Origin of the sequence: Sagittula marina (assembly GCF_014196795.1) — a bacterium.
Classification (GTDB): domain Bacteria; phylum Pseudomonadota; class Alphaproteobacteria; order Rhodobacterales; family Rhodobacteraceae; genus Sagittula; species Sagittula marina.
In genome coordinates this window covers 111309-222371 of record NZ_JACIEJ010000010.1, presented here as the reverse complement: position 1 = coordinate 222371, position 111063 = coordinate 111309, and the positions used below count along the sequence as shown (strand labels likewise).

The following is a 111063-nucleotide window of genomic DNA, read 5'->3' as shown; positions in this document are numbered from 1 at the left end:
GTGGCACATACTTCGCCAACCTCGAACTCCGGCAACCAGGCGCCGCGCGCACTTTTCCCGGCCCTTGGCGTCGAGCCGGACAAGGACTACGAAGTCGTCTATTCGGGCTCGCATGACCAGTCGATGCTGGGCGTCGTCGCCGGTGACTACGATGCGGCCCCGGTCGCCTCCGAGGTGGTTGACCGCATGGCCGAACGCGGTCTCTATGACCCCGCAGACGTGCGCAAGATCTGGGAAAGCGATCCATTCCCCACGACGTCCTTCACCATGGCGCACGACCTTGACCCCGCATTGGCCGAAAAAGTGAAGGAAGCCTTCTTCTCCTTTGACTTCGCGGACACCGCGCTGGGTGAGGAGTTTGACGGCGTGTCGAAGTTCGTGCCCATCACCTACAAGGACCAGTGGGCCGTGATCCGTCAGATCCAGGCCTCCAACGGCGTCGAGTACACGCCGCAGGGTCTCGCCGGGAACTGATCCCCCTCTTACATCGCCAACCCGGTGCGCGTCCGCGCGCGCCGGCTCCTGCGCACCGCCCGACCGCCCCACGGTCAGGGCACTGGCCGCGCCATCCCAAAGAGGCATTCCATGCTGAAGATCACAAACCTGACAAAGCGCTACGGCGGCGGCGATCCCGTACTGAAGGAACTGAACCTGGCGGTCGAAGGCGAACAGTTGACCTCCGTGATCGGCTCATCGGGCGCGGGCAAGTCCACACTGCTGCGCTGCATCAACCGCCTCGTGGAGCCGACCTCCGGTTCCGTCGAGCTCAATGGCACCGAGTTCACCACGCTGTCGCGCCGTCAGCTTCGTAGCGCACGGCGCCGCATCGGCATGGTCTTTCAAGGTTTCAACCTGATCGATCGGCTGACCGTGATGGAGAACGTGCAGGCCGGGCGGCTGGGCTATATCTCCACTTGGGCGGCGCTAACCCGGCGCTACCCGAAGGAAGACATCCGCCGCGCCTTCGAGTTGATGGAACGTGTGGGCATCGCCCATTACGCGGACCAACGTGCCGACGAACTTTCGGGCGGCGAGCGTCAGCGTGTCGGCGTGGTACGGGCCCTGATGCAGCGCCCCGAGATCCTGCTTGCGGACGAACCCACCGCCTCGCTCGACCCCAAGACCTCCGAGCAGATCATGTCGCTTCTGCGCGACCTCGCGCAGGAGTTGAACCTGCCCGTCATCATCAACATCCACAACGTGACCGAAGCCAAGGAATTCTCTGACCGGATCGTTGGCATGCGCTATGGCCGGATCATTTTCGACGACAAACCCGATGCCCTGACGCGCGACGAGATGGACAAGATTTACGCCGGCGTCCCCGCACAGGACCGCGCCGAGGTGGGGGCCGCCGCATGACCGCAACACCGGACATTCCGCGCGACGTCTGGCGCAAACCACCCTTCATCGCCAACCCTGCCCTGCGCTACGCTCTCTATATCGGCGTCGCGGTATACGTGATCTTCACCCTCGCCACGCTGCCCATCGACTGGGACCGCGTGGCGGACGGCATGAGCCGGGCGCAGCGCATCTTCAACGGGGCCTTCCCGCCCAGCTTCGAACGCGCGGGCCTGCTTTTCGACGGCTTCATGGAGAGCCTGAAGATCGCCATCCTCGCCACTGTGGGCGGCATCATCCTGTCAATCCCGCTCGCATTCATGGCGGCGAGCAATATCGCCCCCAAGCCGATCTACCTGCTGGGCCGTGCGCTCATCATCATCGCGCGCAGCTTTCACCCGGTGATTGTTGCCATCATCTTCGTCAAGGCCGTGGGCTTCGGCCCGTTCGCAGGCGCGCTGACACTGGTGGTCTACTCCGTGGGTTTCGTCGCCAAGCTGCTGGCCGAGCGGATCGAGGAGATCGACTTCGGCCAGGTCGAGGCCATGCGTTCCGCCGGAGCCGGGTTCCTCACCACGCAGGTCTATGCCGTGCTGCCACAGGTCATGCCGCGACTGGTGGGTCTTGGCATCTACCAGCTCGATAGCAACCTGCGCGCCTCCGCCGTGGTTGGCATCGTCGGCGCGGGCGGCATAGGAGCGACGCTCGCCAATGCCTTCGGTCGCTACGACTACGACTTTGCCCTCGCCATCACCATGGTCATCGTCGGGGTGATCCTCGTTTCCGAAGCGGTCAGCGGCGTCATACGAAAGCGTATCACATGAACACCTTGAACCTCTCCGAACCGCGCCCCCTCTCCGAGGCCCTAAGCGGGCGCGACAGCTGGTCACGCTTCACCATGAAACAACGCCTGATGCGCTACGGCGGATTTGCCGCCGCCGCCGCCGTGGTGGCTTGGGCCTTGGGCAGCATCGACGTGATCTGGGCCTGGGTCTGGGACAGTCCTGCGCAGATGGCCGACCTCTTCGGGCGGATGATGCCGCCGGATGCGTCCAATCTGCCCTCCATACTCGAGGCGATCTGGCAGACGGTGAACATCGCCACGCTGGCAACGCTGATCGCGGTCTTCGTCTCCCTGCCGGTGGCCTACATCGCGGCGCAGAACACCACGCCCAACCGCGCCTGTCTCTGGCTCGGGCGCTTCATCCTCGTGTCCTCGCGGTCGGTGAACACTATCATCTGGGCGCTGCTGTTTGTCGCCATCTTCGGCCCAGGCATCGTGGCGGGGATCGTGGCGATCATGTTCCGCTCCATCGGGTTTCTCGGCAAACTGCTTGGCGAAGCCATCGAGGAAATCGACCGCAAGCCGGTCGAGGCACTCGAGGCCTGCGGCGCCTCCCAGTTCAAGATCGTGCTCTACGCCATCGTGCCGCAGGTCATGCCCGCCTTTTTTGCCGTGTCGATCCTGCGCTGGGACATCAACCTGCGCGAAAGCACCGTGCTGGGCCTCGTTGGCGCGGGCGGCATCGGGATGATCCTGCAAGGTGCGATCGACACCTTCAACTGGCCGGAGGTTTCCATGGTGCTTCTGACCATTCTCTCGCTGGTTATCTTCGGCGAGATGGTCTCCTCCTTCCTGCGCCGCAAAATCCTGTAAGGGCGAGAAATGATTACGACCGAAGCGGCCTTTGCACGCTATGAACGCCTGCGGCCCATGCTGCCGCAGGCGCAGTTCCCTGAGGCGTCGCGCACCGGCCAGACGCTTGAAGATACGAAGGACGACTACGATGCCTACATCCTCGACGCCTTCGGCGTTCTGAACCGGGGCGAGACGCCAATCCCCGGCGCGGTCGAGCGCATCGCCCGATTGCGTGCTGACGGGAAGCGTCTCGTGGTGCTGACCAATGCGGCCAGCTATACGCGGTCGGGCGTACTGGCAAAGTACCATCGGCTGGGCTTTGATTTCAGCCTGAACGAGGTCGTCTCCAGCCGGGATGTGGCATTTGCCCATCTGCCCAACGTCCACGGAGTCTGGGCAGCGATCACGGACGGGGAGGACGACCTTTCGGACCTGCCTCCCGGTCATTACGTGGCCGATCTGCTTGCTCAACCGGGTCTGCTGAACACAGCTGCGGGTTTCCTGTTCCTGTCCGCCGCGCGCTGGAGCGAGGAAGACAATGCGCGCCTTGGGCGAGCCCTGCATACCCACGCCAGACCCGTCATCGTTGCCAATCCCGACATCGTGGCCCCGCGCGATGACGGCCTGTCTCTTGAACCCGGTTGGTATGCTCAGGACATCGCTTCGGTCTGTGGGCTGTCGTTATTCGGCAAACCCTATTGGAACGCTTTCGAAGCTGCACTTCAACGGCTGCCGGGGATTCCCCGTCACCGCATCGCCATGGTCGGCGACACTCTCCACACGGACGTCCTAGGCGGAGCAGCCGCCGGCCTCGGTACCATTCTAATCCAGAAACACGGCTTGTTCCGCGGGCTTTCGCCAGTGCCATTCATTGAGTCGAGCGGAATTCAACCCGACTGGCTTATTGAAAGCACCTGACATCATCACTCTTGCATTTCTTTCTACACCCGTAGCTTGTGCAGTGAACCAACCCGTTTGGAAGACCACAATTCTTGGCGAAGCGAGCAACACCAGGAGGGGCAAGAAGGGCTGGCTCTGGTCATCCTCAGCGCCAGTCAAGAACGTCGACTTTGGGCCGGAGGAATGGGCGACCTGAGCGGCTCGTCCTCCGCTCGCTTCGCTGCCGCAAGTCAGCTTCGAATTCCCAGTGGTTAGTCCAAACCCGTAACTTTGTAATCTCTGGCAATTTGTGCCGTCGCAGCTCCCCATGCGGACTCCCGAATTCGCTCTTGGTGCGAGGTGAATGAGTCCCGGTCTTGGAAATGCTCTTCCACTGTCCAGATCAGAGGGTCTCCCGTTGGGTAAACATCAAAGGATATACATCCCGGTTCCGCCCGAGTGAGGTCAATATGTTCGGATAGGTGCCGACGAACAGCTTCCGCCTCCTGCTCCGATGAGCATATGAGGCGGCCTGACAAACGTACGCCCAAGTTTGTCTGATCCAAGCCATCTGCCATTTGTTAAAACCTTTGTTTACCTACCCCATGTGGCATGAACACCGACTGAAACGAAAGTCTCGCGCCGCCCACCTCGGGTCATAGGAAATGCTGCGGCAGCGACGAATAACTGCTTCGATGACGCCGCCGGTCTGAACCCGCGGTTGCTTCTTCGAACGGCAGGAGTGGGTCGAGGCTGTGTAGAAACGGAAGCTCTTCACCTTGAAGCGCTTCTGTACCCGTCTGAGGGGGCGAGTTCAGTTGAGATTGCGTATTTCGGCTCTGATCGCGTCCTGGTGCCGTGCTCTCTGGAAGTGAGGGGCGCGTTGCTCATGCCCAGGGTGGAATTAGACCGTTTTTTATGGTCTGATCTCTTCCGGAAGCGCCATTTACCCGATGATGTTCATCACGCGCTTGATGTTGTAGGCGAGGACGTGCAGTGCCATTTCAGTGCGCACGTTCCGGAGTTTCCGCATCTGGAAGTGAGTAGCGCCCATCGCAGCTTTGATCGTGCCGAACGGATGCTCGACCGTGCAGCGCCGGGTGCGCATCAGGCCCGGGTTTTCGTCCATGCGCCCGTACATCTTCTCGATCAGATGTTCGTGCTCCCAGCGGGTGATCCGGCGCTCTTTCCCCGTCGTGCAGCGCGCCCGTAGCGGGCAAGACTGGCAGTCGTTTTGCCAGTAGCGTCGGTGCATCAGACCGTTCTCCTCCCGCGTATAGCGGCAGGTCAGGACCTTGCCGGCTGGACAGGTATAGGTGTCGCTGGCCGCGTCGTAAAAGAAGTCGGCCTTCACGAACATGCCCTTCTTGCGGTTGCCCGATGTTCTCCGGTCGCGGGACCGTCGCGGTGATCCCGGCTTCTTCGCAGGCAAGCAGTTCAGGGCTGTTGAAGTAGCCTCAGTCAGCGATGGCGTTCAGACTTTCCGCCTGCAAAGCCGCCTTGGCCATCTTCGCCATGGGCGCCAGCTGCGCCCGGTCATGCACGATGTTGGTCACGTCGTGTGCGACGATCAGATGCGTGACCGTATCGACGGCCGTCTGAACGTTGTATCCTACGAGTCCGGTGCCCTTGCCGTATGTTGCCATCGATCTCGCGTCGGGATCGGTCAATGATATCTGGCCCTCTGGTGTTTCTTTCAGCTGAGTGGCAATCCCTTGCATGCGTTGCACTTCCTGGCGGATCCTGGACAGTTTCTCCTGCAGGCGCTCGATCTTGCGGAGCTTTCGCTCGGACTGCTCCCGCCGGTCGGCTCTCGCCATTTCGTCGAGATACCTGGACGCGCTTTGCTCGAGGTGAGTGATCCGAAGCTGAACCTTGCCTGACGTGAAATTCCGATCGTTCGGCCCGCTCTCTCGGACCGGTGGCGTTCGGGGCCTCACTGTTCACCGCCTTCATCTTGTTGCCATCGATGGCCACTGTCCCGGCGGCCACCACGCCGATCTGGCGGCAGAGCTCGACAAACCGGGCACAGGTCTTGCGGATCGCTGGTCCGTTGTCTTTGCGGAAGTCAGCGATTGTCTTGTGGTCCGGCACCAGCCTGCCGGTCAGCCACATGACCTCGACATTGCGCCCGGCCTCTTTCTCGAGACGCCTGCTGGACGCGACCCGGTTCATGTAACCATAGATGAAGAGCTTCAGAAGCACGGCCGGATGATAGCCGGGTCGCCCTGTCTGTGCGGGCGCAAAACGGTTGAAATCAGCAGCGGCGAAGTCGAGCGCGTCGACGAAAGCATCGATCACCCGAACTGGATGGTCGTCGCAGATCCAGTCCTCCAAACGATCCGGGAACAGGGGCGTCTGCTCCCGGTCCACTCCCTCGATATAGCCCGACATCACCAGCCTCCACTTGGTGAAGGCAGTATGGCTGAACCTGGAGTTTTCACACAGCCTCGGCCGACAGCGACTCCGCCCGATGGGCAATCAGGCGCTTGGACCGGCGGCGCAGCGAAGGTCTGAAAAGGAGCCCTAGTTACTGCGCGAACCACATGCAGGCAAAGTATGCGATCAGCTCCACCAACCCGATGCCCCTCCCGATCACTGGACGGGTCAAAAGCAGCGCAGTCAGTACCAGTGAGGCCGCAATCATGATTGGCAGATCGAAGGTCAGGAACCGGTCGGCGACAGGTATCAGCTTGATCAGCGCCGTCACGCTCAGAATACCCAGCACGTTGAAAATGTTGGACCCGACAATATTGCCGATCGCGAATTCTGACTGACGCCAGACGCCTGCGATGATGGACGTGGCAAGTTCTGGCAAGGATGTGGCCACCGCCACAATTGTCAGTCCGATGAACGCCTCGGAGATGCCAAAGCCCCGGGCGATGGACACGGATCCATCTACCAGAAACCGTGCACCAGAAATCAAGACGACAAAACCACCCAAAACCCAGAGCGCAGAAATAAGCATCGATGGGAGCACCGACGTATCAGCGTCGTCATCGACGGCGTCACCGGGTTGCAGGTAGGCCCATATCAGGTAGCCAACCAGACCAAGCACCAGCACGGCACCCGGCAACCGGCCGATTTCGCCCATCGCAAAGTTCGGCACTAGGGCAATCGCTGCCGTGACCATGACAGCTGTATCGCGCCGCAGTGTCCCGCCAGAAACACGGATCGGCCAGACGAGCCTGGTCAGGCCGACGATCAGTAGTGGCGGGATCGTCATACGCCTGGGAACCCCGAAGCTGCCGCCCACCAGTGCCTCGCCACCGAAAAAAGGCCGATAAGACCGGCGACGACGTAAATGTAGTCCAATTCAATTTTCCATATGGGAAGCCCGTCTCCCCTTCGTGAAAGTAGGCGCCCCATTCACTTACCCGAAGAGCGATTGCGAAAGAATGTTTGCTGCGGTGATCAAGAAAGCGCGCAGCAAGCATCAAGCAGCCGATGCGTCATCCATTCGTGTATGTCACAGCGTCCTGCCCTGAGGGCAGCGTACGGCATGAAAGTTTGATCAGCGCTCATCCAGGCATTGAAAATGCTGCGCGATGGAAGAATGGCAGGTTTGGTGAACCTGCGTCGCGGCGTAGCCGAACCCAGCCAAGGTCGGCTATGGGTCGACACCAGTGGGGCGATATGGCGATGGCGCTACTGCCGCGCGTTTCATTGCAGTGACCGATGGTCAGCTTCCGTCTGAATCAGCGTGTTGCCGCCGCCCGCATGGTGGAAGATTGTCAGCTTTCACGAGCCTCGACATACTCCCCCGCGTAAACACCTTGGAGATACCTGATGACACGTTCGACCGAGCCACTATGCAAGTTCTCGATTTTGAAACCGGCATGTGACCGGTGTAACCATGAGGCATAGTTCACAATGGTTCCGCTCTCAGCATCGGCGTGGGAGACCGATGAAGGTCGATCTAAAGAGGGCCTTGCTGAACCCGAGAATGTTCAATCTCTACGTGAAGGAATGGTACGGCAGACGTGTCTGTGAGGGATATAAGGCCGGCGCCGCAGCGCTTTTATCTGGCGGGATCGTCGTTCTGATGCTCAATGATCCAGAGTTTGTCGCCTCTATGGCGCCGCTGGTGAAATGGGGGATGATCACCGTACCAGCCGCGTTTTCGATCTATAGCATTGCGGCATTATTTTTCCCATCCACCCTATTCTGGCTCAGCCATCAGCGAGAGGACATAGAACGTGCGCTGGCTGAGAAAAAATACCGTTAGCACAAGCCAAGCCGGAAAGACCGATTTCGGGAATTGCAAAAGTTGATCTCCATATGTGTTCAGTGAAGTCCCCAAAGCCGACCTTCATCAAGTCTACGATACTGCGTGCCCCCGGAAGTTCCGCTTTTCGGAAGCTGCGGCGCAGCGACGGCTTGGCTGGCCAGTTTAGGGTTAGGGCCGTTCTTGTCGGTCGACGCGAGGGGCTAACCTTCGCTGCGGAGGTCAGCAAGGTCTCGGAACGGCGGGTTCTGTTGAAAAACTCTTCCTTGATCGAGGGCTGTGTCGCTGATTCAATTCCGATATGGGGCGGAAGGATTGGCAATGATGGGACCGCGGCAGGAGGCGCAACCGGCGCTGTTCTACGAGTTCTCTCTAGAGAAACAGGTCGCTCAAGACCACATACTGCGATCCATTGACCGGTTCGTCGACCTGAGCGGCAACCGCAACTACCTCGCGGATTTCTATAGTTTTACGGGGCGGCCTACAATGCTGCGCTCCGCGGGCGTGGGTTGTTACCGATCTGGCTGGACAAGGAGATTGCCTGGCACGCGCCACATGAGGGCTCTCCTGGGCGCGCATCGGTGTTCTCGAATGCGGCGATCCAGTTCTGTCTGTCGATCAAGATTCTGTTTAGCCCGCCGCTCAGACAAATCGCCGGGATGGTCGCCAGTCTGCTGCGGCTCGCAGGGCTGGACTGGCCCGTTCCGGAGCACTCGACCCTTTGCCGCAGGCAGAAGACCCTGAAGGTTCAAATACCCTATCTGCGTGCTGGCGGGCCACTGAACCTGCTGGTGCCCTCTCGGGACGTTGCTTCGCAACACCCTGCCGGGTGACAGACAGCACCGGCATCAGATCCTCGGCGATGGCGAGTGGCAGCTCCGGAAACATGGTGTTCAAGAGCGACGCCAATGGCGCAAGATCCGTCTGGCCATGGACACCGCCACATCCGACATCCGCGCGGTCGAGTTCACCCCGAGCCGAGAAGGCCCCTCTCATGGTTTGCAAGCAAACCACTGTCGGGCAGTGGACAGCCCCGTCCTGCCAGACCTGTTGGGCCAGATCCCCGGGGATGAGGACGCCGGCACCGTGACCGCGGATGGCGCTTACGATCCGGGTCTCCGTCCGTTCAGGGCTGAATTGATCCACTGGATCAACTCCGAGACGCCCTTCACCCCACCGCTGCCACGGTGCCATCATCGCACGCGGCGGAAAGGCTATCATCCCAATTCGCTAGAATGGCCGACTCTAAAAAGAGGACTGCCCAGCCGCCCGGGCCTACAACGAAACCCTGTGCGCCACGCGCCACTATGATCGGGCATTCTGGAAGCGGTGGAAGGGATACCACGCCCGCAGCCGCGTAGAGGCGAAGATGCGCTGCTTCAAGTCCTTCGGCGAGCGCATCGCGGCTGGGGACCCCAATCGCCAAAGCGCAGAAATCCACATCCGCGTCGCCCTTATCAATCGCTTCAACGCGCTCGGCACCGTCGACGCCGTCCGCGTTTCCTGAGCCTGAAACGGCAAGGGCAATCACGCTTCAAGCCGCCTTTCTGCAACAAGGCCAGCCAGCCCTCTCAATGGAGCGTCCCAGCCTCCTCCATCACCTCTCCCCGCTCCAGCATCCTGATTACGTTACGCAAGTTCATCTGGTCGGTGCGGCTGGCGGTTTCCAGCGCCTTGATCAGGGCGTCAACAGAGGGCCGGCTTAGTCCGCGTTTGTGACCCTCACGACGTCCAAACACGATCAAATGCCCACATAAGACCTGCGAGAGGCGAAGAACCTCAAGTCGGCTGAGAAACGGCGCTGAAAAAGCGGCCAAGGAGTTGGAGGTCAGGACCCAACTGATCCAGAACCTGTCGAAGTTGATCTGAAAATAGGGGCACTTCCAGCTGGTCGCCGAAGATCGCTCCAGAAGTGGAAGCAACCCTTCCTGCAGCTCGTAGGTCTGTCTGGTTGTGGAAGTCAGTTTGCCCGCCTTCTCTATTTCGTCAGTGACGAAAATTGAGTTCGCGCAAAGCCGTTGCAGGATGGTTTGGATGGGGTGCCCTGGAAAGGTGTTACGCCAACCTTTTTGCAATCCGTTGACCACGATGGACGCCTGCTCAGCCGTACCCTCGATCGCGGAGCGCGGCACTCCCGGATCTCGGCTGAGCTGACGTGACCACATGCTCTTACCGATCCCCGGCGGCCCGTCGAGGAGAACGGGCGGCAAACGGAACCCAAGGCCGCCGACATGAACAAATTGGCGCATCGCCTTCCAGAGGAGGTCGGTCGCGAAGCCTCCCGCTGCTTGGGGGCGTCACCCCGTCACGCAGGGCTCTGAGCTTACGAAGGTGTCTCTCGAAGCGGCGCTTGATACCCATCTCGTCCAAGTATCCGTCGGGGAAGCGGGCCTCGATAAGCTTGATTTTGGTCATTTTTGATTTTCCGAATGTAGTACGCTGAGTTCTGCGAAGATAGAATCTCGCGCGTCTGGACGTGACGGAGCCGACGACTGGTCGCACTCCGGGCACCGCCGCCTTGGAATGTCTGCTGAACTACAGAAACATGGGCTTACATCTGGGTAGCGAAGCCACCTTGGTCCAATCGATACCGTCGAAAAGGGCGTCGAACTGAACTTTGGTCAATGTAACGGGGCCGGTTCGCGGCTTTGGCCAGGTGAACCGCTTGCCCTGCAGCCGTTTCATGACCAGGACGAGACCGGAGCCATCCCAGACAAGGATCTTTACACGATCAGCGCGCCGGGACCGAAACACGTAAATCGCGCCGGAATAGGGATCGAGCTGGAAATTGTTCGCGACACAAGCGGCGAGCCCATCCAATCCTTTTCTGAAATCTCCAAGCCGCGAGACCAAATAAATTCTGAAATTGCTGGCTGGGGTTATCATTGCGTTGCCCTCACGGCCCGCAAAATCTCCACAAGGTGATCTGTGGGATACCCTTGGGGTATCTCGATCGTTGCAATGCCTACGCTGATCTTGCAGGAGGTGTCACCCTCCCAAGAGGCATCTGCGGGCATCGTTGGCTGGGCTGTCGGTAAGGCGCTAGGCGTGATGACGTCTACAAAGGCGGGACCGTCAGACAGACGTTCCGCGTTCTTGACCCAGAGCGCCACAAGGGATTTGTTGGCGGCAATCTCCCTGATCCCGGCGCCCGCCTGGATTTTCTGCACGGCCATCAAGCGCAGCCCTTTGGATCATTTCCGCCGCCCTGACGAGGACACGAGGATCCTGCCCCCCAAAACGTTCGTCTCTTGCAGAGCCATTTCATCCAGCATTGCCACCTCCTTGCATCAGGTGGTGCCAGTATCGCAAACCCCATATTTTATTGAAATAAGGGGTTTTTGCACCGCTTACATACAACGTAAATCCGGGGCCCTTCGCAATGGAGCGGCGATTACAAAGATGCCGCATGTTTTCCGCCAGCGGCAGGATCACACAGCTCGCGCACAGAGGGGGGAGACCGAGAGATGGTCGATGTCCTGTCACGGGCTCTTCAGCACAATGAGGAAGACGTCCTGTGCGCAGTGGAACTGGCGGTGGAAGCGGGTGTGCCAACCAAAACGCATATCCTGAACTTGGCTCGCATCGATGAGTTGATCGCTAACCGACAGGCCGCCCCGATATTGAGGGGCTGCAAAAGTAGGCTTTCTCGGCAGGATGAACGAGAAGATTCCGATGAAGGTAACACGTTTCACCGAGGCCCAGATCACGGTTGTGCTGCGCTAGAGAGAGAGCGGTATTCCTGCTGCCGAGCTGTGCCGCGGACATGGCATGAGCAGCGCCACGCTGTACAAGTAGCGGGAGAGGTATGGCGGCATGGACGCCAGCCTCATGGGTGAGATGAAGCAATGGCCGATGAGAACCGCTGTTTGAAGCGTATAGGCGCGGACCTCAGCATGCAGGATGACATTTTGAAGGAGGCCTCGGAAAGAAACTAGCGGCCAGCTCAACGATGGGAGTTGCCCGTGAAAGCGGTGGCTATGAAAGGCGTCAGCACCGCGTCCGACCATTTTCCACGGACCAAAGGCGGAAATGGTCTCACCGTGTCGGGGGTTTGACGTCAGCGAGACATGCTACCGATCCAGCTCGGAGCTGGATGACGATAACGAGCAGAGCGCCGACCTGCTGATAGACCTGACGAAATCGAAGAAGACCTGGTGCTTTGGTCTGTGCCTCCCGCACCTGCGTAATGATCGGAGACATCGCGGGAACCACAAGAGGGTCTACCGTATTTATTGCGATCTGGAGCTGAACCTTCGCCCCTAAGGGGACCTCCCTTCGGGATGCCCTGCCGGGTGATAATCAAGGCGCGCAAGCGACTGAGACGAGAGAAATCTGACGCAGAACGCCTATGTCGAGCGCTGCAACCGCGTGGTCCGACACGAATGCCTGGAGCTCGATATCTTCGAAACCATCGACGCGGTGCAGCAGATTGCCACCAGAATGGCTCTGGTCTACAACAACGAGCGACCCGACAGGGGCAATAACGCCATGACGCCCGCCCAGAAACTGAGAACGGCTGCGCAAAATCTACGACCAAGTCCCCGCAAAATGCGCGCGTTACCCGCTGCTGGATAGGCTGACGCACCGCTGTCATATTCTACGACAGCATCTGCGTCTCGGTCAGCGCTGATGATGCAACGAAAATAGGGACAAAGATCAAAACATCGACCGCGTCATAGACCACAACGAAAAACTGGGGGTGGGTCAGTTCTCAGTGAGAATTGACAGGTCCACTTCAAAATTGGTCATGGCGTAATTGGCCGCGCAATCCATCCCCTTGCGAAAGTCGACGGCCCGATCAGCGACGCACCAGTCTCTTACCAGACAACCGTAGGCGTCCAGATCGGCAGCGACACTTTCTCGTGACATGTCTTCTTTCTGAAGGCGCTTGAGGTCGTTCGGCCAAATTCTTTTGCCCAACGGGGAGGTCCGTACCTTGTCCACCAGACTTCTGGTTCCACCATAGTGACCTCCGATCATAGCTCGGATGCAGACCAGATGACCCGTTGGGGTGAGGTTTGGAGGGCAATCAAGGGGTGAGATGCAACGCTTACTTTGGACTGGCAGCCTTTCGGTTCGGGGATCCCTGACGACCCAACGCGGCTGGTCCAGTCAAGTCCGTTGGCGGGCGGGATATTCAGAATACGTCGCTTTGACCGACGCGTCTGAAATCAAGCGCACATAAGGTGTCTGCATTTGCCACGCGCTGTGCAATTTGGCCGGACGGCCTGACCCGTCAGTATTTCTTTACGCAACGGTTGGAAATTGCCTGAAACTGCCTACCATTGATCGCAAGTCGGAGCGCAAACCTGCGTTCCCTAGATCCCTTTTGGCAGGAGCTTCCTCCATGTTTACCAAATCCCTGATCGCGGTGGCGCTGACCACTTCTATGCTGTCTGGACTATCGACGGCAGCATCAGCCGATATCACCGTGTCTTCAAAGATCGACACCGAAGGTGGCCTCTTGGGCAATGTCATCGCACTGGCACTCGAAGATGCCGGTCTGCCGGTGGAACGCCGCCTGCAACTGGGTGGCACGCAAATCGTGCGAGAAGCCATTCTTGCCGGTCAGATCGATATCTACCCGGAGTACACCGGCAACGCCGCTTTCTTCTACAATGAGGCCGACAGCGACGTTTGGAAAAACGCAGACGCCGCCCATGACCGCGCCGCGGAACTGGACGCGGAAGCCGGCATCACGTGGCTCGACAGCGCACCGGCCAACAACACTTGGGCTATCGCGCTGACCGGCCCCGTGGCGGAGGAAAACGACCTGTCCACCATGTCCGATTTCGGCGCATGGGTCGCGGCGGGCGGGGACGTCAAACTGGCGGCCTCAACGGAATTCGTTTCTTCCCCGGCTGTTTTGCCCGCAATGCAAACCACCTACGGCTTTGAATTGGGTCAGGATCAGACCGTCATCCTGTCCGGCGGCGACACGGCGGCCACCATCCAGGCTGCGGCGCGCGGCACATCTGGGGTGAATGCGGCAATGGTCTATGGCACTGACGGCGGCGTTGGCGCGACAGGCCTTGTGGTTATGGAAGATGACCAAGGCGTTCAGCCGGTTTATGAACCCACACCCATCGTGCGCGACGAAGTGGTGCAGGAATACCCCTCGATCCCCGATGTCCTGAACCCGATCTTTGCCAAGCTGGACATGAAGACATTGCAACAGCTCAACGGTCGCATTCAGGTAGGTGGTGAACCGGCGGAGGCCGTAGCCCGAGATTATCTGACGCAGATCGGCGTTCTGGACTGATCCATGCGTGCGGTTTCCCCGCCGGGGCTGGTGTTTGCCATCGTGGGAGGCGCGCTGCTCTGTGTGCCTTTCATGACGCTGGCCGCCAATCGCATTGTCGCCGGTCATGGTGTGATGGTCTGGGCGTTGGGCTATTGGCCTGCTCTGATGGGGATGATCGCGGCACTGGGGGCTGGCCTGTCACCCCGCCCGACCCTGCGGCTTTTTGCAGGCGCACTAGGACTGGCGTGTATCACCGCGCAAGTATCACAGGGCGCCGACCTGCTTCTGGCAGATGCAGGTGACTACGCCCGCACCTCTCCCGCAGCTGGGTTCTGGGGGTTGCTTGCGGTGTTTTCGCTGCTGATTGCGGACGCGTTGACCCAATTGCACCCTCGCCCGCTTCTTCGTGCTGGATTGCTGATCGTCGCATTGGCTGCGCTTGCGGTGGTGTTCTGGTCCGGCTTGCTGGGGGACCTGTCCATCGCGCAGGAATATGTCTCACGCGCGCGACAATTCTGGACAGCTTTGGCGCAACATTTGCAACTTGCGCTCGGCTCACTGGCCGTGGCGGTGGTTATCGGCTTCCCATTAGGCGTCCTGTGCCACCGACGTGGTGGGCTGCGGCGCGCCATGCTCCCCATGTTGAGCTTCCTGCAAACCATTCCGTCGTTGGCAATGTTTGGCATCATGATCCCGCTGTTGGCATGGGTCGCCACGACAGTGCCCGGCGCCCGCGAGATTGGCATTGCAGGCATCGGCTTTGCCCCGGCTTTTGTCGCTCTGGTGCTCTATTCCTTGCTGCCGGTGGTGGGCAACACCGTGGCGGGGCTGGACGCCGTGCCGCCCGCCACCTCTGATGCGGCGCGTGGCATGGGTCTCTCCGCCACGCAACAACTGTGGCAGGTGGAGTTGCCGTTGGGACTGCCGGTGTTGCTCACCGGGGTCCGCATCGTCATGGTACAGAACATCGGTCTGGCCGTTATTGCCGGGCTGATCGGCGGTGGCGGCTTTGGCAGCTTTGTTTTCCAAGGGTTAAACCAGACGGCCACCGATCTGATCCTGCTCGGCGCGCTGCCCACGGTGTTGCTGGCTCTGGTGGCTGCCGTCCTGATGGACATTCTCGTCGACCTCGCCCGCCCCGTATCGGAGACTGCAAGATGATCGAAATCGACCAATTGACCAAACGGTTTGGCGAAACGACGGCTGTGGATTCCGTCAGCATGACGGTCGAAACCGGAACGATTACGGTCATCGTCGGCACTTCGGGATCTGGCAAAAGCACCCTGATGCGCATGATCAACCGCCTTGAGGAACCGACCTCCGGCCAAGTCCGCATCAACGGCGAGGCCACGGGCACGATGACCCCACATCTACTGCGGCGACGGATCGGCTACGCAATCCAGGGCCACGGACTGTTCCCGCATCACACGGTTGCGCGCAACATCGGCGCGGTGCCACGACTTCTCGGCTGGCCAAAGGCACAGATCGCAGAGCGGGTCGACGAGCTTCTCACCCTGTTCTCCATGGCGCCGGACGCGTTCCGAGATCGGTATCCGGGTGATCTATCCGGCGGGCAGCAACAGCGCGTGGGCGTGGCGCGGGCGCTGGCCTCGCGGCCCGATGTCATGCTGATGGACGAACCCTTTGGTGCGCTCGACCCGATCATACGGCACCGCGCCCAAGAAGATCTCGCCCGCATTCAACGGCAACTTGGCTCGACCATCATCCTCGTCACGCACGACATGGAGGAGGCGATCCGGCTTGGTGACCGCGTCGCTGTCATGGACAAAGGCAAGCTTGTTCAATACGCGCGCCCATCCGAAATCATAGCCAACCCCGCCAGCACTTTCGTCCGCGAAATGCTGGGGGACGAGGATCGGCCCCTGAGGCAGCTGTCCCTGATGCATGTGTCCGACCTGATCGAAGCTGGGGACGCCGACGGGGTCGCAATCGACGCGGATGCCTCACTGCGAGAGGCGCTTTCCGCCTGTCTTTGGTCTGGGCGAGATGCGCTTCCGGTGGCTCAAGGCGGCCGTATCACGCTAGACGCCATCCGCGCGCAAGCGGAGCAACCCGCATGAAGTCAGGCCTGATCCTACGGCCCTTTCTGGTCGTGCTTCTGCTGGCCATGGTGCTGAGGCCGGTCTGGTTCACGCCTTTGCTGGCGCCGCTGGCGCCAGAGAACGGGCCGGTGATCTACGAACGCGCATCGCTCTGGTCCTTGACGATCAGTCACCTCGGGCTGGTGCTGGCCGCGTCACTTTCTGCCACAGTAGTGGCAGTTGGACTGGCGGTTTTTGTAACGCGGCCCATCGGTGCGGCGTTTTTGCCGCTGTCCCGCACGGTGACCAATATAGGTCAGACCTTTCCGCCCGTGGCCGTTCTGGCATTGGCGGTGCCTGCCCTCGGGTTTGGGGCCGGCCCAACCTTAGTGGCGTTATTTCTGTACGGTCTGCTGCCGATCTTTGACAATGCCGTGACAGGCCTGCGCACTCTGCCCCCGGTCACGATGGACGCCGCACGGGGCATCGGACTATCGCCGTCACAGCGTCTGCGCACGGTGGAACTGCCGCTTGCCCTGCCCGTTATTCTGACCGGCGTCCGGCTGTCGGTCGTGATCGCTCTTGGTACAGCAACCATCGGCTCGACCGTCGCGGCGCGCACATTGGGCGAAGTTATCATCGCGGGCTTGCTCACCAACAACACAGCTTTCGTTGTCCAAGGCGGCGTGATCACCGGACTGCTGGCCCTGCTGATCCACGACGGGTTGGTCCTGTTGGAAAAGCGTCTGTCGGCCTGAGGCAGTAGGTCGCTGTGAAGGTAAAGCCTCGATCTCCTTCGAAAATACGCTCTCGCAGTTGACCTCCAGAGCCAAACTTAAGCCACGTTTGTCCAATCTCCGGTTTATACGACCTTCCCCAATGGGTTATCGTTATCTAAAGTCGCTAAGGCGTCGAAAACATCAGCTGTTAATTTCGCAATGGTTCTTTCGGCGCGACAAGGCGGACAGTCCATTATCGCCAGCTGAGACGCCTCAGCGCTGCGTTGTTGAGGCCAAGGATGAGGCGTCCCGCCCTTTTCATAGCGTTGACCGGCGGATTAAGGCGCAAGCCGTCGTCCTGTAGGTCGTCTGTATGCGCCCGAACCGCATCTGCGTTAACAGAAACCGCGAACAAAAGGGGACGGCCCTTGCCCGGAAGGCGATTGCAAAGCAACCTGCCGTGAGGGGGGGGCATCGACCACTAGTTCGACATTGCGCCGAGGCTTCTCGACCGAAATTTCACAGCGGATGCCCCAAACCAGAAATGGGCGGTCGCTCTCGTGACATTGGCTTCGCGCGTTGCATCGCCGGGCATTGAACATCAGCCAAGCCCACTGGCGATCGCGATCCGCACCGCATCTTCGAAATTCGTCTGTTCATATTTACAATAAGCGGCCCATGCGGGGTAGAACGGCAGGCCACCTGCAACTACCTAATGACACGCTGAACCCGTCCCGGCAAACGATCATGCCGGCGCATGAGAGCCGCTCTCCCGCCTTCCAAGTGCCGCAAGTATCGCAAGTATCGCAAGACAAAATGATACGGGAGTGCGGATCAGGTCGAGAGCATGGAAAGACCCTGGCAAATCCGACAAGCGTCGCAATCGCCCCTCTCCAGACATTGTTCCGCAACACGCGCCCTGCGCCCGTGTTGGGCTGCGATTGAGACACTGTTCGTGAGGCTCACGGGTTCGCGGCGCGAGGCAACCCGATTTGACAGGAGTTCATTGGCTAGTCTCTCGACCATCGCTCTGGCCACTTGCGTCAAATTCCGAGTGTGAATCCAGACCCTAGGCGTACGTCATTAATCTGTTACAGTACCTTGGATGAGAGCATTGTTCTTTTGCACAATATTGACCTGCCATGCACTTTTCGCCCCGGCGGCGGACGCGGCGGATCCGCTTGGGCAGGTGATTTGCGCACCTTCATCGGACATGACGTTGCGTTTGTCCGGGCGGCTTAAGGCTCAGAAAACAGCATCGGGGATGCGTAGCCCGGAAGAGATTCTAGAGGTTTGGACCGACGATCACGGGGCTTGGACAATGGTTGTCAGATATGCGTCCGGGACTGCCTGTATTGTGGCCATGGGCGACGATTGGCATAGAACACAGGGCTAAACGTCCTCCTGACTTGCGATGCGCCGACTTGCGTCTGCAACGTTACCAAAACGTTAATTTTCCGTCATGAAATCGTAGGCAAACCGTCAAGAAACTGACGCGCAGGCTGCTTAGGACCCCCTCAACACATAGGGGACCGCATGCTTGAACTGATTTCACTGACCAAACAATTCGGCACGAAAACCGCTGTTGAACGTGCCAGTTTCAAGGTCGATCACCCCATGATGATCGGCATCATCGGCCGGTCCGGTGCGGGAAAGTCGACACTGCTGCGGATGCTCAACCGGCTGTCGGACTCCACGGATGGCCGCATCGTGTTCCAAGGCAATGACATCACCCGCCTCAAAGGCTCATCACGCCGCCATTGGCAGTCGCGCTGCGCCATGATCTTTCAGCAGTTCAACCTGGTGCCACGCATGGACGTCGTGTCCAACGTCCTGCATGGCACGCTGAACCAGCGGTCCACTCTGTCGACAATGTTCAACCTGTATCCGCAGGCGGACATCCATCGCGCCATCGAAATTCTCGACCGTCTTGGCATCGCCGAACAAGCTCCCAAGCGCGCCGAAGCGCTGTCCGGCGGCCAGCAGCAGCGCGTGGCCATTGCACGCGCCCTCATGCAGGACCCGGCAATCATCCTGGCGGATGAGCCGATTGCCTCGCTCGATCCGATGAACGCACAGATCGTCATGCAAAGCCTGCGCGACATCCACGAGCAGGACAACCGCATGGTGATTGCCAACCTGCACACGCTGGACACTGCGCGCCGCTATTGTGACCGGGTGATCGGCATGCGCGACGGACGCATCGTCTTTGACGGCACGCCAGAGCAACTGTCCACCAATGTAGCCCGCGACATTTACGGTGCGGACGCCTCGTTTTCCGAGGCCGCGACCTCGACCCAGATCGACACCCTCGACCGCGAAACGGCGCGCCTTCTCGAAGAGGCCAAAGCCGAAGCGCTCGTCTGACTTCACCACCTCAGCCCGTCCATACCGGGCGGGAGATTTCATTCATGGAGACCCTGATGAAAAAAACCATCGCAATTGCCCTGATGACCACCGCCTTGACCGGCACCGCGCAGGCTCAGGACATCGAAGAATTCCGCATCGGTATCCTTGGCGGCGAGAACGCTCAGGACCGTATGAACAACTACGCCTGCCTGTCCGAATACACCGAAGAAGCACTGGGTGTTCCGGTCAAGCTCTTTGCGCCTGCTGACTACAACGGCGTGATCCAGGCTCTGCTGGGCGGTACGCTGGACATGGCATGGCTGGGCGCATCCGGCTATGCCGCGACCTACCTGCAAGACCCCGAGGCCGTCGAGCCCGTGCTGGTCAAGGTGAACATGGATGGCTCCATCGGATACCACTCGATCGGTTTCGCTCGTGCGGACAGCGGCATCACCTCGCTCGAAGACATGCAGGGCAAGGTATTCGGCTTTGGCGACCCGAACTCCACCTCCGGCTACCTGATCCCCTCCATCGAGATCCCGGCCGAGACCGGCGCGTCAATGGAAAGCGGCGATTACTTTGGTGAGGTCAAGTTCACCGGCGGTCACGAGCAGACCATCGTTGCAGTCTACAACGGCGACATTGATGGCGGCGTGACCTGGGCCGACGCGCAGGGCAACTGGGAAGACGGCTACAACTCCGGCGCGCTGCGCAAGGCGGTTGATGCGGGTCTCGTGGACATGAACGAAATGGTGCAGATCTGGCAGTCCAAAGTCATCCCCGAGGGTCCGGTTGTCGTGCGGAAGGCCCTGCCCGACGACGTGAAAGCCACCATGACCGAGCTTGTAGATACCCTTTATGAGCGCGATCAAGAGTGCGCCTACGGTGTCGCGTCGGGCGAAACGCTGGGCTTCCAGCCGGTGACCCACGACACGTACCAGTCGGTGATCGAAGCACGCAAAGCGAAGATCGGCGGCTGAGCCAATCCGCTGCGAAGCCCGGCGCGTGCTGCGTGCCGGGCGCTTGATCTGACAGCCGCCTCCCTCCTCCCGGGCGGCTGATCGGAGCGGGCGTATCAAAGTCCCTGTTCTGTCGCGTCACGCCAGAACGGGGCATTCCTATTATGCCATTTCCAGCCATCGAGGCCCCTATGAGCGACGCGACCCTTTCGGGACACAACAGCGGACCTGCATCCGTGGACGCGATCCAGTCCAGCTATCTGCAGCAGGTCCAGCGCAAGCGCCTGTACGGGGGCCTGACGCTGATGATCTTTGCGCTGTTGATGGTGGCCGGGTTCATGACCGCCGATGCGCGCAATGCCGGCGGTTTCTGGGAAGGGCTGCACAATGTTGGCGATTATCCCGCAGATGTGCTGTCCGAGGCGTGGGAAAAACGCGCTGCCCTGCCCGCGCTGATCGTGAAGTACTTCCCGGCTCTGGTGGAGACGATAAACATCGCCGCTGTGGCGACGATCCTTGGGGCCGGTCTGGGGCTGATCCTGTCGCTTTTGTCGACCCGAGGGCTGGCGCGGTGGCCAAGGTTGATCCCGGTGTTTCGCCGCACCATGGATATCATGCGCGCCATCCCCGAGATCGTCATCGCGCTGGTTTTGATCTTCGTGCTGGGCGGCGGGCCGGTGCCGGCCATGATCGCCATCGCCATTCACACCGCCGGTGCGCTTGGCAAGATGTTCTCCGAAGTTGCCGAAAATGCCGACCTGAAGCCCCTCGAGGGGTTGGCGTCGACCGGGGCCACTTGGGCGCAAGGCATGTGGCTGGGCATCCTGCCACAAGTTGCTCCGAACTATGTCAGTTACGCGCTGCTGCGCTTTGAAATCAACATTCGCGCGTCTGCGATCCTTGGGTTTGTGGGTGCTGGTGGCCTTGGCTACGAGCTGCGCAATGCCATGGCCTGGGGACCGGGCCGCTTTGACGATGCGGCGGCGATCTTTTTGCTGCTGTTCGGCACCATCATCTTTTTCGACCAACTTTCAGGTCGTTTCCGCAACCAGCTGACAACCGGGGGGCAGGCATGACCATGACCGCAACCGACGCGCTGATCGACACCAAGGGGCAGGCCGACCGCCTGTTCCGCCGCAAGCGCCTGATGAGCTTTGCCCTGCCCGCCCTCGTGCTGGCATATCTGACCTACATTTTCTTTGCCTTTGATGTTCCAGGGCTGGCAGAACGCGCGCGCTGGGACAACGCCAGGACACTGGCCTCTGACAGCTGGTCCTACAAGACACATGTGACCCGGACGAACCGCGACGGAGAGATCACCTTTGCGGTCGAGGGGGAGCGTAAGGGCGAATACCCCGAAGGAATGCGGCCCGATTGGGTGACGGGCACAGATATTGTGACCATCGACCTTGGCGGCGATCATCTGGTCCGACTGCTGCCTGACAACCGGACCGAGATCGAGATCCCCGGCTTTGGCAGCATCTCGGCGCAGGCCGAGGGGCGCAGCGTCACCACCAATCTGCCGGAGACTCTGCCCGAGTGGATCAATGCCTCTGACCGGCGCGTGGCGATCACGACGCCTGAGGGCCGCATCACGCTGACCGGCTCCAAAACCGAGGTGTTCAACTATTTTCCCGGGTGGGAGCTGTTCTGGTTCACCTTTGCTTCGCCTTACTACGACCACGGCGTGACCGAGATCCTGTTTGGTGACCGCATCGACCCGGCCCGGTCCAATCTGAAAGGCGCGTGGCATGACTTCTGGAGCAATCCCATGTGGCGCCACGGGGATGTGGCATGGGCCATTGGGGAAACCATCCTGATGGCTTTTCTGGGCACGATGGGCGCGGCCATGATCGCGCTGCCGCTGTCGTTCCTTGCAGCGCGAAAATTCGCTCCGTTGATGCTGGTGCGGACGTTCACCCGACGGCTGTTCGACTTTGTGCGCGGCGTCGATGCGCTGATCTGGACGGTTGTGCTGGCGCGGGCCTTTGGACCTGGGCCGATGACGGGCGCTTTGGCGATCCTCGTCACCGACACCGGCACGTTCGGCAAGATTTTCTCCGAAGCGCTGGAAAACACCGACGACAAGCAGATCGAGGGCATCGCCTCCACCGGGGCGAAGCCACTGCAACGCTATCGGTTTGGCGTGATCCCACAGGTGGTCCCCGTGTTGCTGGCGCAGGTGCTGTATTTCTTTGAATCCAACACGCGGTCGGCAACTGTCATCGGCGCGATCACGGGGGGCGGGATCGGACTGCTGCTGACACAGGCCATCCAGACGCAGCAAAGCTGGGAGAACGTCGCGTATTATATCATCCTCGTGGTGCTGATGGTCATGGCGATGGACTGGCTTTCGGGCAAGCTGCGCGCCAAGCTGATCGGGCGGAGCACCTGATGCCGCGCCTTGGTCCTGATCCCTTCATTCACGCTGACTGCGAGATCACCGACAGCCGGTTCGGGGCGTTTTGCGAGGTGGGGCGAGGCAGTCGGATCGCCCATTCGACCCTGGGCGATTATAGCTACTGCGACCGCTACGCCGATATTGCCAATGCGCAGATAGGCAAGTTCGCCAACATGGCAGCCTTTTCGCGCATCGGGGCAACGGATCACCCACTGGACACCGCAGCCTGCCATCACTTTTTGTACCGATCAGACGACTACTGGGAGGACGCCGCGCGGGATGAGGAGTTCTTTACCCACCGCAGATCGCGTATTGCGAACATCGGCCATGATACTTGGATCGGCGCGGGCGCCATGATCAAGCCAGAGGTGACACTGGGCCACGGAGCCGTGGTGGCCTCCGGCGCAATGGTGACAAAGGATGTGGCGCCTTACACTATCGTCGCAGGCACCCCGGCGCGCGTCCTGCGCCTGCGCCAACCCCACCACATCGCAGAGCGCCTGATGGCACTGGCGTGGTGGGACTGGCCGCATGATGCCCTGCGCATGGCGTTGCCCGACTTTCGCGAACTGAGCGCAGAAGCCTTTTTGGAGCGCTACGCATAACCCTGACGCTGGAGGCCTAGTCCTCCAGCGTCAGGGTTATGCGGTCACCCGCAAACCATGTGCGCCCGAATTCTACCGGTACTCCGCCAAGGTCAACATTCAGACTGGTGGTCTTGAGCAGCGGCGCGCCCTCGCGCACCTGTAGAACCACCGCCTTTGTCGCCGTGGCCAGAACCGCCGACACACGGGTTGACGCACGGGTGTAATCGCGAACGCCCGCGGCCTTTAGCGCATGGGTGACACCCCGCCCTTCGGCCAGCGCCTCTGGGAGGCCGGGCAGCCGGTCGAGCGGGTAATAGGATTCAGACATGGCCAGCGGCTGCCCATCCGCAAGGCTGCGTCCATGGCTGACAAAGATCCGCGCGCCCGGTGCGATGTCCAGCACTGCCGCCTCTTCGGGCGTGGCGACACGGATTTCCGTGCTCAGGACGTCTCGGCCCGGCATCCGTCCGGCGCGGCGCAAATTCTCGGTGAAGCGGACACGTTTGCCGATCGGATAATCGGTGGGGCGCGCGGCGACAAAAGCGCCCGCCCCCCGACGGGTGCGCACCAGGCCCTCCTCGACCAAGGCAGACAGAGCGTGACGCACTGTGTGGCGGTTGACACCATGGCGTTCGGCAAGCTGCGCCTCGGTAGGAAGCTTGTCGCCGGGGGCGTAGCGTCCCTCTGCGATATCCGCCCGCAGGGCGCGGGCGATGGCAGTCCAAAGCGGTGTGTTACTCAAAATTCACATTTCTCTCATGGCGCCCGAATGGGGACTGTGGCAATATTTGTATAGTTGTCTAGTATAGGCGAAAGTTGTCGAGATGAAAGACGGAATTGATCCGAATATCCAACGGAAGACCTGGATGGGTCTGCTTGCAAAGGCTCCCGCTGCGCGCGTCACGGCCTTGCTGACAGAGCATCCGGCTTTTGACTGGCTGCGCCCTCCAGAGGTGGGCAGCACAATGGTTCGAGGCCGCGCAGGCGGCACAGGCGCACCGTTCAATCTGGGCGAAATCACCGTGACACGCTGCGCGCTGCGGCTGTCATGTGGGGCGGTTGGTCATGCCTATGTGCAGGGGCGGGACAAGGCTCATGCACAGGCCGCTGCGCTGGTCGATGCGCTGATGCAGACCGAGGCCGCACCCCGCATACGCGACACCGTTCTGGACCCGCTGGACAGAGAGGCACAGGCAAAACGCAGAACACGCGCCGCCAAGGCTGCCGCAACGAAGGTGGAGTTCTTTACCATGGTTCGGGGAGAAGACTGATGACCGCACTCGACGGGGGGTTTCACAGCCCCGCAACCCAATCCGCCACGGCCTTTCGCGGTGTGATGACGGTCATGGCTCAACCCGGCCATATCGTCTCACTGACGGGGGCCGAACCCCCTGCCCCACTGTCCGCAGCAGCCGGTGCCGTGGTGCTGACATTGTGCGATGCAGACACTGCGCTGCACCTTGCCGGAGAAATGGACAGCCCGGAGGTCCGTGAATGGATCGCCTTTCACACAGGCGCGCCTTTGACCGCTCCGGCAGACTGCGCCTTTGCCCTTGGTCGGTGGGACGCATTGATGCCGTTGGCGCAGTTCCCTGTCGGGACCGCGCAATACCCCGACCGCTCTGCCACGTTGATCGTCGAGGTCGACCGACTGGACGCCTGCGGCGCAACGCTAACGGGCCCCGGTATCCAAGACCGCGCGCAGTTGTCCGTGCCTGACACAGACGCTTTGATCGCGAACCACGCTCTGTTCCCGCTCGGTCTGGACTTTATCCTGACCTGCGAGGACCGCGTTGCGGCTGTCCCCCGCTCCACCACTCTCACTGCGCCGGAGGTCAACTGATGTATGTCGCTGTCAAAGGTGGCGAACGTGCCATCGAGAACGCTCATGCCTGGCTGGCCGAGGAACGGCGCGGCGATCCGTCCGTGGATGCACTTTCAATAGAGCAGATCCGCGAACAGCTTTCGCTCGCCGTCAACCGCGTGATGGCCGAAGGGTCACTTTACGATGCCGACCTTGCGGCGCTGGCGATCAAACAGGCGCGGGGCGATCTGATCGAGGCGATCTTCCTCATCCGCGCCTATCGCACCACGCTGCCCCGTTTCGGCGGCTCTGCGCCGGTGGACACGGGCCGGATGACCTGTGCGCGGCGCGTCTCGGCGACCTTCAAGGACGTGCCGGGCGGGCAGATCCTTGGCCCGACGTTTGATTACACCCACCGTTTGCTGGATTTCAAACTCGCCGCCGATGGTGACGTGCCGGACGCCGATACACGCAGCGCAGAGCCAACACATGTGCCCCATGTAACGGCGTTCCTGAACCGCGAAGGGCTGATCGAAGATGCCCCAGCCGACGACACACCGCCGCCGGACCTGACACGCGAGCCTTTGGAACTGCCCGCCTCGCGTGCGCTCAGGCTTCAGGCGCTGGCCCGTGCCGACGAAGGGTTCACGCTGGGCATGGCCTATTCGACGCAGCGCGGCTACGCCCGCAACCACGCCTTTGTCGGCGAGCTGCGCATTGGATCGGTGCCGGTGGAAATGGACATCCCTGAATTGGGCTTTGCCGTTGAAATCGGGGAAATCGAAGTCACGGAATGTGAGACAGTGAACCAGTTCAAAGGCTCCAAAACCGAGCCGCCCCAGTTCACCCGTGGCTATGGGCTGGTGTTCGGCCAAACCGAGCGCAAGGCGATTTCCATGGCGCTGGTCGACCGGGCCTTGCGGTGGGAGGAACTGGGCGAAGACAACCAGGGCGCCCCGGCCCAGGATGCTGAATTCGTTTTGTATCACGGCGACAACATCCAGGCGACGGGCTTCTTGGAGCATATCAAACTGCCCCATTACGTCGACTTTCAGTCTGAACTGGAATTGGTGCGCAAACTGCGTCGCGAGGCGGGCGCACCCCCTGTTCAGGAGGCCGCAGAATGACCCCGACAAACGTCGTTTTCGACATTGGCAACGTGCTGGTGGATTGGCAGCCCCATATGGCCTGGCCAGAACTGACCGAAGCACAGGCGCGCGATTTCATGGACCGCATCGACTTTGCTGCGCGCAACCTGCGTGGGGACAACGGCGAGCGCTTTTCAGATATGGCCGCGGAGTTGGACGACCCTGCCGACCGGGACCGACTAACGCACTATGTGTCGCGCTACGCCCTGACCGTGCAAAACGAGGTGCCGGGAAGCTGGGCGCTGGTGGATCGGTTGATCGCACGCGGTGTGCCGCTTCATGCGATCACCAACTGGTCGGCCGAGACATGGCCCAAGGGGCTGACATCCCATCCCCGGCTGGGCGAGATTTTCGAAACGCTGATCGTGTCCGGCGATGTGAAGCTCATCAAGCCCGACCCGGCAATCTACCGTCTCTTTTGCGAGCGCGCCGGGCTGGCGCCTGAAGCCTGTGTCTGCGTCGATGACAAGGCCGAGAATTGTGATGGTGCGCGCAGCATCGGCATGGACGCAATCCAGTTTACCGACGCGACGGCGCTGGAGACGGCTCTGACAGAACGAGGTTTGCTATGACCGAAAACGCCTACAACTTTGCCTATCTCGATGAGCAGACGAAGCGGATGATCCGGCGCGCCATACTCAAAGGACTGGCGATTCCTGGCTATCAGGTGCCCTTTGCCTCCCGTGAGATGCCCATGCCTTACGGCTGGGGCACCGGCGGCGTGCAGGTGTCCGCGGCAGTGCTGACGCCTGAGGACAGGTTCAAGGTGATCGACCAAGGGGCCGACGATACGACCAACGCCGTGTCGATCCGCAGCTTTTTCCAGCGCACAGCCGGGGTGGCGACCACGACACATACCCAAGAAGCTACGGTCATCCAGACCCGTCACCGGATCCCGGAGGAGCCGCTGAACGAAGGGCAGATCCTCGTCTATCAGGTGCCGATCCCGGAGCCGCTCCGGTTTCTGGAGCCGCGCGAAACCGAGACACGCAAGATGCATGCTCTGGAGGAATACGGCCTCATGCATGTGAAACTCTATGAGGACATCGCGCGGCATGGCCATATTGCCACCGCTTATGCCTACCCGGTCAAGGTCGAGGGGCGCTACGTGATGGACCCTTCCCCGATCCCGAAGTTCGACAACCCCAAGATGTCAGGCAATGCTGCAATCCAATTGTTCGGCGCGGGTCGCGAGCAACGCATCTACGCTCTGCCACCCTATACGCAGGTCGTCAGCCTAGATTTCGAAGACCATCCCTTTGAGGCGTCGAAAGCCGACCATCCCTGTGGCCTGTGTGGCGCCGATGACAGCTACCTCGACGAGGTGATCGTCGATGACGCCGGTGGGCGGATGTTCGTTTGTTCGGACACCGATTTTTGCGATGCCCGCCAGAGCGCCGGGTTCAAGGGAAAGGATGCCGCATGACGCCGCTATTGTCTGTGCAAGACCTGTCGAAGATGTACGGCGGCCATATCGGCTGCAAGGATGTGTCCTTCGATCTCTATCCTGGTGAAGTCATGGGGATCGTTGGCGAAAGCGGCTCTGGCAAGTCGACGCTGCTGAACTGCATGGCCGGGCATCTTGTCCCAGACGCCGGTCAGGTGGTTTTCGACACGCGCGCCGAAGGGCCGCAGGACACGGTGACGATGAGTGAGCCGGAACGCAGAATGTTGGGCCGCACTGACTGGGCCTTCGTTCACCAGCACGCCCGCGATGGGCTGCGCATGGGCGTATCCGCAGGCGGGAACGTGGGTGAACGGCTGATGGCCGTGGGCGCACGCCACTACGGCGATATCCGCGCCACAGCCACTGACTGGCTGGAACGGGTAGAGATTGATGCCGGACGCATCGACGACCGGCCCACGACTTTTTCGGGCGGGATGCAGCAGCGGTTGCAGATCGCACGCAATCTGGTGACGGGCCCACGGTTGGTATTCATGGATGAACCCACCGGGGGGCTGGATGTGTCGGTGCAGGCCCGGCTGCTGGATCTTTTGCGCGGCTTGGTGCGCGACATGGGACTGTCCGCTGTCATCGTGACGCACGATCTGGCGGTCGTGCGGCTGCTGGCGGATCGGTTGATGGTGATGAAATCCGGCCATGTGGTCGAACAGGGGCTGACCGATCAGGTGCTGGATGATCCGCAGCATGGTTACACGCAGCTGCTGGTGTCCAGTGTGTTGCAGGTCTGAGGCAGGGCGTGGCGAGGCCTACGTCGTTTGCCATATGCGATGTGGGGGGCAGCCCCCACTCCCCCGGAGCATTTTGAAAGCAAGGAAGTCATGATCGAAATCGAGAATGTGTCCAAGACCTTTACCCTGCACAATCAGGGAGGCACGGTCATCCACGTCATGAAAGGTGCGTCAGTGTCCGTGGCCTCCGGCGAATGCGTGGCATTGACCGGTGCGTCCGGTGCCGGGAAGTCGACACTGATGCGGATGATTTACGGCAATTACCGCGCGGCGTCTGGCCGGATTTTGGTAGGCGGGGTCGATGTGAGTTGCGCAGCACCCCGTGAAATCATCGCGCTGCGCCGAACCGTGCTTGGCTACGTTAGCCAGTTCCTGCGCGTCGTCCCCCGGGTGCCGACGCTGGACGTAGTTGCCGAACCGCTGCGTGCGGTGGGTGTGTCTGCACAGGAGGCGGAAGTGCGTGCCACCGAATTGCTGCGCCAGCTCAACATTCCGGAAACCTTGTGGGGCTTGTCACCGACAACATTTTCAGGGGGCGAGCAGCAGCGGGTAAACATCGCGCGGGGCTTTGCTTACCCGTACCCGGCGTTGCTGCTGGACGAGCCCACCGCTTCGCTGGATGCGCACAACCGCGAGGTGGTCCTGTCGCTGATTGAAGATGCCAAAGCACGCGGAGCAGCCATCGTCGGCATCTTTCACGACGAGGCCGCCCGTGATCGTATCTGTGATCGTGTCATTGACGTGACCGGTTTTACCCCGGCGCGGGCGGCATGAGCGGCAGGCTCATCGCGATCGTCGGACCAAGCGGCGTCGGCAAGGACAGCGTGATGGCAGGCATCGTTGCCGCGTCGCCAAAGGTGGGCATTGTGCGGCGGGTCATCACACGGGCTGCTGAGGCCGGCGGAGAGGACTTTGTCGCCGTGACACCGCAGCGGTTTGAAAGGATGCGCACCGAGGGTGCCTTTTGCCTGACATGGGCCGCGCATGGCCTGCTGTATGGTATACCCGAGACCGCGCGGGATCAGGTTGCCGAAGGTGCCACATTGCTGGTGAACCTGTCGCGGGGCGTGCTGCCTGCGGCGCAAAAGATGTTTCCCGGGCTATTGGTTCTGCAGCTGACGGCCGCGCCGGAAGTGTTGGCCCGGAGGCTAGCCCTGCGCGGCCGCGAAAACGCCGAGGAAATCAAGGGGCGACTGGCTCGCGCGGAATTTGCCATGCCCGAGGGGGTCGCCGCGCGAAGGCTCCACAACGACGGATCTCTGGATGAGACCGTGGCGCAGGCATTAACCTTGATTCATCCCGAAAGCGCATAGCGATGCAGCAGCTCAAATCGACCATCGGCGCGCTCACCGCTCAGGCAGATGTCGCAGACGAGAAAAGGCTGCGGCAGCGTCGGCAGCCGTATTTGGATCTGCGCTTCGATTGTGTCGAGATCCTTGGCGGGCGCCTTGCCGGTCAGGGTCAGGTGAAAGCGGAACTGATCCAGAACGAAGGGGTAGCCCCAGCGGGTCAGATTCGCGTCCTGTACTTCGGACAGTCCACCTTTGCGACGTTTCGCAAGCTCGGCCTCCGTGGCGGCGGCGCGGAAGTCGTCAAGCTCGGTGACGCAGGCCGCCGCAACGCGACCAATTCCAGATGTGTCGCCGGTGGGGGTGAGCGCGAACCAACGCCCGAACCGCGTCAGGACCAACCCATCTGCCTGCGCAGGCGCGGTGCGGGCCGCGAGATCCGCAACAGCAGCACGCAAATCGGCCTCCGTGCGGCCTTGCCTCAAGCGGAACGGAGGTTTCAGCGTGCCGTGAAATCCGTACTTTCGCGGCGCGTCTGTCAACGCGGTGATGCCCGGAACATCCGGTTGCGCGCGCGACTTGGCGGCTTGTGCGTCCCAGCCGAGCCACTGTGCTCCGAAATCAGCCAATGCCCCGACCGAGGGCATGTAATAGATAGCAAAACGGGAATGTTGTGACATGAACTCTCCTATCCTTTCCGGCGCTTTGACACAGGCTCATGACGCTTCTGTGTCAGGCTCCGCCTGCCTTGCCAATGCCCGGTTGATCCTGCCCGAGGTCGAAATCACCGGCGCACTTACCGTCGAGAATGGCACCATCACCGATATTCGCGAAGGCGATCACCTGCCGGAGGGCGCTATCGACTGCGGTGGCGATGTGGTGACGCCGGGCTTGGTGGAGCTGCACACGGACAACCTTGAGCGCCATATGGAGCCGCGCCCCGGCGTCAACTGGCCGCATGTCTCTGCCATGCTGGCCCATGACGGTGAACTTGCATCATGCGGCATCACCACGGTGTTCGACGCCATGCGCGTTGGCTCCATTCACTCCGGCACCGGCCGCTACGACAAATACGCGCGTGGACTGGCCTCCGAGATGATGGCGTTGCGGGCCTCTGGTGCATTGAGGATCAGCCACTTTCTGCACCTTCGGGCCGAAATCTGCTCCGAAACGCTGCTGGAGGAATTGGCGGAGTTCACGCCGGACGACCGTGTGGGCATCGTCAGCCTGATGGATCACACGCCGGGACAGCGTCAGTTTCGCGACCTCTCCAAGCTCAAGCAATACGTCGCCAAGAAGAAGAACATGAGCGATGCGGAGTTTGCCGACCATGTGGCGCATCTCAAGGGCTTGCAGGAGGAGCATGGCGCCCGGCATCTGGACGGCGCGGTGTCAGAGGCGCGGCGTCTGGGCGCAACCCTTGCCAGCCACGACGACACGACGCAGGCTCAGGTGGTAGACTCCGCCGCGCATGGCGTGCGCTTCGCAGAGTTTCCGACCACGCTCGAAGCTGCACAAGCCTGCCGCAACAGTGGTATCGATATCATGATGGGCGCGCCGAACATCATTCGGGGCGGATCGCACTCGGGCAATGTCTCGGCTTCGGAATTGGCCAAGCTTGACCTGTTGGACATTGTGTCATCGGATTATGTGCCTTCCGCCCTGTTGCTGTCTGCATGGCGGCTGGCGGCGCTTTGGGACGACATGCCGCGCGCGATGCGCACTGTGACGCAAGCGCCGGCCAGCGCCGCCGGGCTGACGGATCGCGGCGCATTGAAGGTTGGACTGCTGGGCGACTTGTTGCGCATCACATCGCTGGACGACACGCCCATCCTGCGCGGTGTTTGGTGCCGGGGCCGTCAGGTCGGGTAGTGCGGTCTGGACTGCCTTCGGACGCGGCCTGCCGGGCAGCTCATGGCGCGGGACTTTGACTGACGATTTGCCTGATTTCATATCTCCATCCGCGATGTCGGAGCGCAGCCCCGACATCGCCGCTTAAAGCGCATAGGAGTTTCGTGGACCCTGTTATACCTGCTATAACAATTCCCTGAGAGAGTTGTCTGACCAAGTTCGCCATCCTCAAGATCCTTGATGCAGCGATGGTCGAGCGTCTGGCTCGGGAAACACGGCGGAAGACCCGAACGGCAATCGTCTCGTACGGCCATGTCGACAAATCGGATGAAGTCTGGACGACGTCTACTCGAATAGGGCTTCCTTCACGGCAACTGTGCAAGGGTATGCGCAGAGACGTGTAGCGATTGAGGACGGCGATGCGGATTTGATCTCTGCCGTACGGCGGTTCAAAGCCGTCGCCGCACCCCTCTTGGCAGTGCATTCGCAGCCCATGCGAAAGGAGAGCCTTGGCCCATCAATTTCATGCAATGTATCCAATGACGGAAACGGGTACTTGCTTCGGAAATATACTGCACATTTTTTAGATGCCGCCTCGGTATTGATATCGGCCAAGGGCATTTTTGGACGGTCTTTCAGCGCTGCGCTGAAAACGCGCCGCCAAGCGTCTCATTGGAATGACAACATCCGCGTCGGATCAGAGAAACCAGCGCGCCGGATCGGCGCGCTGGCTGGCTGGATGTACCCAATGTCGTTTTAGAACGGGTAGTGCTGGTTCGGATCCTCGATCGTAATCCAGCGCAGGTTGGTGAATTCGGCAATCGCCGCCTTGCCACCGAACCGCCCATAGCCGGAATCGTTCACGCCGCCGAATGGCATTTGTGGTTCATCCGCGACGGTCGGGCCGTTGATGTGGCAAATGCCGCTCTTGATTTTCTTTGCGGCCGACAGCGCACGCTGGATGTCTTGGCTGAAGACCGCCGCCGACAAACCGTATTCGGTGTCATTGGCCACGCGGATCGCCTCGTCGTCGCCCTTGACGCGGATGATCGACTTCACCGGACCAAAGCTTTCTTCGCCGTAGATGCGCATCTGAGAGGTTACGCCGTCCAGCAAAGTCGCGGAATGGATCGCACCGTCGCGTTGTCCGCCCGCGACAACCTTCGCACCCTTCGCGGTGGCATCCGCAATCAGAGCTTCCATTTTGTCACCCACCTCAGGGTTTACAAGCGCGCCAAGCACGACTTGACCGCGCGGATCGCCGTAGGGCAATTTCGACGCTCTTTCGGCCATCTTTTGCGTGAAGACATCGGCGATTTCTTCATCGACGATGATACGCTCGGTCGACATGCAGATCTGGCCCTGGTTCATAAAGGCGCCGAAGATCGCGGCATTCACCGCACCGTCGATGTCCGCATCAGACAGGACCACAAGCGGCGCCTTACCGCCCAGCTCCAGCAGCGACGGCTTCAGATTTTCACCAGCCAACCGGCCGATGATCCGCCCCACGGCAGAGGAGCCGGTGAAGTTCACGTGCTTGACCTCCGGCGCCTCGATCAAAGCCTTGACCACTTCGGCGGCGTCGGCGGGAGCGTTGGAGATGTAGTTAACGACACCTTCGGGGAAACCTGCCTCGACAAAGCAATCGACAATCATGCGATGCGTCTTCGGGCACGCTTCGGAGCCTTTCAGGATCACGGTATTCCCACAGGCGAGCGGCATTGCCAGCGCGCGGGTGCCAAGGATCACTGGTGCGTTCCACGGCGCAATCCCGAGGCAAACACCTTTGGGCGTGGCGATACCCATGGCAAGCGTGCCGGGCTTGTTCGCCGGAATGACCTCGCCGCCAATCTGGCTGGTCATTGCAGCGGCTTCGCGAATTACACCTGCGGCAAGCATGACGTTGAACCCCGCCCATGGGCCGGTCGCGCCTGTCTCCGTTATCATGGTCGCGATGAAATCATCGGACTTCGCGTCCATGATGTCCGCCGCCTTGTTCAACAGGGCGCGGCGCTCGCCGGGACCTGTTTCGGCCCATGCGGGAAATGCAGCGCCTGCCGCTTTGGCCACGGAGGCGGCGTCGGCGGCCTTGGCTGCCGCAGCGGTGGTCGCCACTTTGCCGGTCACCGGGTCGATGCGTTCAAAGGTGCCCTTGTCAGCCGGATCAGCGTCGGTGTTGTTTACAACGAATGCCACTGTCATTGTGTTCTCCTCCTGAGATGTTACTTGTTTCGGGGCGTAGAACGCCTGTCAGCTTTGGGTCTCGCGCATGCGCACAAGCGCGGCCAGCAGCCGATTCATCGGCACGTCTATGCCGCGCTTCTCACCTTCGCGTTCGACGTATCCGTTCAGCGCCTCGATCTCTGTCCTGCGCCCTGCCTCGACATCCTGCACCATCGACGGCTTGTGGCCGATGTGTTCACGCAAGGCAAAGTCGATCTGCTTTCTGACGGCGTGGATATCGCCCGTCACGCCCGTCGCCGCACCCACCAAAAGCACCTCGGCGGCAATATCCTGCGCAAGGTCCGCGCCAATGTGTTCAGCAAGCGCGCCAACGGTTCCCTTGCCCAAGAGAGCGGTGGCGTTCAATGCGCAATTGAATGCCGCCTTCTGCCATACCTGCGACGCGGCGGTCTCGGTCCAGCTCAGCTGGTCGCCGTCAACGTCGGCCGCCAGGCGCGCGGCGGGCCCGTCCGGATCAAACGCGTCAAAGGGGGTGTAGGCCAACCCGTGGCTTGCCACGTGGCCCGGTCCGCGCAGGTCGCCAGGCGTCATGGTGCACCCATAAAGAACCTGTCCGTCCGGCACGCGGGCGCGCACGCGTTCCACGTTGCCAAGCCCGTTCTGCAGCGTCAGCACGCAGGCCCCGCCCGAGATCAGCGGCGCGACACCCTCCAGCGCCGCGTCTGTATGCATTGTCTTGGTCAGAAGGATTATCAGGTCCACCTGCGGTGCCTCATCCGGCCGCATCGCAGGAATTTTAAGATGCTCGGTGCGGTCGTCCCAATCGACACGCAGGCCATTTGCCTTGATCGCATTCAAATGCTCTTCGTTCAAGTCGAGCAGGACAACCTCGTGACCTGCCGTATGCAGTTCAGCCCCGATCACCGATCCAAGGGCGCCTGCGCCAAGTATTGCGATTTTCATCGTTTTTTCCTTTTCACCAGATCTAGCTGCCGAAGACCTGCGGCAACCAAAGCACAAGACCCGGGAAGGCCAGAAGTACCGCCACGCGGACGATCTCCGCCCCAAAGAAAGGCAAGACGCCTTTGAAGGTCTCGGACATCGGCGTGTTTTTCGCCAGTGAAGAGATCACAAAGACATTCATGCCCACTGGTGGCGTTATCAATCCAAGCTCCACGACGATCAGCGCAAGGATCCCAAACCAGACCTTCAGGTCCTCGGTGCTCATGCCAAAGCCAGATCCCTCGGCCCCCATGTACAGCCCGCCGTTCAGCTCGACGAGGACCGGCCAGAAAAATGGAATGACCAGCAGGATCATCGACAGGCTGTCCATCAGGCACCCCAAGAGGATCAGCGCAATCAGCAGCATGATCATCACGGACATCGGTTCCAGACCGGATTGGATGATCCAGTCAGCGGTTGCCTGCGGCAGACCGATGCGGGACATGAAGATCTTCATCAGTTCCGCACCCAGCAGGATAAGATAAATCATCCCGGTGGTTGATGCCGTTTCGCGCAGGGCGCCGAAGATATCGCGACTGCGGATTTCGCGCGTGATCGCCCCGTACAGCCAGACAAGTGCAACCCCGATGGCCGCTGCCGGTGTCGGGTTGTAAAAGCCGCCATAGATGCCACCCAGCACGATGCCAAAGATCGAAAGCACCGGGATCATGCCAATGGTTGCGGCGCGGAACTCTGCCGCGCCGACCCCGCCGTGTGCGGGACCTGCGTCAGGCTTTATACGGACGTAAATCGCAATGGTCAGGATGAACAGAACCACCGCCAAAAGGCCCGGCAGCAGAGCTGCGGCAAACATGGTGACGATGTTCGCCTCGACGATGATGGCGTAGATAATCAGCACCACGGAGGGCGGGATCAGGATGCCCAGAACCCCGCCTGCGGCCAGTGTCCCTGTGGCGAGCGCACCGGAGTAGCGGTATTTCTCAAGCTCTGGTAGCGCGACGCGGCCCATGGTCGATGCCGTGGCCAAAGACGATCCGCAGACCGCCCCAAAGCCCGCGCAACCCGCGATGGCGGCCATGGCGGTTCCGCCACGCATCCAGCCGAGCCATGCGTTGGCACCGCGGAACAGCGCGTGGCTCAGCCCCGCCTTGGACGCAAGTGCGCCCATCAGGATGAACATCGGCACGACCGAAAGGTCGTAAACAGAGAACTGACCGTAAGCCAATGTCTTGAGCTGGTTGAAAACAGGCGCGATGCCGTTCACCAGCGCGATGCCGACACCACCAACAAGAATCATCGCGTAGCCGATGGGAATACGAATGGCGATCAGCGCAACGAGAACGACAAGCGCCGCGATGCCCAGCGTCAGGGGATCAGTCATGGATAGCTCCGTTCGACAGGTGCCGGACGTCCTGTAAAAGTGTGCTCAGCGCGGAAACGGCGAGCAGGGCAAAGGAAACAAGGATTGGTATGAACGCCAACCAAACAGGGATCTGCAGGATCGAGGTTTCGTAGGCATAGGTTTTTTGATCGATCATGCCGTCATACATCCGCCATAGCATCAGCAGCGCAAAGAGCAGCGCGATTACCGATCCCAGAAGGCTCAGAAAGGCCTGAGTGCGTGGCCCCGCGTTCTGGGTAAAGATATCGGCGGTCACGTTTGAGCGTATCAGCTGGCAGTACGGCAGAAAGCTGAAGGCTGCGACCGCAACGCCCATCTCGGTCATTTCGAAATCGCCGGGAACAGGCCAGCCGACCAGCGTGCCAAGCACCGAAGCCACATTCATCACGACCACCGCCAGCAGCAGTGCCCCGCCAAGAAGTGCCCAGATCACGACAATCCTCGCGACCGCCCCGGTACCTTCGGGGCGGCCTTCCTGTTCCAACATGCCAGCCATTTTCAGTCTGCCGTGTTTTCAGTGACCAGAGCGCGCGCTTTCTCGACCAGCGCTGCGCCGTCGATGTCACCGCCAGTGACCTCTTCGATCCAACGGTCCACGACCGGCTCCATGGCGTCGAGGAAGGGCTGGGTTTCCGCCTCGCTCAGGATGCGGTGCGTGTTGCCAGCGTCCGTCGCGAACTTGATGCCGAAATCGTCCGAGGCGCGCCAGATGTCGCCAACCTGCCCCCACCAATCGCGGCCGGAGGCGTCCCGGAACGCTTGCTGGATGTCTTCGGGAAGCCCGTCCCAGCGTGCCTGGTTCATAGAGACCTGAAAGGTCGTGTTGCCAAAGCGCTCGCGCTCGTACATTTCGATCTGATACTTGGTCTGATCCTGAATCTTCAGCGGCGGAATGATCTCCCATGGGATCAGCGCTCCTGCGACAACACCTTTTTGCAGCGCGGGCGGCAGTTCCGGCACCGGCATCGCCACCGGGGTGGCGCCGAGCGCCTCGATCACCCATGCGCCGGTGCGCGTCGGGATGCGCAGCTTGGCGCCCGCGAGATCGTCGAGGCTGGTCACGTCGAGATCGGCGGTTTGCAGCCCCTGCCCCGCGTGCACGTGCAGGAACATGACCTCAAGGCCGGCATAGTCCTGCGCAAGATCGTCCTCGAACATATCATAAAGCGCGAGGTTCGCGGCCTTGGGATCGTTCCGGTAGACGGTCGGCAGTTCCATCACCTCGGTGCGCGGGAACAGGCCCGGCGTGTAGCCGTTTACGGTCCAGATCAGATCGACAATCCCGTCGCGGGCCTGCTGCACCAGTTCTGGCGGGCGCCCCCCAAGTGTCATCGACGGAAAGATCTCGATCTTCACGCGCCCACCGGAGTTTTCTTCTACGGCTTTTGCCCAAGGTTCCAGCATCTTGGTTTGCGCCGGGGCCTGCTGGCCCAGCATATGGTGCAGGCGGAACGTATAGTCCTCCGCCAGTGCGGCTGACGCCAAAGCGAGTGTCGAGGCGGCAACGGTCAACGCGCCAAAAAAGTTACGGCGATTCATGAGTATCCTCCCTTATTTGCTTCTCGTGGCCCACAGGGCCTCTCCTCCGAAAAGCTTGATGGACGATGAAAGGGATTGTGCTTAAAGTCAAAATGATAGTTTGGATAGTCGTCATTCATAAATATGATACCCTCGCGCCGAATAGACCTGAACCTGATGGAGCTGCTGCTGCAGATCTACGATGCGCAATCCGTTTCAGTGGCGGGGTCCAATCTCGGTCTCAGCCAGCCCGCGACGTCAAACGCCCTGAAGCGCCTGCGCCAGATGCTCGACGACCCGCTGTTTGTGCGCGGCGGTCAAGGCATGGAACCGACGCCCTTTACCGAACGGATCGTTCCAAACATCCGCGAACACCTTTCCGGTATCGCATCGGTCCTGAACGACGCGGCGACATTCGATGCGGCCAACAGCAGGCGCACCTTTCGCCTGTCCCTGTCCGGGCTGGGCGAGCAGGTTTTCCTTGCCCCGCTTGCCCGGCGTGTGTTCGAGCATGCGCCCGGCATCCGGTTGGAAAATGCGTCGTCGCCGTTCCTCGACCTGTATCGCACCCTCGCGACACGGGAATCGGAGATGGCCATCGGCTTGTTGGAAATGCATGACCCACAGCTTCGTCAGGTGCATCTTTTCAATGAGGACTATCGCGTGATCGGGCCGCCGGGACTGTCGCGCCAGCGCGCGGCAACAGTGGACCTTGGTCAGGAACGGATCGTGATGGCGGTGCCAAGCCTGACCTACGCCGACGACGTCGAAAAAGTGCTTGCAGAGCGCGGGTTGGCCGACAACGTCTGCATGCGGATTCGTAATTTCGGTGCCTTGCCAGAGTTGCTCTCTACCCTGAACGCCTTTGCAATCGTGCCCGGGTATCTCGGGCGGCGTATGGTCGAGGCGGCTCAGGCCACATTTCTTGACATGAAATTGCCGAAAGGGCGTCAAAAGGTACAACTCGTCTGGCACATCAACACATTGCATGATCCCGGCTGTGTCTGGCTGCGTGAACAGATCAGGGATCTCTTTCAAAGTAACGACATCTGCGACGAGGCTGCACAGAGGTCGGATCGCCGGTGAAATCGTCCCACCCCCAACGTCGGAGCAGAAAACATGGCCACACCGCTGAATGGGTCGCTGATCAAGGCCTTTGAGATCCTTGACCTCTTCTCCGAACAACAGCCCCAAAAGACAGCCGCAGATGTGGCGCAGGCCCTGGACATGAGCGCCAGCACGGCACATCGGTTCCTCGTTACGCTGGAGGAAGTTGGCGCGGTGGTGCAGGTGCGCAGAGGCGCCTACAGTCTTGGCCACCACATCGAGCGCCTTGGCCGTATCGCGGAGCGCACCAACCCACTGGCAACAGCCGTTCAGCCGGTCATCACCCAGATTAGCAGCCGCCTGAACGAATCCGTCATGGCGGGGCAGCTCACCCGTGAGGGGGTCGTCTGTATCGCCACGGCTATCGCCCCGCGCCCGATCTCGGTGAACATTCAGGTCGGCCGGCTGCTTGACCTCCACCTATCGGCGCAAGGCAAGCTCTGGCTGGCCCACATGGAACCGGAGGCGCGGGACGCGCGGATTAAAGATCTGATCCGAGCCGGCAAAATGACCGATGCCTACGGCCAGACACTGTATCGCGAAATCGATGTTGCTTGGCGCGACGGGTTCGCCTGCAACCGTGGGGAAAGTGAACCGGATATCGGCGCCGTGGCTGTGCCCGTGTTTGACGGGGCCGGTGTCATGCGCATGACGCTGTCGGCTTTTGGCATGGCAAGCCGATTTACTGCAGACCACGAGGCGCAAATCGCGGCGCGTCTTCGCGAAGCTGCGCAAGAGGTTTCAAACGCTATTCCCGGCTAACTGATGCCGAAGCTTGACAATCTTCTTTAGCCGCACAATCCTGTATGAGATATTCATCTCACTATGTGAGATACGCTAGATGAGGGCGAGATGACCGAAGACAAGAAAATGACCGCCGGGGCAGCGCTGCTATCGCGTTTCAGCGCACTGGGCGTGGACTATGTTTTCACCAACTCCGGCACCGATTTCCCCCCTGTCATCGAAGGCTTGTCCGAAGGAGAGGCGAAAGGCATGTCGCTGCCGCGCACCGTCACCGTGCCGTTCGAAAGCGCCGCAACCGGCATGGCGCACGGCTACACGCTGGCCACGGGCCGCCCACAGGCCGTCATGGTTCACACAAACGTCGGGCTCGCGAATGTTTCCATGGGCGCGATCAACGCAGCCTGTGACAACATCCCGATGCTGCTTTTTTCCGGACGCACACCGACCCTTGAAAAGGGGCGGCTCGGCGCGCGTACCGTGCCCATCGGCTGGGGCCAGGAAATGCTCGACCAAGCCAGCCTGATCCGCGAGGCCAGCAAGTGGGACTACGAACTGCGCTTTCCCGAACAGGTCTTTGATGTCACCGATCGCGCCCACGGAATCGCGTCCTCAACGCCAAAGGGGCCGGTTTACATCAGCCTCCCGCGTGAGGTTCTGTGCGAAACTATTCCCGCCCAGGGCGCCCTGCGCCGTCCTCAGATGCGCCCCGCCGCAATCGGCCCGGACCAAAGCCTGATCGAAGAGATCGCGAAGCTGCTCGCCGAAGCGAAGAACCCCGTGCTTTTTGCCCAGCATGGCGCAGGCTCGCCGGAGGCATTCGACGCCTTGGCGCGTCTGGCTGAGGACTGGGGCATTGCCGTCTGCCAATATTGGGCTGTTGAACTCGCGCTCTCGACCACGCACCCGATGGCAACCGGCCCTGACCCGCGGCCTTGGCTTGAGAAGGCCGATGTGGTCCTCTGCCTTGACGCGCTCGCGCCGTGGGCTCCGGCACAGGCCGAACCGCTCGAAGACGCAACCGTCATCCAGATCGGTCCCCGCCCCTTGCAAGAGCGTACAGGCGTGCGCAATTTCCGCTCCGATCTGGCCATGACCACCGAGGTCGCTCCGGCCATTCTTGCGCTTGAAACCGCGCTCTTGAAATTCAAGGACAGTCACGGGTCCGCGGCACAAGCTCGTGCCAAAGCCGTCGCACACAGCAACGAAAAAGACAGAACCGCACGTTTCACCGCAGCATGTGCCGACGAAGGCGCCTCGGCTCTGACGAAACGCTGGGTCAGCCACGAACTGTCCATGCACCTGCGTGACCGCGACGCCGCCGTCTTTTCCGAACTCGGCTGCCAGTTGCCATCCATGCTGCTTGAAAAGCACCAAAGCTGGTTTGACGGGCCGCATTCAGGTGGCCTGGGCTGGGGGTTTCCGGCGGCAATGGGCTTTGCCCTCGCGCAGCCGGAAAAGTCGGTTATCGCCACCATGGGCGACGGTTCCTACATGTTCGCCAATCCCGTTGCGTGCCATCAGATCGCCGAAGCGCTGGACATCTCAATGTTGGTGATCGTGTTAAACAACAGCGAATGGGGTGCGGTCCGCCAGTCCGTTCTTGACATCTACCCCGACGGCCACGCCGCGCGCGCCAATGCGGTTCCTTTGACCGACCTCTCGCCCAGCCCGAACTTTGTAAAGGTCGCCCAAGCCTCCCGCGCCTTCGCGCGTCACGCGAAAGATGTGGCAGGGTTCCGCACCGCCTTGGCCGAAGCACTCGATCATGTGGAGGCAAAGAAGGGGCTCGCGCTCATAGAGGTCACCATCGCGAAATCTTGAGCTCTGTCTCGCGCCAAGCGTGAAGAAGACCTGAAGCCTAAGTTGAGTGTGTGTTTGAGGAAAACCTCAGCGTCAATGGCGGTCGCAAGATCTGGCTTCAAATGCGTCGAGAAGGCTTTGAACTCGCACGTTTCACGGTCGCACGCCTGATGACGGATATTGCGATTGAAAGCATTGTACTTAGCAAGACATGCAAAACAACGCATCCCAGACTAAGCGATGCCCTGTCAATTGTAGAAGGTGAACCGGCTCTTCGACGCGTCAGGGATTTGTGAATGTGGATTTCTTCACAGATGGCTTTGCCAGTAGTCGCGTGGCCTGGCGCGTCGGCCGCACGGCGACGGCCGGGTTTGCTCTCGATGCATTGGAGCACTCCGTCCATCAATGCAGACCTGACAGGATCACTTGGTCCATCAATCGGATCGCGGACCGCAACATCTATCGAACAAGAATAACGAACAGCTTGCAGAGGTGAAGATCACCCCGTCTGTCGGCAGTGTCGGGTATACATATGACAATTCTCTGGCAGAAACGAATAATGGCTTGTTCAAGGCTGAAATCATTCACCGTCGTGGACCGTGGCGCAGCTTCGAGGCAGTGGAGCATGCAACATTTGAACGGATCGATTGGTTCAACATTCGTCGACTGCAGGAACCCATCAGACACAGCCCGGCAGCCGAAGCCAACTTCCATGCGGCTCTGGAGCATGACCGTCGGTCATTGTCTCACTGGTGAGAGACGATGGGAAACTGTCATTTTCGTGGGTCAGCGGCGGCTGACGATCAAATGAAACCGATGCGACAGCCATGAAAAGCTGCCCGTACCGCACCGAATTAATGACTGCCTACGATTTTGCATGCCGCCTCAAAGCGAACAACCGCCTCAGGCCTTGCGAATTCATCTGCGAGAACTGGACACCAAAGCCAGATCGTTTCATTTACGAGGCTGCCCGAAACAGGCTGGGGCTGCACACCTTTGGAGGTGTCTTGAACGCGAGATAACCGACTTAGGCGTAGAAAGGCGGCTTGCATCGGCGAAAGGTCTTCGACACCTTTATCGCTACCATTTCATCGGGAGGGGCCAATATGACGAAAACTGTGGACTTGGATGGGTTGCTGGCAAAAGCTCTGGAGTTGCTGGAGCGCCCTGGACGTCAGTTTATGGCCATCGCTGGCGCACCCGGTTCTGGCAAGAGCACAACTGTCGAGACCTTGTTTTCGATGATCGAAGAACGACGCAAAGGCGCTGTGGCCATTCTGCCGATGGATGGTTTTCACTACGATGATGCGATCCTCCATGCACGCAACCGCCGACCGTGGAAAGGCGCGCCAGACACCTTTGATGTGGGTGGATTGGCCTCGGTCCTCAAGCGGTTGAAGGCCGCCGAAGAGGAAAACGTCGCCGTTCCGGTTTTTGACCGCGATCTTGAAATCTCGCGTGGGTCGGCGCGGCTGATCCGGTACGATGTGCCGCTGATCTTGGTCGAAGGGAATTACCTGCTGTTGGATCGCGACCCCTGGACACGCCTGCATCCTTTGTTTGACGCAACTGTCATGATTGATGTCCCGGAGGAGGAGCTGGCGCGGCGGTTGCGGATGCGATGGAAAGGGTATCAGCTGACCGAGGATCAGATCCATGCCAAACTGGAAGACAACGACATGCCAAACGGCCGCACGGTGATTTCAGAGAGCATCGACGCAGACATGAAGTTCTTGCAGTAAATCACTGAGAAGGCTGGGGTGCCATCGGGCGCACCTGCTCAGTAGGATAGTCCATGAAGGTCCAGCCATCCGTTCCTTCAGGAAACCAATACACGGCGGAATAGCCCCAGTCGGCCGCCCGTTTGGCAGCGTTCCAACTCATCCAGCAGTCGTTCAGGCAGAAAAAGACCACTGGCCGGGAGGGATCCGCATCAGTGGCGTTCGTCAAGCCACGACGAAAGTAGTCCGCCGTGACCTCCGCGAGAGCCCCGTAGCCGACATTCGGCAACCATAGTGCTCCGGGGATGCTGTGACGCGGTTTGTCGCGCCAGATCGTGCCTTTGGGAAGGTTTGCGGGTTTCGGCGCATGCGGCAGAACGTCGATGAAGGCGGCACCGTCCTGCCAAAGCTGATAAGCTCCTTCGGGACTGATAGTGGCGCCGCCGGCCACTGTCTCCGGCACTGGATCGCGATAGTGGTCCATCCGAAAACCATCAGGCTCAGTCACTTGGGCGGCAAGCGGCGCTGCCAGCATCAGCCAGACCAGCGCCGCGCGGATCATTGGCCGACGTCCAGAAGACCTGTTCCCATGTCATTGATCAGAGGCACGCCCGCCTCCGCCAGAATGGCGTTGATCTCATCCTGATTGCGGCGAATGAGCGAGTTCAGCTCTCGTTGCCAGACCTTTTCACCCTGACGCACGCCCATGGTGATCCGGTAATACAGTCGGGGCGGCAGCGTTTCCTCGAAAAGCGGTATGGCCGCGAAATCTGCGTGCTGTTGCTTGACCAGCGGACCTCCGATGGGCCCCCACAGAATGGCAGCGTCGATCTCTCCATTCTGGAGGTCGTCGAGCATGTTCTCCGCGGGGCTTTCGTAACGCCGATCCACGGTCAGATTGTAGGGCTTTGCCTTTCCGATCAGACCGTTGCGCGCCATATGGGTTGCGGGTGGGGTACCCGCGATGACGCCGATGCGCGCGCCTTTGAGCGTCTGGTCGGACAACGACGTGACCTGCGCCAGCGGACTGTCCTGCGGTGTGATGAGAACGAATGTCGAAGTCAGATAGTGGTTGGTGTTCAACACCAGCTCGTGACCCTGCGCATAGCCGATGATCACATCGCATTTTTTGGGCTTGAGCGTGTTGCGCACAAACCCGGTGGCCATGGGATACCATTCGTAACGCACTGGAAGATCGAGCTTTTCGCCAATCAGATCCGCAATCTTGTTCTCGTATCCGGTGCCGTCCTTGGAGGACATGGGCAGGTTGGCAGGATCAGCGCAGACGCGCAGCGCGTGCTTTGAAACCAGATCCGATGTCTGGGCCTGCGCGGTAAAGGCGAGAAGGCCCAGCATCACAGATGCCAAGCCCATTTTGAGGTTAGCCCATGCAGGCATCTTCCATCTCCCGGATCAGGTCGGATTTGGCCTCTTTCTTGGCCGGGCGACCGCGCGGGACGGCGTCCATGCCACGCGCCTTCAGGTAGACATAAATGTCGTTCAGATAGCACATGACGTTCGGGTTATCGCCGAAATGGGGCATGACAGAGTTGCCGTTCTGGCGACCGTTTACCACCACGTCGTAAAAATCATAGTAGTCCATATGCACGGCGGAGTTCTTGATCTTCGGTGCGTAGGTCGATCCCTCGCCGTCGGGGCCATGGCAAACGTGGCATTCGGAGTGATACCGGCGGAAGCCCGAGAAGGTCATCCAGTCAACGGTGCCATCTTCGGACGCATTATAGGTGGGAATGTCGTCTTCATTGTAGTAGATGCCACCGTCCTCGTAGGAAACGGCCACTTCGTCGGTGTGTTCAGCGGGCTTCACCGGCTGGTCACTCCAGCTTTGGGCGGAGGCAACGACGGGCAACGTCACGCAGACGGCAGCGGCAAAGAGAGTCTGGGATGCGGTGCGCATCATGGGTTCACCTTCTGGGAATTCGTGGGGGGAGGGTCCGACGCGCACGTCCTGGCGTCGGACCCGAGGGGTTTGGTGGGGCCAAAAGCTGGCCCTTAACTCATGCCTTAATCTGGCAGAGCAAAGACGGTCAGTTGACCACCCAGCGCGGTGTAGTCGCTGAGTGCCGCGTAACCACCCACGGCGCCAAGGCCGTCATTCGGGTTGGTCAGACCAGCCGCAAGGCCGATGCCGGCCCAGCCGCCAATACCCGACAGGATACCGATGAACTGCTTGCCGTCATGCTCGTAGGTCATCACGTTGCCGATGATGCCGGAGGGAGTCTTGAACTTGTACAGCTCTTCGCCCGTCTCGGCGTGCACGGCTTTCAGATAGCCTTCGAGTGTGCCGTAGAACACCACGTCACCCGCAGTGGCCAGAGCACCGGACCAGACGGAGAACTGCTCTGGCAAGGACCACTTGATTTCGCCTGCGAGGTTGTCCCAGGCGATGAAGTTACCCATGCCACCATGGCTGTCCGGCGCCGGGTACATCGCGAGGGTCGCGCCGACATAGGGCTGACCTGCGGTGTAGGACACGCGGAACGGCTCATAGTCCATGCAGACGTGGTTGGTCGGGACATACATCAGCTCGGTCTTGGGCGAATACGCCGCCGGCTGCTGGTCCTTGGAGCCAAGCGCCGCCGGGCAGATGCCGGTGGAGTTGACGTCTTCGCCGTTTTGCTCGGTAGAGTATTCCGCCACCACTTCAGGACGACCGTAGGTGTCGGAGTCCGGGTCCATGTCGACGCCGGTGGTCCAGTTCACGACGGGGTCGTACTTTTCAGCCACCAGCAATTCGCCAGACACGCGGTCCAGAGTATAGCCAAGGCCGTTCCGGTCGAAGTGGGTCAGTAGCTTGCGCTCTTGTCCGTCGATCTCCTGCTCCGTGAGGATCATTTCGTTGACACCATCGAAGTCCCACTCGTCGTGGGGCGTCATCTGGTAAACCCACTTGGCTTCGCCGGTATCGATGTCACGGGCGAAAATCGTCATGGACCAACGGTTGTCACCAGGGCGCTGCGCCGGGTTCCAGGTCGAAGGGTTGCCCGAACCGTAGTAGAACAGGTTCTCTTCCATGTCTGCCGCGTACCATCCCCACGTGGTGCCGCCACCGATCATCCACTGGTCGCCTTCCCAGGTCTTGATCGAGCTGTCCGCGCCGACCGGCTCGCCCAAGTTGGTGGTTTTCTCAGGGTCGAACATGATCTGGTCGTCGGGGCCGACAGAGTACGCGCGCCACAGCTGTTCACCAGTGGCCATGTCGTATGCAGTGACGTGGCCTTGGACACCAAATTCACCGCCAGAGATGCCGACGATGATCTTGTCTTTTACAGGAAGCACGGTCGCGGTGTTTGTTTCACCTTTGGAAGGGTCGCCGTTTTGAGCTTCCCAAACCGTTTCACCGGTCTTGGCGTCCAGAGCCACAACCTTGGTATCCGCCTGATGCAAGAAGATCTTGCCATCGCCGTAAGCAACGCCGCGGTTCACGGTGTCACAGCACATGACCGGAATCACGTCCGGATCCTGCTTGGGCTCGTAACGCCAGATGATCCGGCCTTCGTCGTTCAGGTCCAGAGCGTAAACGATATTCGGGAACGGGGTGTGGACATACATGATGTCATCCACAACCAGCGGCGACCCTTCGTGACCGCGGAGAACGCCGGTCGAGAATGTCCAAGCCACCTGCAGATCCGCCACGTTATCGGCGTTGATCGCATCAAGTTCCGAGTAGCGCTGGTTTTTATAGTCGCCAGTCTGAATTGCCCACTGTGTGGGGTCGTCCATCTTGGCCACGAGATCGTCGTTCGCCATGGCCTGTGTGGCCACGCAGAGCGCCAGTCCCGAAGTGAGTAGTTTGATCGATCGCATGATCTTCCTCCCGTTGGTTCGCGGCCTGCGCCGCTGCTTGGCCCAGCCCTCATCTGATGGGGCGCGGCCGGTTGTTACCGAACTGCCGGGTCTCCCTCCCGGCTGAACGGTAAGCTTGTAACTGCACCACCACGCCTCCTGCTTGGCGGTGCAGTAAATTGGTCGTCGGGCGGTTTACTTGCCCGAAAAAGTCGCCAGATAAGCGATTACGTTGGTCCGATCTTCTTCCTTACGAAGTCCGGCAAAGGCCATCTTGGTGCCTTTGGCGTAATCACGAGGCTTTTCGAGGAACGCAGCCAGGTTTTCCGGCGTCCATTCTTTGCCTTCATCGTGCATGCCGGCCAGCGTGTCCGAGTAGTCAAAGTCTTCCTTGGACCCGACGACGGAGCCGACAACACCGTTCAGCACTGGGCCGACCCGGTTTTTGGCATCTTCGCCAACCTGGTGGCAGGCTTTGCATTTGCGGAAAACCTTTTCACCAGCTTCTGCGTCGCCCGCGACTTCTACGCTTGCGGCGTCACTGGCCATTTCGTGGCTTTCAGCGGCAGCCATCAGAGGCGTCAGAGCGACGAAGCTGGCGGCGATTGCTTGCTTGATCATATTAAACCTTTTGTCTTTCGAGTTTCGATCTACTGAAGCCGTTCAGCGTGCCAAGCGACATGGTCACCGGCAAAGGAGTTCACGAAGAAGTACGAATGGTCATAACCCTTCTGCATTCTAAACGTCCCCGGCTGACGACGACGCGCCATCATCTCTGCCAACGCGTCCGGCTTCAACAGGTCCAGGAATTGGTCAGCCTGGCCCTGATCTACCAAGATATCGCCTTTCCAGCCCTTGTCCTCTAGTAACAAGGTCGCATCATGATCTGCCCATGCACTTTCATCATCTCCGAGGTAGGCGGAAAGCTGCTTGCGACCCCAGTCGCTTTGGGTCGGATTTGCGATCGGAGCAAAGGCAGAGACGCTCTCGAACAGGTCCGGATTGCGCATGGCGATGGTCAGAGCCCCATGTCCGCCCATCGAATGGCCGGTGATCCCGTGACGATCCTGAACGTCGAACTGCTTGACCACGATGTCGCGCAATTCGTTCACCACGTAATCATACATGCGAAAATGCGTTTTCCACGGGGCGCGTGTGGCGTTCACGTAGAAACCAGCACCCTGCCCCAGATCGTAGGCCTCATCGTTGGCGACGTTGTCGCCGCGTGGGCTTGTGTCCGGGAACACCAGCGCAATGCCATGTTCGGCGGCATGTTCCTGCATACCCGCCTTTGCCATGGCATTCTCATGCGTGCAGGTCAGCCCTGACAGATACCAGAGCACCGGAACCGGACCATCCTCCGCCTGCGGCGGCATGTAGACCGCAAAAGTCATGTCGCAGCCACAGGTGTTGGAGGCGTGGCGATAGACCCCCTGAACGCCACCAAAACTGCGATTTTCGGAAATGGTCTCCATGCTGCCCTCAGAACTCGACGACGGCGCGGATGGATTCGCCTTTGTGCATCAGTTCGAAGCCGTGGTTGATCTCGTCCAATGTCAGCTTGTGGGTGATCATCGAGTCGATCTCGATCTTGCCGTCCATGTACCAATCGACGAATTTCGGCACATCGGTCCGGCCCTTGGCGCCGCCAAAGGCTGTACCCTTCCAGACGCGGCCAGTGACCAGCTGGAACGGACGGGTCGAAATCTCCGCACCCGCCGGGGCCACGCCGATGATGACCGACACGCCCCATCCGCGGTGCGAACATTCCAGCGCGTCCCGCATGACCTTCACGTTGCCGGTCGCGTCAAAGGAATAATCGACGCCGCCGAGGTGGTCTTTCTCCGTCTTGGTGAGGTCGACGATGGCCTGCACCGTGTTGTCTACCTTGGAGGGGTTAACAAAATGCGTCATGCCGAATTTCTTCGCCATTTCAGCCTTGTCGTCGTTCAGATCGACGCCGATGATCTTGTCACAGCCCGCCATGCGCAGGCCCTGAATGACGTTCAGACCAATCCCGCCGAGGCCAAAGACAGCCGCCGTTGACCCAATCTCAACACCTGCCGTGTTAATCACTGCACCGATGCCGGTGGTGACGCCGCAGCCGATGTAGCAAATCTTGTCGAAGGGAGCGTCCTCGCGTACCTTTGCCAAGGCGATTTCCGGCATCACCGTGTGATTGGCGAAGGTGGAACAGCCCATGTAGTGATGAATTGGCGTCCCATCCAACATCTTGAAGCGCGTGGTGCCGTCGGGCATCAGGCCCTTGCCTTGCGTGTTGCGGATGGCGGTGCACAGGTTGGTCTTGCCCGACAGGCAGGAGGCGCACTCGCGGCATTCCGGAGTGTACAGCGGGATAACGTGATCTCCCGGCTTCAGCGTGGTGACGCCCTCGCCGACCTCAAGCACGACGCCTGCGCCTTCATGGCCCAGAATCGCCGGAAAGATGCCCTCCGGATCGTCGCCCGAGCGGGTGAATTCGTCGGTGTGGCACAGGCCGGTGGCCTTGATCTCAACCAGAACCTCGCCCGCCTTCGGGCCATCCAGTTCAACTTCCATAACCTCAAGCGGTTTGCCGGCCTCCAAGGCCACGGCGGCGCGTGTACGCATAGTGTCTCTTCCTCTCTCGTGCCCATGGCAATCAGGCGAAGGGCGTCCTTGGTCTGAGTATGAGAGGCTGCGACGTGTTGGCACAATGCATACCATCGGATGCATCCCAGGGTCGGTCGCGCGCATGGACAGAGCGGCGGCGCTCCGTCATCCTTGCTGCCGATATGGGAGGAAACCAAATGTCCTTGAGCAAAGCTTTCGTGATCGCGCTGATCTGCGGCAGCAGTTCCGCCATCGCCGCCGATTTCACGGACCCGACGTGGCCCTGTGTCCAGCGCAAGGTCGAACGCTTATCCACCGGTCTTATGTGGCCGCACCCGATTCCCGAAAGTCTACCTGAGGACGAATCGGTGCAGACCGATATCGCGGCCTTGGCAGAGAAGCTCTCCCTGCGCAGCCTGACGTTGGAAGAACTGGAGCCAGAGGTCGCAGCCTTCGCCAAAGCGCACGGCCATGATCCCGCACTTCTGGGGCTGGTGTTTCAGGACGTGTTCGACGGCCTGTCACGGCGGCGCACGCGGATCATTTCCGGAATCGGTGATTTTTCACTGGGCCAGATTGGCTTGTCGGAAAAGATTGAGGGAGCACGGATGGAAATGGACACCCAAATGAGCAAGGACGAGCCGGATTTCGACCGGGTCGATGCCTTGGAGGAACAACTCGACTGGGATCAAACGATCTACTCAGACAGGCAAAAATCCATCACATACCTGTGCGAGACGCCGGTCCTTCTCGAACGACGGCTTTACGGGATAGCGCAACTTCTGGCCGGCCAGATCGAATAATCATTCCCACTCCAGTTCGGTAAAGGCCACCGTGGCGTTGCGGGGGTTATAGGCCTCGAAGAGCTGCCAGTTCGGCGCCTCGCTTTCCGCGATATGGCCGACGGCCGCGCCAAGCCGTTCACCGCCTGCTACGGCATTCCGCGTGTCCGTGGCAAGGCGATTGAGATATCGCTCTAGCGGGGCCGCGCCGTCTGGCCAAGAGAGACTGGCTGCCCCGTGGCCCGGCACAGCCCGCACGAAGGGCTGGCGGATCAAGGTTTCCAGCGCCCCCTGCCACCCGGGCAGGGAGCCGTCCAACGCGGGTGTGTGCCCGTGAAACAGCAGGTCCCCGGCAATCAAGGTTCCCGTGGCGCGGTCGACAACGGTTAGGTCCGTGCCGGTATGCGCGCGAGGCCATGCCTGCAACTCCAGCGTACGTTCGCCAAGGTCAATATCGACGCTGTCGCTGAGGCTATTGTCCACCTCCGGCACACGGGTGCCAATCATGTTCTGTGCACCGATCAGACGGGAAAGGCTTTCCAGGTAGTTATCCTGCCGGTCCATAAGCGCACGCGACAAGCCCTCGTGCGCCACCACCTCTGCCCCTGCGCGCGCGAACACATCCGCGCCAAACACATGGTCGGGGTGCAGATGAGTCAGGATCATATGGCTTACCGGCAGATCCGTGCGTTGGCGAATCGCGCGCCATGCAGCTTCCCCCATCCAGGCCGCGGACCCACTGTCGATCACCGCAACGGAGGTCTCTCCGATCACGATTGCGAGATTGGAAACATCGCCACGATTCTCCTCATCTGGTTCCGCGATTTGACCCTCATGCACCCAGAGACCGGGCGCGACCTCTGTCAGTGTCAACTCTTGCGCCACTGCGCGGCAGGTCGGCGATCCCAGAGATGCACCGACTGAAAACTCCGGCACGTCAGGCAGTTGCGCCATACAGTCGGCCTGCGTTTCAGCCTCGGCACCGGGCAAGAGCACGTCACGACAAGGACCTTCGCCTGCATTGAGACAAACCAGTACAACGGCTTCGAACATGACAGATCCTCCCACGCTTATCCTGCCACAGCGCGGGGGGCGCTCCACTTAGACTTAATGCGCTGTAGGGCGATGCGGCGCAGTGTGCCAAGCTTGAAGATCATCCATGCGAGGAGGAGTAAGGCATGGCATATGCTTTTAGAACGGCAGCGATCCTGGCACTGCTGGCGATGCCTGTTTGGGCCGAGGGCATCCAGAACCCACTGACAGACGGCCCCACCTGGGACGATCTGAGATTTGATTTGGTTGGGGAGACCGTCCCCATAGACGGAGGTCCGCTGTTGGTCGAGGCGCCGTATCGCGCCCATGATGCGGCAACGGTGCCCGTGATTTTGCGCCAGACGGACCCCACAGCGGTTATCACGCACGCCACCGTCGTGATTGATGAGAACCCAGCCCCGGTCGCGGCGGAACTGAGCTTTGGCCCCGCCATGAGCCCTATCGATTTCGAACTCAGAGTTCGCGTAAACCAGTATTCCAACGTGCGTGTCCTGACCCAAACGCCAGAGGCCACCTATATGACCGGGCGCTTTGTGAAGGCGTCCGGAGGATGTTCCGCCCCGGCTTCGCGAGATCCGGATCAAGCTTTGGCAGGTCTCGGCCAGATGAAGTTGCGAATGTTCGGCGATGCGACGCAGCAGTCCACCGCACGGCGTGAAGCTCAGATCATGTTGCGGCACCCGAACTACTCCGGCTTGCAACGCAATCAGATCACACAGCTTTTTATTCCCGCGCATTTCATCGACCATCTGGAGGTCTGGCAAGGAGATGACCTGCTGTTCACAATGGACGGCGGCATCTCGATTTCCGAAAACCCTGTGTTTCGCTTCAGCTACATGGACAATGGCGTGCCCGCCCTGACCGTGAAAGCAACGGATACCGAAGGAAATGCGTTCGAACAGGTCCTGGCCAAGACAGCAGAAGGCTGAGATCACGGGCGGCCCCCGCGGGGGCCAACCTACCTCAGAAACAGACCAATTCGGCTTCGGCCTGCGCACGCCGCAGCGCCTTCACCAGATCCTCGGCGGCCACAGCGGAGTTGAAGACGGCCATGCGCTCGCCTCCGGTGCGGCGCATGGACAGGACTGTTTCGGCCTGAAGGTATCCCTCATAGGGCAATATGGCGGCGATTTCGTCGATGGAACAAGCGCATTTCTGCAACATCTCACGCGATCGACCGTTGGTTTGCATGCAGGCAAAGACATAATCCGCGCGGGCGGCCGTTGGATAGTCGTTGAATCGTTGCGCCGTGTCCTGTGCGTTTGCAGCGAAGGGCAAGAAAACCGCGAGGAGAAGCGCCCTCATTCCGACGCCTCCAAAGCGGTGAAATCGATTTCCGAGTGATAGACCGGCGTGTCGCCTTCCCCCTGTGCGAGCGCTTCGAGGCTTAGGTACCAGCCGGGCACGTCCTCGGACATCGTGACGGTCAGTTCGAGATCGCCAAAACCTTTCATCTGCGCGCGATTGGGATCATTGGCAAAGGGATACAAGCGGACGGTCTGTGTCGACACGGTTTCCCCGTTTACCTCCGCCTCTCCGACGACAGGCTCAGTCGGTCGAATAAGCGATTCCTTGACCCTATTGCGGATATAGAAGGGACTGCCACCGGCGGCCTCCGCCATGTCACGCACGACGGTTTCGTAGAAATACATGATCATCGGGTTGCCAACGCTGGCCGGAAAGCTGCCAAGCCCGCGTTTTTTGCCATCCTGTTGGAACTGCAGCAGCGCCATCGTTGCCGCCTTCTCCTCGAACGACAGCACGATGCTGCCTGTGTCGCGTTCTGCCGCGTCGGGTTTGAGGCTGTTCGAGACCTCGCGTTGATAGCGCAGAGCCATATCCTTGGACACCGGTGTCAGGGTGCCCTCTTTGAACAGCAGGTCATAGGTCTGCTGTCCGTCCAGCGTCTCTGCCGAAAGCGGCGCCGTCATCGCCAGTAGAATGGCGATGGTCGTCAGTGTCTTGCGCATGGTCGGTTCCTCCCTGTTACCCAAGATGAGCGACAGCGCATATGCTGTCATTGCCGACTTTCGGCGCAGTCCCGACGCGCAGCTTCCATTCGATAAGGGGCCGCAGACGCGAGACCTGTACTGGTTTGGTCATGACCGCGAAATCCTGCTCTGCCCCGGCGCGCAGCAGGCGTTCCCGGCGGTCGGCGGTGATCATGATCGCGGGAACGTGCGTGGCGCTTTCGTCGCGCACGGCGGCGATGGTTGCCAGCCCTGTATCAGAGCCGTCCAGCTGGTAATCCACCAGCATGATGTCCGGTGGAATACCCATGTCACGCATATGTCCAAGCGCCTCTTCGGTGGATTTTGCGGCGAGCACGCTGGCCCCCCATGTTTCCAATGTCTGCGTCGTGGCAAAGAGCACGTCATCGTCGTTTTCCACCACCAGCGCGATGCACCCTTCGAGCGAGGCGCTGGAGACTGGCAAAGTCGGCGGAATTTCAAGCATGGTGTCCGGGTGCACCTCGTCCAATTCGATGCAAAAGACAGAGCCGACGCCGACCTCGGATGACATCCATAAGCGGTGGCCCAAATGGCGACAGGTCCGCTCAACGATACTGAGCCCCAGGCCGACACCGGACCCGGCGGGGACATTTCCGGCGCGGGCGAATTCCTCGAAAATACGAGACTGATCCTCGGCCCCGATGCCGATGCCCGTGTCCCAGACCTGAAGCACGATCCGCCCCTCCTTGCGGCGGCAACCCAGCAAAACCTGCCCGCCGCGAGGGGTGTATTGGATCGCGTTCACCACAAGGTTCTGAATGGAGCGCAAAAGATACAGCGAATCCGAGCGCACATAGACGTTGCAAGGCACCATACGCAGCGAAACGCCACGCTCCTCGGCGACGGCGGTCTGATCCTCGAACACGTTTTGCATGATTGCGCCAAGGTTCAGCGTCGAGGGGCTAACCGTATCGCTGTCCGCGCTGTCCAGCCTCGAAATATCCAACAGCGCGTGCAGCAACTGCTCGATCGAGGTGAAGGCTCCCTTGATCCGCCCGACCATCGGCGCAAGATCACTCTGTGCGGAATGGCTTTGCAGCGTAGCGATCAGAAGTTTGGCGGCATTGATCGGCTGCAACAAATCGTGACTCGCGGCGGCGAGGAAGCGTGTCTTGGACGATACCGCTGCCTCCGCACGTTCCTTCGCGAGGCGCAACTCCTCTTCGACGCGGGCTTTTTCTTCGTATTGCTCTGTCAGCTGGGTATTCGCCTGAGTGAGTTCCGAGGTCCGCTCTGACACGCGCTTTTCCAACGTCTCCGTGGCGCGGTGTTCCAAGGTCACATCCTTGAGTTCCACCAGGAACCCACCATCGGGAAGATGGTTGGCCTGCAGATCAAACACCTGATCCGCGCGTGACCGCACCTGCCGGCGCAGCCTGCCTTTTTCGATCAGCTCATGGCGCCAGTCGTCCACTTCGCGCAGTGTATAATCCGCAATGAAACCGCGCACCGTCATCAAATTCAGCAATCGCGTCAGGGTCATACCCTTTTGCAGCGCGGTCATGGGCAGGCCCGTCAGCTGCCGAAACTGGTGATTGTGCATCACCAACTGGCCGGTATCCGAAAAACTGCACACGCCAGACGTCATATTGTCAAAGACCGCCTGCAGGTAATCCGCTTGCCGGTCGATCAGATGCTCTTTCTCGGAGCGGTTCTGCCGCACAATGGCGGTGATGTCGGTCAGCAACAGCACCGTATTGTCGAGCGATGTGCGCTGCATCGACAACTGATACCAGCGGTCTTCGGTCAACTCGATCACAGAAGAGGCAGCAGGAACGCCCTCTGTTCCGCCGGCGCGGATTTGCCGGTCGGTGGACACGACGACCCGCGATTGCGCCATCAGATCGTAATATTCTGGCAGTGTCAGTCCCGGCACCACCTGTTGCGCCACATCGGGCAGGAGATGCTGGAACAGGTCGTTACAGATGTCCAACTGGCCGTCGGTGAACAGCGCAAAGCCCTCGCCCATGACAGCCAGCGCCTCATCGAGGCTTTTGCGCGTGCGCTCTCCCTCGAACCGGATGCTCTTGAGCTCATCGGCGGCTCGTTCCAGATCGCGGGTTTTTGCTGCGACCTGGGACTGTAATTCGATTGCGGATTGAAAGGCGCTGTAGGCGGTTTGGCCGATCTCGTTCTGGCGTGTGGCGCGACGCACCAGAGCCTCGATGATGCGGGTCTGTCGAAGCAGTTGCAGCTCTGGCGGTTCCAGCGGGTCAATCAGGTTCAAAACATGCGACTCCGTTTGCGATCATAAAAGGCCACGCCAACGAATGTCTGGTTCATGTGCAGCCCACAGTGCTGTTCACCATAGGTGTTAAAGCCGAGCACACGCCGCCGCCTGAACACATCCGACACCTGATCACCCAATTGCTTTTGGTCGACCTCAAGCTTGCGCAGAACGCAATCGAAGCCGAGGATGAAATCCGGGCGCTGACCAGCGGCGTCCAGCAGATCCAGCTCGGTCTCCAGCGTTTCGATCACGCCCTTCCCCCGGCCCAACACCATGACCAGCCCGTCGTCGATCGCCGCCAGAAAAGACAGCGTATTCTGATCAATGAGGCCGTGAATTGCACGAATATAGTGGTTTTGCTTGTGGCAGACCAACATGGGGTTCTCGGCAAAGACCTGCGGTGTCAGATCCTCGACCGCACAGCCCACGAGCCTTGCATATTCCTTTGCCGCGGGCGCGCCGTTGATCTCAGTGACCAGTCGTTCCTCGGTATTGGCCTCGGTTACAACAAGTTCGTTTCCGTCGGGCAGGAAGTGGTCAAAGGACAGACCTTCGAAATGGAGGTCCGTCTCGATCAGCAAAACCAGCGCGGCGTTATCCTGAAACCTGCCGTTGTGAAGTATCAGCGTGCGCTCAAACACCATTCCATCCGCCGCAGAGCCGCCAAAGACGGGGATATCCTCCAGAACGCTTTCGAGCACGGAGGCCAAAAGATCCTCTTGTTTCGACAGCCCATCTGCAAACACCAGCGCCAGACGGTTCCATCCTGCGGTGCGCGGAAACTTGGCGTTGGCCCGCGTCATGGTGTCGGAAATTCCGGTAATCGAGAGCGGTTTCAACGGCGCAACAAGAGTCGACGCACAGCGGAAGTGATCCCGCCCGAAACCGATCAGCATGAGCGCGTCGGCCTCATATCCATTTGGCGTAATCTGTCCGGCGGTGGTGCAGCCAAACACCGGAACGCTGTCCAGAACCTCGGCGAACACCCGTGCCAAGACATCCGTGTCGTGCCCCGGCGGTATCAGGGCAAGGACAAAACAGGTGTCGTGCGTTTTGATGCCCTGCGCGGCCTCGCGCGCGGCGTGTTCCGGGTCCGGCATATTGGACCAGGACACTGCCACATGACGCGGCAGGCCGCTTTCAATCTCGTCTCTCATGGCAATGGCGTCGGATCAGTGACAGAGAAAATTATGAGCTTCGGGCTCGTCTTGCACGCCGGGTGTGCGCACATTTGCTTGCTCTACCATCAATGCGGCCTGGGTTCGGTTGTTCACACCCAAACGGCGCAGAAGCGCCGTGATATGCGCCTTTACCGTGGCTTCGGCGAGTTGCAGCTCATAAGCAATTTGCTTGTTCGGCTTGCCCGCACAGATCAGCTTGATGACCTTCTTCTGCTGCGGCGTCAGCGCTGCCAGCTTGTGATTGATGTCATCGGTCGAGGCTTCAGTGGCACAATACTGCTCGCTCTGCTGGAATTCCACTGGCACGTGTTTGCGGCCACGCACAACTTGGGTCAGCACCTTCTGAAGATCCTCTACAGGCGTGTCCTTGGTCACGAAGCCAGAGGCGCCTTCGTCCATCAGGGCATGCACCAAGGCTCGTGAGGTCAAAGAAGAAATCACCAGAACCGGTATTTCCGGCACGCGGGCGCGCAGCGCGACGAACCCAGAAATCCCCTGAACGTCCGGCAATTTCAGGTCGAACATGACGAGATCGGGCAAGAAGCCAGAATCCAGCACCTTCAACGCTTCCTTCAGCGACTTCGCCTTTTCGAACCGGCAATCGGTGAAAACCCCCTCAAGCGCAGATTCCAGTGCATCGCTAAAAAGTGGATGGTCGTCGACAATCAGCACGGATGACACGCGGTCCTCTCGTGCTGCAACCTTGAAGTGTTGCATAGCTGTTCCTCCCTCGGCAGGAGGCTAAAGCAGCTGCGGCATAATGCAACAGCTTCAAGGGAGCACCGGCGCAAATTCACGCATGCCGATTTAACGAAGCAGAGGTTTCAGTTGCTTTTGGCGACGTGCGTGGCAATCGCGTCCATAAGAGGCGGCGACAGACAATCATAGGGTGTCAGGCCAAGCTCTGTCAGACGGCCACGGATCTCGTCCATACGCTCCGGCGGGACACCCGATTCGATAATCGACGAGACAAAGGCAGCAAAGGTCGGCGCGGCCCATCCTGATTTGTCCGACAGCTCCGTGTGAACAAAATCAAGTCCGTGAAACGGATGGCCCGTGTTCTCGATCCGGCCATACATATGCACGCCGCACTCTCGGCAGGCATGGCGCTGAATCGCCGCACTGGGATCGACGACGTCAAGTTTATCGCCGTTTTCGGTGACGGCCACCTGGTCGCGGGCGACAACGGCAATCTGGCTGAAGGTCGCGCCGGAGGGCTTCCAGCATTTCGTGCAGCCACAGACGTGATTATGGGCGGTTTGCGCTCCGACGGAGACCTTGACCGGCTTGCTGGAGCATTTGCAGCTTAACGTGCCACCGGCAAAGCTCGGATTTACCGGCGGGATACCGTTATCAACCTGAGGGTGAATTTTGACATGCGTGTAGCGAGGTGCGCTGGCCGCGGCTTGGTCCGCACCACCGCCAAAGAATTTATCGAGCAGTCCCATATCATTCCTCCCAAATGAGTGCCCCGTTGGATCGGGTGCCTCAACGTCAAGGTGCACCGCCACCGGGCCTCGGACAACACAGCAGTAGGTCTTAAGCCCTTTGGCGACGCGCGCTCAGAAAGGCTCGGCAAAAAGCGCGTAAATCCTGCTGGCTGGGGCGCGCGGCAAAGACGCCGCGATCCAACCCGTCGAGAACGCGGCCCTCACAGCCCAGTATGCCGTCGCGCCGGATCAGCGCGCGTGCAGCGCGGCGTGTGTCGGGCAAGTTATCCGCCCACGCCGCACGTCTCAGCCGCCAGGCCTGCGGGTCAACCAAAGGCACTCGATGATACAGCCGTTGACGGTCCAGCTGCTGACCGCGCATCCCCCAAATCGCCAGCACGGCCAACACCACTGTCCCAAGCAATGCCAAGGGCCAGCCGGGCAATGTGGCAGGCATTTCAGGCTGTTGCACGGGCGGCAGCTCTGCCGCGTCGTAAGCGACCCTCTGAGCAGAGATCACCACCTCCCGCGTCACCCGTTCCCGGGTATCAAAATATGTGAAACGGATCGGCTCCACGACGGCAGAGCGGCCGTTGGTCGGCTGGATCGTCCAGCGCCAAAACGCATGGGTCACTGGCCCCTCCGGCGACAATTCCAGCAGCCGCTTTTCGGGATGCGGGAACACCATACCCGAGGGGGAGGTCAGATCTGGCATGGGAGGTATCATTTCTGGCGTGACGCCGAGGGCCTCGATGCGAACGATACGCAGCACCCCCTCTCCCGGGCTCAGCTGATCCGGCGTGTTGGACCATTGATCCGACACTTTCAGCGATTTTACCGGGAACCACCAATCGCCCGTCCCAAACTCTGGCATCGGGGCAACCTCGATGCTGATCGGCTTGGAGGTGATCGTGTGTTCGAACCAGTCGTCACCCTCGTCGGTCAGCGTCAGGTGATGGGTAAAGGCCCCGATTTCCAGAGTCCCCGCCCGTTCCGGATAGAGCGCCATGCGCCGTTCCAACACCTTCACCGCCTGCCCGCGCAGCCGTTCTTCGCGCCAGATGTCGGGGCCAAGCTGCGTCCAGTTGAACCCTTCCAACTTTGGCTGTTCCAGAGTTTCGCGCGTGATGTGACGGCGATAGACCCCGCGAATGGTCAGCATGACCAGCTCGCGGGCAAAGGGTGTCTGGCCTGTGTCTTCGACCGTCACTGACAGTTGCAGATCGGCCGGGTCGACAGTGCGGCTTTGCGCGAGCACGGCCATGGGCGCGAAACATGCCAAAAGGAACAAGATCAAAAATCTCATGGTGACACCTCCGGCGGTGACAGACCAAGGGTGATGCGCCCTTTGCGTTCCAGCGCGATCCGTGCGGCGAGGTATTCGCCCGGGACGTCGGACAATTGTTCCAGCCAGCGATCATCGGCCAGCATGAACCGCTCGTCAAAGATGCGACGCACGCCTTGTTGGCCAAGAGTGTCCAGTTCCGCCAACCCCAGCATGGTGTTGGTATTAGTGACCTCGTCGCCACTGCCCGCCCCGCGCGCATTCCCTTGGGCGATTGGGGCCTCGCCAGTGGCTCCGTCATTGTGCTCAGTCAGCAGGGCCAGCGCCTCCGGATCGATGCCCAGACCAGCGTAATATCCCGCGATCAAATCGAAATTTGCGCGGGCATCCACGTCGCCGCCGTGAATCACAAGGTCGTAGGCCTCCAACGCTCTCGCATACCGCCCGCCGCGCGCAGCCGCCGTGCCAAGATTATAGAAGGCACCCGCCTCGGCAAAGCTTGCCTCGGCCTCTTCGAACCGTTCCGCACGATGCAACGCGACGCCGCGCCACTGTGGATCAGAAAACATCGGCACCGCGAACGAAGGCTGCCCCAAAGCCAGTAGAACGCGCCCGAAGGGAGCGGTGCCGCCAAGGACAAGCGTCAAGACAAGCGCGCAGATGGTTACGATCAAAAGCACCCTCATCCCGCGCGCCTCCTGAACAGGGTCAAAAGCGGCAGCAGGGCAATGGCCAAAATCCACGGCCCCATGTCGCGCCAATACAGCAACGGGTAGTCCTGAGCCAACAGTTCCGCACGACCATCCGTTGACAGCCACCGAGCCAGCGGCGCGCCTTCGGTCGGAAGAAAGCTGCGCCCTCCACCCGCCTGCGCCACCGTCGACAGATCTTGTGCGCCCAAGGCCACCACGGACAGCCGAGCTCCGCGTGCCGTGAACCGGTCCGCCATGCGCGCCGCCTCTGGCCCTACGGTGCGGGCAAGCAGGATCACGTCGCCGTAGCGAGTCTCGGTCTGCTCCAGCATCCGCAGCGCCATAGCCAAACCAAGGTCGGCACGCTGACCCTCGTCCGGCACCGTCTCGGGCCCAATCAGCGACAGAGTTTGCCCCAATTGTTGCAAATCCCCTGTGACGTCGCTGGCCACATAGGCGTCGCCTGCATAGATCACCAACCCGCCGGGCCGTGTGCCGAGCGCCGCAATCCCCTGACGCCCCAGTGCCTGCACTTGCGGCCATATCGGCCCATCGACCACATCCGGGGTGGCCTCCAGCACAAAGATCGCCGTATCCAGATTGCGAAACGAAACCGTGTCGCGCCTCTCCACCGCCGGACCACCAAGCGCCAGCAGGATCAGCGCCGCCGCCAGCCAGATCGCTCCGCCCCGCCGCCGTCCGCTGTGGGACACCCGGCCCATCGCCGCCATCGCACGCAGCAGCGCAGGGTCGGTGGCGCGCTCCCATCCGCCAAGACCTCCGGCCTGCCGCGACAGCCACCAGGCAAGGCCCGCGAGAAGCGGTAGCGCCAACAGCCATTCGGGGCGCAAGAGGGTCATGCCTGCGCCTCTCGCCAGCCCAGCCATGCCAGCAAAAGCGCGGCCAACCCGGCAGGCCAAAGCCAGAGCGCCCGCCAGACCTCAGCCGCCAGCCCGTCACTGTCCGTCGCTTCCAGTTGATCGAGCGCCTCGGTCACGGCCAACAGATCATCGGTGGTTTTCACGCGAAAGCTCTCGCCGCCAGAGATCTCGCTCATGGCCCTCAAGGTGGCAGCATCCACCGCGCCGCGCGCATCTTCGCCAGCGGTTTCAAGGTCTTCTGGCCCAAGCGCGATGGTATGAACCCTGACCCCCATCTGCGCGGCCAGTTGCGCCACACCGCGCGGATTGGTGGCGCCTGCATTGTTTTTGCCGTCCGAGAGCAGAATGACCACGCGGCTGGCCGCCTCAGATTTGGCCATTCGTTTCAGCGCCAGCCCAAGCCCATCCGATATATTCGTGGCCCGCCCGGACACGCCGATCTGCGCTTTTTCGATTTGCTGGGCGATCCCCTCGACGTCGTATGTAAAAGGTGCGGCATAGTAGGCTTCAGATCCAAAAACGATCAACGCCACACGGTCCCCGGCGCGCCGACGTGCGAACTCCGCCCCGACCTGCGTGACGGCCTCTAGTCGGGTTACGGTGCGTCCATCAAGATAAAAATCTTCCCGCACCATGGATCCCGAAAGGTCGAGTACAACGGCCATATCCCGGCCTGACACCTTCAGCGCCGGAACCGGCTCCAGCATACGAGGTCCCGACAACGCTAGGACTGCCAGGACCCAGATCCCCCAGCGCAACCAACGCAAATCATGCACGGCGCTGCCCCGCGCGTGGTCGCCCGCCAGGAGCGCATCGGCGATGCTGTCGGGCACCTCCAGCGCAGCCCCCCCATTCTGCGCAGCCGGCAGTAAGCGCGCGGCCAACCAAGGCAGCGGCAAGAGCAGCAGCGCGAGGGGGAAGGCCAGCTCAGGCATGACGCCGCAACTCTGCTTCGAGCGTTTGCAGGTCTGGCGCGCCGTTCGCTTGATATAGTGTTGGGCGCAAATTGGCGAAACGCTCCGGCGCATGTGCTTTTAACAGATGCAACAAAGCCGTGCGGCGTGCCGTGTCTTCCGTAGGCAATTCCGCCATAGCCGCTGACAAACCTGTCCGACGTTCGGAGCGCGTCCGGGATGCCAGTCGCCAGAGGCTCACCACGATCAACGCCAATACCCCCGCAATCGTCACAACAGCGGCAATATCCGCCAATCCGCCGCCAACAGCCTCCGCCGGAAGGCGAATGTCGCGCAATCCTGCTTGCAACGTGGCCTCTGCGATGGGTTGTTCGTTCATGGCACGCGATCCGTCGGAAAGGCTGCGGCCAACCGCTGGGCCAGTTGATCTATTGGCCAGGCCGCGTCCAGGCGCAGGGCGGCGTGGCCGGAGATGGTCGAGATGTCTGGCGGTGGGGCGGCCTTGCCGGAGACTGCCACCCGCAACCTTCGGCCATTCGCCAGACGGATGGGATAGCGCCCGCGCGGCAGTCCCCCGGCCTCTGCGTCCGACAAGCGCAACAGATGCAGATATCGACGGCGAGACAGGTCGGCAAAACGATCATGCAGCGCACCGGGCGCATCAAACCCCGAGGCAATCACCACCTCCGCGCCTCGCGGTGCGATGCGGCCAACAGGGTCCAGCGCGACATCCAACGGCAGTGAGTGCGGATCATTGAGCGCCTGCGCATGTGCCGTCACCAGCCCTCCGATAACCTCCAACATACCGCGGGCGCGCCCGCGAGGCCGCACCGCCACTGGCATGCCTCCCGTAAGCGCCAGCAGGCCAACACGCCCGCCTTCTTCAACCGCTTGCCAGCCAAGCAGCACCAATGCCTCCGCCGCCGCGACCGAGCGAAAGGCACGTTTTAGCCCCCACAGCATCGGGGCCCTGAAATCAGCCACAAGCAAGGTCACGCGGTCACGTTCATCCATGAACTGCCGCACATGCAAAACGCCTGTGCGGGCTGTGCTGCCGCGGTCAAGGTGACGCAAATCATCGCCGGGCAGGTAGCTGCGCACATCTGCAATGTCTTGCCCATGCCCTTTGCGTCGCGTGACAAAACCGCCCGGCAGCGCTGCCATCACTGGCTGGCCCCGAACACGCAAGGCCACCTGCCGCAAGGCTATCAAAGGATCGGCAGTCAGCGTGACGCCGGGGGTGGTTTGCGCGGGGGCGCTCACAACGGGTCAACCTCCGCGAGGATATCTGCCACGAGGTCGCGCGCACTACGCCCTTCCGCCACCGCTCGCCATGACAGGACCATGCGATGCGCCAGTGCATCGGCGGCCAGCGCCTCCACGTCCTCGGGCAGCGCGTGATCGCGGCCCCGCAAGAACGCCCGCGCCTTCGCCGCAGACGCCAGCGCCAGAGAGCCGCGCGGTGATACCGCGTGGTCCACCTCTGATGCCCGCGTCGGGTCGCGGGTCGCCATGACCAGCCGCACGATGTAGTCGCGCAGTTCCGGCGCCAGATGCGTGGCCATGGCCCGCTTGCGCGCGGCATTCAGATCGGCCAGCGACAGGCGCGGCGCTTGCAAGGCCGGCGTCTGCCCTTCGGATTCGACCAGATCGAGGATCTTCCGCTCTGTCTGCGCGTCAGGCAAGGCGAGCCGCACGTACAGAAGAAACCGGTCGAGCTGCGCCTCAGGCAAGGGAAACGTGCCGTCCTGCTCAATCGGGTTTTGCGTCGCCACGACCAGAAACGGATCCGGCAGCATATGCGTCGTCGGCCCGGCAGTGACTTGATGTTCGGCCATCGCCTCCAGCAACGCAGATTGCACCTTGGGCGGAGCGCGGTTGATCTCATCCACCAGCACAAGGTTGTGGAACACCGGGCCCGCCACGAACTCGAACTCGCCCGATTGTGGTCGATAGACCGGAGTGCCTGTCAGGTCGGCCGGCATAAGATCCGGCGTGCATTGTATCCGGGCAAAGCTCCCCTCCACCGAGGCCGCCAGCCATTTCACCGCGCGCGTTTTGGCCAATCCCGGAGGTCCCTCTACCAGCAGATGCCCACCGGACAGCAAGGCAACCAGAAGTCGCTCTATCAAAACGTCGTGGCCCACCAGCCCATGGGACAGATGATCCCAAAGCTGCCGCAGCCCGCCAAGCGCGGTCTCGGGGTGCGTGGTCATGTCTCCTCCCTCCCGCCGATACGGCGGTCCTCGGAGGTGATCCTAGTCCGAGGACCCGGTAGACACCTATTCAGCCGAAAGTCGCAACTGCGCTCAGGGACGGTAGGCTTGACAGTCCGGGTCCAGAAGCAAGCTTAGATTTGGGTCTGCCAGCGTGTCCTGCGCCATGAGGTCAAGCCGGTCGAATGCCTCGTCGATAAAAGCCAGGAACGCCGGTTCGGTGGTCTGCTCTACCGGCGCTTCGGCCACCGCGTGCATCATGAAAACATCGAAGGCGCAAAGCCCCGTAGGGTTCGTACTGACAAGTGCCGCCTTAAAGGCCTCCGACCCCCAGGGCAGTCGGTGAATGTTCAGCGGCACCTCTTGCAGCTTCGATTGGAAAACCGGGGGACGCTGCAACATCAAGATATCCATGCCGAACGTAAAACTCTGGAACAACTCCTCGATCAGGATGGAGCGAAAGAACACCTCTGACAGCGGATCATTCAAAGTCGCGTCTGCCTGTTGCACGAGGAGATGCGTTGCCGACCCGCGCCTGCCGAAAAAGGTCTGGGCCTGCCCCGGTGATCCGGCGGCGTAGCTGCGCCCCTTTGGCAATCCCAGCCCGTAGGCCGCGTTCATCCAGCCGATGTCGCGGCTTAGCGCGCCATTTGGCGGATACCCTGAGTACAATCGCAACACGACGATGCGCCGCGTGCCGCATCCGGTTGCCTCTTCGCCAGCATAGCGCATAGGCACCGGACGCCCAAAGACCCGCCGGGTCAACGCGCTGAAACTGTTCAGAACGGCTTGAGTTCGCGCGGTGGGACGCTCGCCGATGACGCACAGGGCCGCACCGGACAGATCACGCCCATTAATTCGCACCGGGATCGACATATCCCGCCGCAACATGGTGGATCGCAGTTGATAGCCCCAGCCGCTGCGCGCAAGGTCGAGGTAAATGGCGCGATCCCCTGCCTTCGCGGGCGCCGCCAACAGAACAAGACAGCTAAAAAGGGCCACAAATATCGCATGCATGGCTCAAGATTAGCGCAGAAGCGCCCCGCGTCCAAAGCATGCCGCGTATCATGGTTGCGCGCAGGTGGTCGGCGGCCATGGGGAGACTGCCGGTATCCGGCCACCTGCGCGATCAACGAGAGTGTGTTCCATCAATTTGATCGCACCGGGACCGAAAGGGAATTCTTATTTTCTGAGAGGGGCTTCGCGGTCGCTATTCACCCACCAATACGGGCGCGACCCCATCTAGGCAAAAACCGCGGTTGCGGATCGTCTTGATGCCGAAGCCCAAATCCTGCGTCGCCAATTTCTTGCGAATATAGCCGATATAGACATCGACCACATTCTCGCTTCCGGATCCTTCTGCCGCCCAAAGCCGGTCAAAGATCTCGCTGCGAGCCATCGGTTCCGGCGCGGCCTTGCGCAACAGTCTCAACAGATCGGCCTCACGTTCGGTCAGAGCGATTTCCGCTGCTCCTCGGCTGACGGTGCGTTTGCGCAGATCGAACTGGGGCGCAATCGGGCGACGGGTTTCGGCCCGACGGGTTTGCACCTTCAGCCGCGCCACCAGTTCGGCAAAGTCGAACGGTTTGATCACATAATCGTCAGCCCCGGCTTCCAACCCTGCGGCGCGGTGTTCGACCTCTGACAGGGCCGACAGCATCAGGATGGGCAGGGTCACGCCACGGGCACGGGCCGCGCGGACCACCTCGATCCCACTGTCTTCCCCCAGCATCACATCGACGATGGCGGCGTCATGATGCTCCTTCACCAGCCGGTCCAGAGCCCGATCGGCACGGTTTTCCGTGACCGTCACATAGCCTTGCAAAGCCATGCCCCGCGCCAGTGCCCCGGCAATACCCGGATCGTCGTCAACAATGAGAAGCCGCATCTTCATGTCGCCCTTCTATCTCACTACGCGCGGGAGGCGAAGGCGGATTCGCGTGCCCGGCGCGTCAGACAAAGGCGCGGCGACCGGGCTTTCCACGGCAATCTGGCCGCCATGTTCCTCGATGACCCATTTCGCCAACGCCAGACCAAGGCCAAATCCGGCCTGGTTCGGCGCAGCTTGTTCGAAGCGCTGGAAGATACGGGCCTGTTTGTCGGAGGGGATACCCGGCCCGGCGTCTGTCACCGACAGGTCCACGTTTTCCGCAGCCAAATCGCAGGACAGTCGCACCTGCCCGCCCGTCCGCCCGTGGCGAATGGCATTGCGCACCAATCCGACCAACACTTGTCGCAGCCAGTTGCGGTCTGCAAGAACCTCGCCCGGACCGGGGGCAAGATCGAGCACCATCCCAGCAGAGGCACATTCGGCGCGCACTTCCTCGCCGACCTCCTCCAGCAACGCTGACACGGAGGTCTCCTCCAGTGACAAAGCCAAAGAGCCACTGTCAGACCGCGCGACACGCAAAAGATCGTCGATGCGGCGGTTCAACCGTGCGGCGCGGGTCTCGATCGTCTCGAAGACCTCGCTCGCCTCTGGTGCGGTCTGGCGACCCAATTGCGCCTCCATCAAGATCACCGTCAGAGGCGTGCGCAATTCGTGGCTGATGTCGGCAAACAAACGGCGGCGGCTTTCGTCGACGGCTTCCAGGCGCGCATTTGCACTGCGCAGTGCTACCGTTCGGTCGTAAATAATTTCGTTCAGGCGGTCCCAATCGGCCTGAACGTCTGCCTGCCGCGCGGCCAGGGCCTGCGCAGCACGATTGGTTTCATCGAAAAGCGCGCCGATTTCATCCTTGCGCGTATCCGGCAGAGCCACGGCAAAATCCTGCGTCCCGATCTGTCGCGCGGCGCCCCGCAGAAGGTCCAGCCGCCGAAACTGCGGATGAATAAGTCCGAAATAAAACGCGGCGGCCATGACAAGCGACAGACACGCCATGAATACGGCAGCCCATGTGAACCGAAACCGCAGGCTTTCGATGCCCACCAGAGTTTCGCGCCGGAACAGGGCTTCGCCGTTGATCGCCTCGTTCAGCAAGGGATCAAAACTGTTGGCGAAGTTGTCCACAACAGGGCGCAATTGAGCTGCGTCGCGTCCGTCTTGCGACAGGCCGCGAAGACTTTGGTCCAAAGCGGCATGCATCCGTGCCAGTGTCAGCGACTGGGTGGCGTGGCGGGACTGTCGGTCGATGCCCACGGCCCGTGCGTCGGTTACGGCGGCTTCCAGATCGTCGTTCAACCGCACAAAAGTGCGCTGGATGCTGTCGACCACAGGTGCCAGACGGTCGGCACGAACCTCTGCGGACAAGTCACGCTGAAGCGCTTCGGTCGCCACCACCAGAAAGGTCGACACCTGCGTCGACAGCGTGGCATAGCGGGCCATGCGCGCCTCCGCTGCCAACGCAGCTTCGATCCGTGATCCCACCTGCGCCATTCCGAGCAGAAGTGTCACCGCCGTCAACACTGTGCCAAAGGTCAGCGCCACAGCTCCGGCAGCCAGCCTTGTCCGTAACGAAAAGCCTCTCCGTGGCCTTTTCATATCGCCCCTTTCTCATGCAGATCTGCAAAAATCGTTCGTTTCTGCATCGCAGCATGGATTTCCCCCAAAGCGCCACACACAAAATTAACTCGACGCTGATTGGTATTTCGACAGACTTAAACTGCGACTAAAGGATGTATTAACGAGGTCCCTCATGATCGAGCTTATATTTGTCACGTGCTTATTCGGCACTCAGTCTCAAGCCGCTGATTGCATGCAACGCAGCCTGCTGTTCACCGATGTCACCCCGATGGCCTGCATGATGGGCGCACAGCCGCAGCTTGCCAAATGGGTCAACGAGCACCCCGGCGAACGTATCCAAAGCTGGAAATGCAAAGTGGTGAACCTCTCCGAACGAGAAGCCTGAGCATCGTTTCGGAAAAACCCCGCTCATCCCCTCCGCAAAAGGATGACATGCTGGCGCAAGACACTACCCTGCTTCGAACACCACAGATGTCGGAGCCCCTTTGTGACCTTGCGCGCCCTTTTCGTGATCCTTGTTTTCGCACTGTTGCCCTTGTCCGCTGCGGCACAGGATCGGTCCTCTGTGGAACAGCAGTTTCAGGCATGGTTGCGCAACACCGTTTGGCCGGAAGCCCAGCGTAAAGGCGTCTCGCAGCAAACATTCGATCAGGCCTTCAATGGAGTGCATTTGAATTGGCAGCTGCCCGATCTGGTGCCTCCGGGCAGCCCTGCGCAGACGCCGAAACGTCAACGGCAGGCGGAATTTGGAAGTCCTGCCAAGTACTTCAATCGTGGGTCTCTGGATGGTGCAACAGTGCAGGGCCGTCGCATGATGCGCGCATATGCCGGGGCCTTGGCCGAGGCAGAGCAGACCTACGGCGTGCCAGGACGCATCATTCTGGGCATTTGGGGCCGTGAAAGCGCTTACGGCGCGGCCAAGATTCCACACAATGCGTTCGAAGTCTTGGGCACCAAGGGGTTCATGTCCACGCGTGCATCTTATTTTACCGACGAGCTGATTGCCCTGTTGCAGATCGCCGAGGCCGGCCATGCCCCGTCACAGGCCATGCGCAGCAGTTGGGCCGGGGCGCTCGGACAGCCTCAATTCATGCCGAGCAACTTCCTGAAATATGCCGCCGACGGCAACGGTGACGGCCACGCAGACATCTGGCGGTCCGAGGCAGACACTATCGCCTCCATCGCGCGCTATCTGCGTCAACACGGATGGCAAACCGATCGCGATTGGGGCTTTGAGGTCAAAGTGCCCGATGCCGTGTCGTGCACGCTCGAAGGTCCGGACCAAGGTCGCCGGATTTCCGATTGGGCGGCGATGGGTGTTGCTCGAGTAAATGGCAGAGCCTTCCCGGAACACGAATCACGCGGCGAAGGCTATCTTCTGATGCCTGCTGGACGGCATGGTCCAGCCTTTATCGTGACGCCAAATTTCTACGTTTTGAAAGATTACAATATGAGCGACCTCTACGCGCTGTTTGTCGGCCACGTGGGCGACCGTATCCAATATGGCTTGGGTGATTTCAGTGCGAAGTGGGGCACCGTCGGGGGACTGTACCGGTCCGATGTGGCCGTGATGCAGCGTACACTTGAGGCCGCGGGCCATGACGTTGGCGGTGCAGACGGATTGGCAGGCTTCAAGACGCGACGGTCCATTGGACGCTGGCAAGAGGCCAACGGACAGCGCGCGACGTGTTTTCCAGACGCGGCCATGAAGCCACAGCTGCGCTGATACGCTTTGCAAATAGCTGCATAATTTCCCAACCGACCACGAAAGCGCGGACAGCATGTCCCCAATCGCCCTCCGCGGCCGCCCCAACGGGACAAGCATTCCCTTGCGATAGCGCTCCTTAAAACGATACCTTGGCATCAGATTGGCCGGGAGGGCTACGGAGAATATGCAGGACTTCGGGGACGCCTTTGGGCTCGCTTTTGGGCTCGTGCTCAACCCCTCCGCCGATCTGATTGAGATCGTCGGTCTGTCCCTGCGTGTCAGCTTGTCGGCCTGCCTGCTGGCCTGTTTGATCGGACTGCCACTCGGCGCGTTGCTGGCGATCACGCGCTTTCCGGGACGGGGCGCGGCTCTGGTCGTCGTGAACGCGCTCATGGGTCTGCCGCCAGTTGTCGTGGGCCTGCTGGTTTACCTCGCTTTGTCGCGTGCCGGCCCCCTTGGGTTTCTTGGACTTCTCTACACGCCGACGGCAATGATTGTCGCACAGACAATCCTGATCGCGCCCATCGTGGCCGCGTTGTCGCGGCAGGTTTTGGAAACCTTGCACGACGAATATGCAGAACAGTTCCGCTCTCTTTGCCTGACCCGCTGGCAGATCATGCAAGCGTTGCTCTGGGATGGGCGTATGGCGCTGATCACCGTGGCCCTGGCGGGATTTGGCCGCGCCGTGGCAGAGGTCGGCGCGGTGATGATCGTCGGCGGTAACATCGACCATCTGACACGTGTCATGACCACCGCCATCGCGCTGGAAACGTCCAAGGGCGAGCTCGCGCTGGCGCTGGCGCTGGGACTGGTGCTGATGATCATCGCGCTTGGCGTAAATGCACTGGTGCAGGGCCTGCGGATGCGTGGCGCGGCGCAGGAGGTGGCCCATGCGTGACATGACCTTCCCGGCGAACAAAAGCGCGCAGCAGACCGCGCCCGCATTGCGGATGCGGGATGTAAGGCTGTCGCTTGGTGGCCGTCATGTTTTGGACAGTTTGAACCTCTGTATCGACACGCACGGGGTGACGGCCTTGATGGGCCCGAACGGCACGGGCAAGACACAGGCGCTGCGCCTGATGCACGGGTTGATCCGCCCCACCGCCGGCACAGTGACATGGAATGACACGCCCGCCGAGGCCAAGACCTCCACCCAGGCGCTGGTGTTCCAGAAGCCCGTATTGCTCCGCCGGTCCGTCGCCGCAAACATTGATTTCGTGCTGAAGGCGCGGCGCGGCGACCGCTCTCGCCGTGATGCGCTTCTGGACCATGTCGGGTTGCTGGACAAAGCCCGCCAGCCGGCCCGCGCCCTGTCAGGCGGCGAAGCCCAGCGGCTTGCCCTGGCGCGCGCCTTGGCGCTTGACCCTCAGGTGCTGCTTCTGGACGAACCGACCGCAAGCCTCGATCCCGGTTCTGTCCTCGCCATCGAACGCATTATCACGCAAGCCGCCCATCAAGGTGTGAAGGTGATCCTTGTCACCCACGACGTCGGTCAGGCCCGCCGCCTTGCCGACGATGTGGTGTTTCTGCACCGCGGCCGTGTGGCGGAACACAGCCCCGCACATCAGTTCTTTCCCCGACCGCAAAGTGCTGTGGCGCGGGATTTCATCAACGGCAGGATCGTCGTTTGATTGCTTAAACCACTGGGAGAAAATATGAAACTTACGAAATTGACGCTGGCAGCCCTGCTGGCGACCGCCCCCATGTACGCACTGGCCGATGAGTCGATCATCGTGCAGTCCACCACCTCGACCGCAAATTCGGGTCTGTATGACTATCTTTTGCCGATTTTTACCGAAGCGACAGACATCACGGTCAACGTGGTCGCCGTCGGCACGGGTCAAGCAATCAAGAACGCGGCTAACTGTGATGGCGACGTGCTTCTGGTCCATGCGAAACCGGCAGAGGAAAAGTTTGTCGCGGATGGCGGCGGCACCACGCGCACCGACCTGATGTACAACGACTTTATCATCGTCGGACCGGCAGATGATCCTGCAGGCGTCGCGGGCATGACCGATGTGGAGCCTGCAATGGCGACCATCGCCGAACAGGGAGCGCTGTTCGCGTCCCGCGGCGATGACAGCGGCACGCATAAAAAAGAGGTCGCGCTGTGGAAGGCTGCAGGCGTAGACACTGCCAGCGGGTCGGGCGATTGGTACCGCGAGACCGGCTCTGGCATGGGCGCAACATTGAACGCGGGCCTCGGTATGGGCGCCTACGTCATGACCGACCGCGCCACATGGATCAACTTCGGAAACAAGCAGGACTATCAGATCGCAGTTCAGGGCGATGAGGCCATGTTCAACCAATATGGCGTGATCCCTGTGAACCCGGAAAAATGTCCCAGCGTGAATGTCGAGGCGGCTCAGACCTTCAACGATTGGCTGATCTCGGACGAGGGGCAAGAGGCCATCGCCGCCTACATGGTTGACGGCCAGCAGCTGTTCTTTCCCAACGCGCCGGAACAGGGTAGCTAAGACCCCAAAAGGGGTTGAACCATGAGCGAGCCGGAATTTCTGACGGTGCCAGAACTGGCAGAGCTGCTGCGGATAAAGGAGCGCAAGGTCTATGACCTTGCCTCCACCGGCGAGGTGCCATGCACGCGCGCCACCGGCAAGCTGCTGTTCCCGGCCCAAGGGGTTCGGGCGTGGCTCGATGCGCATTCCGAAGGCGCCGTCAGCAAACCACCTCGGCCCTCAGTCGTCCTGGGCAGCCACGATCCCTTGCTCGACTGGGCCATCCGGGAATCCCGCTGTGGCCTGGCGAGCTACTTCGACGGCTCATCCGACGGGTTGGCACGCTTTCGCAGGCGCGAAGGTGTGGCCGCCGGTTTGCACATCCTCGACGCCGACGGGCGCGCATGGAACATTCCACGCGTTGCCCGGGACTGTAGTGGCCAGAACGCCGTCCTTGTGCGTTTCGCCACCCGCTCTCGTGGGCTGGTGCTCGGCCGTGACGCGCAGGGCATCGCGGCCATGGCTGACCTGAAGGGTCGGCGTGTCGTTCCACGACAACCGGACTCCGGCAGCGGTGTGCTGTTTCGCCATCTGGCAGAGCGTGCCGGGTTGCCGCTCAGCACCCTCACGCAAACAGACATCGCCCGCACCGAAACAGAAGCCGTACAGACCCTGGCGCGCGGCGATGCCGATGCCACGCTTGGACTGGAATCCGTGGCGCGGGACTTCGGCTTGCCGTTTGTGCCGCTGATCGACGAACGTTTTGATCTGTTGGTGAACCGCCGCGCATGGTTTGACACCCCGATGCAACGGCTGATGACCTTTTGCCAGTCGGAAGCTATGATGTTCCGCGCCGAGCGTATGGGCGGCTATGATCTGTCCGGTCTTGGAACGGTACGCTGGAACGCCTGAGGAGACGATATGATTGGACAAGACACCGCGCACCGCTGGTTGGATGACGACACCCACCGCGCGGCCCTGCGCGCCGATGCCGAACGGCAATTCGCCTTTTTCCGCAAAGCAAAGCGGCCTGCGGGTGGATTTTACCAGTTGGAGCTGGATGGCACGCCGATGGGCACGAAGGTTCAGGAGCTTCACGCGACAACACGCATGGTGCACAGCTTTGCCTTGGGAAAGCTGGCGCGGCTGGATGCGGGCGACGACATGATCCAGCACGGGCTCAGCACCATCGCGCATCAGCACCACGATGCCGATCACGGCGGCTGGCTCTGGGCCGTGGACGACAACACAGTGCACGACGCGCGCAAGCTCGCTTATGGGCATGTCTTTGTCCTGCTCGCTGCCAGCAGCGCCTACGCCGCCGGGCACTCCCAAGCGCTTGGCCTGCTGGATCAAGCCGACCAAGTGCTGACACAGCGTTTCTGGGAGGACGACAACGGCCTTTTCGCCGATGAATACACCCGCGACTGGCAACCCTTTTCGGACTATCGCGGCATGAATGCCAATATGCACGGAGTGGAGGCGCTGCTTTCTGCCTTCGAGGCCACCGGGCGCAAACATTTCCTGGACCGTGCCGGACGCATTCTGGACTTCTTCTTGAACAAGACGGCCCCACAGTACGACTGGCGCATTCCGGAACATTACAATTCTGACTGGCAGGTTGACCGCGCCTACGCGGGCGATCCGATGTTTCGCCCCGCCGGGCACACGCCGGGTCATTCGTTGGAGTGGGCGCGGCTTTGGATGCAATGGGGCGCCTTGACTGACACAGACGTCACAGAGGGCGCGCGCAAGATCATCTATCGCGCCTTGCACCACGCGTGGGACGAGGCTCGCGGGGGACTGATCTACACGATCGATTTCGATGGCGCACCCGCCATCACCGACCGCTACTGGTGGCCCGTGACAGAAGGCATCGGCGTCTTGGCCTCCCTGCTGAAATCCGGCGGGACCGAGGAAGACGCGGCATGGTACCGCAAGCTCTGGCAGTTTGCCGATGCGCATCTGATCGACAAAACCCATGGCGGCTGGTTCCCGGAGCTGGACGACGACAACCTCCCGACGGGACGGCAATTCATCGGCAAACCCGACATCTACCACGCGCTACAAGCGGACCTGCTGCCGCTGATCCCTGATCGTGCTCAGATTTACGAGGGGCTGCGCGGGCTCTAATCCTCCCAGGCGGAAACGCGGCGGTCTATGGTCTTGCGCGAGACCCCAAGCCGCCGCGCGGCCTCGGCACGGTTGCCGTCGCACAGGTCAAGCACATGCAGGATATGCCGCTGCATGACCTGTTCGAGGTTCTCCACCGCGCGGGCGCCTGTCACCTTTGAATCGCCCGCGAACTCCTGCGGGAATTCCCCAAGGATCACCGAACGTTCGATAAGGTTCTTCAACTCCCGCACGTTGCCGGGCCAGTGGTAGCGTGACAGTTTCAGCAGCGTGTCGGCGGACAAATCCAGCGCGGGAAGCCCCAAGGATGTCGCTGATTGCTGCATGAACAAAGCCGCCAGTTCGGTGATGTCCTCCAGTCGATCTTTCAACGGCGGCATGTCTATGCGCACAACATTCATGCGGTGATAGAGGTCAGCGCGGAACCGCCCCTGCGCCACGGCCTCCTCCGGATCAGCATTGGTGGCGAACAGAAGACGCAGGTTCAAAGGGAACTCACGCTCCGCGCCGACGGGTCGCACACGCTGATCCTCCAGCGCGCGCAACAGTGCGGCCTGCACGACCTCGGGCATCTGCGCCACTTCGTCCAGAAACAGCGTCCCGCCATCCGCCAACAGGAACAATCCCGGTTTCAGATCATCCCCAGGCCCGTTGATGCCGAACAGCTCCTGCGCGATATGATCCGGTGCGATCGCGGCACAGTTCACCGCGACAAAGGGCCGTTCCGCCCGATCCGACGCCTGATGCAAGGTTCGCGCGGCGAGTTCCTTTCCCGTGCCGGAAGCCCCGGTGAACAGCACCGGCGTCGGCAGCGGCGCGAGTTTTCGCAACAGGCTCCGCACTTCGGAAAGCGCAGCAGAGGTCCCCAGCAGCTTGCCCTGCCCGTCCACCTTCAGTTCATGGCGCAGCAAGGTATTGTCGCGCCGCAGATACTTACGGTCCAGCGTGCGTGCCACAGAGCCAAGGATCTGGTTGGCGCGAAACGGCTTCAACACGAAATCCGACACACCTGCCCGCAATGCGGCAATGGCGGTTTCAAGGTCCGCGTAGGCCGTGATCAGGATCGTATCCGCGAGAAACCCCAGCTTTCGCTGTTCCGTCACCCACTCCAACCCTGTTTTGCGCGGCATCACATTGTCGAGGATCACGAGGTCGAAATGGCACTCGTCCAGCTTGACCGAGGCTTCCTCGGGCGAACTGGCCAATTCCACGCGCTTGACCCGCGGCTGCAACGTCTTGAACAGAAAGTTGCGCATCCCCGGTTCGTCATCCACCACAAGGATGGACGCCCCCGCAAGGTCGCTGCCGTAGTCTTCTGCCATTCAGTCCAGCCTGACGCTGCGATCATCCGCATGGGACTGGGCCGTCGTCAGGTCCAGCGAATTGAGCACGAACCACGCGCCCACGCCGATCACCGCCGCGGCCAGTATGCCGAGTATGACTGCCTTCATTTATCACCTTCTTCCGTATGGGCCGATGTGGCCGATTTCAGCCATGACAGCAGATCGGCGCGGTCCTGCGCGCCTGTGATCACTTGCATGGGCATCTTCGAGCCGGGGATATAGTGATCCGGCCCTTGGTCAAACAATGCGTTGATGGTGGCCTCCGTCCAGACGATCCCGGCCCCCTTAAGTGTGTCAGAGTAGATATATCCCGGAACTGTCGCGGCAGCGCGCCCAAAAACCCCGTGCAAGGTTGGACCCGCTTTCCGACTGGGGCCAGGGGTCAGCGCATGGCAAATAGAGCATTTGCGCATGAATTGCCTTTCCCCGTTTGACATGGTGTCAGCGTCGCGCAGAAAGCTGCGGTCGCCGGATATACCGGGGGTGAAAGCGTCCAACGCCTCCACCGGCCAGCCGTAGACAACGTCATCGAGGCCGCCGGCCCATATCGTTTGCCCATCCGGCGAAAAGGCCAGTGCCCACACCGGACCCTGCCGCGTGGCGCGAAAATCTCGGCTGATCTGCCAATCTCGCGTGTCCAGCATCATGATGTAGCCCTGCCCGTCCCCCACGGCGAGCTGATGGGTCGCCGCGTGATAGGCCATGGCCAGGATCGGACGGCGGTCCAGCGTCACATCGGCAATTTCTGCCCCGTCATGGTCGATGATCCGAGTGCCGCCGTCCACTGCGCCATAGGCGATCCATTCGGAGGTGACGATCAGTTCGTTGATACCAAAGCCGTGCTGCACCAGTGGCAACGCCGCGCCGTCTGCATACCGCATCAATGCTCCGGCGGAGGTGCCGGCAAACAGCGCGCCCTCGCCAAAGGCCACGGCATTCACGCCGTCCCGCGCATTCAAAACCTGCACGCCCGTCTTTGATGTCAGATGGATGGTCCCGTCCCAACTGCCGCTGGCAAGCGCTCCTCCCTGAAGCGCCAGAGATGTCACCTTGCCCCTGTGCTGCGCGATGATCTGCCCCTCGGGCCACCCCCGAACAGTGAAATCATCCGCACCGGATATGACGCCCGCGGGGCCGAAAATCACCGTGTTCACGGCAGCCTCGTGCCCCTCCAGCCATTGCGGTTCACTGCTATCCCAAAGTCCGACAGAGTTGTCGAAACTGGCCGTTGCAACACGCCCCTCAGGTGACACGGCAATGCCCATGATCGGCCCGCCGTGTCCCTTGAGCGTGGTGAACTCCTGCGCCGAAACGGGTGACGCAAGAGCAAGGACCAGCGCCAGCCAGCGCATCATTCCGCCGGTTCTGTGCGCGTTACGGCCTCCGCCGGGGCGGTCGCCTCTCCCTTTGCCTTCTTCTTCTCGTACCAGATGGAGTGGTGCTGTTCGGCCCAGTTCTCATCAACTTGCCCGCTGCCCATCGCATCGAACGCACCTTCCATCCCCACGGAACCGATGTAGATGTGCGCGATGATTACTGCCATCATTACAAAGGCGATGATCGCATGCCACAGCTGCGCCAACTGCATCTCTTCTTGCGGGGCCATGGCGGCAGGCAGCGGGTCCATCCCGATCAGAGACGGCAGGCCCAGATCATTTGCAATGCCGAAGGTCTTGGCAAACAGCGGCAGATCCATCGGAAACAGCAGCGACAAACCCGACACCGACAGCGATGCGCCAAAAAGCACCACGGACCAAAAGATCATTTTCTGACCGGCGTTGAATTTTTCAGCCGGTGGGTGGTTCTTGCCCACAATGCCGCCGTATTGCTTGAACCAAACGAGGTCCAGCTTGTTGGGAATGTTGTGCGCCACCCACATCACGAACATCAATATGATGCCCAGCATGAACGCCCAGGATACGTTGTTGTGGATATATTTCGACACGGTCAACAGCACCGAGTTGGCGTCGTGCCCCATGATCGGAATCAGAAATTTGCGACCAAACAACGTGAAGAGCCCGGTGAAGCCCAGCAGCAAGAAGGACGCTGCGGTCATCCAGTGGTTCACACGCTCGACCATGTGAAAGCGTTCGACTGTGTGGCCCGTTTTGCCACCGTCAATCATGACGCGCCCACGAAGGAAAAAGAACAGCGCCAGCAGGCCGATGGTGCCCAGCAGCAGCCAGCCGCCATAGGTACGCAATGGACCGGCCCGGAATTGCAGCCACGCCATACCACCATCCTGGATCATGACCTGACCCACTTCGGTGTCGGTGGACACATGGGCGTCCGGCAATTTGTCGTAGCGAATGGCGCGCCACAGGTCGGCATCCGAAGATGTCCCCAACGGTGACAGATTGCGCGGCGGAACCGCGTCCCCCCCCACATTGTCGGAACGGAAGCTGTCGTCGACGGGCAGCCCCTCCTGACGGCGCAGGATATCCTGCAGCGTTTGCGCGCCGCCGGTGGCCCCGCGCGCCTCGGCCAGATCGGTTTCAACCGTCGTCGGCACTGTTGGGGCCATCAAAAAAGAGAAAGTAGCGAGGGCAGCCATCACCAGAAGCAGGGCCCAAAATCCGCGGGAAGTGCGCTTGGCACGGTCTGTCATGTTGAACCTCGTCGCTCAGCGTCGCTTCTGGACGCCACATAGGTCATATGCGCGGCCCTAATGTGGACCGCGCCCGTGGTGCGATGTTGTAGGCCGGGGCGACCCCAGCCTACCAAGCGGTCAGCCGCCCTTTTGATCGTAAGCGGTGCCCCAACCCCAGGCGCCGGAGCCGAAACCACGCGCGACGACGCGCTCACGGTAAATGCCCGACACCACGTCGCCGTCACCGGCGAGCAGGGCCTTGGTGGAACACATCTCGGCGCAGATGGGCAGCTTGCCCTCCGCGATCCGGTTGCGTCCGTATTTGGAGAATTCCACAGCGGAATTGTTCTCCTCCGGGCCCCCGGCGCAGAAGGTACACTTGTCCATCTTGCCGCGCGAACCGAAGTTGCCCGCCTGCGGATACTGCGGCGCGCCAAAGGGGCACGCGTAGAAGCAGTAGCCGCAGCCGATGCACAGGTCTTTGGAGTGCAGCACCACACCGTCATCGGTCTGGTAGAAGCAATCCACCGGGCAAACGGCCATACAGGGCGCATCCGAGCAGTGCATACAGGCCACGGAAATCGAGCGTTCGCCCGGTTTCCCGTCCTGAATGGTCACCACGCGGCGGCGATTGATGCCCCACGGCACCTCGTGCTCGTTCTTGCAGGCGGTGACGCAGGCGTTGCATTCGATGCAACGTTCGGCGTCACAGAGGAACTTTGCTCTTGCCATGTGTGTCTCTCCTTATGCCGGCATGATCTTGCAGAGCGTGGCTTTGGTTTCCTGCATCTGCGTGACAGAGTCATAGCCGTAGGTCTGCGCCGTGTTAGTGGATTCCCCAAGCACGATGGGATCCGCGCCTTCGGGGTAGCGGGACCGCAGGTCTTCGCCTTGGAAATGGCCGCCAAAGTGGAACGGCATGAAGGCTACGCCCTCGCCGACCCGTTCGGTAACCATCGCCATCACTTTGACCTTGCCGCCTTCGGGACCTTCGACCCAGCACATCGCACCATCACGCACACCAAGGTTGTTGGCATCGCGCGTGTTGATCTCGATGAACATGTCCTGCTGAAGCTCCGCAAGCCATGGGTTCGACCGGGTTTCATCCCCGCCACCCTCGTATTCCACCAGTCGCCCGGAGGTGAGGATGATCGGGTAGTCCTTTGAAAAGTCCTGCTTCTGGATCGACGCGTACATGGTCGGCAGACGGTAGAACTTGCGGTCTTCGTAGGTCGGGTAGTCTTCGACCAGATCGCGCCGGTTGGTGTACAAAGGTTCGCGGTGAACCGGAACCGGGTCCGGGAAGGTCCAGACCACGGTCCGCGCCTTGGCGTTGCCGTAAGGCGCGCAGCCGTGCTTGATCGCCACCCGCTGGATGCCGCCCGACAGGTCGGTCTTCCAGTTGACGCCGCCAGCCTTGGCGTTGAAATCCGACGGGAACGGAGACATGGACTGTTCGCCCACTTCCTCTGCCGCACCTTGCGTGCCATCGCCCTCGGACAGGCCGTTCGGCTCGGCCGATGGATCACCTTCCATGGCTTCTGCCATCTGGATTCCGGCCACTGTCGCGATGGAGCGTTTCTCCTCCTCGGTCAGGTCGCCGTCCCAGCCCAGATCCACCAGCATCTGATAGGTGAATTCAGGGTACCCGTCCTGGATATCCGCACCGGGGTTGGACACGCCTTCCGCCAGAAGGTTTTCACCGTTGCGTTCAACACCGTAGCGCGCACGGAACGGCAAGCCGCCGTCCTTCACAGGCAGGTTGATGTTGTACAGGTTGGGCGAACCGGGATGCTTGATATCAGCGGTGCCCCAGCACGGCCACGGCAGACCATAGTAGTCCCCGTCCGCAGGCCCACCCTGCGCGCGCAGTGTCGTGCGGTCAAAGGTGTGCTGGTTCGCCATGTGCGTCTTCAGCCGTTCCGGCGTTTGCCCGGTGTATCCGACGGTCCACATGCCACGGTTGAACTCGCGAGTCGTGTCCTCGATATTCGGGGTCACGCCGTCGTCCTCGATGGCAATATTGCGGAACATACGGTCATGGAAACCGAACTTCTTCGCAAAGCGACCGATGATTTCGTGATCCGTCTTTGACTCAAAGATCGGGTCGACAACTTTCTGACGCCATTGGATCGACCGGTTAGAGGCTGTGACAGACCCTTCGGTTTCGAACTGTGTGCAAGCCGGCAAAAGGTAGACACCATCAGTGCGCTCGTGCAACACGGCGGAAACGGTGGGATACGGGTCGATCACGACCAGCATGTCCAGCATCTCCATCGCCTTCTTCATCTCGACCATACGGGTCTGAGAGTTCGGCGCGTGACCCCAAAGCACCATGGCACGAACCTTGTTCGGCTGATCCATGTTCTCCGCGTCTTCAAGAACACCGTCGATCCAGCGCGACACCGGGATACCGGTTTCGTACATCAGATCCTTGTCCTTGCCGTCGGCGCCCTTCATCTTGGTGAACTGAGCGTTCAGCCAGTCGAAGTCTTCGCCCCAGACGCGGGTCCAGTGCTGCCATGAGCCCTTTGACAGGCCATAGTATCCCGGCAGTGTGTGGGACAGGACGCCAAGATCCGTCGCACCCTGCACGTTGTCGTGGCCACGGAAAATGTTGGTGCCGCCACCCTCGGTGCCCATGTTCCCCAGAGCAAGCTGAAGGATGCAATACGCGCGGGTGTTGTTGTTGCCGGTGGTGTGCTGCGTGCCACCCATGCACCAGATCACAGTGCCGGGACGGTTGTTTGCCAGAGTCCGCGCCACGCGTTCCAGCTGGGAGCCGGGAACGCCGGTGACCCGCTCGGTCTCCTCGGGGTTCCACTTGGCGACTTCTTCGCGGATCTGGTCCATGCCCCAGACACGGGTGCGGATGAACTCTTTGTCCTCCCACTCATTCTCGAAGATATGCCACAGCAGGCCCCAGACCAGCGCCACATCCGAACCGGGACGCATCCGCACGAACTCGTCTGCGTGCGCGGCAGTCCGCGTAAAGCGTGGGTCGCAGACGATCAGCGGCGCGTTGTTCTGCTCCTTCGCCTTCAGCACGTGCTGGAGCGACACCGGGTGCGCTTCGGCGGGGTTGCCCCCGATGATGAAGATCGCGCGGCTGTTGTGGATGTCATTGTAGCTGTTGGTCATGGCGCCGTAGCCCCATGTGTTCGCAACACCCGCAACGGTGGTCGAGTGACAGATCCGCGCCTGGTGGTCGACGTTGTTCGTGCCCCAGTAACCCGCGAACTTCCGGAAGAGATACGCCTGTTCGTTGTTATGCTTGGCCGAACCGAGCCAGTAGACCGAATCCGGGCCGCTTTCCTCGCGGATCGACATCATCTGGTCGCCGATCTCGTTGATAGCCTCTTCCCAAGAGACACGAACCCATTCCCCGGCGACTTTCTTCATCGGGTACTTCAGGCGGCGTTCGCCGTGGGCGTGCTCGCGCACCGATGCGCCCTTTGCGCAGTGAGCGCCAAGGTTGAACGGGCTGTCCCAGCCGGGTTCCTGTCCGGTCCAGACGCCATTTTGCACTTCGGCAATCACGGTGCAGCCCACAGAACAGTGGGTGCAGACGGATTTCTTGATCTCTGTGTTGCCACTGGCCGCTGTCGCTGCGCTGGCCTGCTGAACGGTTCCGCCTGTGGCGGCAATCGCGGCCAAGCCGCCAATCGCCAGGCCAGACCCACGGAGGAACCCGCGGCGGTCAACCGAGGTCTTTGCAACCTCGGACAGGATCGAAGTCCGCTGGGGGCGTCGCGCAACCCCGTTGGTCTTTTTCCTAAGCATGTGTCTCTCTCCCTTGCGCGCTTCGGGCGTCACGCCCTTGCTTGCTTGGTTGGCTCAATGACGTCGGGCAGTCGGGCCTCACGCAACCAGTCGCCTCTCGTCGGTTGGCAGGTCCGCCGGGCGGCGGGCGCTGAAGTCTTTTATCCAGCCCTCAGAAACGAGCGCTGGCATAATACGCACGTGTGTGCGCGGTGTCCTGCATCGTGTTCGATGACAGATCGGGTTCTGCGGCCTGTGCCTCGGTGCCGCTTGTGGCAACAGCCACGGCAGCAGCGGGGGCAGCGGTGCCGGCCAATTTCAGGAAATCGCGGCGCGTGGCCTGTTTTTCTGACATGGTTTTCTCCCTTTGGGGATTGCGCCATCTGGGATCGCGCAGTCGGATTCCGGCACGTTTGCATGCCGCTCGTTTGGCCGGGCTGTCCCGACCGGTTCAAAACTCAGCTGAGGCGGAACGCCTCTGTCTCGACCTCCATGAAGGCCTGACCGATGCGGCCGACCGGCGCGTAGAATACTGACCCCTTGGCCCCTTCGAGATCGTTAAAGAAATGCCCCGCCCAGGGAGCGATGTGCTTGTTGAAAAAGTCGCGTTGCTGACCCAGGTCCGCAGGCGTGCCGAAGCGGCCGACGATCAACGCGCCCATCATTTCCATCAAGGAGGCAATGTTATCCTCCGGCTCGAACACGGTTTCAGCGCGAGCCAACCCCTGCCGCGTCATATCCTGGCGCAGCGCCGCAAGTGGTTTTTCATTCAAAAAACCAGTCATGTAATAGGATGCATAGGGCAGCAGCTCGCCGCGTCCCAGACCAATGAACAGCGCATTGTATTCAGCGGTGACTGTCTTCGGCTTCGTGACTTTCGCCATTTTGGCCAGCGTGGTGATCCCCTGCCCCAAGGGCGTGTCGTCGCCCGACAGAGACGCCGTTTGCGCCAGAAGCATCTCATCGGGCGGGTTCGACAGGATCAGGCCCAGAAAGTTATAAAGGTCCGCGCGCAGGCGGTCTTCTTCGGCAATGGTGGCGGCGGGTGCAGCAGTCATGTGCGTCCTTCCATGTCATCGAAACGGAACCGCATCCGGCGCGCGGTGACGGGCAGCGGCGGTTCTTCGATATCTGTCTCGTAGGCGAAATGATCTGGCGCTGTGTCTTCAGCGTTGGGCTCAGCCGTGGCAAGCTGCGTCGGCGGATCGGGCAATTCGTCATCGTACCCTTGCGATCCCTCGGGCGCATCCGCGTCGTCGGACGGATCATCGAGCTTCGCCAAAGCGTCCTGCGCCCGGGCCTCCGCCGCACGCGCGGCCTCCTCGGCCTTGTCGAACATGCCCTTTCCGACCTGATAGACAGTCTGCATGTTTTCAATGACGGTTGCAGAGTCGGTGTAATCCTCGCCGTACTCCAACAGCCCATCCAGGTTCGCCAAAACCGGGTTCAGCCGCCAAAGACGCCGCAGCGCGCGGGTTTTCAGCCGTTGCGGCAGCGTTGACTTCAGGAACGCCTGCACCTGCTCTGCGCTGGCCAGCGCCTCCGGCTCCGGCATACCGGCCTCTGCCAAAAGGTCGTCATCCGAGCGCTCGGCCAACGCCTGCTCCTGCGCGGCTTCGACAGCGGCCACCTGCGCCGCCTCTTCGGCCCGGGCCTCTTCGACGACGCCGGCGCGACGGCGTCCCCAGAAACTGCGGCTCATTGGATCCGCCTCCGCTTTTGCGCGGGCGACGCGTAGATGTCAGCCGCCTTGTCGACGCGTGGATCGCCGACACCGTCCTGCACCAGATCGACCCGCTGCCGATCCCGTTTGCGCTTGATGAACACCTCTTCCTCGTAGAATTCCTCGACGAAGGAGCGAACCCACGCGATCAGGCCGTGCGGCATAGGCACCTTTTCAACCAGCTCCTCGCCGCTGTCGGTGTAATCCTGCGCTTCATACGGCGAGGCCGTGACCCGGAGCACCTCATAGGGCCACTCGCCCTCGGCTGCGCGCATCACAACGTAAAGACTGGGAATTTCCGAACTCAACCCGCTCAAGTAGGCTTCTGCCTCTGCGCCATGCAGCTCCAGGACCGGCGTGTCGGCGTGGTATTCCACAGCCTCACCCTCGCGGCGCAGCTCCCTCCACGACGCAGGGCCGGCACCGGGCAGAACGGCGACCACGTTCCAGGCCCATTTCGCCCAACGGGTAACACCGGGCGTCCGTCTCAGGACGACCCCCACCCGCATTGTGCGATAGGCCTTCGGGTTTTTGATCACGGCGGTCCTCCCTGTGAGCTGACCGTGGCGCAGGATCTCCGGCGGCGAAAGCAATTTCGCACACCACGGCACACCGAACCCGATTTCGGGCCACTTTGACCGGACAATACAGCCACCTAGGGCCATTTCGGACAATCTGTCCAACCCGACTTTTTCGCTCAGAAAAAGGGCGGTTTGCGAATCGCAGAATCAGTCGCCCTGTCGGGACATCGGACAGCGGGATTTCGGCCGTACCCACGGATCGGAAAGCGGTTGTGACCCCCCTCGAATCATGTGTAGCTAGCCCGAATATCGCGCGCTCCGGACCCCGGCAGAGGCCGATCTGACAGGGAGAATATTCGTGGCTAAAACCTTGATAACATGCGATTGTCTCGGCACCTACGACCTGGATGCCGATGGCCTGTCGCAGGCCAGTGGACTCGACGTGCGCGCCCCCTGCTCGGCGCTCTGCACCCGAGAGATCGACCTCGCGGCAGAGGCGTTGACCTCGGGGGATGTGATTTTCTCCTGCACCCAGGAAGAGGCCACCTTCACCGCTCTGGCAGACGAATTGGGCCTCGCCCCGCCCGCCCTGCTCGACCTGCGGGACCGGGCGGGATGGTCCGATGATGGCGCCACAAAACTACCCAAAATGTCCGCCTTGCTGGCAGAGGCGCAGCTGCCCGCCGCGCCGGAAAAGACGTTCGACATACTTTCCGAAGGCATGTGCCTGATCCTTGGCTCGCCGGACGTGGCTCTCGCCGCAGCCGACCAGCTCAAGGATCACCTGGGTCTTACCGTCCTGCTGCCCGATGGATCAGAGGTGCCCGACACCCGTGCCTTCGACGTCATCACCGGGACTCTACGCCGCGCCAGTGGCGCGCTTGGCCGGTTCGAGGTGGTCATCGACGCCCTGCGCATGGTTGATCCCGCCGGGCGTGGCCCGCTGACCCTGACAGACCCGCGTGACGGCGGCACTGCCACCTGTGACATCCTGCTGGATCTGCGCGGAGAAAGCCCCCTCTTTCCGGCCCATGAAAAGCGCGATGGCTACCTGCGCGCCGATCCCGGAAACACCGGCGCGGTGACGGCGGCGCTGCTGGCCGCTTCGCATCTGACCGGCACCTTTGAAAAGACGATGCATGTGCGCACCGAAGCGCTATTGTGTGCCCATTCGCGTGCGGAGCAAGTCGGCTGCACGCGGTGTCTCGACCTGTGCCCCACGGGCGCGATCACCCCGGATGGCGAGCACGTCTCTGTCGATCCGGCCATTTGTGCGGGCTGCGGCGCGTGCTCAGCGGCCTGCCCATCCGGTGCAATCAGCTTTGACGCGCCGCCGGTCGATCTGGTGATGCAGCGGGTGCAGACCCTGGCCAAAGCCTACCTCGACGCGGGCGGCACCGCACCGCGCCTTCTGGTCCATGACGCGCACGGCGCCGAGATGATCCGCCTATCGGCCCGCCACGGACGAGGTCTCCCCGCCGATGTGATCCCGATGGAACTGCCAAAGGTTGGCGTCTTTGGCCATGCAGAGATGGTGGCCGGGCTGGCGGCTGGTTTTGCCTCCGTGTCGCTGCTTCCGGACCGCGCCGCAGACCTTGACGCCATCACCGCGCAGGCCCAGCTGGCACGCGCCATCGGTGGCGCCGAAACGGTCCAGATCATCGACACGCCCGACCCGGACGCACTGAGCGACGCGCTGTTTGATGAAACTGTTCCCGCTCCGGTGGCCACCCCCGTGCGTCCTTTGGGCACCCGTCGCCAGATCACCAGACAAGCGGCCCGAGCCTTGACTGATGCGCCGGTCCTGCCGTTGCCCGAAGGCGCCCCCTACGGTGCCGTGTTGGTCGATGACAGCGCCTGCACCCTGTGCCTGTCATGCGTGTCGCTGTGCCCCTCAGGTGCGTTGGGCGACAACCCCGACCGGCCAGAGCTGCGCTTTCAGGAAGATGCCTGCCTGCAGTGCGGGATCTGCGCCACCGCCTGCCCGGAAAATGCCATTACGCTGGAACCGCGTCTGGATCTGACGCCACAGGCCCTGACACAGCGCGTGCTCAAGGAAGAGGAACCGTTCCCCTGCGTCGAATGCGGCGCGCTCTTTGGGGTGAAATCCACGGTCGAACGCATCACGGCCAAGTTGGAGGGGCATTCCATGTTCGGCGGGGAAAAGTTGCGCATGATCCAGATGTGCGACGACTGCCGCGTGAACGCGCAGGTACACTCCGAAAACAACCCCTTTACCGGGGCCGAGCGGCCGCGCCCACGCACCACCGATGATTATCTCTCAAAGCGGCGCGACCATTGATCCTACTGGCTTTGCAAGGGGGCGCCCAGATCGGCGGGAGCCAGCCCACCAACATAAGCCAGCACGGCCTCCACCTCCTCCAGCGTCATTTGGATGGGGGAGATGGGGCTGGGGCGCGCCGCGTCAAAGGGCGGCGTCACCTCGTCGATCTGGGTAAAGGCCGGGTGCGGGTTCAATGCATAAAACCCGATAAACCGCGCTTGCCAATCTGCAAAGCCGCGCAGCAGCGCGAAACTGGGGGTGGAGCCGATGTCGGTCAGCCGCGTGTCTTCATCGACGGCGTGACAGCGCGCGCATTTCAGACGCGACACCTGCAATCCCAGCGCCGGGTCGCCCACCAGATCAACCTCGGCCACGGGCTGCGCGACCTTTGGCGGAGGCCTGAAGACTGCAGTTCCACCAGGCGCATAAGACAAAATCGTATCGCGCCCGATCTCACCGGCCAGCCAACCGGCAAAGCGGTCCGTCCAGCCACCGGGCTGCGTCACTTGGAACGCCCAAACCTGACCGGCCCCCTCAAAGACCGGCGTGCCCACGTCGCCCAGAACCACTTGAGCCTGCGCCGGATCATCGACCAACTGCACCGCGATCTGCGTCTTCAGCTTGAACCGCGGCAGGATGTAGGACATCACCCCTGTTTCCACCAAAGCTGGTGGGGCGAACAACAAGACCTGTCTTTCCTGTGCCGCGACCTTGAAGGGCAGCACCGCAAGGGCCAGTATCAACAACCAGATGCGCATGGCAGCCAGCCTATTCGCCGCCAACCCCATGCGTCAACGTCCACAGGAGTCTCCTCATGAGCGAAGAATTCAATATGTCCATGCGCAAGTTCCTCAAGCAGGTCGGCGTGACCTCGCAGCAGGCCATCGAAGACGCCATGCGCAATGCCGACACCGCTGGCCAGACTTACGCCGTCAAGGCCACCATCACCATTCCCGAGCTTGGCCTGACGCATGACGTCACGGGCGAGATCAAGGGTCAGGAGTAATCCATTGGCAACCCGTGAAGACGTTCTAGACATCCTGAAAACAATTGACGCCCCACAGGGTGGCGACATTGTGGCCGCTGGTGTGGTGCGCGCCCTTGGCGTGGCCGACAGCGGCGTGCGCTTTGTGCTCGAAGTGCCGCCTGGGCAGACCGAAGCCTGGGAGCCGATCAAGGCCAAGGCCGAAGCGGCGCTGGCCAAGGCAGGCGTGGGAACGGTCAACATCGCGCTGACCGCCGACGCCCCGCCCCCCGGACTGGGTGCCAAAAAGGAAAAGCCGAAGCCTCAGGGCCCGCAAAAGGTGCCGGGCGTGGATCACATCATCGCCATCGCCTCGGGCAAGGGTGGCGTGGGCAAATCCACGGTATCCGCCAACCTCGCCTGTGCCTTGGCCGCAATGGGCCGCCGTGTGGGCCTGCTGGATGCCGATGTATACGGCCCGTCGCAGCCGCGCATGCTTGGCGTGTCAGGGCGTCCCGCATCCCCGGATGGGAAGACCATTCTGCCGCTTCGCAACCACGGCGTCACCATGATGTCCATGGGCCTGATGACCAACGAAGGTCAGGCCGTCGCATGGCGCGGTCCGATGCTGATGGGGGCTTTGCAGCAAATGCTGATGCAGGTGCAGTGGGGCGCGCTTGACGTGCTCATCATCGACCTGCCGCCGGGCACCGGCGACGTGCAGATGACGCTGGCCCAAAAGACCGAGGTCGACGGCTCCATCGTGGTCTCCACGCCACAAGACGTGGCACTGCTGGATGCGCGCAAGGGCATCGACATGTTCCGCCAGATGAATGTGCCGCTGCTGGGCATGATCGAAAACATGTCCACGCACATCTGCACCAACTGCGGGCATGAGGAACATTTGTTCGGCCACGGTGGCGTCGCGGCAGAGGCTGCCAAGCTCGGAGTGCCGCTGCTGGCAGAAATTCCGCTGGATCTGCAAATCCGTCTTGCGTCGGATGGTGGCGCGCCCATCGTGGTCAGCCAGCCCGACAGCCCGCAGGCGCAGGCCTTCATGAAAGTGGCGCAGGCGCTGGTGGATCAGGGCGTCGCATGAGCAATCTGGCCTTTCCTCCGGCGATGTATGGCGAGGCGGTCTCTGGCGATCCGGCAGAGACCGCCATCATGCGCGCCATCCAAGGGGTCGATGCCGGGCTGGTGACGCACCGGATTGCCGCGGATCAGGTGGGGGCGGCCATTGTCATGACGCCGGAGGTGCCTCTGGCCAAAGCCATGACCATGATGCCGCTGTGTGGTGTCGGATTTCAGAACGCGCTTGGCGCGCTCGCTCCGCCAGAGGTGTCCGTGCATCTGGAATGGGGCGGCGCGATCCGGGTGAACGGGGCGCGCTGCGGACGGCTGCGGGTCTTTGCCTCGGACACCGACCCCGCTGCGGTGCCGGACTGGATCGTCGTGGGATGGGATCTGGCATTGCTGCCACTTGACTCGGAAACCGGCAATGACCCCGACCGCACCGCGCTATATGCCGAGGGCTGCGCCGATGTGGACCCGGCCACGCTGGTCGAAGCATGGGCACGGCACAGCCTGCTCTGGATCGCCCGCTGGGAAGACGAAGGCCCCCGCCCGCTCAACGCCGAATGGCGCGGGCTGGTGCATGGGGTCGGCGAAGACATCACGCAGAACGCCCACAGCGGCACATTCCTTGGCGTCGACGAGGACTTTGGCATGTTGATCCGCGACAACATCGACACACATCTGGTGCCGCTGACCACCCTTTTGGAGGACACACCGTGAAACTGGCCCGCGCCATACATTTCGACGAAAGCGACACCTTCGTCTTTGCCAAACCTGCGCGCACCGGCGAATGGTGCATCACTGGCGGCTTCGAGTTTTCCGATTGGACCGAGGACGACCTGACCGGCAAGCAACGTCAGGCTTTTGCCAACGGCTGGCTTGGGCTGGAAACCGGCGGGCGCGTGACATTTGTCGCCGTGACCAGCATCGAAGCTGCGGAGCTGGCAACGCTGGAGGTCACGCTGGCCGAGCATTTCGTCACCTACTACGGTGCGCCGTCGGTCGATGCCGCCCGCCCCGTCGCGCGTGAGGAGCTCTTCCACATGGCCGACCTGTGCGAAGAACATGATCCCAACACGCTGTTGACCGTCGCGCGCGAACTCGCAGACGGTGGCGTGCGCGAGGTGTTTCGCGTGATCGAGGCACCGGAGGCAGAGCTTGACCAGCTTGCCGTTCACATGACGCCGGACGAGTGACGCGGCTGGCGCGAACGCGGCATCGGCTGGTGGGTTCGATCCGGGTCCGCCTGCTGTTCCTCGCGCTTGCGCCGCTGGTGCTGCTGACGCCACTTTTGCTGCTGCTGGGCGCGACACGTTGGTCCGCCGACTACGACAAGGTTTTGATCGCCAACGTCGATTCGGACTTACGCATCGCTGAACAATATTTGTCGCGCATCCTGTCCACCACCGGCGACGAGCTGACCGGCGTGGCGGAATCCGTTGAGTTTGCCGAGGCGATGACCGCGCCACCAAGGGCCCGCGAAAGCTTCTTTGATGCCAAGCGGCGCGCACTCGGTCTGGATTTCCTCTACTTTGCACCTCAGGAACAAGCCGCAGCCGATTGGCCGGTGATCGCTCGCGCGAAAACGGGCCAGCCCGCCACCGCCATCGACATCTTTTCTGCCGAGCAGCTCTACAGCCTTGATCCCAGCCTCGCCTCGCGGGCGCGTGTTCCGCTGATCGACACACGTGCCGCCGTGCCCACCGACCGCACCGTCGAGGACCGAGGCATGGTGGTCCATTCCGCCGCTCCCGTCCGGTCAGACAACGCCAATGGCGTGCTGGTCGGCGGCATCCTGTTGAACAGAAACCTGCAATTCATCGACACCATCAACGCGCTGGTCTACCTGAACGCCGTCACCGGCGGCAACCGTCAGGGCACCGCGACCCTGTTCCTCGACGACGTCCGCGTGTCCACAAACGTGCGCTTGTTCGAGGACGTCCGCGCGCTTGGCACCCGCGTGTCCGCCGAGGTCCGTCAAGAGGTTCTGGACGAGGGGCGCACCTGGCTCGACCGTGCGTTTGTGGTGAACGACTGGTATATCTCCGGCTACCTCCCCCTGCGTGACAGCTTTGGCGACCCGGTCGGGATGCTCTACGTCGGCTTTCTGGAGGCCCCCTTTGCCGCCGCCAAACACCGCGCGATCATCACCATGCTGGCCGCCTTTGCCGGGATCGTCGCGCTGTCCGCGCCACTTTTCCTATGGCTGGCCAAGGGGATCTTTGCGCCGCTGGAACGCATGACCCAGACCATGCAGCGCGTCGGTGAGGGCGATCTGTCTGCCCGCAACGGCGCGGTGCGGGCGTCCAATGAAATCGGGCAAGTGGCTGGCCACCTCGACGATCTGCTCGATCAGGTGCAAGACCGCGACAACCGCCTGCGCGCCTACGCCTCTGATCTGACCACCCGGGTCGAAGAACGCACGGCCGAGCTGCAAGAAGCCAACGCCAAGCTCGAAGACACATGGCGGCAACTGGTGATGAGCGAAAAGCTCGCGTCCATCGGGGAAATCACCGCAGGTGTCGCCCATGAGATCAACAACCCTGTCGCCGTGATTCAGGGCAATCTCGACGTGCTGCGTGACAGCCTGGGCGACCGCGCCACCGATGTCGCCACCGAAATCGAGCTGATCGACGCCCAGGTCGTGCGCATCAACGCAATCGTCGGCAAGCTGCTGCAATTTGCGCGCCCCAACGATTTTGCCGCCACAACCGCGCTGGATCTCGCGCCAGTGGTCACGGACTGCCTGGTCCTTGTGGGGCACGTGCTGTCGCGGTCGGGCATCGACGTGCTGACCGATCTGCCCGAGGTGCCTCAAGTGGTTATGGGCAGGGGCGAGATGCAGCAGGTTGTCATCAACCTGATTGTCAATGCCGCCCAAGCGATGGGGGAATCCGGACAGCTACACCTTTCACTGGCCGAAGCCGAAAGGCACGGGGCTGCTGGCGTCGCTCTGATCGTTTCTGACACGGGACCCGGCATTCCCGAATCGTTGCTCGACACGGTCTTTGACCCGTTCTTCACCACCAAGCAGGCAGAAGGGACCGGTCTGGGGCTGTCGATCTCGCAAACTCTGGTGCAGCGCGCCGGTGGACGCATCAGCTATCGCAACCGCCCCGAGGGGGGCGCCGAATTCACCGTCTGGCTCCCGGTCGCGGGCTAGGATACTCACGTCGCAGGAGGAGCGCCACATGCTGGGATACATCACCGCCGAGGGGCGCGGCGCGGGCGACGTGCTGCTGGCCGACATCGCCGACACTCTGCGCGCCCAGGGTCTGTCGCTCGCCGGGGCCGTGCAGGTGAACCGCGACACCGATCCCGCCCGCAAATGCGACATGGACCTGCATATCCTGTCCGGCAAGGACGTGATCCGCATCAGCCAGAACCTTGGCACACTCTCGAGCGGCTGCCGGTTGGACCCTGCGGGGCTGGAACAGGCGGTGGGCCTTGTCACTGCAGCATTGGACCATGCCCCTTCCCTGCTGATCGTGAACAAATACGGCAAACAAGAGATCGACGGCCGCGGCTTCCGCCCCGTGATTGGCGAGGCGCTGATGCGCGACATACCCGTCCTGCTGTCGGTCAACGCCGGGAACGAGGCGGCCTTCCTCGACTTTGCCGGCGAGCTTGCCCAGCAAGTGCCGGCCACGCGGGACGGCATCCTGAGCTGGGTCAGCACGCAGGCGATGGCCGCCTGATACTCAGGTAAACAGTCCCTTGTAATCCTCGCGCAGGGCGTTCTTTTGCACCTTGCCCATGGTGTTGCGCGGCAGCTCTGGCAGCGTGATGAACCGCCGGGGATGTTTGAACTTCGCCAGGCTGTCGGTGCAGGCCTGCATCAGGGCGGCCTCCTGAGGCGTCTCGCCTTTTTGCGGCACGATCACGGCGACAACGGTTTCGCCGAAATCGGGATGCGGCACGCCGATCACCGCACTTTCCATCACCCCGGGGCAGTCGTCCAAAACCAGCTCTATCTCCTTGGGGTAAATGTTGTAGCCCCCTGAGATGATCAGATCCTTGTTGCGCCCGACGATCGTGACGTAATCATCCGGCCCTTGGGTCGCCAGATCGCCGGTGATAAAGAACCCGTCATCGCGAAGTTCAGCGGCGGTCTTTTCCGGCATCTGCCAATAGCCCTTGAACACGTTGTCGCCCCGCACCTCCAGCACGCCGACCTCGCCGCGCGGCAGTGTCTCTCCGGTTTCGGGATCGCAGACCTTGGCCTCGACCCCCGGCAGTGGCAGACCGACAGTGCCCGCGCGACGTTCGCCATCATAAGGGTTCGACGTGCTCATGTTCGTCTCAGTCATCCCATAGCGTTCAAGGATGCGGTGCCCGGTGCGGTCCTCGAACCGCTGATGCGTTTCCGCCAGCAAAGGCGCGGAGCCTGAGATGAACAACCGCATACCCTTGGTCAAGTCGCGGTTGAAACGCGGATCGTCCAGCAAACGCGTGTAAAATGTCGGCACGCCCATCATGGCCGTTGCCTTGGGCAGCATGGCTATCATCGCGTCCTGATCGAACTTCGGCAAAAAGATCATCGACCCACCCGCCAAAAGCGTGATGTTCGACGCCACGAACAGCCCATGCGTGTGAAAGATCGGCAGCGCGTGCAGCAGCACGTCGTCAGCCGTGAATTTCCAGTAGTCCGCCAACATGTCCGAATTGGACAAAAGATTGCGCTGGGTCAGCATTGCGCCTTTCGACCGCCCGGTCGTCCCGGAGGTATACAGGAACGCGGCCAGATCATCCTCGCTGCGCGCCACGGTGTCGAATTTCTCTGGCTGGTCTGCGGCGGCCTCGGTCAGCGTACCCGAGCCATCGCCCGCCAGCGTCATCAGCGTCGCCCCCAGGCGTTCGACCATGGGGCGCAGATCGTCAGCCTTGGCCGGGTCCCCTACCACCAGCTTTGCGCCGGAATTCTCCACGAAATAGGACAGCTCATCGCGGGTGTATGCCGGGTTCAGCGGCAAGAAAATCACCCCCGCCTGCACACATGCAGCGTAAAGCGCCAGCGCCTCCGGCGACTTGTCCACCTGCGCGGCCAGCCTGTCGCCCGGTTGGAGCCCCGCGCCCACCAGCACGTGCGCCAACTGCGCGGCCTGTCCCACGAACTGCGCATGGGTCAGGGTCTCCCCCGACATCAGATGCAGAAAGGGCGTGTCTTGGTCTGCGTGTTTGCCAAAGAGACGGTCGTAAAGCGGGTTCATGGGCTGGGGTCCTTTCGGGTCGTCTGGGACGCAGACGCAAGGCTACGCACCTCAGAGGAGGTCACAATCTCGCGGCTGTCTGCGTATTTCTCGTGGTTTTGCGACACGCGCTGCAGGTCGTACAGGTAGTTCACCATGACGCCAAGCGACTGTTTCTGCCCTTTTTCAGAAGTATCCGCCCCCGCGTGCAACGCATGGACCTGCGCGCCGTTGCCAAGGTGGAACCGCGCCACCGGGTCCAACGGTTGGCCATCCCCACGCTTGCCGCGCGTCAGATAGCGTGCCGCAAGCCGCCGCAACTGCGTATCATCACCGGCATCCGGCTCTAGCCCCTCCGCCTCAAGCCAGCGGGCAAAACCCGGCAAGGGCGACAGCGTGACAAACGACTTCAATCCCGGCAGCGCCATGGACAGGTCCGCAGCCACCTGTTTGATCAGCGAATTGCCAAAAGAGATCCCCGCCAATCCCGCCTGACAGTTTGAGATCGAGTAGAATACAGCCGTATCCGCCTGCTCGGCGGTCAGGGGTGCGCGCTCTTCGGCCAGAACGCCCTGCACAGATTTGGGAATGCCACGGGTCAGCGCGACCTCCACAAAAATCAGCGGCTCATCCGGCATCGCCGGGTGGAAATAGGCAAAGCACCGTCGATCCGCCGGCTGCAACCGTCGCCGCAGATCGTCCCAGCTGTCGATCGTGTGGACCGCTTCATAGGCGATGATCTTGTCAAGGATATGCGCCGGGCTTTCCCAATTGATCGGGCGCAGCACCAGAAAGCCCCGGTTGAACCAACTGACAAAAAGGTGCCGGAAATCCACGTCCAGCGCCATCAGCGCCTCATCCTCACGTCCCAGCCGCAGCAAATCCGCCCGCATCCGCACCAGTTGCCGCGTCGCACCGGGCACCATGTTCAGGCGGCGCAGCAGCTCTTGGCGCGGGGGTTCCGCCACAGTGGCAAGATGGCGGTAACTGGCCTTGTCCCGGGTTGCCTCATAGGCGTCGAGCGCCGCCCGCACCTCCGTCACGTCCAGATCCATATCCGCCGCAAGGTGATGAAAGAACCCCAACTTCTGCGCGTCCTCCCAACCGGCGTAGCGGTCGATGATCTGCCGCGCGACGGATTGGCCGCTCACCTCGCCCGTGGCGCTGACCAGATCTGCGGTCAGATCCTCGATCCTGCGCCCGTCCTGCCGGGCCAGCCCGAACCGATAGCGGTTCTCGAACACAGTGGACAAAAGGTCCGCAAACAAGCTCATGCCAGCGCCTCCTTGGTTAACAACTATCTGGCGAAGCAACGCGACGAAGACAAGGCCGCCCGCACCGAAGAGACCCAGGGGCGCGCACATATCCTCGCCTTTTACCTCGGGAGGGGGTTGCCACGCGCCCCCGAGTCGTGCCTACTATGACGAATAGCATTCCACATAGTGGAACTATAAGGGAGGAAGACATGAAACTTTTGAGAACAGCCGCCTTGTGCGGGCTGATGGCTGCGGCGTCCGTGGCCTCGGCTGAGACGACTCTGATCCTTGGGGAGGCCGGACCAAACCGTGGCGCACGCGCTGCCGCGATGAATTGGTTTGCGGACAAGGCAACAGAAGTCTCCGGCGGCGATTTGCAGTTCGACATTCAATGGGGCGGTGCCCTGTTCAAGGCCGGCGCGGCCCTCAACGGCATCGCCGATGGCGTGGCCGATCTCGGCACGATCATCTCCGTCTATTTCCCGCAGGAAATGGTGGCCTATGGCATCGCGGACCTGCCGCTGCAAAACGATGATGCCTGGGTCGGCATGAAAGCCACCGACGAGTTGATGCGCACCAATGAAAGCATCAAGGCCAACCTCGCGGACATGAATCTGGTTTATATCGGCACCTTCACCACCTCGGCTGTCCACATCGGCTGCAAGGGTGCGGCGATCCGCACCGTGGATGACATCGAAGGGTTGAAGGTCCGCGGCGTCGGCGCATATGGCGACACGTTCAAGGACATGGGCGCGAACATGGTGCCGATGTCGGTCTATGACGCCTATCAGGGTCTCGACAGCGGTCTGCTGGATTGTTCGCAGGGCTACAGCTACGCCACCGCCGCGCTGAAGCAGCACGAAGTCATCGACAGCTACACTCTGCTGAATTGGGGACAGGTTGGCGCGCTTGGCATCCTGATGAACAAGGACATGTACGACAGCCTGTCCGAAGACGAACAGGCCGCTCTGATGGAAGCGGGCGAAGGCATGGCCGACGAATTGGGCCGCCTGATCACCGCCGACAATGACAAGGCCATCGAGACGATGAAAGCCGCGGGCGTCGAGATCATCACCCTGCCCGATGCCGACCGTGAAAAGCTGGTCGAAGGTGGCGCTCCCTACGTCGAAGCATGGATCGAGCGCGCCAATGGCGTCGGCCTCGACGGTCAGGCGATGCTGGACGAGTACAAGGCATTGCTCGCGAAATACGCCGCTGAGCGTGACGAGCAGGGTTATCCCTGGACACGCTGACCGCGTCATATCCCTTGGCCGGTCCTGCATCGGGACCGGCCCTTTCCCCTTCATAAGAAGACAGGTGTCACCATGCTGCGCCGGGTCGAGCGTCTGCTCATCGATCTTTCTATTTGCGCCGTTCTGGGCCTTGGGCTCGTCATTACGGCCAACGTCCTGCTGCGGGCGCTGTTCAACTCGGGACTGCCTGACAGCACCGTCATCGTGGCCGAACTGATGGTGGCCGCGGTGGTCCTGCCGCTGGCCGCCACCACCGCCAGCCGGTCGCATATTGCCGTGGAATTTGTCACCAACCGGATGCCACCCCGCGTGGCCGATGGTCTGATTGTCTTTGGCTCTCTGTTCGGGATGCTGGCGCTGGCACCCCTGATCTGGGCAGGTGGGCGCGAAGCGCTCGGGGCCATCGAAAAGAGCTCCTTCTTCTTTGGCGAGCTTCATTTGCCAAAATGGCCCGGTCGGGTGATTTTTCTTGTCGGCATGGTGATCGCGTGGCTGCGGCTGGCCGTCATGGTCGTCACTGACATTCGCACGTTGAAATCAGGGGGACGTCTGACTGACGATCACCCGAAGGAGGCTGTCTGATGGACGGAACCCTCGTCGGCCTTGTGGCCTTTGCCTCCCTTTTGTTGTTGCTGGGACTGCGGGTGCCCATTGCCTTTGCGCTGGCCGCTGTGGCGACCATTGGCACCTTCGTGATGTTCGCGTTCCGCACCGGGGCTTTCACCCCGGACCGCGCGATCCGCCCGACCTCCTCGCTCGTCTTTTCGAACTCCTTCGACCTGATTCACAGCTATGATTTGTCTATGATCCCGCTGTTTGTGGCGCTGGGTCACATCGCCTACAAGGCGGACATTACGACGAAAATCTACCACGCCGCCCGCGTCTGGCTGGCCTCTATCCCCGGCGGTGTGGCCATGGCATCGGTCGTCGGCTGCGGCGGGTTTTCCGCCATCACCGGGTCGTCGATCGCCTGCGCGTCGACCATGGGCCGCATCTGCGCCCCGGAAATGCTGCGCATGGGCTACGACAAACGGCTAGCCACCGCATCCGTCGCGGCGGGCGGCACCCTGGGGTCGCTGATCCCCCCGTCGGTTCTGTTCATCATCTACGGCATCTTCACCGAAACCTCGATCTCCTCACTGTTCCTTGCGGGGATCCTGCCGGGGCTGATCTCTCTGGCCGGCTTTCTGCTGGTGATCTGGCTTTGGGTGCGCCGCGACCCGGCTGCCGCCCCTGCCTTTGACGGGCAGATCACCGGGCGCGAACGCATGCAGGCCGCGCTCGACGCATGGCCCGCGGTTCTGCTGTTCGTCATCATCGTCGGCGGCATCTACGGCGGCGTCTTCACTGCGACCGAGGCCGCAGCGGTCTGCGTCTCCGCCGCGCTGCTGATCGGCTTTGCGCAGCGCAAGCTGACCATCCGCGCCGTCATCGACGCCCTGCGCGAAACCGTGATCCAGACGACTTCGATCTTTGTCATCGCGGCGGGGGCCAAGATCTTTGTCGCCTTCATCGCGCTGACCGGCGTGGCGGGCGACATCGTCGGCGCGGTGCAGGACGCCAACCTGAATGTCGTGGTCTTGATGCTCGCCATCGCGCTGATCTATCTGGCGCTTGGCATGTTTCTCGACCCCATCGGGATCATGGTGCTGACCCTGCCGCTGCTCGTTCCGCTGGTCGAAGGTTACGGACTGGACCTGATCTGGTTCGGCGTCGTGGTCATCAAACTGCTTGAGATCGGGTTGATCACACCGCCCGTGGGCCTGAACGTTTTTGTCATCGCATCCGTTGTGGGCAAAGAAGTCCCGATTGACCGGATCTTCTCTGGCATCGGGCGGTTCTTGTCGGTGGACGTGATCGTGCTGGCCCTCATCATGGCCTTCCCGGTATTGTCCCTGCTGATCCCGAATTCGATGTGAGTGCCGCCATGATGACCGCCAGCCCAGACGCCACCGACCGTCGTTTCGCAACCACCCTTGCCAAGGGCCTGAGCGTTCTGCGCGCCTTTCGCGCCAGCGACGACGGTTTGGGCAACGCCGAAATCGCAGAGCGCACCGGCCTGCCCAAAAGCACCGTGTCGCGGCTGACCTTCACCCTGCGCAGCCTCGGCTACCTGACCCACGCCCGCCGCAACGACCGCTACCGGCCCGGTCCCGCGCTGCTGGCGCTGGGGAATGTGGCGCAGGCGTCGATCTCTTTTGTCGAGCTGGCGGGCCCGATCATGCAGCAGCTGGCAGATGACACCGGCACACTCTCGCTGATGCTGGCGCGTGACAATGCGAAACTGTTGATCGTGCGCACCTGGCGGCCGCGCGGCATGTCTTCCCTGTGGCTGGAGACCGGGCACCGTCTGCCATTTCACGGCACCTCCTCGGGCCATGCCATGCTGGCCGCCATGACCGAAGAGCTGTTTGAAACCACCGTCGCCAACGCCCAGGGAGACCGGGGCCTGACGTTGGACATCGCCAAGCAGGCCCGCCGCACCGCCTACGACCAACTACGGACACGGGGGTTCAACATCACGTCCCCGGATCAGTATTTCGCCAGCAACATTCACGCGGCTTCGAAACCCTTTCACGCCCGCGACCTGACTGAACCGGTGGTCTTTTCCTGCGGGGCCATGCCCCAGGATCTGACTCTCGACCGGCTGGCCAATGAAGTTGGCCCCAAACTCAACGACGCCGTACAAGAGCTTGAGCGCATGATGGGCCAGCCCGCAATGCTTACTCTGCGCGACTGAACAGGAGACACTATGACATCCCCCGTCCGCTACGACGTGACCGGCGAAATCGCCGTCATCACCATCGCCAACCCGCCTGTAAACGCCCTTGGCCACGCCGTACGGCAAGGTCTGTGGGACGCCATCGACCGATTTGATGCCGATGCACAGGCGCGCATTGCCATCATCCTTGGCGAAGGTGCGCTGTTCCTTGGAGGCGCCGATATTTCCGAATTCGGAAAGCCGCCCAAGGAACCGCACCTGCCCGACGTCTGCACACATATCGAACGCGCGTCCAAACCTGTGATTGCCGCTGTGCACGGTCCTGCTTTGGGCGGCGGATGCGAAGTGGCTCTTGGTGCCCACTACCGCTTGGCCATCAAGGGCGCGCGCTTTGGCTTTCCAGAGGTGCAGCTGGGCCTGATCCCCGGCGCGGGCGGTTCCCAACGTATGCCGCGCCTCACCGGCGTTGGCCCGGCGCTGGACATGATGCCGGCCGGCGGCTCCGTCACCGCAGATCAGGCGCTGGATATCGGTTTGATCGACCACCTGGCCGAGGGCGACGTCCACGAACAGGCGATGATCTACGCCAAGGGTCTGCTGGCCGATGGTGTGGACGTCCGCCGCGTCGGTGACCTGCCCTGCCCCGCCTATGACGCCGATGCATTTGACGCGGCCCGCACGCTGTGGACGCGCAAGGCCCGCGGCGAAGTCGCCCCGCTGACCGCAATCGACGCCGTGGAGGCCGCCACCCGCCTGCCATTCGACGAAGGCATAAAGGAAGAGCGCCGTCTCTTCCTGTCCCTCATGGAAACGCCACAGCGCGCTGGCATGATCCATGCCTTTTTCAACGACCGCAAAGTCTCGAAACTGCCAGAGCTGAAGGGTGTGGCCCCGCGTGAAATCGCTTCTGTCGGAGTGATCGGCGGCGGCACCATGGGCGCGGGCATCGCCACAGCCTGCTTGCTGGCGGGCCTCCCCGTGACACTGGTGGAACGCGACGAAGCCAGCGCGGAAAAGGCCCGCGCCACGATCACCGGCAACCTCGACGCTGCCGTGAAACGCGGAAAGCTGAAAGACGCCGAGAGCACCCTGACCAAGCTGACGACTGTGACCGACTATGCCGCGCTGTCCGACGTGGACCTTGCCATCGAAGCCGTGTTCGAGGACATGAGCGTCAAGCACGACGTATTCACCAAACTCGACGCGGTGATGAAGCCCGGTGCGGTTCTTGCCACCAACACCTCATACCTCGACGTGACCGAAATCGCTGCGGCGACCTCTCGTCCTGCAGACGTGATCGGACTGCACTTCTTTTCCCCGGCGCATGTCATGAAGCTGCTGGAAATCGTCGTGCCGGACACCACCGCGCCTGAGGTGACAGCCACCGCTTTCGCTCTGGCCAAGCGGTTGAAAAAGACCGCCGTAAAGGCCGGTGTCTGCGACGGCTTCATCGGCAACCGGATCCTCGCTACCTATCGCGGTGCGGCGGACAGGATGATCCTCGCCGGTGCCTCCCCTTGGGAGATCGACGCGGCGATCAAGGCGTTTGGCCTGCCCATGGGGCCGTTCGAGATGGGTGATCTGGCTGGTCTCGACATCGGCTACATGACCCGGCAGCGCAAAGCGCCCGACCGCGACCCGCGCGACATCGTGCCCACATGGGCCGATGCCATGTACCACAACGGTTGGCTGGGGCAGAAAACCGGACAGGGGTATTACACCTACGAGGGTCGCAAGGGTACACCGAACGACGCTGTGAAACCGCTGATCGACGAGGCCCGCGGCGACCGCCCGCAGCTCGACTTCACCCCGGAAATGATTCAGCGCCGCTACATGGCGGCCATGGTCAACGAGGCTGCCAAGGTCGTCGGCGAAGGCATTGCCGCCCGTCCGCTCGATGTGGATGTGACGCTGCTCTATGGCTACGGGTTTCCGCGCTGGCGCGGCGGCCCGATGCATTGGGCCGACAGCGTCGGGCTGGACGCGCTGCTCAACGACATCAAGGACTGGGCCAAGGACGATCCCTATTTCTGGCAACCCGCTCCGCTGCTCGAACAGCTCGTGGCTGAGGGCCGCACCTTCTCCGACCTGAACGAGGCCTCAGCATGAGCCGCGCCGTCATCGTCTCCACCGCTCGCACCGCCATCGGCAAGGCCGCACGCGGCGCGTTCAACCAGACCCACGGCGTCACCATGGCGGGGCATGTCGCCCGCCACGCCGTTGACCGCGCCGGGATTGACCCCGCGCTGATCGAGGACAGCATCTGGGGCACCGGCTATCCTGAGCATGTCACAGGCGGCAACCTTGGCCGTCAGGCGGTGATCCGTGCCGGGCTGCCCGTCACCATCGCCGGGACCACGGTGAACCGCTTCTGCGCCAGTGGCTTGCAGGCCATCGCCATGGGCGGCCGCGCCATCAACGAAGGCGCACGCGCCATGTTGGTCGGCGGTGTCGAAAGCATCTCCATGAACCAGCCCACGCCGCGCCACGCCCGCGAGGCGTGGATAGAGGCCAACAAGCCCGACCTCTACATGACCATGATCGACACCGCCGACACCGTTGCCGAGCGCTACGGCATCTCGCGCGCGGCGCAGGATGCGCTGGCCGTCGAAAGCCAGCGCCGCACTGCCGCCGCACAGCAAGCCGGGCTGTTTGACGATGAAATCGTGCCAATCGACGTGACCAAAGCGGTGAAGGACAAGGAAACCGGCGAGGTCACGCATCAGGCGCTGACCCTGGCGCAGGACGAATGCAACCGCCCCGGCACCACGCTGGAAAGCCTCTCCGGTCTGAAACCAGTGATGGGAGAGGACAAGTTCGTCACCGCAGGCAATGCCTCGCAACTCTCTGACGGGGCCGCGAGCCTCGTGATGATGCACGAGGAGGAGGCCGCCCGCGCCGGCATCGCCCCACTGGGCCGCTATCTTGGCTACGCGGTGTCAGGCTGTGAACCCGACGAAATGGGCATCGGCCCGGTCTTTGCCATTCCGCGCCTTCTGGAGCGCCATGGGCTGACCGTTGGCGACATCGACCTGTGGGAGCTGAACGAAGCCTTCGCCTCTCAGGTCATCTATTGCCGCGACACTCTTGGCATCGACGACGCCAAGCTCAACGTGAACGGTGGCTCGATCTCCATCGGCCACCCGTTCGGCATGACCGGCGCACGCATGACCGGGCACCTGCTGCGCGAAGGGCGTCGCCGCGGCGCCAAACTGGGTGTCGTCACGATGTGCGTCGGCGGCGGCCAGGGCGCGGCTGGCCTGTTTGAAATCTTCCAATAAGGGGTATCGAGATGGACCTTGGCTACACCGATGAGCAAAAGGCGTTCCGCGACGAAGTGCGCGCCTTCCTGAACGACAAACTGCCCAAGCGCCTGTCCGACAAGGTTGCAGGCGGCAAGCGTCTGACAAAAGAGGATTACGAGGACTGGCACGCCATCCTCAACGACCGGGGTTGGCTTGGGGTCAACTGGCCCAAGGAGCACGGCGGCACCGGCTGGGACGCCGTGCAACGCCACATTTTTGAGGAAGAAACCACCAAGGCGCACGCCCCGCGCATCGTCCCGTTTGGCCTGGCGATGCTTGGCCCGGTGCTGATGGCCTTCGGCTCGGACGCTCAAAAGGCACACTACCTGCCGCGCATCCTGAACGGTGATGACTGGTGGTGTCAGGGCTATTCCGAACCCGGCGCCGGGTCGGATCTGGCCAACGTGCAGACCATGGCCGTGCGCGACGGCGACGACTACATCGTCAACGGGCAAAAGACATGGACCACGCTCGGCCAGCACGCCAACTGGATCTTTTGCCTTGTGCGAACGTCAAAGGAAGGCAAGCGGCAGGAGGGGATCTCTTTCCTGCTGATCGACATGAATACGCCCGGGATCGAAGTCCGCCCCATTGTGCTGATCGACGGCGAACCGGAGGTCAACGAGGTCTGGTTCAAGGACGTGCGCGTCCCTGTCGGCAACCTTGTGGGCGAGGAAAACAAGGGCTGGACCTACGCCAAATACCTGCTGACCCATGAGCGCACCAACATCGCCGGTGTGGGCTTTGCCCGCGCGGGGCTGTCGGCGCTCAAACGCATCGCAGGCGGCCAGATGGAACATGGCAAACCGCTGATCGAAAACCCCTTCTTTGCGGCCAAGGTGGCGCAGGTGGAAATCGATCTGATGGCCATGGCGACCACCAATCTGCGCACCATCTCTGCCGCCGCCGAAGGACAGGCCCCCGGCGCCGAAAGCTCCATGCTCAAGGTCAAGGGCACCATCATCCGTCAGGAAATCAACGCATTGACCAAACAGGCGGTCGGCCCCTTTGCAGCGCCCTTCATCTCCGAGGCGCTGGACGAGGGCAGCAATGTTGAACCTGTCGGCCCCGATGCGGCGATGCCCGCCACGCAGGCCTATTTCAACAACCGCAAACTCTCGATCTACGGCGGCTCCAACGAGGTGCAGCGCGCGATCATTTCCAAAACGATTCTGGAGCTCTGAGACATGGATTTCAACCTCACCGAAGAACGCCAGATGCTTCAGGATGGCCTGCGCCGCTATCTGGCCGACGCCACCGATCACGACAAGATCGCCGCCACCACCGATGGCCCCACCGGGCTCGACACCCCACTGTGGGACGCGCTGACCGAAATGGGCCTGCCCGGCGCCATGTTCACCGAGGATCAGGGAGGCTTTGGCGGCGCCGGTTTTGACATCATGGTCGTGGCAGAGGAACTGGGCCGCGCTGGTCTGCCGACGCCGTTGATCGATTCCGCGCTGCTGTCGGGCACCGTGATTGCCCAGACTCGCCCTGATCTGGTGGAGGACCTTGTGGCAGGCCGCATCCTTGGCTTCGCCCATGCCGAAGCCGGAGCGCGCTATGATCTGTCGCATGTGACCACACGTGCCGAACGCACGGCCGACGGCTGGCGGATCACAGGGACCAAATCGCTGGTACAGTTTGCGCTGGCCGCTGATGGCTTTGTCGTCAGCGCGCGCACCTCGGGCGATGTGACATCGCAGGACGGCATCAGCCTGTTTCTGGTCCCCGGCGATCAGGTCACCCTGCGCGATTACCCGCTGAACGGCGGCGGTCGGGCGGCGGAGATGACCATCGACGCGACCCTGCCCGAAAACGCACTGCTGGGCGAGGCAGGCACTGCCTACACGCTGCTGGACACCGCTCACGCCCGCGCCACCGCTGCACAATGCGCCGAAGCGCTCGGCCTGATGGAAACCATCAAGACGCTGACCGTCGAATACCTGCAACAGCGCAAGCAGTTCGGCCAGCCCATCGGCAAATTTCAGGCGCTGCAACATCGTATGGCAGATGTGCTGATCGAGATCGAGCAGGCGCGATCGAGCGTCATCAATCTGTGCGGCAATCTCGACCAACCAGAACGCGATCTGCATGTCTCTGCGACCAAGAACCTGATCGGCCGTGCAGCTCGTCTGGTGGTCGAAGAGTCCATTCAGATGCACGGTGGCATCGGCATGACGCAGGAATACGCGCTCGGTCACTTTGCCAAGCGTCTGTCGATGATCGATCACCGCTTTGGCGACGTCGATCACCATCTGGAACGGTTCATCCGCCTCTCCATGGCACGGGCCGCATGATCGAGCATATAAAGGGCGAGACCGGCACCCAGCGCACGCTGGGCTATACGGTCGAGGTCGGGCACCCGGATGGCGGCGCACGCTGCTGGCTGGACGTATCCGACGCCCACGTGAACCGCCATGACGTGTTGCATGGCGGGATCGCGGCAACGCTGCTGGACAATGCCATGGGGGCAACGTCGTCGCTGACCGCCGATGACAGCGGGCGCGTGCCCTTTCTGACGATCTCGATGACGACGCAGTTCATGGCCCCTGCCTTTGCCGGAAAACGCGTCACCGCAGCGGGCCGCGTCACTGGCGGCGGGCGGTCACTGCTGTTCCTCGCTGCCGATCTGATTGACGAAGACGGGCGTCTCATTGCCTCTGCCACCGGGGTGTTCAAACGCGCTCGCCTCGACACAGGCGGCGACGCCTGAGGCATCCCGACGAACAGGTCCGGCGCAGACCCAATGCGCACACTCTGGGAGGAGTCATGACACACCATACTGCGCCAACGCGCATTCACCACTTGGTCGACCACAACGCCGCCGTGCGCCCCGACGCCCCCGCAATCAAGGATTGCGACGGTCGCGTCTATTCATGGGCCGAGTATGCCAAGCTGACCGAAGACGCGGCACGCCTGCTGGCCGATCACGGTGCCGCTCCGGGCGAACGCGTTCTCATCGTGGGCGAAAACTGTCTGGCCTTGCCGGTGCTGATCAATGCGGCCTCGCGCATCGGCGCCTGGGCCGTGCCCGTGAACGCGCGCATGTCCGCGGCAGAGGTTGCCCGCATCGCCGCCCATGCGCAGCCCGTGGTGACGCTGTTTACCAGCCACATCTCGCGCGAGGCCGTCAATCACGCAGGCGATGCCACCCCCTGCCCTACCAGCTTTGGCGCGTTGCACGTCGTGCCCGGCCTGCCTGATCCCGAACCTGTGGACGACAGCGCCGACACACCTGCGATCCTGCTCTACACGACCGGGACCACCGGCGACCCCAAGGGCGTCATGCTGTCCCACGCCAACCTTCTGTTCGCTGCCGAAGCGTCGATGACCCTGCGCAGCCTCGTGCCCGAGGATCACGTCTACGGTGCGCTGCCGTTGACCCATGTGTTCGGCGTCGCCTCCATGATGATGGCCGCCGCATGTGCCGGGTCGATGATTGAACTGGCCACACGGTTCAATCCGGCAAAACTGTTCGAAGCCCTGCGCGCCGGGGCCACCGTCATGCCCGCCGTGCCGCAGATGCACGCATTGCTCATGGCCCATGCCGAAGAGCTCGGCGAAGCCACGCTCGGTGCGCCCCGCCTCCGCTATGTTTCCTCCGGGGCAGCGCCGCTCGATCCCTCGTGGAAGCGCAAGGCAGAGGCGTTCTACGGCCTGCCGCTGCAAAACGGCTATGGCATGACCGAAAGCACCGCAGGCGTGACCGGGACCCGAAATGCGATTGGCGACCCCGACGCGTCCGTCGGCCCACCTTTGCCCGGCTGCGAGGTCAGACTGGACCTGACCTTTGGCGAAGACCCGGACGTCGGCGAGGTCCTCACGAGAGGGCCGCATGTCATGGTTGGGTACTTCCGCAACCCAACCGCCACGGCGCAGACGGTTCAGGATGGCTGGCTGCGCACCGGCGATCTGGGCCGCATTGATCCGCAAGGGCGCCTGCACATCGTCGGTCGGTCAAAAGAGCTGATCATCCGCGGCGGTTTCAACGTCTATCCGCCAGAGGTGGAGGCCGCTTTGAACGACCATCCAGACGTGGTGCAATCCGCTGTCATCGGGCGGAGCCGCGGCGGTGACGAAGAGGTCATCGCCTTTGTCCAGCCCCGTGCCCCCGGCATGGTTGATGCGGAAACCCTGCGCAGTTTTGCCGCCGACAGGCTGGCTGGGTACAAACGCCCCAGCCGTATCTTCGTGGTAGACAGCTTGCCGGCTGCGGCCACGGGCAAGATCCTCAAACACCAGTTCGCCAAGCATTTTGCCGACCTGCTGGCGGAAGAGGATCAGCCCTCCGTCTGAGCGTCGTAAGCCGCGACGATGGTTTTGGCACGGTCCTCGACCTCCCCGGCAGACAAGCCAGGGGTGAAAAGCGCCGTGCCAATGCCAAAGCCATCAGCCCCGGCCTTGATCCATTCGCCAAAGTTATCGGCCCCGGCACCACCAACGGCAAACACAGGCACCTCCCTGGGCAATACGGCCCGCATTGCCTTGAGCCCGGCGGGCCCAATCAGAGAGGCGGGAAATATCTTAAGCCCGTTTGCGCCTGCCCTAAGGGCAGAGAATGCCTCCGTGGGGGTCATGACGCCGGGATAGCTGGCGAGCCCCAGGGCTTTGCTGCGGCCAATGACGTCCGTGTTCGCATCCGGGGATACGATCAATCGACCGCCTGCTGCGGCGACGTCATTCACTTGCTCCACACTCAAAACGGTCCCTGCCCCGATCTGCGCCTGGTCACCGAACCTGTCGACCATCAAACTTATTGATTTCAAAGGCTCCGGTGAATTCAGAGGCACTTCGATGCGGTCAATGCCGCTTTCTATGAGCGCCGCCGTGATGTCTAACGCTTCGCTGGGTCTCAGACCTCTTAGGATGGCAATGATTGGCCTGGACACGATGAAGGCTCCTGTTTTGCGTCGCATTTTGATACTAAGTAATTGATATTACTTGTTAAAAAACAATATCTGTTTGTTATGCTGCGAACTTGGATCTTGGTGAGTGTATAGTTTGTGACAAAAGCTGGCGCCAGTTCAAACTGCCATTCTCGATGTCTCTGACAAGGGCTAAGGCATAGCGCCTCGCATTGCGGACTTTGTCGCCACGTTCCAGGATGTATCCCAGCAACAGGAAGCTCATAGCGGGTCCTTTGGCGCATAGCTTTGGCCAGATCTGTGTGAGACCCAAACATGAGGCTATGTGTTCCATTCTGTCAGCGCATTCGCGTTGTGTTGCAGCGGTTCTTATTTCGGCACACAGGGTTGGGAATGATGCTTTTACGGTGTTCTCATCCAAATGAATATCTGACGTGTTCGTCGAACTTACTGATGGGTTTAATTCTGGTTCTTTGTGCCCCTCAACCTTAGTGTCTGGGACCATCAATTTGTCAGCATCAGTATCGTTATCCTGAGGCTTATCCACGACTTTCCCTGATAGCGTTTTCAGCAGTTCGTTCAGGGCGTCCTCACATGGAGCGCGTCGCAGGAGACGTGCGGCGTGTTGGTAGAAGGTATCGTCTTTCGAAAGACCCATAGTGTTTTTGACATTGGCCAGTGCGAGGGCGCAGCGGTCCCTGAGCGTGCGCAAACGCTCTGCGAAAACCGCATGCTCTTCTGCAATGTCTGAAAGCTCTTGGTGACGGTCCAGCATGGGCAGGACACTCAAACCGCTGGCCAGGACCACCCTGCCCTTTCGGTCTCTGCGGGCCCAACGTTTTCCATTGCCGCTACACACGCGCTCCACGAGCCCGAGATCCACGAGCCGAGAGATATGGCGCTCCACGGTTTGGACGCTGACATGGGCGCGTTCAGCAAGGCTAGCGTTCGAGGCGAAACAAATGTGAGCGTCGACCTTAGCTGGGCTGACCCGATCAGACCGCATGAAAGACAGCATTGCGCGCAACAGCGTCAATGACGTGGACTTTAGCCCAAGCGGCACGCGGGCCGCCTCGACGGTTCGAAGCAGATACCACTTGTCCGGTGCGGTTACCGATCCGTTGGACACAGCACTGTAGTGCCCTGCCGATGCGACAGAGCTTCCCCCATTGGGGGGCATTCCTGAAAATTTGGTCATATTTAGCCAGCAGGCAAAGAAATCCCGTCCGCACAGGTGCGTTTTTTCTTGTTCAGTGATTCGAGTGCTGCTAACCTCTAGGTGTCAAGCTAAGGGCGCTTTCAGCGCTACAGCCCTCGAAACCTCCGGTTTCGGGGGTTTTTCTTTACTTTGCATCCTCCTTTCTGCTCGTCCTCGATGTTTGATTTCAGTCTTCGGTATCGTTTACAGCTGTAAACGACCGGAACTGATCCTGAATGATTCGATCTATATTAGCGTCCAACCACTGGCCAAATTCTGCGTTGGCCCCTGTTTTGGCGATGGATACTGATACTGCGCCGCGCCCGGATTTTACGATCACGCCCTCAACTGGCGTTGTTTCGCGGCTTTGAGTTGGCCGCGCGCCGCGCCGTGAGATCTCTTTCAACAGTTCGTCGAGACGCTCGTCAGAAGAGGCCTCTTTGATTTTGGCAAGGATTGCGATGGCCGCGCTCTCGGTCACCTTTGCCGCGACAAAGGCTTCTGCCAAGGCGGTCCACTTCGGCCGGCCCGATTTTGGCGCTGCCCCGATCTCGTCGCCCACCGCGTCTGGCACGTTGTCAGTCACTTTCGTGAGGTGTGACAACTGCGGGGCGCTGAGGCCGAGAACCTTGCGGGCTGTTTTGGAGTCGTGTCCCGCAGACAAAATGACAGCCGCAAACCTCGCCTTTTCGTAAAACGACAGATTACGCCGCGCTGCGTTCTCCAGGCCTTTGGCCAGCAAGGCGGCAGCATCGTCGAGGTCCTGCACGTTGGCACGGACTTTGACGCCGAGTTCTCGACATGCTGCAAGACGGCGCCTGCCGTAGATGACTTCGAACCGCCCCTCGGTTCCGGCGCGCCTGACAAGGATTGGGACTTGCTGACCACCGTCGCGAATGCTGTCGACGAGTGCATCAAAGCCCTCCCCGTCGTCCTCGGATTTTACAACTGTAAACCCTTCCATCCTGTCCTTGGGTCCCCAGTCGTCGATCATCGCGGGGTCGATCTCACGTATGGCGGAGAGGGATCCCTGAAGCGCGCCAAGCGCCGGTGCGCTGGAACGGGTCGGGCGCTCCTTGCTTGGGCCAGAGCGAGCAATCGTGTTGGCAATGCCGGACATGCCGCCAAGAGTTTTACGTGCCATCAGCTACGCCCCCATGCTTTTTGAACCATTGTTTCAATCTCGAGCCCGACAGCATCCATCGACTGCTTGGCGCGGTCATACGTGGCGCGCGTCATGTCTGAGCGGACGACTTCATAAATGGATTGCTTCAGCATCGTCGCATCGCTGATCGCGGTGGACTTCAACGCGGTCGAGGACATGACGCGATCTTGAAACAGCGCGCGCATGAAGCTGGTCAACTGCTGCGAAGGCACGTCCGTGGGTTCGTCCCGTGTGATCAAGAACCGAAAGTTATCGTAGTGCAGTTTGGCGCCGGCGTCTTCGATAACGCCCATGTAGGCCCCGACGAGCTCCATGAACTGGGCGGTTGAGGACACATCCAACATGGATGGCGTCAATGGCACGATCAAGGATGTGGCGGCTGCCATGCCGGATATTGTCAAGAACCCAAGCTGCGGCGGGCTGTCCATCAGGACGATGTCGTAATCCGCTTCGACTTGCTCCAGTGCTGATCGGATCCGGGTAAAGAACGGTTGATCCGGCGCAGAGTGAACCGCGGATTCCGTCTCGAATTCCGACAACATCAGGCGGGACGGGGCCAGCGATAGCCCCGGGAAATACGTTTCCTGAATGACGTCGGCCAAAGGCACCGGGTCCTCGTATCGGATGGCGTCATACATGGTGAGGCCATCGAATTCGATCTCGGGAGAGATGCCGCACATCGACGTCAAAGACCCCTGCGGGTCGAGGTCCATCACCAGTACTTTGTATCCGCGAAGGGTCAGGTAGTGCGCCAGGTGGATCGTTGTGGTGGACTTGGACGATCCACCTTTGAAATTCATCAGCTGCCAAACCTGCAGTTTGTCGCCATCGCGCCGGCCGGGAAGATACCGGCCTTTCTTACGCGACGTGGCTTCCAGAATGTGGCGGGCCTCGCGAAGTTCGGTCACGGAGTAATATCGGCGTCCGCCGCGGATGTCGGCGGGCTCGGGCAAGGTCTCTTCGGCGTGGGCCTTGCGGAGGAATTGAGCCGACACGCCCAGAAGCTCTGCCGCCTCTGGTGCAGAAAACGCGCGCAACGATTTTGTGTTGTCCGGCGCGAACGCAGACATGAGGTGTTCGCGGATTGCGCTTGTGAGGCGCTCTGATATATCCGTTGCCAACTCTGACGGACGGTCTGCTTCGATGGGTGTCACCGGAATCATGTAGTTGCCCCAATTTGCCGATTGTGGCCTTTTTCGCGCCACTTGGGGATAAAAGGTTCGATTCAGAGGCCTAAGTCAATGGGTTTTTGTCGAAATAGTGACTATTTCGCCTTAAATGCAATGGCTTCCGTCGTGAGGCTCGGCGTTTACAGCTGTAAACAATTCGGCCGAGATACCGCTTTCTGCCGCTCCTTAGGCCCGTGATCGCATTCAGATTTACCCGGACCTTCGAATTTTGGGTGAAGTCTCTACAGGGCGGGAAGGCAGATGAGGTTCGCTGAACATGAAAGTCGCTTCCGAAGAAGTCGTCCGGTTGCTCATCCAGACTTGTGATTAGGCGTTCTGCGGCGTCGTGCAGAGACTTCGCAAAACGGTGCAAGGTGGGGATGTCAGGTTGCATTTGCCCCTGTCGTCTGTGGCTTGCCGCGCATGCGTACCTGAGCGCTTTGCAGCCATGCGAAGGGTGTCGGTTTTGGCCTGCCACGCTCTTACCGAGATTGCATTATGGCACCGATTTTGATACCTATTTCAATGATAGTCGGAGGTTTACCAATGGAATTGCGGCGTCTGACATACTTTCTGGCGGTGGCGGAAGAACTGCATTTCGGACGCGCCGCGTCCCGGCTCGAAATCGCACAGCCCCCTTTGTCACGACAGATCGCGGCGCTTGAAGCCGACATTGGTACATTGTTATTCGACCGCTCGCGTAGCCAGATCCGGCTGACCCAGGCGG

The 111063-nt window shown here is 61.3% G+C and carries 112 protein-coding genes and 5 pseudogenes (2 of these 117 running past the window's edge); 61 read left to right on the top strand and 56 right to left on the bottom strand.

What is annotated here, in order from left to right; translation table 11 throughout:
* The 5 genes from phnD (GGQ68_RS18855) to GGQ68_RS18835 form a co-directional block, all read left to right on the top strand.
* Positions 1-474: the final stretch of a phosphate/phosphite/phosphonate ABC transporter substrate-binding protein gene (phnD, locus tag GGQ68_RS18855; protein ID WP_183968724.1), read on the top strand. The gene continues 507 nt to the left of window position 1, outside the view; the window shows 474 of its 981 coding nt (coding positions 508-981); the start codon falls outside the window, past its left edge; the stop codon is at positions 472-474.
* A gap of 111 nt (positions 475-585) precedes the next feature.
* Positions 586-1359 carry a phosphonate ABC transporter ATP-binding protein gene (phnC, locus tag GGQ68_RS18850; protein WP_183968722.1) on the top strand — a complete coding sequence of 258 codons (774 nt, stop codon included), beginning with the start codon at positions 586-588 and terminating at the stop codon, positions 1357-1359.
* The gene (phnE, locus tag GGQ68_RS18845; RefSeq protein ID WP_183968720.1) at positions 1356-2162 is read left to right on the top strand and encodes a phosphonate ABC transporter, permease protein PhnE; all 807 of its coding nucleotides are present in this window, start codon (positions 1356-1358) and stop codon (positions 2160-2162) included. Before phnC (GGQ68_RS18850) ends, phnE (GGQ68_RS18845) begins: the two co-directional genes overlap by 4 nt.
* The gene (gene phnE / locus GGQ68_RS18840; RefSeq protein WP_183968718.1) at positions 2159-2995 is read left to right on the top strand and encodes a phosphonate ABC transporter, permease protein PhnE; all 837 of its coding nucleotides are present in this window, start codon (positions 2159-2161) and stop codon (positions 2993-2995) included. Before phnE (GGQ68_RS18845) ends, phnE (GGQ68_RS18840) begins: the two co-directional genes overlap by 4 nt.
* Before the next feature lie 9 nt (positions 2996-3004).
* Positions 3005-3895, top strand: coding sequence for an HAD-IIA family hydrolase (locus GGQ68_RS18835; RefSeq protein ID WP_183968716.1), 891 nt, complete (start codon positions 3005-3007; stop codon positions 3893-3895).
* A gap of 233 nt (positions 3896-4128) precedes the next feature.
* Here the strand turns inward: GGQ68_RS18835 and GGQ68_RS18830 are convergent, their stop codons facing one another.
* The 3 genes and pseudogenes from GGQ68_RS18830 to GGQ68_RS18820 form a co-directional block, all read right to left on the bottom strand.
* The gene (locus GGQ68_RS18830; RefSeq protein ID WP_183968715.1) at positions 4129-4434 is read right to left on the bottom strand and encodes a putative quinol monooxygenase; all 306 of its coding nucleotides are present in this window, start codon (positions 4432-4434) and stop codon (positions 4129-4131) included.
* A gap of 368 nt (positions 4435-4802) precedes the next feature.
* A pseudogene (locus GGQ68_RS18825) lies at positions 4803-6250 on the bottom strand (IS1182 family transposase).
* Between the two features lie 136 nt (positions 6251-6386).
* Positions 6387-7082 (bottom strand): sodium:calcium antiporter, encoded by a 696-nt coding sequence (locus GGQ68_RS18820; protein ID WP_246429430.1) that lies wholly within the window; start codon positions 7080-7082, stop codon positions 6387-6389.
* Between the two features lie 681 nt (positions 7083-7763).
* Here GGQ68_RS18820 and GGQ68_RS18815 point away from each other — a divergent pair.
* The 3 genes and pseudogenes from GGQ68_RS18815 to GGQ68_RS18805 form a co-directional block, all read left to right on the top strand.
* Positions 7764-8084 (top strand): hypothetical protein, encoded by a 321-nt coding sequence (locus GGQ68_RS18815; RefSeq protein WP_183968714.1) that lies wholly within the window; start codon positions 7764-7766, stop codon positions 8082-8084.
* A 321-nt stretch (positions 8085-8405) separates the two neighbouring features.
* Positions 8406-8642: pseudogene (locus GGQ68_RS18810) on the top strand (IS5/IS1182 family transposase); the annotation flags it as partial.
* A pseudogene (locus GGQ68_RS18805) lies at positions 8561-9591 on the top strand (IS5 family transposase); the annotation flags it as partial. The pseudogenes GGQ68_RS18810 and GGQ68_RS18805, both read left to right, overlap by 82 nt.
* A 64-nt stretch (positions 9592-9655) precedes the next feature.
* Here the strand turns inward: GGQ68_RS18805 and GGQ68_RS18800 are convergent.
* From GGQ68_RS18800 to GGQ68_RS18790, 3 genes are all read right to left on the bottom strand, one after another.
* A complete protein-coding gene (locus GGQ68_RS18800; protein WP_183968713.1) occupies positions 9656-10333 on the bottom strand; it encodes an AAA family ATPase in 678 nt (225 codons plus the stop codon).
* 286 nt (positions 10334-10619) lie between these two features.
* Positions 10620-10970 (bottom strand): IS66 family insertion sequence element accessory protein TnpB, encoded by a 351-nt coding sequence (tnpB, locus tag GGQ68_RS24915; RefSeq protein WP_183968712.1) that lies wholly within the window; start codon positions 10968-10970, stop codon positions 10620-10622.
* Positions 10967-11260 (bottom strand): hypothetical protein, encoded by a 294-nt coding sequence (locus GGQ68_RS18790; protein WP_183968711.1) that lies wholly within the window; start codon positions 11258-11260, stop codon positions 10967-10969. Before GGQ68_RS18790 ends, tnpB begins: the two co-directional genes overlap by 4 nt.
* A gap of 172 nt (positions 11261-11432) precedes the next feature.
* Here GGQ68_RS18790 and GGQ68_RS24415 point away from each other — a divergent pair.
* Positions 11433-11662, top strand: a pseudogene (locus GGQ68_RS24415) (IS21 family transposase); the annotation flags it as partial.
* Here GGQ68_RS24415 and GGQ68_RS18785 read toward each other — a convergent pair.
* Positions 11567-11794 carry a hypothetical protein gene (locus tag GGQ68_RS18785; protein WP_183968762.1) on the bottom strand — a complete coding sequence of 76 codons (228 nt, stop codon included), beginning with the start codon at positions 11792-11794 and terminating at the stop codon, positions 11567-11569. The pseudogene GGQ68_RS24415 and the gene GGQ68_RS18785 sit on opposite strands and share 96 nt — an antisense overlap.
* Here GGQ68_RS18785 and GGQ68_RS24910 point away from each other — a divergent pair.
* Positions 11760-12344, top strand: a pseudogene (locus tag GGQ68_RS24910) (transposase); the annotation flags it as partial. The gene GGQ68_RS18785 and the pseudogene GGQ68_RS24910 sit on opposite strands and share 35 nt — an antisense overlap.
* Before the next feature lie 75 nt (positions 12345-12419).
* Positions 12420-12662, top strand: a complete 243-nt coding sequence (locus GGQ68_RS24905; protein ID WP_425502989.1) for an integrase core domain-containing protein — start codon at positions 12420-12422, stop codon at positions 12660-12662.
* 129 nt (positions 12663-12791) lie between these two features.
* Here GGQ68_RS24905 and GGQ68_RS18775 read toward each other — a convergent pair whose 3' ends face one another.
* Positions 12792-12956, bottom strand: coding sequence for a hypothetical protein (locus GGQ68_RS18775; RefSeq protein ID WP_183968709.1), 165 nt, complete (start codon positions 12954-12956; stop codon positions 12792-12794).
* A 520-nt stretch (positions 12957-13476) separates the two neighbouring features.
* Here GGQ68_RS18775 and osmF point away from each other — a divergent pair.
* From osmF to GGQ68_RS18730, 9 genes are all read left to right on the top strand, one after another.
* Positions 13477-14349, top strand: a complete 873-nt coding sequence (osmF, locus tag GGQ68_RS18770; RefSeq protein WP_183968756.1) for a glycine betaine ABC transporter substrate-binding protein OsmF — start codon at positions 13477-13479, stop codon at positions 14347-14349.
* 3 nt (positions 14350-14352) lie between these two features.
* Positions 14353-15492: an ABC transporter permease gene (locus GGQ68_RS18765; RefSeq protein WP_246429428.1), complete on the top strand. Its 1140-nt coding sequence runs from the start codon at positions 14353-14355 to the stop codon at positions 15490-15492.
* The gene (locus tag GGQ68_RS18760) at positions 15489-16412 is read left to right on the top strand and encodes an ABC transporter ATP-binding protein (protein WP_183968707.1); all 924 of its coding nucleotides are present in this window, start codon (positions 15489-15491) and stop codon (positions 16410-16412) included. The genes GGQ68_RS18765 and GGQ68_RS18760 overlap by 4 nt, the downstream gene beginning before the upstream one ends.
* Positions 16409-17131 (top strand): ABC transporter permease, encoded by a 723-nt coding sequence (locus GGQ68_RS18755; RefSeq protein ID WP_183968705.1) that lies wholly within the window; start codon positions 16409-16411, stop codon positions 17129-17131. Before GGQ68_RS18760 ends, GGQ68_RS18755 begins: the two co-directional genes overlap by 4 nt.
* Before the next feature lie 1497 nt (positions 17132-18628).
* A complete protein-coding gene (gene phnC, locus GGQ68_RS18750; RefSeq protein ID WP_183968703.1) occupies positions 18629-19459 on the top strand; it encodes a phosphonate ABC transporter ATP-binding protein in 831 nt (276 codons plus the stop codon).
* Between the two features lie 56 nt (positions 19460-19515).
* Positions 19516-20421 (top strand): phosphonate ABC transporter substrate-binding protein, encoded by a 906-nt coding sequence (gene phnD, locus GGQ68_RS18745; protein ID WP_183968701.1) that lies wholly within the window; start codon positions 19516-19518, stop codon positions 20419-20421.
* A 170-nt stretch (positions 20422-20591) separates the two neighbouring features.
* Positions 20592-21476, top strand: a complete 885-nt coding sequence (gene phnE, locus GGQ68_RS18740) for a phosphonate ABC transporter, permease protein PhnE (protein ID WP_183968699.1) — start codon at positions 20592-20594, stop codon at positions 21474-21476.
* Entirely contained in the window at positions 21473-22795 is a 1323-nt protein-coding gene (gene phnE / locus GGQ68_RS18735) for a phosphonate ABC transporter, permease protein PhnE (protein ID WP_183968697.1), read from the top strand. The genes phnE (GGQ68_RS18740) and phnE (GGQ68_RS18735) overlap by 4 nt, the downstream gene beginning before the upstream one ends.
* Positions 22795-23406, top strand: coding sequence for an LbetaH domain-containing protein (locus GGQ68_RS18730; RefSeq protein ID WP_183968695.1), 612 nt, complete (start codon positions 22795-22797; stop codon positions 23404-23406). Before phnE (GGQ68_RS18735) ends, GGQ68_RS18730 begins: the two co-directional genes overlap by 1 nt.
* 16 nt (positions 23407-23422) lie before the next feature.
* On the opposite strand, the gene phnF is transcribed toward GGQ68_RS18730, so the two are convergent.
* Positions 23423-24130, bottom strand: coding sequence for a phosphonate metabolism transcriptional regulator PhnF (gene phnF / locus GGQ68_RS18725; RefSeq protein ID WP_183968693.1), 708 nt, complete (start codon positions 24128-24130; stop codon positions 23423-23425).
* A gap of 82 nt (positions 24131-24212) precedes the next feature.
* Between phnF and phnG the strand changes: the two genes are divergently transcribed.
* The 8 genes from phnG to phnN all read left to right on the top strand — a co-directional run bounded on the left by phnG (position 24213) and on the right by phnN (position 29846).
* Entirely contained in the window at positions 24213-24659 is a 447-nt protein-coding gene (gene phnG / locus GGQ68_RS18720) for a phosphonate C-P lyase system protein PhnG (RefSeq protein ID WP_183968691.1), read from the top strand.
* Positions 24659-25231, top strand: coding sequence for a phosphonate C-P lyase system protein PhnH (gene phnH, locus GGQ68_RS18715; RefSeq protein ID WP_183968689.1), 573 nt, complete (start codon positions 24659-24661; stop codon positions 25229-25231). The genes phnG and phnH overlap by 1 nt, the downstream gene beginning before the upstream one ends.
* Positions 25231-26319, top strand: a complete 1089-nt coding sequence (locus GGQ68_RS18710) for a carbon-phosphorus lyase complex subunit (protein ID WP_183968687.1) — start codon at positions 25231-25233, stop codon at positions 26317-26319. The genes phnH and GGQ68_RS18710 overlap by 1 nt, the downstream gene beginning before the upstream one ends.
* Positions 26316-26912, top strand: a complete 597-nt coding sequence (locus GGQ68_RS18705; protein ID WP_183968685.1) for an HAD family hydrolase — start codon at positions 26316-26318, stop codon at positions 26910-26912. The genes GGQ68_RS18710 and GGQ68_RS18705 overlap by 4 nt, the downstream gene beginning before the upstream one ends.
* Positions 26909-27766 carry an alpha-D-ribose 1-methylphosphonate 5-phosphate C-P-lyase PhnJ gene (locus GGQ68_RS18700; RefSeq protein WP_183968683.1) on the top strand — a complete coding sequence of 286 codons (858 nt, stop codon included), beginning with the start codon at positions 26909-26911 and terminating at the stop codon, positions 27764-27766. Before GGQ68_RS18705 ends, GGQ68_RS18700 begins: the two co-directional genes overlap by 4 nt.
* Positions 27763-28533, top strand: a complete 771-nt coding sequence (gene phnK, locus GGQ68_RS18695) for a phosphonate C-P lyase system protein PhnK (protein WP_183968681.1) — start codon at positions 27763-27765, stop codon at positions 28531-28533. Before GGQ68_RS18700 ends, phnK begins: the two co-directional genes overlap by 4 nt.
* 90 nt (positions 28534-28623) lie before the next feature.
* Positions 28624-29307 carry a phosphonate C-P lyase system protein PhnL gene (gene phnL, locus GGQ68_RS18690; RefSeq protein WP_183968679.1) on the top strand — a complete coding sequence of 228 codons (684 nt, stop codon included), beginning with the start codon at positions 28624-28626 and terminating at the stop codon, positions 29305-29307.
* The gene (gene phnN / locus GGQ68_RS18685) at positions 29304-29846 is read left to right on the top strand and encodes a phosphonate metabolism protein/1,5-bisphosphokinase (PRPP-forming) PhnN (protein WP_183968677.1); all 543 of its coding nucleotides are present in this window, start codon (positions 29304-29306) and stop codon (positions 29844-29846) included. Before phnL ends, phnN begins: the two co-directional genes overlap by 4 nt.
* Here phnN and GGQ68_RS18680 read toward each other — a convergent pair.
* Entirely contained in the window at positions 29828-30502 is a 675-nt protein-coding gene (locus GGQ68_RS18680; RefSeq protein WP_183968675.1) for a DUF1045 domain-containing protein, read from the bottom strand. The two genes, phnN and GGQ68_RS18680, sit on opposite strands and share 19 nt — an antisense overlap.
* Here GGQ68_RS18680 and GGQ68_RS18675 point away from each other — a divergent pair.
* Positions 30501-31694 (top strand): alpha-D-ribose 1-methylphosphonate 5-triphosphate diphosphatase, encoded by a 1194-nt coding sequence (locus GGQ68_RS18675; protein ID WP_183968673.1) that lies wholly within the window; start codon positions 30501-30503, stop codon positions 31692-31694. The two genes, GGQ68_RS18680 and GGQ68_RS18675, sit on opposite strands and share 2 nt — an antisense overlap.
* Before the next feature lie 735 nt (positions 31695-32429).
* Here the strand turns inward: GGQ68_RS18675 and GGQ68_RS18670 are convergent.
* From GGQ68_RS18670 to GGQ68_RS18650, 5 genes are read right to left on the bottom strand one after another with little or no spacing between them, the layout of a single operon-like run.
* A complete protein-coding gene (locus GGQ68_RS18670; RefSeq protein WP_183968671.1) occupies positions 32430-33875 on the bottom strand; it encodes an aldehyde dehydrogenase in 1446 nt (481 codons plus the stop codon).
* Between the two features lie 48 nt (positions 33876-33923).
* Positions 33924-34820: a ketopantoate reductase family protein gene (locus tag GGQ68_RS18665; protein WP_183968669.1), complete on the bottom strand. Its 897-nt coding sequence runs from the start codon at positions 34818-34820 to the stop codon at positions 33924-33926.
* A 22-nt stretch (positions 34821-34842) separates the two neighbouring features.
* Positions 34843-36201: a TRAP transporter large permease gene (locus GGQ68_RS18660; protein ID WP_183968668.1), complete on the bottom strand. Its 1359-nt coding sequence runs from the start codon at positions 36199-36201 to the stop codon at positions 34843-34845.
* Positions 36194-36718, bottom strand: coding sequence for a TRAP transporter small permease (locus GGQ68_RS18655; protein ID WP_183968667.1), 525 nt, complete (start codon positions 36716-36718; stop codon positions 36194-36196). The genes GGQ68_RS18660 and GGQ68_RS18655 overlap by 8 nt, the downstream gene beginning before the upstream one ends.
* A 2-nt stretch (positions 36719-36720) precedes the next feature.
* The gene (locus GGQ68_RS18650; RefSeq protein ID WP_183968666.1) at positions 36721-37761 is read right to left on the bottom strand and encodes a TRAP transporter substrate-binding protein; all 1041 of its coding nucleotides are present in this window, start codon (positions 37759-37761) and stop codon (positions 36721-36723) included.
* Positions 37762-37884: 123 nt separating this feature from the next.
* On the opposite strand from GGQ68_RS18650, the gene GGQ68_RS18645 reads away from it, so the two are divergent.
* From GGQ68_RS18645 to GGQ68_RS18625, 5 genes are all read left to right on the top strand, one after another.
* Positions 37885-38826: a LysR family transcriptional regulator gene (locus tag GGQ68_RS18645; protein ID WP_221235637.1), complete on the top strand. Its 942-nt coding sequence runs from the start codon at positions 37885-37887 to the stop codon at positions 38824-38826.
* Between the two features lie 33 nt (positions 38827-38859).
* Entirely contained in the window at positions 38860-39609 is a 750-nt protein-coding gene (locus GGQ68_RS18640; protein WP_183968664.1) for an IclR family transcriptional regulator, read from the top strand.
* A gap of 90 nt (positions 39610-39699) precedes the next feature.
* The gene (locus GGQ68_RS18635; protein ID WP_183968663.1) at positions 39700-41412 is read left to right on the top strand and encodes a thiamine pyrophosphate-requiring protein; all 1713 of its coding nucleotides are present in this window, start codon (positions 39700-39702) and stop codon (positions 41410-41412) included.
* Between the two features lie 405 nt (positions 41413-41817).
* Entirely contained in the window at positions 41818-42147 is a 330-nt protein-coding gene (locus tag GGQ68_RS18630; protein ID WP_183968660.1) for a hypothetical protein, read from the top strand.
* Between the two features lie 350 nt (positions 42148-42497).
* Positions 42498-43133, top strand: coding sequence for a nucleoside/nucleotide kinase family protein (locus GGQ68_RS18625; RefSeq protein WP_183968658.1), 636 nt, complete (start codon positions 42498-42500; stop codon positions 43131-43133).
* A gap of 1 nt (position 43134) precedes the next feature.
* Here GGQ68_RS18625 and GGQ68_RS18620 read toward each other — a convergent pair whose 3' ends face one another.
* The 7 genes from GGQ68_RS18620 to GGQ68_RS18590 all read right to left on the bottom strand — a co-directional run bounded on the left by GGQ68_RS18620 (position 43135) and on the right by GGQ68_RS18590 (position 49529).
* The gene (locus tag GGQ68_RS18620; RefSeq protein WP_183968656.1) at positions 43135-43674 is read right to left on the bottom strand and encodes a PQQ-dependent catabolism-associated CXXCW motif protein; all 540 of its coding nucleotides are present in this window, start codon (positions 43672-43674) and stop codon (positions 43135-43137) included.
* Positions 43671-44510: a substrate-binding domain-containing protein gene (locus GGQ68_RS18615; protein ID WP_183968654.1), complete on the bottom strand. Its 840-nt coding sequence runs from the start codon at positions 44508-44510 to the stop codon at positions 43671-43673. The genes GGQ68_RS18620 and GGQ68_RS18615 overlap by 4 nt, the downstream gene beginning before the upstream one ends.
* Positions 44494-45033: a c-type cytochrome, methanol metabolism-related gene (locus tag GGQ68_RS18610; RefSeq protein WP_246429427.1), complete on the bottom strand. Its 540-nt coding sequence runs from the start codon at positions 45031-45033 to the stop codon at positions 44494-44496. Before GGQ68_RS18610 ends, GGQ68_RS18615 begins: the two co-directional genes overlap by 17 nt.
* 104 nt (positions 45034-45137) lie before the next feature.
* Positions 45138-46940: a methanol/ethanol family PQQ-dependent dehydrogenase gene (locus tag GGQ68_RS18605; RefSeq protein WP_183968653.1), complete on the bottom strand. Its 1803-nt coding sequence runs from the start codon at positions 46938-46940 to the stop codon at positions 45138-45140.
* A 174-nt stretch (positions 46941-47114) separates the two neighbouring features.
* On the bottom strand, positions 47115-47540 hold the full coding sequence (locus GGQ68_RS18600; protein ID WP_183968652.1) for a c-type cytochrome: 426 nt from the start codon (positions 47538-47540) through the stop codon (positions 47115-47117).
* A 29-nt stretch (positions 47541-47569) separates the two neighbouring features.
* Entirely contained in the window at positions 47570-48394 is an 825-nt protein-coding gene (fghA, locus tag GGQ68_RS18595) for an S-formylglutathione hydrolase (protein WP_183968651.1), read from the bottom strand.
* A 7-nt stretch (positions 48395-48401) separates the two neighbouring features.
* Complete coding sequence (locus tag GGQ68_RS18590) at positions 48402-49529, bottom strand: S-(hydroxymethyl)glutathione dehydrogenase/class III alcohol dehydrogenase (protein WP_183962548.1); 1128 nt, start codon at positions 49527-49529, stop codon at positions 48402-48404.
* Between the two features lie 179 nt (positions 49530-49708).
* Between GGQ68_RS18590 and GGQ68_RS18585 the strand changes: the two genes are divergently transcribed.
* Positions 49709-50314 (top strand): hypothetical protein, encoded by a 606-nt coding sequence (locus GGQ68_RS18585; RefSeq protein WP_183968650.1) that lies wholly within the window; start codon positions 49709-49711, stop codon positions 50312-50314.
* On the opposite strand, the gene GGQ68_RS18580 is transcribed toward GGQ68_RS18585, so the two are convergent.
* Positions 50315-51346 (bottom strand): quinoprotein relay system zinc metallohydrolase 2, encoded by a 1032-nt coding sequence (locus GGQ68_RS18580; RefSeq protein WP_183968649.1) that lies wholly within the window; start codon positions 51344-51346, stop codon positions 50315-50317.
* Between the two features lie 125 nt (positions 51347-51471).
* Here GGQ68_RS18580 and GGQ68_RS18575 point away from each other — a divergent pair, with 125 nt between their 5' ends.
* Positions 51472-52275, top strand: a complete 804-nt coding sequence (locus GGQ68_RS18575; RefSeq protein ID WP_183968648.1) for a quinoprotein dehydrogenase-associated SoxYZ-like carrier — start codon at positions 51472-51474, stop codon at positions 52273-52275.
* Between the two features lie 34 nt (positions 52276-52309).
* On the opposite strand, the gene GGQ68_RS18570 is transcribed toward GGQ68_RS18575, so the two are convergent.
* From GGQ68_RS18570 to GGQ68_RS18495, 16 genes are all read right to left on the bottom strand, one after another.
* Complete coding sequence (locus tag GGQ68_RS18570; RefSeq protein WP_183968647.1) at positions 52310-52651, bottom strand: hypothetical protein; 342 nt, start codon at positions 52649-52651, stop codon at positions 52310-52312.
* Positions 52648-53316 (bottom strand): hypothetical protein, encoded by a 669-nt coding sequence (locus tag GGQ68_RS18565; RefSeq protein WP_183968645.1) that lies wholly within the window; start codon positions 53314-53316, stop codon positions 52648-52650. Before GGQ68_RS18565 ends, GGQ68_RS18570 begins: the two co-directional genes overlap by 4 nt.
* A 16-nt stretch (positions 53317-53332) precedes the next feature.
* Entirely contained in the window at positions 53333-55585 is a 2253-nt protein-coding gene (locus GGQ68_RS18560) for a hybrid sensor histidine kinase/response regulator (protein ID WP_183968643.1), read from the bottom strand.
* Complete coding sequence (locus GGQ68_RS18555; RefSeq protein WP_183968641.1) at positions 55582-56745, bottom strand: FIST N-terminal domain-containing protein; 1164 nt, start codon at positions 56743-56745, stop codon at positions 55582-55584. The genes GGQ68_RS18560 and GGQ68_RS18555 overlap by 4 nt, the downstream gene beginning before the upstream one ends.
* Positions 56746-56760: 15 nt before the next feature.
* Positions 56761-57486 (bottom strand): response regulator, encoded by a 726-nt coding sequence (locus GGQ68_RS18550; protein ID WP_183968639.1) that lies wholly within the window; start codon positions 57484-57486, stop codon positions 56761-56763.
* 107 nt (positions 57487-57593) lie between these two features.
* Positions 57594-58217 (bottom strand): S-(hydroxymethyl)glutathione synthase, encoded by a 624-nt coding sequence (gfa, locus tag GGQ68_RS18545; RefSeq protein WP_183968637.1) that lies wholly within the window; start codon positions 58215-58217, stop codon positions 57594-57596.
* 91 nt (positions 58218-58308) lie between these two features.
* Entirely contained in the window at positions 58309-59505 is a 1197-nt protein-coding gene (locus GGQ68_RS18540) for a BatD family protein (RefSeq protein WP_183968635.1), read from the bottom strand.
* Positions 59502-60170 carry a hypothetical protein gene (locus GGQ68_RS18535; RefSeq protein ID WP_183968633.1) on the bottom strand — a complete coding sequence of 223 codons (669 nt, stop codon included), beginning with the start codon at positions 60168-60170 and terminating at the stop codon, positions 59502-59504. The genes GGQ68_RS18540 and GGQ68_RS18535 overlap by 4 nt, the downstream gene beginning before the upstream one ends.
* Positions 60167-61036, bottom strand: coding sequence for a vWA domain-containing protein (locus GGQ68_RS18530; RefSeq protein WP_246429426.1), 870 nt, complete (start codon positions 61034-61036; stop codon positions 60167-60169). The genes GGQ68_RS18535 and GGQ68_RS18530 overlap by 4 nt, the downstream gene beginning before the upstream one ends.
* On the bottom strand, positions 61033-61992 hold the full coding sequence (locus GGQ68_RS18525) for a VWA domain-containing protein (RefSeq protein WP_183968629.1): 960 nt from the start codon (positions 61990-61992) through the stop codon (positions 61033-61035). The genes GGQ68_RS18530 and GGQ68_RS18525 overlap by 4 nt, the downstream gene beginning before the upstream one ends.
* A complete protein-coding gene (locus tag GGQ68_RS18520) occupies positions 61985-62350 on the bottom strand; it encodes a hypothetical protein (protein WP_183968627.1) in 366 nt (121 codons plus the stop codon). Before GGQ68_RS18520 ends, GGQ68_RS18525 begins: the two co-directional genes overlap by 8 nt.
* Complete coding sequence (locus GGQ68_RS18515; RefSeq protein WP_343055996.1) at positions 62347-63234, bottom strand: DUF58 domain-containing protein; 888 nt, start codon at positions 63232-63234, stop codon at positions 62347-62349. The genes GGQ68_RS18520 and GGQ68_RS18515 overlap by 4 nt, the downstream gene beginning before the upstream one ends.
* Complete coding sequence (locus GGQ68_RS18510; RefSeq protein WP_183968625.1) at positions 63231-64187, bottom strand: AAA family ATPase; 957 nt, start codon at positions 64185-64187, stop codon at positions 63231-63233. Before GGQ68_RS18510 ends, GGQ68_RS18515 begins: the two co-directional genes overlap by 4 nt.
* A gap of 93 nt (positions 64188-64280) precedes the next feature.
* The gene (locus tag GGQ68_RS18505) at positions 64281-65189 is read right to left on the bottom strand and encodes a hypothetical protein (protein WP_343055994.1); all 909 of its coding nucleotides are present in this window, start codon (positions 65187-65189) and stop codon (positions 64281-64283) included.
* A 208-nt stretch (positions 65190-65397) separates the two neighbouring features.
* Entirely contained in the window at positions 65398-66081 is a 684-nt protein-coding gene (locus GGQ68_RS18500; RefSeq protein WP_183968621.1) for a response regulator transcription factor, read from the bottom strand.
* Positions 66082-66090: 9 nt separating this feature from the next.
* The gene (locus GGQ68_RS18495) at positions 66091-67614 is read right to left on the bottom strand and encodes an ATP-binding protein (protein ID WP_343055993.1); all 1524 of its coding nucleotides are present in this window, start codon (positions 67612-67614) and stop codon (positions 66091-66093) included.
* 208 nt (positions 67615-67822) lie between these two features.
* Here GGQ68_RS18495 and GGQ68_RS18490 point away from each other — a divergent pair, with 208 nt between their 5' ends.
* From GGQ68_RS18490 to GGQ68_RS18460, 7 genes are all read left to right on the top strand, one after another.
* Positions 67823-68035 carry a hypothetical protein gene (locus GGQ68_RS18490; protein WP_183968617.1) on the top strand — a complete coding sequence of 71 codons (213 nt, stop codon included), beginning with the start codon at positions 67823-67825 and terminating at the stop codon, positions 68033-68035.
* 102 nt (positions 68036-68137) lie between these two features.
* Entirely contained in the window at positions 68138-69376 is a 1239-nt protein-coding gene (locus tag GGQ68_RS18485) for a lytic murein transglycosylase (protein ID WP_343055992.1), read from the top strand.
* Positions 69377-69542: 166 nt separating this feature from the next.
* Positions 69543-70256 carry an ABC transporter permease gene (locus tag GGQ68_RS18480; protein WP_183968613.1) on the top strand — a complete coding sequence of 238 codons (714 nt, stop codon included), beginning with the start codon at positions 69543-69545 and terminating at the stop codon, positions 70254-70256.
* Positions 70249-70989: an ATP-binding cassette domain-containing protein gene (locus tag GGQ68_RS18475; RefSeq protein ID WP_183968611.1), complete on the top strand. Its 741-nt coding sequence runs from the start codon at positions 70249-70251 to the stop codon at positions 70987-70989. The genes GGQ68_RS18480 and GGQ68_RS18475 overlap by 8 nt, the downstream gene beginning before the upstream one ends.
* 24 nt (positions 70990-71013) lie before the next feature.
* Complete coding sequence (locus GGQ68_RS18470; protein ID WP_183968609.1) at positions 71014-71835, top strand: ABC transporter substrate-binding protein; 822 nt, start codon at positions 71014-71016, stop codon at positions 71833-71835.
* A gap of 21 nt (positions 71836-71856) precedes the next feature.
* Entirely contained in the window at positions 71857-72726 is an 870-nt protein-coding gene (locus tag GGQ68_RS18465; protein ID WP_183968607.1) for a helix-turn-helix transcriptional regulator, read from the top strand.
* A 9-nt stretch (positions 72727-72735) separates the two neighbouring features.
* The gene (locus GGQ68_RS18460; protein WP_183968605.1) at positions 72736-73947 is read left to right on the top strand and encodes an AGE family epimerase/isomerase; all 1212 of its coding nucleotides are present in this window, start codon (positions 72736-72738) and stop codon (positions 73945-73947) included.
* On the opposite strand, the gene GGQ68_RS18455 is transcribed toward GGQ68_RS18460, so the two are convergent.
* The 10 genes from GGQ68_RS18455 to GGQ68_RS18415 all read right to left on the bottom strand — a co-directional run bounded on the left by GGQ68_RS18455 (position 73944) and on the right by GGQ68_RS18415 (position 83874).
* Positions 73944-75269 carry a sigma-54-dependent transcriptional regulator gene (locus tag GGQ68_RS18455; protein ID WP_183968603.1) on the bottom strand — a complete coding sequence of 442 codons (1326 nt, stop codon included), beginning with the start codon at positions 75267-75269 and terminating at the stop codon, positions 73944-73946. The two genes, GGQ68_RS18460 and GGQ68_RS18455, sit on opposite strands and share 4 nt — an antisense overlap.
* On the bottom strand, positions 75270-75398 hold the full coding sequence (locus tag GGQ68_RS24645; RefSeq protein WP_281374900.1) for a hypothetical protein: 129 nt from the start codon (positions 75396-75398) through the stop codon (positions 75270-75272).
* Positions 75395-76642 carry a c-type cytochrome gene (locus GGQ68_RS18450; RefSeq protein ID WP_183968750.1) on the bottom strand — a complete coding sequence of 416 codons (1248 nt, stop codon included), beginning with the start codon at positions 76640-76642 and terminating at the stop codon, positions 75395-75397. The genes GGQ68_RS24645 and GGQ68_RS18450 overlap by 4 nt, the downstream gene beginning before the upstream one ends.
* A complete protein-coding gene (locus GGQ68_RS18445) occupies positions 76642-77898 on the bottom strand; it encodes a formate dehydrogenase subunit gamma (RefSeq protein WP_425502987.1) in 1257 nt (418 codons plus the stop codon). Before GGQ68_RS18445 ends, GGQ68_RS18450 begins: the two co-directional genes overlap by 1 nt.
* Positions 77899-78018: 120 nt before the next feature.
* Positions 78019-78612 (bottom strand): formate dehydrogenase FDH3 subunit beta, encoded by a 594-nt coding sequence (gene fdh3B, locus GGQ68_RS18440; protein ID WP_183968601.1) that lies wholly within the window; start codon positions 78610-78612, stop codon positions 78019-78021.
* Positions 78613-78624: 12 nt separating this feature from the next.
* Complete coding sequence (locus GGQ68_RS18435; protein WP_183968599.1) at positions 78625-81663, bottom strand: formate dehydrogenase subunit alpha; 3039 nt, start codon at positions 81661-81663, stop codon at positions 78625-78627.
* 151 nt (positions 81664-81814) lie between these two features.
* Complete coding sequence (locus GGQ68_RS18430; RefSeq protein ID WP_183968597.1) at positions 81815-81997, bottom strand: twin-arginine translocation signal domain-containing protein; 183 nt, start codon at positions 81995-81997, stop codon at positions 81815-81817.
* A 103-nt stretch (positions 81998-82100) separates the two neighbouring features.
* Positions 82101-82700, bottom strand: a complete 600-nt coding sequence (locus GGQ68_RS18425) for a TorD/DmsD family molecular chaperone (protein WP_183968595.1) — start codon at positions 82698-82700, stop codon at positions 82101-82103.
* Positions 82697-83344: a DUF3306 domain-containing protein gene (locus tag GGQ68_RS18420; protein WP_183968593.1), complete on the bottom strand. Its 648-nt coding sequence runs from the start codon at positions 83342-83344 to the stop codon at positions 82697-82699. Before GGQ68_RS18420 ends, GGQ68_RS18425 begins: the two co-directional genes overlap by 4 nt.
* Positions 83341-83874, bottom strand: a complete 534-nt coding sequence (locus GGQ68_RS18415) for a DUF3305 domain-containing protein (protein ID WP_183968746.1) — start codon at positions 83872-83874, stop codon at positions 83341-83343. The genes GGQ68_RS18420 and GGQ68_RS18415 overlap by 4 nt, the downstream gene beginning before the upstream one ends.
* Before the next feature lie 370 nt (positions 83875-84244).
* Here GGQ68_RS18415 and GGQ68_RS18410 point away from each other — a divergent pair, with 370 nt between their 5' ends.
* The gene (locus GGQ68_RS18410; RefSeq protein ID WP_183968591.1) at positions 84245-86188 is read left to right on the top strand and encodes a 4Fe-4S binding protein; all 1944 of its coding nucleotides are present in this window, start codon (positions 84245-84247) and stop codon (positions 86186-86188) included.
* A 2-nt stretch (positions 86189-86190) separates the two neighbouring features.
* Here the strand turns inward: GGQ68_RS18410 and GGQ68_RS18405 are convergent, their stop codons facing one another.
* Positions 86191-86928 carry a cytochrome c family protein gene (locus GGQ68_RS18405; RefSeq protein WP_246429425.1) on the bottom strand — a complete coding sequence of 246 codons (738 nt, stop codon included), beginning with the start codon at positions 86926-86928 and terminating at the stop codon, positions 86191-86193.
* Positions 86929-86984: 56 nt separating this feature from the next.
* On the opposite strand from GGQ68_RS18405, the gene GGQ68_RS18400 reads away from it, so the two are divergent.
* The 6 genes from GGQ68_RS18400 to GGQ68_RS18375 are packed head-to-tail and all read left to right on the top strand — an operon-like array spanning position 86985 to position 91909.
* Positions 86985-87176 carry a DUF6494 family protein gene (locus GGQ68_RS18400; RefSeq protein ID WP_183968587.1) on the top strand — a complete coding sequence of 64 codons (192 nt, stop codon included), beginning with the start codon at positions 86985-86987 and terminating at the stop codon, positions 87174-87176.
* Positions 87142-88233, top strand: a complete 1092-nt coding sequence (locus GGQ68_RS18395) for an Mrp/NBP35 family ATP-binding protein (RefSeq protein WP_183968585.1) — start codon at positions 87142-87144, stop codon at positions 88231-88233. Before GGQ68_RS18400 ends, GGQ68_RS18395 begins: the two co-directional genes overlap by 35 nt.
* Positions 88230-88931 (top strand): biotin/lipoate--protein ligase family protein, encoded by a 702-nt coding sequence (locus GGQ68_RS24410; protein ID WP_183968583.1) that lies wholly within the window; start codon positions 88230-88232, stop codon positions 88929-88931. The genes GGQ68_RS18395 and GGQ68_RS24410 overlap by 4 nt, the downstream gene beginning before the upstream one ends.
* The gene (locus GGQ68_RS18385) at positions 88928-89407 is read left to right on the top strand and encodes a DUF6505 family protein (RefSeq protein ID WP_183968581.1); all 480 of its coding nucleotides are present in this window, start codon (positions 88928-88930) and stop codon (positions 89405-89407) included. The genes GGQ68_RS24410 and GGQ68_RS18385 overlap by 4 nt, the downstream gene beginning before the upstream one ends.
* A gap of 29 nt (positions 89408-89436) precedes the next feature.
* Positions 89437-91374, top strand: a complete 1938-nt coding sequence (locus GGQ68_RS18380) for a cache domain-containing protein (RefSeq protein ID WP_183968744.1) — start codon at positions 89437-89439, stop codon at positions 91372-91374.
* 28 nt (positions 91375-91402) lie between these two features.
* Positions 91403-91909: a DUF2478 domain-containing protein gene (locus GGQ68_RS18375; RefSeq protein WP_183968579.1), complete on the top strand. Its 507-nt coding sequence runs from the start codon at positions 91403-91405 to the stop codon at positions 91907-91909.
* A 3-nt stretch (positions 91910-91912) separates the two neighbouring features.
* Here GGQ68_RS18375 and GGQ68_RS18370 read toward each other — a convergent pair whose 3' ends face one another.
* Positions 91913-93421: a malonate--CoA ligase gene (locus GGQ68_RS18370; RefSeq protein ID WP_183968577.1), complete on the bottom strand. Its 1509-nt coding sequence runs from the start codon at positions 93419-93421 to the stop codon at positions 91913-91915.
* Positions 93418-94674 (bottom strand): malonyl-CoA decarboxylase, encoded by a 1257-nt coding sequence (locus GGQ68_RS18365; protein ID WP_183968575.1) that lies wholly within the window; start codon positions 94672-94674, stop codon positions 93418-93420. Before GGQ68_RS18365 ends, GGQ68_RS18370 begins: the two co-directional genes overlap by 4 nt.
* Before the next feature lie 191 nt (positions 94675-94865).
* On the opposite strand from GGQ68_RS18365, the gene GGQ68_RS18360 reads away from it, so the two are divergent.
* The 10 genes from GGQ68_RS18360 (at position 94866) to GGQ68_RS18315 (ending at position 106235) form a co-directional block, all read left to right on the top strand.
* Entirely contained in the window at positions 94866-95909 is a 1044-nt protein-coding gene (locus GGQ68_RS18360) for a C4-dicarboxylate TRAP transporter substrate-binding protein (RefSeq protein ID WP_183968574.1), read from the top strand.
* A gap of 72 nt (positions 95910-95981) precedes the next feature.
* Positions 95982-96491 (top strand): TRAP transporter small permease, encoded by a 510-nt coding sequence (locus tag GGQ68_RS18355; protein WP_183968572.1) that lies wholly within the window; start codon positions 95982-95984, stop codon positions 96489-96491.
* Entirely contained in the window at positions 96491-97828 is a 1338-nt protein-coding gene (locus GGQ68_RS18350) for a TRAP transporter large permease (RefSeq protein WP_183968570.1), read from the top strand. The genes GGQ68_RS18355 and GGQ68_RS18350 overlap by 1 nt, the downstream gene beginning before the upstream one ends.
* Positions 97829-97836: 8 nt before the next feature.
* Positions 97837-98649 carry an IclR family transcriptional regulator gene (locus GGQ68_RS18345; protein WP_343055990.1) on the top strand — a complete coding sequence of 271 codons (813 nt, stop codon included), beginning with the start codon at positions 97837-97839 and terminating at the stop codon, positions 98647-98649.
* 12 nt (positions 98650-98661) lie between these two features.
* Entirely contained in the window at positions 98662-100740 is a 2079-nt protein-coding gene (locus GGQ68_RS18340) for a 3-hydroxyacyl-CoA dehydrogenase NAD-binding domain-containing protein (protein ID WP_183968568.1), read from the top strand.
* Entirely contained in the window at positions 100737-101912 is a 1176-nt protein-coding gene (locus tag GGQ68_RS18335) for an acetyl-CoA C-acyltransferase (protein ID WP_183968566.1), read from the top strand. The genes GGQ68_RS18340 and GGQ68_RS18335 overlap by 4 nt, the downstream gene beginning before the upstream one ends.
* 11 nt (positions 101913-101923) lie before the next feature.
* Positions 101924-103120 carry an acyl-CoA dehydrogenase family protein gene (locus GGQ68_RS18330; RefSeq protein WP_183968564.1) on the top strand — a complete coding sequence of 399 codons (1197 nt, stop codon included), beginning with the start codon at positions 101924-101926 and terminating at the stop codon, positions 103118-103120.
* A gap of 3 nt (positions 103121-103123) precedes the next feature.
* Entirely contained in the window at positions 103124-104236 is a 1113-nt protein-coding gene (locus GGQ68_RS18325) for an acyl-CoA dehydrogenase family protein (RefSeq protein ID WP_183968562.1), read from the top strand.
* Entirely contained in the window at positions 104233-104652 is a 420-nt protein-coding gene (locus GGQ68_RS18320) for a PaaI family thioesterase (protein ID WP_183968560.1), read from the top strand. The genes GGQ68_RS18325 and GGQ68_RS18320 overlap by 4 nt, the downstream gene beginning before the upstream one ends.
* Positions 104653-104708: 56 nt before the next feature.
* Positions 104709-106235 carry a class I adenylate-forming enzyme family protein gene (locus tag GGQ68_RS18315; RefSeq protein WP_183968558.1) on the top strand — a complete coding sequence of 509 codons (1527 nt, stop codon included), beginning with the start codon at positions 104709-104711 and terminating at the stop codon, positions 106233-106235.
* On the opposite strand, the gene GGQ68_RS18310 is transcribed toward GGQ68_RS18315, so the two are convergent.
* The 4 genes from GGQ68_RS18310 to repA form a co-directional block, all read right to left on the bottom strand.
* Positions 106220-106828, bottom strand: a complete 609-nt coding sequence (locus GGQ68_RS18310) for a 2-dehydro-3-deoxy-6-phosphogalactonate aldolase (protein ID WP_183968556.1) — start codon at positions 106826-106828, stop codon at positions 106220-106222. The genes GGQ68_RS18315 and GGQ68_RS18310 overlap by 16 nt on opposite strands.
* Before the next feature lie 76 nt (positions 106829-106904).
* Positions 106905-107984 (bottom strand): helix-turn-helix domain-containing protein, encoded by a 1080-nt coding sequence (locus GGQ68_RS18305; protein ID WP_246429436.1) that lies wholly within the window; start codon positions 107982-107984, stop codon positions 106905-106907.
* Positions 107985-108189: 205 nt separating this feature from the next.
* Positions 108190-109146, bottom strand: a complete 957-nt coding sequence (gene repB, locus GGQ68_RS18300) for a plasmid partitioning protein RepB (protein ID WP_183968552.1) — start codon at positions 109144-109146, stop codon at positions 108190-108192.
* Positions 109146-110330 (bottom strand): plasmid partitioning protein RepA, encoded by a 1185-nt coding sequence (gene repA, locus GGQ68_RS18295; RefSeq protein ID WP_183968550.1) that lies wholly within the window; start codon positions 110328-110330, stop codon positions 109146-109148. The genes repB and repA overlap by 1 nt, the downstream gene beginning before the upstream one ends.
* A 552-nt stretch (positions 110331-110882) precedes the next feature.
* Here repA and GGQ68_RS18290 point away from each other — a divergent pair.
* Positions 110883-111063 carry the beginning of a LysR substrate-binding domain-containing protein gene (locus tag GGQ68_RS18290; RefSeq protein WP_183968548.1) on the top strand. 707 nt of this gene lie beyond the right edge of the window, so 181 of the gene's 888 nt are visible here — the first part of the coding sequence; the start codon lies at positions 110883-110885; its stop codon lies beyond the right edge, outside the window.

What these genes read in the sequence shown, in the direction of transcription:
- GGQ68_RS18395 (WP_183968585.1), top strand. Translation starts at nt 87,142, where the DNA reads ATGACGTCACGGGCGAGATCAAGGGTCAGGAGTAATCCATTGGCAACC.
- phnE (WP_183968718.1), top strand. Translation starts at nt 2,159, where the DNA reads ATGAACACCTTGAACCTCTCCGAACCGCGCCCCCTCTCCGAGGCCCTA.
- GGQ68_RS18650 (WP_183968666.1), bottom strand. Translation starts at nt 37,761, where the DNA reads ATGAATCGCCGTAACTTTTTTGGCGCGTTGACCGTTGCCGCCTCGACA.
- GGQ68_RS18700 (WP_183968683.1), top strand. Translation starts at nt 26,909, where the DNA reads ATGACCGAAAACGCCTACAACTTTGCCTATCTCGATGAGCAGACGAAG.
- phnN (WP_183968677.1), top strand. Translation starts at nt 29,304, where the DNA reads ATGAGCGGCAGGCTCATCGCGATCGTCGGACCAAGCGGCGTCGGCAAG.
- GGQ68_RS18575 (WP_183968648.1), top strand. Translation starts at nt 51,472, where the DNA reads ATGGCATATGCTTTTAGAACGGCAGCGATCCTGGCACTGCTGGCGATG.
- GGQ68_RS18680 (WP_183968675.1), bottom strand. Translation starts at nt 30,502, where the DNA reads ATGTCACAACATTCCCGTTTTGCTATCTATTACATGCCCTCGGTCGGG.
- GGQ68_RS18705 (WP_183968685.1), top strand. Translation starts at nt 26,316, where the DNA reads ATGACCCCGACAAACGTCGTTTTCGACATTGGCAACGTGCTGGTGGAT.
- GGQ68_RS18645 (WP_221235637.1), top strand. Translation starts at nt 37,885, where the DNA reads ATGATACCCTCGCGCCGAATAGACCTGAACCTGATGGAGCTGCTGCTG.
- fdh3B (WP_183968601.1), bottom strand. Translation starts at nt 78,612, where the DNA reads ATGGCAAGAGCAAAGTTCCTCTGTGACGCCGAACGTTGCATCGAATGC.
- GGQ68_RS18590 (WP_183962548.1), bottom strand. Translation starts at nt 49,529, where the DNA reads ATGCGTACACGCGCCGCCGTGGCCTTGGAGGCCGGCAAACCGCTTGAG.
- GGQ68_RS18315 (WP_183968558.1), top strand. Translation starts at nt 104,709, where the DNA reads ATGACACACCATACTGCGCCAACGCGCATTCACCACTTGGTCGACCAC.
- GGQ68_RS18425 (WP_183968595.1), bottom strand. Translation starts at nt 82,700, where the DNA reads ATGACTGCTGCACCCGCCGCCACCATTGCCGAAGAAGACCGCCTGCGC.
- GGQ68_RS18365 (WP_183968575.1), bottom strand. Translation starts at nt 94,674, where the DNA reads ATGAGCTTGTTTGCGGACCTTTTGTCCACTGTGTTCGAGAACCGCTAT.
- GGQ68_RS18445 (WP_425502987.1), bottom strand. Translation starts at nt 77,898, where the DNA reads ATGACAGACCGTGCCAAGCGCACTTCCCGCGGATTTTGGGCCCTGCTT.
- GGQ68_RS18330 (WP_183968564.1), top strand. Translation starts at nt 101,924, where the DNA reads ATGGACCTTGGCTACACCGATGAGCAAAAGGCGTTCCGCGACGAAGTG.
- GGQ68_RS18660 (WP_183968668.1), bottom strand. Translation starts at nt 36,201, where the DNA reads ATGACTGATCCCCTGACGCTGGGCATCGCGGCGCTTGTCGTTCTCGTT.
- GGQ68_RS18710 (WP_183968687.1), top strand. Translation starts at nt 25,231, where the DNA reads ATGTATGTCGCTGTCAAAGGTGGCGAACGTGCCATCGAGAACGCTCAT.
- phnK (WP_183968681.1), top strand. Translation starts at nt 27,763, where the DNA reads ATGACGCCGCTATTGTCTGTGCAAGACCTGTCGAAGATGTACGGCGGC.
- GGQ68_RS18765 (WP_246429428.1), top strand. Translation starts at nt 14,353, where the DNA reads ATGCGTGCGGTTTCCCCGCCGGGGCTGGTGTTTGCCATCGTGGGAGGC.
- fghA (WP_183968651.1), bottom strand. Translation starts at nt 48,394, where the DNA reads ATGGAGACCATTTCCGAAAATCGCAGTTTTGGTGGCGTTCAGGGGGTC.
- GGQ68_RS18540 (WP_183968635.1), bottom strand. Translation starts at nt 59,505, where the DNA reads ATGAGATTTTTGATCTTGTTCCTTTTGGCATGTTTCGCGCCCATGGCC.
- osmF (WP_183968756.1), top strand. Translation starts at nt 13,477, where the DNA reads ATGCTGTCTGGACTATCGACGGCAGCATCAGCCGATATCACCGTGTCT.
- GGQ68_RS18520 (WP_183968627.1), bottom strand. Translation starts at nt 62,350, where the DNA reads ATGAACGAACAACCCATCGCAGAGGCCACGTTGCAAGCAGGATTGCGC.
- gfa (WP_183968637.1), bottom strand. Translation starts at nt 58,217, where the DNA reads ATGGGACTGCTCGATAAATTCTTTGGCGGTGGTGCGGACCAAGCCGCG.
- GGQ68_RS18470 (WP_183968609.1), top strand. Translation starts at nt 71,014, where the DNA reads ATGAAACTTACGAAATTGACGCTGGCAGCCCTGCTGGCGACCGCCCCC.
- GGQ68_RS18305 (WP_246429436.1), bottom strand. Translation starts at nt 107,984, where the DNA reads ATGCCCCCCAATGGGGGAAGCTCTGTCGCATCGGCAGGGCACTACAGT.
- GGQ68_RS18730 (WP_183968695.1), top strand. Translation starts at nt 22,795, where the DNA reads ATGCCGCGCCTTGGTCCTGATCCCTTCATTCACGCTGACTGCGAGATC.
- GGQ68_RS18530 (WP_246429426.1), bottom strand. Translation starts at nt 61,036, where the DNA reads ATGACCCTCTTGCGCCCCGAATGGCTGTTGGCGCTACCGCTTCTCGCG.
- GGQ68_RS18320 (WP_183968560.1), top strand. Translation starts at nt 104,233, where the DNA reads ATGATCGAGCATATAAAGGGCGAGACCGGCACCCAGCGCACGCTGGGC.
- GGQ68_RS18480 (WP_183968613.1), top strand. Translation starts at nt 69,543, where the DNA reads ATGCAGGACTTCGGGGACGCCTTTGGGCTCGCTTTTGGGCTCGTGCTC.
- GGQ68_RS18455 (WP_183968603.1), bottom strand. Translation starts at nt 75,269, where the DNA reads ATGGCAGAAGACTACGGCAGCGACCTTGCGGGGGCGTCCATCCTTGTG.
- GGQ68_RS18615 (WP_183968654.1), bottom strand. Translation starts at nt 44,510, where the DNA reads ATGCCTGCATGGGCTAACCTCAAAATGGGCTTGGCATCTGTGATGCTG.
- GGQ68_RS18670 (WP_183968671.1), bottom strand. Translation starts at nt 33,875, where the DNA reads ATGACAGTGGCATTCGTTGTAAACAACACCGACGCTGATCCGGCTGAC.
- GGQ68_RS18675 (WP_183968673.1), top strand. Translation starts at nt 30,501, where the DNA reads ATGAACTCTCCTATCCTTTCCGGCGCTTTGACACAGGCTCATGACGCT.
- GGQ68_RS18665 (WP_183968669.1), bottom strand. Translation starts at nt 34,820, where the DNA reads ATGAAAATCGCAATACTTGGCGCAGGCGCCCTTGGATCGGTGATCGGG.
- GGQ68_RS18500 (WP_183968621.1), bottom strand. Translation starts at nt 66,081, where the DNA reads ATGAAGATGCGGCTTCTCATTGTTGACGACGATCCGGGTATTGCCGGG.
- repA (WP_183968550.1), bottom strand. Translation starts at nt 110,330, where the DNA reads ATGATTCCGGTGACACCCATCGAAGCAGACCGTCCGTCAGAGTTGGCA.
- GGQ68_RS18405 (WP_246429425.1), bottom strand. Translation starts at nt 86,928, where the DNA reads ATGCGCATCTGGTTGTTGATACTGGCCCTTGCGGTGCTGCCCTTCAAG.
- phnH (WP_183968689.1), top strand. Translation starts at nt 24,659, where the DNA reads ATGACCGCACTCGACGGGGGGTTTCACAGCCCCGCAACCCAATCCGCC.
- phnE (WP_183968697.1), top strand. Translation starts at nt 21,473, where the DNA reads ATGACCATGACCGCAACCGACGCGCTGATCGACACCAAGGGGCAGGCC.
- GGQ68_RS18635 (WP_183968663.1), top strand. Translation starts at nt 39,700, where the DNA reads ATGACCGAAGACAAGAAAATGACCGCCGGGGCAGCGCTGCTATCGCGT.
- GGQ68_RS18525 (WP_183968629.1), bottom strand. Translation starts at nt 61,992, where the DNA reads ATGCCTGAGCTGGCCTTCCCCCTCGCGCTGCTGCTCTTGCCGCTGCCT.
- GGQ68_RS18570 (WP_183968647.1), bottom strand. Translation starts at nt 52,651, where the DNA reads ATGAGGGCGCTTCTCCTCGCGGTTTTCTTGCCCTTCGCTGCAAACGCA.
- phnL (WP_183968679.1), top strand. Translation starts at nt 28,624, where the DNA reads ATGATCGAAATCGAGAATGTGTCCAAGACCTTTACCCTGCACAATCAG.
- GGQ68_RS18555 (WP_183968641.1), bottom strand. Translation starts at nt 56,745, where the DNA reads ATGAGAGACGAGATTGAAAGCGGCCTGCCGCGTCATGTGGCAGTGTCC.
- GGQ68_RS18375 (WP_183968579.1), top strand. Translation starts at nt 91,403, where the DNA reads ATGCTGGGATACATCACCGCCGAGGGGCGCGGCGCGGGCGACGTGCTG.
- GGQ68_RS18600 (WP_183968652.1), bottom strand. Translation starts at nt 47,540, where the DNA reads ATGATCAAGCAAGCAATCGCCGCCAGCTTCGTCGCTCTGACGCCTCTG.
- GGQ68_RS18800 (WP_183968713.1), bottom strand. Translation starts at nt 10,333, where the DNA reads ATGCGCCAATTTGTTCATGTCGGCGGCCTTGGGTTCCGTTTGCCGCCC.
- GGQ68_RS18790 (WP_183968711.1), bottom strand. Translation starts at nt 11,260, where the DNA reads ATGGCCGTGCAGAAAATCCAGGCGGGCGCCGGGATCAGGGAGATTGCC.
- GGQ68_RS18605 (WP_183968653.1), bottom strand. Translation starts at nt 46,940, where the DNA reads ATGCGATCGATCAAACTACTCACTTCGGGACTGGCGCTCTGCGTGGCC.
- GGQ68_RS18355 (WP_183968572.1), top strand. Translation starts at nt 95,982, where the DNA reads ATGCTGCGCCGGGTCGAGCGTCTGCTCATCGATCTTTCTATTTGCGCC.
- GGQ68_RS18340 (WP_183968568.1), top strand. Translation starts at nt 98,662, where the DNA reads ATGACATCCCCCGTCCGCTACGACGTGACCGGCGAAATCGCCGTCATC.
- GGQ68_RS18475 (WP_183968611.1), top strand. Translation starts at nt 70,249, where the DNA reads ATGCGTGACATGACCTTCCCGGCGAACAAAAGCGCGCAGCAGACCGCG.
- GGQ68_RS18460 (WP_183968605.1), top strand. Translation starts at nt 72,736, where the DNA reads ATGATTGGACAAGACACCGCGCACCGCTGGTTGGATGACGACACCCAC.
- GGQ68_RS18400 (WP_183968587.1), top strand. Translation starts at nt 86,985, where the DNA reads ATGAGCGAAGAATTCAATATGTCCATGCGCAAGTTCCTCAAGCAGGTC.
- GGQ68_RS18430 (WP_183968597.1), bottom strand. Translation starts at nt 81,997, where the DNA reads ATGTCAGAAAAACAGGCCACGCGCCGCGATTTCCTGAAATTGGCCGGC.
- phnC (WP_183968703.1), top strand. Translation starts at nt 18,629, where the DNA reads ATGCTTGAACTGATTTCACTGACCAAACAATTCGGCACGAAAACCGCT.
- GGQ68_RS18465 (WP_183968607.1), top strand. Translation starts at nt 71,857, where the DNA reads ATGAGCGAGCCGGAATTTCTGACGGTGCCAGAACTGGCAGAGCTGCTG.
- GGQ68_RS18435 (WP_183968599.1), bottom strand. Translation starts at nt 81,663, where the DNA reads ATGCTTAGGAAAAAGACCAACGGGGTTGCGCGACGCCCCCAGCGGACT.
- GGQ68_RS18490 (WP_183968617.1), top strand. Translation starts at nt 67,823, where the DNA reads ATGATCGAGCTTATATTTGTCACGTGCTTATTCGGCACTCAGTCTCAA.
- repB (WP_183968552.1), bottom strand. Translation starts at nt 109,146, where the DNA reads ATGGCACGTAAAACTCTTGGCGGCATGTCCGGCATTGCCAACACGATT.
- phnG (WP_183968691.1), top strand. Translation starts at nt 24,213, where the DNA reads ATGAAAGACGGAATTGATCCGAATATCCAACGGAAGACCTGGATGGGT.
- GGQ68_RS18450 (WP_183968750.1), bottom strand. Translation starts at nt 76,642, where the DNA reads ATGCGCTGGCTGGCGCTGGTCCTTGCTCTTGCGTCACCCGTTTCGGCG.
- GGQ68_RS18640 (WP_183968664.1), top strand. Translation starts at nt 38,860, where the DNA reads ATGGCCACACCGCTGAATGGGTCGCTGATCAAGGCCTTTGAGATCCTT.
- GGQ68_RS18835 (WP_183968716.1), top strand. Translation starts at nt 3,005, where the DNA reads ATGATTACGACCGAAGCGGCCTTTGCACGCTATGAACGCCTGCGGCCC.
- phnE (WP_183968720.1), top strand. Translation starts at nt 1,356, where the DNA reads ATGACCGCAACACCGGACATTCCGCGCGACGTCTGGCGCAAACCACCC.
- GGQ68_RS18415 (WP_183968746.1), bottom strand. Translation starts at nt 83,874, where the DNA reads ATGCGGGTGGGGGTCGTCCTGAGACGGACGCCCGGTGTTACCCGTTGG.
- phnE (WP_183968699.1), top strand. Translation starts at nt 20,592, where the DNA reads ATGAGCGACGCGACCCTTTCGGGACACAACAGCGGACCTGCATCCGTG.
- GGQ68_RS18350 (WP_183968570.1), top strand. Translation starts at nt 96,491, where the DNA reads ATGGACGGAACCCTCGTCGGCCTTGTGGCCTTTGCCTCCCTTTTGTTG.
- GGQ68_RS18815 (WP_183968714.1), top strand. Translation starts at nt 7,764, where the DNA reads ATGAAGGTCGATCTAAAGAGGGCCTTGCTGAACCCGAGAATGTTCAAT.
- GGQ68_RS24410 (WP_183968583.1), top strand. Translation starts at nt 88,230, where the DNA reads ATGAGCAATCTGGCCTTTCCTCCGGCGATGTATGGCGAGGCGGTCTCT.
- GGQ68_RS18655 (WP_183968667.1), bottom strand. Translation starts at nt 36,718, where the DNA reads ATGGCTGGCATGTTGGAACAGGAAGGCCGCCCCGAAGGTACCGGGGCG.
- phnD (WP_183968701.1), top strand. Translation starts at nt 19,516, where the DNA reads ATGAAAAAAACCATCGCAATTGCCCTGATGACCACCGCCTTGACCGGC.
- GGQ68_RS18820 (WP_246429430.1), bottom strand. Translation starts at nt 7,082, where the DNA reads ATGACGATCCCGCCACTACTGATCGTCGGCCTGACCAGGCTCGTCTGG.
- GGQ68_RS18625 (WP_183968658.1), top strand. Translation starts at nt 42,498, where the DNA reads ATGACGAAAACTGTGGACTTGGATGGGTTGCTGGCAAAAGCTCTGGAG.
- GGQ68_RS18760 (WP_183968707.1), top strand. Translation starts at nt 15,489, where the DNA reads ATGATCGAAATCGACCAATTGACCAAACGGTTTGGCGAAACGACGGCT.
- GGQ68_RS18335 (WP_183968566.1), top strand. Translation starts at nt 100,737, where the DNA reads ATGAGCCGCGCCGTCATCGTCTCCACCGCTCGCACCGCCATCGGCAAG.
- GGQ68_RS18620 (WP_183968656.1), bottom strand. Translation starts at nt 43,674, where the DNA reads ATGATCCGCGCGGCGCTGGTCTGGCTGATGCTGGCAGCGCCGCTTGCC.
- GGQ68_RS18610 (WP_246429427.1), bottom strand. Translation starts at nt 45,033, where the DNA reads ATGATGCGCACCGCATCCCAGACTCTCTTTGCCGCTGCCGTCTGCGTG.
- tnpB (WP_183968712.1), bottom strand. Translation starts at nt 10,970, where the DNA reads ATGATAACCCCAGCCAGCAATTTCAGAATTTATTTGGTCTCGCGGCTT.
- GGQ68_RS18585 (WP_183968650.1), top strand. Translation starts at nt 49,709, where the DNA reads ATGTCCTTGAGCAAAGCTTTCGTGATCGCGCTGATCTGCGGCAGCAGT.
- GGQ68_RS18360 (WP_183968574.1), top strand. Translation starts at nt 94,866, where the DNA reads ATGAAACTTTTGAGAACAGCCGCCTTGTGCGGGCTGATGGCTGCGGCG.
- GGQ68_RS18550 (WP_183968639.1), bottom strand. Translation starts at nt 57,486, where the DNA reads ATGCAACACTTCAAGGTTGCAGCACGAGAGGACCGCGTGTCATCCGTG.
- GGQ68_RS18755 (WP_183968705.1), top strand. Translation starts at nt 16,409, where the DNA reads ATGAAGTCAGGCCTGATCCTACGGCCCTTTCTGGTCGTGCTTCTGCTG.
- GGQ68_RS18580 (WP_183968649.1), bottom strand. Translation starts at nt 51,346, where the DNA reads ATGTTCGAAGCCGTTGTACTGGTTTGTCTCAATGCAGGCGAAGGTCCT.
- GGQ68_RS18420 (WP_183968593.1), bottom strand. Translation starts at nt 83,344, where the DNA reads ATGAGCCGCAGTTTCTGGGGACGCCGTCGCGCCGGCGTCGTCGAAGAG.
- GGQ68_RS18325 (WP_183968562.1), top strand. Translation starts at nt 103,124, where the DNA reads ATGGATTTCAACCTCACCGAAGAACGCCAGATGCTTCAGGATGGCCTG.
- GGQ68_RS18535 (WP_183968633.1), bottom strand. Translation starts at nt 60,170, where the DNA reads ATGAGGGTGCTTTTGATCGTAACCATCTGCGCGCTTGTCTTGACGCTT.
- GGQ68_RS18775 (WP_183968709.1), bottom strand. Translation starts at nt 12,956, where the DNA reads ATGTCACGAGAAAGTGTCGCTGCCGATCTGGACGCCTACGGTTGTCTG.
- GGQ68_RS18565 (WP_183968645.1), bottom strand. Translation starts at nt 53,316, where the DNA reads ATGCGCAAGACACTGACGACCATCGCCATTCTACTGGCGATGACGGCG.
- GGQ68_RS24645 (WP_281374900.1), bottom strand. Translation starts at nt 75,398, where the DNA reads ATGAAGGCAGTCATACTCGGCATACTGGCCGCGGCGGTGATCGGCGTG.
- GGQ68_RS18510 (WP_183968625.1), bottom strand. Translation starts at nt 64,187, where the DNA reads ATGACCACGCACCCCGAGACCGCGCTTGGCGGGCTGCGGCAGCTTTGG.
- phnC (WP_183968722.1), top strand. Translation starts at nt 586, where the DNA reads ATGCTGAAGATCACAAACCTGACAAAGCGCTACGGCGGCGGCGATCCC.
- GGQ68_RS18345 (WP_343055990.1), top strand. Translation starts at nt 97,837, where the DNA reads ATGATGACCGCCAGCCCAGACGCCACCGACCGTCGTTTCGCAACCACC.
- GGQ68_RS18830 (WP_183968715.1), bottom strand. Translation starts at nt 4,434, where the DNA reads ATGGCAGATGGCTTGGATCAGACAAACTTGGGCGTACGTTTGTCAGGC.
- GGQ68_RS18370 (WP_183968577.1), bottom strand. Translation starts at nt 93,421, where the DNA reads ATGAACCCGCTTTACGACCGTCTCTTTGGCAAACACGCAGACCAAGAC.